Source organism: Faecalibacterium butyricigenerans (assembly GCF_020687345.1).
GTDB classification, from domain to species: Bacteria; Bacillota; Clostridia; order Oscillospirales; family Ruminococcaceae; genus Faecalibacterium; species Faecalibacterium butyricigenerans.
The window spans coordinates 1-85,523 of sequence record NZ_JAJEQL010000010.1 but is presented as its reverse complement, the minus strand read 5'-3'; the positions used below and the strand labels follow the sequence as shown (position 1 = coordinate 85,523).

At 59.5% G+C, this 85,523-nt stretch carries 83 protein-coding genes, 1 tRNA gene and 1 other annotated feature; of the genes, 33 read left to right on the top strand and 51 right to left on the bottom strand.

What is annotated here, in order from left to right:
* Window positions 1-64 precede the first annotated feature (64 nt).
* Window positions 65-1,792, bottom strand: coding sequence for a carbon starvation CstA family protein (locus LKD23_RS05920; RefSeq protein WP_227620873.1), 1,728 nt, complete (start codon window positions 1,790-1,792; stop codon window positions 65-67).
* 817 nt (window positions 1,793-2,609) lie between these two features.
* Here LKD23_RS05920 and LKD23_RS05915 point away from each other — a divergent pair.
* The 12 genes from LKD23_RS05915 to hslO all read left to right on the top strand — a co-directional run bounded on the left by LKD23_RS05915 (window position 2,610) and on the right by hslO (window position 14,601).
* Window positions 2,610-2,918 (top strand): YerC/YecD family TrpR-related protein, encoded by a 309-nt coding sequence (locus LKD23_RS05915; RefSeq protein ID WP_227620872.1) that lies wholly within the window; start codon window positions 2,610-2,612, stop codon window positions 2,916-2,918.
* A gap of 68 nt (window positions 2,919-2,986) precedes the next feature.
* On the top strand, window positions 2,987-3,328 hold the full coding sequence (locus LKD23_RS05910; RefSeq protein ID WP_227620871.1) for an alpha-helical endospore appendage domain-containing protein: 342 nt from the start codon (window positions 2,987-2,989) through the stop codon (window positions 3,326-3,328).
* Between the two features lie 243 nt (window positions 3,329-3,571).
* The gene (locus LKD23_RS05905; RefSeq protein WP_227620870.1) at window positions 3,572-4,240 is read left to right on the top strand and encodes an HAD hydrolase-like protein; all 669 of its coding nucleotides are present in this window, start codon (window positions 3,572-3,574) and stop codon (window positions 4,238-4,240) included.
* 51 nt (window positions 4,241-4,291) lie between these two features.
* On the top strand, window positions 4,292-6,094 hold the full coding sequence (locus LKD23_RS05900; protein WP_227620869.1) for an SGNH/GDSL hydrolase family protein: 1,803 nt from the start codon (window positions 4,292-4,294) through the stop codon (window positions 6,092-6,094).
* Window positions 6,095-6,147: 53 nt separating this feature from the next.
* Entirely contained in the window at window positions 6,148-6,378 is a 231-nt protein-coding gene (locus LKD23_RS05895) for a hypothetical protein (protein ID WP_227620868.1), read from the top strand.
* A 124-nt stretch (window positions 6,379-6,502) separates the two neighbouring features.
* Window positions 6,503-7,243 carry a YjjG family noncanonical pyrimidine nucleotidase gene (locus LKD23_RS05890; protein WP_227620867.1) on the top strand — a complete coding sequence of 247 codons (741 nt, stop codon included), beginning with the start codon at window positions 6,503-6,505 and terminating at the stop codon, window positions 7,241-7,243.
* A gap of 55 nt (window positions 7,244-7,298) precedes the next feature.
* Window positions 7,299-9,191, top strand: coding sequence for an ABC-F family ATP-binding cassette domain-containing protein (locus LKD23_RS05885; RefSeq protein WP_227620866.1), 1,893 nt, complete (start codon window positions 7,299-7,301; stop codon window positions 9,189-9,191).
* Between the two features lie 25 nt (window positions 9,192-9,216).
* Window positions 9,217-9,756: a Gx transporter family protein gene (locus LKD23_RS05880; protein ID WP_227620865.1), complete on the top strand. Its 540-nt coding sequence runs from the start codon at window positions 9,217-9,219 to the stop codon at window positions 9,754-9,756.
* Window positions 9,757-9,874: 118 nt separating this feature from the next.
* Window positions 9,875-12,325: an endopeptidase La gene (lon, locus tag LKD23_RS05875; RefSeq protein WP_227620864.1), complete on the top strand. Its 2,451-nt coding sequence runs from the start codon at window positions 9,875-9,877 to the stop codon at window positions 12,323-12,325.
* Between the two features lie 18 nt (window positions 12,326-12,343).
* A complete protein-coding gene (yihA, locus tag LKD23_RS05870; protein ID WP_227620863.1) occupies window positions 12,344-12,958 on the top strand; it encodes a ribosome biogenesis GTP-binding protein YihA/YsxC in 615 nt (204 codons plus the stop codon).
* Window positions 12,959-12,962: 4 nt separating this feature from the next.
* Window positions 12,963-13,715 (top strand): class I SAM-dependent DNA methyltransferase, encoded by a 753-nt coding sequence (locus LKD23_RS05865; protein WP_227620862.1) that lies wholly within the window; start codon window positions 12,963-12,965, stop codon window positions 13,713-13,715.
* A 1-nt stretch (window position 13,716) separates the two neighbouring features.
* Window positions 13,717-14,601 carry an Hsp33 family molecular chaperone HslO gene (gene hslO, locus LKD23_RS05860; protein ID WP_227620861.1) on the top strand — a complete coding sequence of 295 codons (885 nt, stop codon included), beginning with the start codon at window positions 13,717-13,719 and terminating at the stop codon, window positions 14,599-14,601.
* 112 nt (window positions 14,602-14,713) lie between these two features.
* On the opposite strand, the gene LKD23_RS05855 is transcribed toward hslO, so the two are convergent.
* Complete coding sequence (locus LKD23_RS05855; protein WP_227620860.1) at window positions 14,714-15,859, bottom strand: sporulation protein YqfD; 1,146 nt, start codon at window positions 15,857-15,859, stop codon at window positions 14,714-14,716.
* An 11-nt stretch (window positions 15,860-15,870) separates the two neighbouring features.
* Complete coding sequence (locus tag LKD23_RS05850; protein ID WP_227620859.1) at window positions 15,871-16,158, bottom strand: YabP/YqfC family sporulation protein; 288 nt, start codon at window positions 16,156-16,158, stop codon at window positions 15,871-15,873.
* A gap of 67 nt (window positions 16,159-16,225) precedes the next feature.
* On the opposite strand from LKD23_RS05850, the gene LKD23_RS05845 reads away from it, so the two are divergent.
* From LKD23_RS05845 to LKD23_RS05800, 10 genes are all read left to right on the top strand, one after another.
* Window positions 16,226-17,320 (top strand): hypothetical protein, encoded by a 1,095-nt coding sequence (locus tag LKD23_RS05845; protein ID WP_227620858.1) that lies wholly within the window; start codon window positions 16,226-16,228, stop codon window positions 17,318-17,320.
* A gap of 51 nt (window positions 17,321-17,371) precedes the next feature.
* Window positions 17,372-17,447: transfer RNA gene (locus LKD23_RS05840), tRNA-Thr, on the top strand.
* A 64-nt stretch (window positions 17,448-17,511) separates the two neighbouring features.
* A complete protein-coding gene (locus tag LKD23_RS12965; protein WP_227620875.1) occupies window positions 17,512-17,697 on the top strand; it encodes a DpnD/PcfM family protein in 186 nt (61 codons plus the stop codon).
* 191 nt (window positions 17,698-17,888) lie between these two features.
* A complete protein-coding gene (tgt, locus tag LKD23_RS05830; protein WP_227620857.1) occupies window positions 17,889-19,034 on the top strand; it encodes a tRNA guanosine(34) transglycosylase Tgt in 1,146 nt (381 codons plus the stop codon).
* A gap of 72 nt (window positions 19,035-19,106) precedes the next feature.
* Window positions 19,107-19,415 (top strand): preprotein translocase subunit YajC, encoded by a 309-nt coding sequence (gene yajC / locus LKD23_RS05825; protein WP_227620856.1) that lies wholly within the window; start codon window positions 19,107-19,109, stop codon window positions 19,413-19,415.
* 67 nt (window positions 19,416-19,482) lie between these two features.
* On the top strand, window positions 19,483-19,869 hold the full coding sequence (locus LKD23_RS05820; RefSeq protein ID WP_227620855.1) for a TIGR04086 family membrane protein: 387 nt from the start codon (window positions 19,483-19,485) through the stop codon (window positions 19,867-19,869).
* Window positions 19,870-20,001: 132 nt separating this feature from the next.
* On the top strand, window positions 20,002-20,673 hold the full coding sequence (locus LKD23_RS05815) for a hypothetical protein (RefSeq protein WP_227620854.1): 672 nt from the start codon (window positions 20,002-20,004) through the stop codon (window positions 20,671-20,673).
* 159 nt (window positions 20,674-20,832) lie between these two features.
* The gene (gene radA, locus LKD23_RS05810; RefSeq protein WP_412591768.1) at window positions 20,833-22,179 is read left to right on the top strand and encodes a DNA repair protein RadA; all 1,347 of its coding nucleotides are present in this window, start codon (window positions 20,833-20,835) and stop codon (window positions 22,177-22,179) included.
* Window positions 22,180-22,197: 18 nt separating this feature from the next.
* Entirely contained in the window at window positions 22,198-23,391 is a 1,194-nt protein-coding gene (locus LKD23_RS05805; protein WP_227620852.1) for a tyrosine-type recombinase/integrase, read from the top strand.
* Window positions 23,388-23,615, top strand: a complete 228-nt coding sequence (locus tag LKD23_RS05800) for a hypothetical protein (RefSeq protein ID WP_227620851.1) — start codon at window positions 23,388-23,390, stop codon at window positions 23,613-23,615. Before LKD23_RS05805 ends, LKD23_RS05800 begins: the two co-directional genes overlap by 4 nt.
* Before the next feature lie 369 nt (window positions 23,616-23,984).
* On the opposite strand, the gene LKD23_RS05795 is transcribed toward LKD23_RS05800, so the two are convergent.
* The 6 genes from LKD23_RS05795 to LKD23_RS05770 form a co-directional block, all read right to left on the bottom strand.
* Window positions 23,985-24,821, bottom strand: a complete 837-nt coding sequence (locus LKD23_RS05795) for an N-acetylmuramoyl-L-alanine amidase family protein (RefSeq protein ID WP_227620850.1) — start codon at window positions 24,819-24,821, stop codon at window positions 23,985-23,987.
* Between the two features lie 4 nt (window positions 24,822-24,825).
* A complete protein-coding gene (locus LKD23_RS05790) occupies window positions 24,826-27,237 on the bottom strand; it encodes an endonuclease MutS2 (protein ID WP_227620849.1) in 2,412 nt (803 codons plus the stop codon).
* 35 nt (window positions 27,238-27,272) lie between these two features.
* A complete protein-coding gene (gene recO, locus LKD23_RS05785; protein WP_227620848.1) occupies window positions 27,273-28,019 on the bottom strand; it encodes a DNA repair protein RecO in 747 nt (248 codons plus the stop codon).
* Window positions 28,020-28,218: 199 nt separating this feature from the next.
* Complete coding sequence (gene era, locus LKD23_RS05780) at window positions 28,219-29,151, bottom strand: GTPase Era (protein WP_227620847.1); 933 nt, start codon at window positions 29,149-29,151, stop codon at window positions 28,219-28,221.
* 17 nt (window positions 29,152-29,168) lie between these two features.
* Window positions 29,169-29,660 carry an rRNA maturation RNase YbeY gene (ybeY, locus tag LKD23_RS05775; protein WP_015564134.1) on the bottom strand — a complete coding sequence of 164 codons (492 nt, stop codon included), beginning with the start codon at window positions 29,658-29,660 and terminating at the stop codon, window positions 29,169-29,171.
* A gap of 87 nt (window positions 29,661-29,747) precedes the next feature.
* Complete coding sequence (locus tag LKD23_RS05770; RefSeq protein WP_227620846.1) at window positions 29,748-30,710, bottom strand: PhoH family protein; 963 nt, start codon at window positions 30,708-30,710, stop codon at window positions 29,748-29,750.
* A gap of 281 nt (window positions 30,711-30,991) precedes the next feature.
* Between LKD23_RS05770 and LKD23_RS05765 the strand changes: the two genes are divergently transcribed.
* Window positions 30,992-31,204 (top strand): helix-turn-helix domain-containing protein, encoded by a 213-nt coding sequence (locus tag LKD23_RS05765; protein WP_227620845.1) that lies wholly within the window; start codon window positions 30,992-30,994, stop codon window positions 31,202-31,204.
* Window positions 31,205-31,375: 171 nt separating this feature from the next.
* On the opposite strand, the gene queA is transcribed toward LKD23_RS05765, so the two are convergent.
* On the bottom strand, window positions 31,376-32,431 hold the full coding sequence (queA, locus tag LKD23_RS05760) for a tRNA preQ1(34) S-adenosylmethionine ribosyltransferase-isomerase QueA (RefSeq protein ID WP_227620844.1): 1,056 nt from the start codon (window positions 32,429-32,431) through the stop codon (window positions 31,376-31,378).
* Window positions 32,432-32,585: 154 nt separating this feature from the next.
* Here queA and asd point away from each other — a divergent pair, with 154 nt between their 5' ends.
* From asd to LKD23_RS05735, 5 genes are all read left to right on the top strand, one after another.
* Complete coding sequence (asd, locus tag LKD23_RS05755; RefSeq protein ID WP_227620843.1) at window positions 32,586-33,668, top strand: aspartate-semialdehyde dehydrogenase; 1,083 nt, start codon at window positions 32,586-32,588, stop codon at window positions 33,666-33,668.
* A 45-nt stretch (window positions 33,669-33,713) separates the two neighbouring features.
* The gene (dapA, locus tag LKD23_RS05750; protein WP_227620842.1) at window positions 33,714-34,607 is read left to right on the top strand and encodes a 4-hydroxy-tetrahydrodipicolinate synthase; all 894 of its coding nucleotides are present in this window, start codon (window positions 33,714-33,716) and stop codon (window positions 34,605-34,607) included.
* Between the two features lie 76 nt (window positions 34,608-34,683).
* Window positions 34,684-35,442: a 4-hydroxy-tetrahydrodipicolinate reductase gene (gene dapB, locus LKD23_RS05745; RefSeq protein ID WP_227620841.1), complete on the top strand. Its 759-nt coding sequence runs from the start codon at window positions 34,684-34,686 to the stop codon at window positions 35,440-35,442.
* Between the two features lie 55 nt (window positions 35,443-35,497).
* Window positions 35,498-36,784, top strand: coding sequence for a CapA family protein (locus LKD23_RS05740; RefSeq protein WP_227620840.1), 1,287 nt, complete (start codon window positions 35,498-35,500; stop codon window positions 36,782-36,784).
* A 43-nt stretch (window positions 36,785-36,827) separates the two neighbouring features.
* Complete coding sequence (locus tag LKD23_RS05735; protein WP_227620839.1) at window positions 36,828-37,295, top strand: ACT domain-containing protein; 468 nt, start codon at window positions 36,828-36,830, stop codon at window positions 37,293-37,295.
* Between the two features lie 125 nt (window positions 37,296-37,420).
* Here the strand turns inward: LKD23_RS05735 and tyrS are convergent, their stop codons facing one another.
* From tyrS to hprK, 28 genes are all read right to left on the bottom strand, one after another.
* On the bottom strand, window positions 37,421-38,641 hold the full coding sequence (tyrS, locus tag LKD23_RS05730) for a tyrosine--tRNA ligase (RefSeq protein ID WP_227620838.1): 1,221 nt from the start codon (window positions 38,639-38,641) through the stop codon (window positions 37,421-37,423).
* Between the two features lie 65 nt (window positions 38,642-38,706).
* Window positions 38,707-38,955, bottom strand: a binding site (T-box leader).
* A gap of 54 nt (window positions 38,956-39,009) precedes the next feature.
* Window positions 39,010-40,677 carry a DNA repair protein RecN gene (gene recN / locus LKD23_RS05725; protein WP_227620837.1) on the bottom strand — a complete coding sequence of 556 codons (1,668 nt, stop codon included), beginning with the start codon at window positions 40,675-40,677 and terminating at the stop codon, window positions 39,010-39,012.
* A 16-nt stretch (window positions 40,678-40,693) separates the two neighbouring features.
* Complete coding sequence (locus LKD23_RS05720) at window positions 40,694-41,182, bottom strand: arginine repressor (protein WP_227620836.1); 489 nt, start codon at window positions 41,180-41,182, stop codon at window positions 40,694-40,696.
* A gap of 21 nt (window positions 41,183-41,203) precedes the next feature.
* The gene (locus LKD23_RS05715) at window positions 41,204-42,055 is read right to left on the bottom strand and encodes an NAD(+)/NADH kinase (RefSeq protein WP_227620835.1); all 852 of its coding nucleotides are present in this window, start codon (window positions 42,053-42,055) and stop codon (window positions 41,204-41,206) included.
* 19 nt (window positions 42,056-42,074) lie between these two features.
* Window positions 42,075-42,878, bottom strand: a complete 804-nt coding sequence (locus tag LKD23_RS05710; RefSeq protein WP_227620834.1) for a TlyA family RNA methyltransferase — start codon at window positions 42,876-42,878, stop codon at window positions 42,075-42,077.
* Complete coding sequence (gene dxs / locus LKD23_RS05705) at window positions 42,875-44,758, bottom strand: 1-deoxy-D-xylulose-5-phosphate synthase (RefSeq protein ID WP_227620833.1); 1,884 nt, start codon at window positions 44,756-44,758, stop codon at window positions 42,875-42,877. The genes LKD23_RS05710 and dxs overlap by 4 nt, the downstream gene beginning before the upstream one ends.
* Window positions 44,759-44,884: 126 nt before the next feature.
* On the bottom strand, window positions 44,885-45,355 hold the full coding sequence (locus LKD23_RS05700; RefSeq protein ID WP_227620832.1) for a divergent PAP2 family protein: 471 nt from the start codon (window positions 45,353-45,355) through the stop codon (window positions 44,885-44,887).
* A gap of 86 nt (window positions 45,356-45,441) precedes the next feature.
* Window positions 45,442-46,332, bottom strand: a complete 891-nt coding sequence (locus tag LKD23_RS05695; protein WP_227620831.1) for a polyprenyl synthetase family protein — start codon at window positions 46,330-46,332, stop codon at window positions 45,442-45,444.
* Between the two features lie 22 nt (window positions 46,333-46,354).
* Complete coding sequence (xseB, locus tag LKD23_RS05690) at window positions 46,355-46,579, bottom strand: exodeoxyribonuclease VII small subunit (RefSeq protein WP_227620830.1); 225 nt, start codon at window positions 46,577-46,579, stop codon at window positions 46,355-46,357.
* A complete protein-coding gene (gene xseA, locus LKD23_RS05685; protein WP_227620829.1) occupies window positions 46,557-47,780 on the bottom strand; it encodes an exodeoxyribonuclease VII large subunit in 1,224 nt (407 codons plus the stop codon). Before xseA ends, xseB begins: the two co-directional genes overlap by 23 nt.
* Window positions 47,768-48,709: a tRNA (adenosine(37)-N6)-threonylcarbamoyltransferase complex transferase subunit TsaD gene (locus tag LKD23_RS05680; protein WP_227620828.1), complete on the bottom strand. Its 942-nt coding sequence runs from the start codon at window positions 48,707-48,709 to the stop codon at window positions 47,768-47,770. Before LKD23_RS05680 ends, xseA begins: the two co-directional genes overlap by 13 nt.
* Complete coding sequence (gene nusB / locus LKD23_RS05675) at window positions 48,706-49,140, bottom strand: transcription antitermination factor NusB (protein WP_227620827.1); 435 nt, start codon at window positions 49,138-49,140, stop codon at window positions 48,706-48,708. Before nusB ends, LKD23_RS05680 begins: the two co-directional genes overlap by 4 nt.
* A gap of 79 nt (window positions 49,141-49,219) precedes the next feature.
* Window positions 49,220-49,606, bottom strand: coding sequence for an Asp23/Gls24 family envelope stress response protein (locus tag LKD23_RS05670; RefSeq protein ID WP_149793355.1), 387 nt, complete (start codon window positions 49,604-49,606; stop codon window positions 49,220-49,222).
* A gap of 109 nt (window positions 49,607-49,715) precedes the next feature.
* Window positions 49,716-50,336 carry a SpoIIIAH-like family protein gene (locus LKD23_RS05665; RefSeq protein WP_227620826.1) on the bottom strand — a complete coding sequence of 207 codons (621 nt, stop codon included), beginning with the start codon at window positions 50,334-50,336 and terminating at the stop codon, window positions 49,716-49,718.
* A gap of 47 nt (window positions 50,337-50,383) precedes the next feature.
* A complete protein-coding gene (locus LKD23_RS05660; protein ID WP_227620825.1) occupies window positions 50,384-50,887 on the bottom strand; it encodes a SpoIIIAG-related protein in 504 nt (167 codons plus the stop codon).
* Window positions 50,884-51,357 carry a hypothetical protein gene (locus LKD23_RS05655; RefSeq protein WP_227620824.1) on the bottom strand — a complete coding sequence of 158 codons (474 nt, stop codon included), beginning with the start codon at window positions 51,355-51,357 and terminating at the stop codon, window positions 50,884-50,886. The genes LKD23_RS05660 and LKD23_RS05655 overlap by 4 nt, the downstream gene beginning before the upstream one ends.
* Window positions 51,357-52,445 carry a stage III sporulation protein AE gene (locus tag LKD23_RS05650; protein ID WP_227620823.1) on the bottom strand — a complete coding sequence of 363 codons (1,089 nt, stop codon included), beginning with the start codon at window positions 52,443-52,445 and terminating at the stop codon, window positions 51,357-51,359. Before LKD23_RS05650 ends, LKD23_RS05655 begins: the two co-directional genes overlap by 1 nt.
* A complete protein-coding gene (locus LKD23_RS05645; RefSeq protein WP_227620822.1) occupies window positions 52,442-52,822 on the bottom strand; it encodes a stage III sporulation protein AD in 381 nt (126 codons plus the stop codon). Before LKD23_RS05645 ends, LKD23_RS05650 begins: the two co-directional genes overlap by 4 nt.
* The gene (gene spoIIIAC, locus LKD23_RS05640; protein ID WP_005934292.1) at window positions 52,819-53,013 is read right to left on the bottom strand and encodes a stage III sporulation protein AC; all 195 of its coding nucleotides are present in this window, start codon (window positions 53,011-53,013) and stop codon (window positions 52,819-52,821) included. Before spoIIIAC ends, LKD23_RS05645 begins: the two co-directional genes overlap by 4 nt.
* A gap of 13 nt (window positions 53,014-53,026) precedes the next feature.
* Window positions 53,027-53,479, bottom strand: coding sequence for a stage III sporulation protein SpoIIIAB (gene spoIIIAB, locus LKD23_RS05635; protein ID WP_227620821.1), 453 nt, complete (start codon window positions 53,477-53,479; stop codon window positions 53,027-53,029).
* Window positions 53,476-54,357, bottom strand: a complete 882-nt coding sequence (locus tag LKD23_RS05630) for an ATPase, T2SS/T4P/T4SS family (RefSeq protein WP_227620820.1) — start codon at window positions 54,355-54,357, stop codon at window positions 53,476-53,478. The genes spoIIIAB and LKD23_RS05630 overlap by 4 nt, the downstream gene beginning before the upstream one ends.
* Before the next feature lie 131 nt (window positions 54,358-54,488).
* Complete coding sequence (gene ligA / locus LKD23_RS05625) at window positions 54,489-56,483, bottom strand: NAD-dependent DNA ligase LigA (protein WP_227620819.1); 1,995 nt, start codon at window positions 56,481-56,483, stop codon at window positions 54,489-54,491.
* 148 nt (window positions 56,484-56,631) lie between these two features.
* On the bottom strand, window positions 56,632-57,606 hold the full coding sequence (gene pfkA, locus LKD23_RS05620) for a 6-phosphofructokinase (protein ID WP_227620818.1): 975 nt from the start codon (window positions 57,604-57,606) through the stop codon (window positions 56,632-56,634).
* Between the two features lie 177 nt (window positions 57,607-57,783).
* Window positions 57,784-61,284, bottom strand: coding sequence for a DNA polymerase III subunit alpha (locus tag LKD23_RS05615; protein WP_227620817.1), 3,501 nt, complete (start codon window positions 61,282-61,284; stop codon window positions 57,784-57,786).
* Window positions 61,281-62,231 carry a DNA-binding protein WhiA gene (gene whiA, locus LKD23_RS05610; protein ID WP_227620816.1) on the bottom strand — a complete coding sequence of 317 codons (951 nt, stop codon included), beginning with the start codon at window positions 62,229-62,231 and terminating at the stop codon, window positions 61,281-61,283. Before whiA ends, LKD23_RS05615 begins: the two co-directional genes overlap by 4 nt.
* Window positions 62,232-62,246: 15 nt before the next feature.
* Complete coding sequence (gene rapZ, locus LKD23_RS05605; RefSeq protein WP_227620815.1) at window positions 62,247-63,110, bottom strand: RNase adapter RapZ; 864 nt, start codon at window positions 63,108-63,110, stop codon at window positions 62,247-62,249.
* 19 nt (window positions 63,111-63,129) lie between these two features.
* A complete protein-coding gene (murB, locus tag LKD23_RS05600) occupies window positions 63,130-64,068 on the bottom strand; it encodes a UDP-N-acetylmuramate dehydrogenase (RefSeq protein ID WP_227620814.1) in 939 nt (312 codons plus the stop codon).
* 63 nt (window positions 64,069-64,131) lie between these two features.
* On the bottom strand, window positions 64,132-65,067 hold the full coding sequence (gene hprK, locus LKD23_RS05595; protein WP_227620813.1) for an HPr(Ser) kinase/phosphatase: 936 nt from the start codon (window positions 65,065-65,067) through the stop codon (window positions 64,132-64,134).
* 471 nt (window positions 65,068-65,538) lie between these two features.
* Here hprK and LKD23_RS05590 point away from each other — a divergent pair, with 471 nt between their 5' ends.
* From LKD23_RS05590 to LKD23_RS05580, 3 genes are read left to right on the top strand one after another with little or no spacing between them, the layout of a single operon-like run.
* The gene (locus LKD23_RS05590; protein WP_227620812.1) at window positions 65,539-67,338 is read left to right on the top strand and encodes a Na/Pi cotransporter family protein; all 1,800 of its coding nucleotides are present in this window, start codon (window positions 65,539-65,541) and stop codon (window positions 67,336-67,338) included.
* Window positions 67,335-68,024, top strand: a complete 690-nt coding sequence (locus LKD23_RS05585) for a response regulator transcription factor (RefSeq protein ID WP_227620811.1) — start codon at window positions 67,335-67,337, stop codon at window positions 68,022-68,024. The genes LKD23_RS05590 and LKD23_RS05585 overlap by 4 nt, the downstream gene beginning before the upstream one ends.
* Window positions 68,021-69,373, top strand: a complete 1,353-nt coding sequence (locus LKD23_RS05580; RefSeq protein WP_227620810.1) for a sensor histidine kinase — start codon at window positions 68,021-68,023, stop codon at window positions 69,371-69,373. The genes LKD23_RS05585 and LKD23_RS05580 overlap by 4 nt, the downstream gene beginning before the upstream one ends.
* Here LKD23_RS05580 and LKD23_RS05575 read toward each other — a convergent pair.
* From LKD23_RS05575 to LKD23_RS05565, 3 genes are read right to left on the bottom strand one after another with little or no spacing between them, the layout of a single operon-like run.
* Window positions 69,370-70,341 (bottom strand): hypothetical protein, encoded by a 972-nt coding sequence (locus tag LKD23_RS05575; RefSeq protein ID WP_227620809.1) that lies wholly within the window; start codon window positions 70,339-70,341, stop codon window positions 69,370-69,372. The two genes, LKD23_RS05580 and LKD23_RS05575, sit on opposite strands and share 4 nt — an antisense overlap.
* Window positions 70,338-71,189 (bottom strand): hypothetical protein, encoded by an 852-nt coding sequence (locus LKD23_RS05570; protein WP_227620808.1) that lies wholly within the window; start codon window positions 71,187-71,189, stop codon window positions 70,338-70,340. The genes LKD23_RS05575 and LKD23_RS05570 overlap by 4 nt, the downstream gene beginning before the upstream one ends.
* Window positions 71,190-72,635: a spore germination protein gene (locus tag LKD23_RS05565; protein WP_227620807.1), complete on the bottom strand. Its 1,446-nt coding sequence runs from the start codon at window positions 72,633-72,635 to the stop codon at window positions 71,190-71,192. It lies immediately after the preceding gene.
* A 71-nt stretch (window positions 72,636-72,706) separates the two neighbouring features.
* Here LKD23_RS05565 and LKD23_RS05560 point away from each other — a divergent pair, with 71 nt between their 5' ends.
* Window positions 72,707-73,399, top strand: coding sequence for a DUF421 domain-containing protein (locus tag LKD23_RS05560; protein WP_227620806.1), 693 nt, complete (start codon window positions 72,707-72,709; stop codon window positions 73,397-73,399).
* 10 nt (window positions 73,400-73,409) lie between these two features.
* Window positions 73,410-73,778: a DUF4363 family protein gene (locus LKD23_RS05555; protein ID WP_227620805.1), complete on the top strand. Its 369-nt coding sequence runs from the start codon at window positions 73,410-73,412 to the stop codon at window positions 73,776-73,778.
* Window positions 73,779-74,103: 325 nt separating this feature from the next.
* Here the strand turns inward: LKD23_RS05555 and nrdR are convergent, their stop codons facing one another.
* From nrdR to rnhB, 10 genes are all read right to left on the bottom strand, one after another.
* Window positions 74,104-74,565: a transcriptional regulator NrdR gene (gene nrdR, locus LKD23_RS05550; protein WP_227620804.1), complete on the bottom strand. Its 462-nt coding sequence runs from the start codon at window positions 74,563-74,565 to the stop codon at window positions 74,104-74,106.
* A gap of 145 nt (window positions 74,566-74,710) precedes the next feature.
* Window positions 74,711-77,044, bottom strand: coding sequence for a protein translocase subunit SecF (gene secF / locus LKD23_RS05545; protein WP_227620803.1), 2,334 nt, complete (start codon window positions 77,042-77,044; stop codon window positions 74,711-74,713).
* Between the two features lie 118 nt (window positions 77,045-77,162).
* Window positions 77,163-78,443 (bottom strand): aspartate aminotransferase type Ic, encoded by a 1,281-nt coding sequence (locus LKD23_RS05540; RefSeq protein WP_227620802.1) that lies wholly within the window; start codon window positions 78,441-78,443, stop codon window positions 77,163-77,165.
* 228 nt (window positions 78,444-78,671) lie between these two features.
* Complete coding sequence (clpX, locus tag LKD23_RS05535; RefSeq protein ID WP_227620801.1) at window positions 78,672-80,000, bottom strand: ATP-dependent Clp protease ATP-binding subunit ClpX; 1,329 nt, start codon at window positions 79,998-80,000, stop codon at window positions 78,672-78,674.
* Between the two features lie 40 nt (window positions 80,001-80,040).
* Entirely contained in the window at window positions 80,041-80,640 is a 600-nt protein-coding gene (locus tag LKD23_RS05530; RefSeq protein ID WP_227620800.1) for an ATP-dependent Clp protease proteolytic subunit, read from the bottom strand.
* A gap of 151 nt (window positions 80,641-80,791) precedes the next feature.
* Window positions 80,792-82,108, bottom strand: coding sequence for a trigger factor (gene tig, locus LKD23_RS05525; protein WP_227620799.1), 1,317 nt, complete (start codon window positions 82,106-82,108; stop codon window positions 80,792-80,794).
* Between the two features lie 216 nt (window positions 82,109-82,324).
* The gene (locus LKD23_RS05520) at window positions 82,325-83,008 is read right to left on the bottom strand and encodes a metallophosphoesterase (RefSeq protein WP_227620798.1); all 684 of its coding nucleotides are present in this window, start codon (window positions 83,006-83,008) and stop codon (window positions 82,325-82,327) included.
* Window positions 83,009-83,036: 28 nt separating this feature from the next.
* On the bottom strand, window positions 83,037-84,497 hold the full coding sequence (gene thrC, locus LKD23_RS05515) for a threonine synthase (protein ID WP_227620797.1): 1,461 nt from the start codon (window positions 84,495-84,497) through the stop codon (window positions 83,037-83,039).
* Between the two features lie 104 nt (window positions 84,498-84,601).
* Entirely contained in the window at window positions 84,602-84,970 is a 369-nt protein-coding gene (locus LKD23_RS05510) for a YraN family protein (RefSeq protein ID WP_227620874.1), read from the bottom strand.
* Window positions 84,970-85,523 (bottom strand): ribonuclease HII (gene rnhB / locus LKD23_RS05505; RefSeq protein ID WP_227620796.1); only part of this gene is annotated, 554 nt, incomplete at its 5' end. The genes rnhB and LKD23_RS05510, both read right to left, overlap by 1 nt.

Below are 85,523 nucleotides of genomic sequence, written 5' to 3'. Positions count from 1 at the left end.
GCTGACGGCTTCAGAACCGTCAGCGGCGTTTTGCGCTTATTCAGTCAAACAGCGGTCAGTAAAATCAGACGTTGACCTCGCTGTTGTGCTCCGCCTTCTTGTAGGCGGAGGCGGAGTGGAACACGATGTTCAGGCCCAGAACGATCAGCAGAACAGCAAGGATGAGCTGCAGGCCATTGGCGATGAACACAGCGCCCCAAGTGGTCTCACCGGCAGGGATGGTGACAGAAGCAGCATTGCTGATGGCCTTTACCATAGCGATGAGGCGCTGCACCAGAGCAGTGAAGGTGACGCAGAGCATAATGACCAGCGGGGGGAAGAGCATCTTGTTGTTGCGGCCAGTGACCTTCAGGAAGACGCACAGAGTGGCGAGAACCAGAGCGCTCAACAGCTGGTTTGCAGAACCAAACAGGGGCCAGATGTTGGCGTAGCCGATCTTGGTCAGGATGAAGCCGAACACCAGAGTGATGAAGGTAGAGAAGTAGACGTTGCACAGCAGCTTGCGCCAGCCCTCAGCGTGCTCCATATCATCGACGCTGAACAGCTCCTGAAAGCTCATGCGGCCGATGCGGGCCACGGCGTCAAGGCTGGTCAGGGCCAGTGCGGAAACGCACATGGTCATAAAGACGGTAGCAGCATAAGCGGGGACGCCGAACATCTCAAAGAAACCGGCAACGCCACGGCTGAAGATCTGGAACGGAGTACCGGCAGCGGGAGTGCCGTCAGCAGCAGCTGCAGCACCGGCGACGCACAGAGCCAGAACAGCCAGCAGGCTCTCCAGGATCATTGCGCCGTAGCCGACCTTCAGCATATCCTTTTCGTTTTCGACGGTCTTGGAGGAAGTGCCGGAAGAGACGAGGCTGTGGAAGCCGGAGACAGCACCGCAGGCCACGGTGACGAACAGGATGGGGAACATGGTACCCAGCTTCTCGTTGGTGAAACCAGTGAAGACGGGCAGGTTCATGGTGGGATGAGCCACCAGCAGGCCCACAACGGCACCGGCGATCATGGCCACGAACATAAAGGTGGTCATGTGGTCACGGGGCTGCTTCAGCAGCCACATAGGCAGAACAGCGGCAAAGAAGATGTAGACGAAGGTGATATAGCTCCATGCAGCCTTGCCCAGAATGATCGGCAGGTTTGCACCGATGACGAAGGAAAGCACGATGAAGACAATGCTGATGACGCTCTCCTTCCAGCCGGAGAAGTTGAACTTCTTCTGGATGAGACCAAAGACGACTGCAAAGACCATGAACATGATAGAGACCATACCGGCAGCACCGTTGGTCTGAGCAGCCTCGACCAGAGCACCGTCTGCGCCGAAGGCGTTGAAAGTGCCGGCGACCATGTCTGCGAAGGCAGCGATAACGATGCCGCAGAACAGCCAGCAGAACAGCAGGAACAGCTTACGGCCGGTCTTACCGATGTACTTTTCAATCAGCATACCCATGCTCTTGCCGTCGTTCTTGACGGAAGCGTACAGAGCGCCGAAGTCGGTGACAGCACCGAAGAAGATGCCGCCGATGAGCACCCACAGCAGGACGGGCAGCCAGCCAAAGGCTGCGGCCTGAATGGCACCGGTGACAGGGCCTGCACCGGCAATGGAGCTGAACTGATGTGCAAAGACGGTCCAGCCGTTGGTGGGGACATAGTCACGGCCGTCCTCGTGGACGACTGCGGGAGTCTTGGCTTTGGGGTCGATGCCCCATTTGTTGGCCAGCCAGCGGCCGTACAGCGTATAAGCGCCGAACAGACACACGGCTGCGATCAAAACGATGACCAGCGTATTCATTTCTCTATACCTCTTTCCTTTCTTTCACACCGGCAACCGGCAATGTGTCAGGCAGGGCGGCTGTGCCCAAAAGCAGAGCAGGCGAAACGGCCCGGAGGGTGAAAAAAGCCTCCGTCCTCACTGGAAGGATAGAACACAAGGATGCATCCTATCTTCCTCGAAGACGAAGGCCAAACGGCGTATGCACACCGGTCGTTCTCCGCGGTACCACTTCGTTTGCTGCTTTCAGGAGCAGCCGCTTGCGCGTACAGGCGTTTGGCCACCGATACGCTGCCCTGTAACGTGGGCTGGACGGCCACGCGCTACTGCCCAAAATGGGGTTCACGCAGGCTGCTCGCAGGTGAGGGCTGATCGCACTGTGCTGCCGCCTTGCACCGGAATGGCGGCTCTCTGAGCGCAGGGAATGCGAAAAGTCATGTCCTGTTCATTGCATTTGCCGAATGATTGTGTATACTTTAGTCCCGATTTCATAATTTGTCAATATATTTTGGGCAAGTTAGGAGACTCTTCCATTTTTGCGGCGGCGAAGATAAGAAATTTTAGACGATTTTTGTTCAAACGTGAGATGAATAAAACTGAACACAACGACAGATGAAATCTGATAATCTTTGCCAAAGAAAATCAAAATGCTTGACTTTTACGCTTTCAAGTGCTAAAGTACTAACGTAACAAGAGTATGAAAGATCCTCTATTCTATCACAAGAGCAAGGCAAAAAATCGTGCAGCAGGAAAACAGCATAAATAGGTGATTCCATGCTGCTGCCATCGCATGAAAAAGTTGAATTACTATCCATGAAGTGCCGCAAAGGAGGCAGCTATGGCGGATAAAAACCCCAGAAGAAACCCCACCACCGATGCATTGTTCGATGCGATCCTCAGTTTGGAGACGCGGGAGGAGTGCTATAACTTCTTTGAGGACCTCTGCACGGTCAAGGAGATCTCCGATATGGCCCAGCGGCTGGAAGCGGCGAAGCTTCTGCTCAACGGCAGTACCTACGACCAGATCGTGAAGGCTGTGGAGATCAGCACCGCCACCATCAGCCGCATCAACCGCTGCATCCAGTATGGCTCCGGCGGCTACCGCGATACCATTGAGAAGGTACAGAAGGCCGCAAAGCCGGAGTGACATCCGGGCGGGGCTGCACATAGGATGGACTGTGCCCTATCCCTATGAGAGAAAGGAAGGTCCTTCTTATGGCTGATACCACCAACTGCACCCACTGTGTTGCCTGCGATTGTCCCGCCCTGCCGCGCGTTACCTTCGATCAGGCAGTCATCGACCTGATGGAGAGCATCGCTCTGCAGGAGTCGGCGCTGAGCCATATCCTCTGTGCCGAGACCCAGAAGATGAAGGCGGCCCTCAGCATGGAGGAGCTTGACCTGTGCAAGCTGCTGGAGGTCAACGACTCTGCCACCAACATGGTCCACGCCGTGGCGAATCTTGAGCTGGTGCTGAAGGAGAAGCTGGAATTTATCGCCAACAACCTCTACTATCCCTCGACGGAGAACAACACCTGCACCACCACCGAGAGCTGATGTCAGGTGAGAGGAGAAAGTAAAAACGGACAAAAGGCCCTTCTGTGCAGGACGGACTGCGCAGAGGGGCCTTGCTGTTCCCGGAAAATACAGAGCGAATGCCCGGCGTCGGGAGCGCTTGTGCAGCGGAGGCCTGCATAAAAATATGTATAAAAGTCTGAAAAGTGTTTTGTTGGAATTGCTGAATATCGAAATCTGTGCTATACTATATGGTGTTTATCTAAGAGAAAGGGGAACCTGACCTTGCTGCACTACGATGCGATCCTGTTTGACGTGGACGGTACGCTCATTGATTCCGCCCCCGGCATTCTCAATACACTGGAAGAAGTTTTTAAGGCGATGGGCGTGGATGTCGCCCGGAGCGACCTGAACCGCTACATTGGCCCGCCCCTCCGCAAGAGCTTTGGCGAGCATTTCTCGGACCCTGCCAAGATCGAGGAGGCCACCGAGCGCTACCGCACGAGTTATGCCGTCAAGGGCAGCCATGAGGGAGATGCTTACTCCGGCGTGGTGGAGATGCTGGGCCGCCTCAAGGCCGCAGGGCTGACCCTCTGCACGGCCACCTGCAAGCCCACCCATGTCGTGACGCCCATTCTGGAAGAGCAGGGGCTTTCCTCCTACTTTTCGTTCGTGGGCGGCGCGTCAATGGACGAGAGCCGTGACAACAAGACGGACGTCATCCGTCATGTCCTCGACCAGCCGGTCATGCAGGGCAAGCGGGTGCTGATGGTCGGCGACCGCTGTGACGATATGCAGGGCGCAAGGAACTGCGGGCTGGACGCCGCCGCGGTGCTGTACGGTTACGGCAGCAGGGAGGAGGTCGCCCCCTTTGCACCGGTCTTTATGGCCGCAGACTGCAAGGAACTGACGGAATGGATCCTCCGCCCTGTGGACGAGCTTTCCCATTCCTGAACGAGAGGAATCGTGTTTATGAGTCGAAAAATGCAATCGGAAAAAGAAAATATGACTCTCATGCAGAAGCGGGCCGTTCTGGTCTGCGTTCTCTGTGTTCTGGCCGTGCTGCTGACCTTCGGCATCACGACCGCGCTCTTGAAAAAGGGCGGCGACGCCCCCGCGCCCTCGGTCTCTGAGCCGGCGGCAGACCCCGCTCCGGGCGAAGACCTGTCGAGCCATTACCAGATCGACAACGCCTCTGCCGCCCTGCTGACGGAGACCGCCGACGCCGGTGCGGATTACCTGAACGACACCCTCTTCTTGGGAGACTCCAATACCGTCCGCCTCTACAACAACGGCCTTATCTCGCTGCAGCAGTTCTGCGCGAAGGAGGGCATCGGTACGCAGGCGGCGCTCAACGAGGGCATCGTTACCTTTAAGAAAGATTCGAACCACTACACCATCCCGCAGGCTGTGGCCATGATGAAACCCCGCCGGGTGGTCATGACCTTCGGCACCAACGACACCGGGATGGAAGTCTCGGACTTCATCGCCCACTATACGGCGCTGGTTCAAGCCGTCCAGCAGAGCTACCCCTATACCGACATCATCGTGAACACCGTGCCGCCTGTCCCGGTCGATCACTCCAACTATCCCCACATGGACCAGTCCAAGATCGACGACTTCAATATGGCTCTTCTGAATATGTGCGAGCAGCTGGGAGTCCGTTTTCTCAACTCTGCCGAGGCTCTCAAAGGCAGCGACGGCTACGGCATCGCGGACTATTATACCAGCGGCGACATCCATCTCAAGAGCGTCGGCCTCAAAGCTGTGCTGAATTATATCCGCACCCACGCCTGTCAGACCGATGACCGCCGCCCGGACACCAACAACATCCCCACCCGCACGATGGAATATGTCTCCAACCCCAGCTCCGCAGTGGCCGCGCCCAGTTCGGAGGCTGCAAGCTCCAGCGGGAGCCTGAGCGAAAGCGCCAGCGGCTCCGAAAGCTCGAGCAGCAGTGAGAGCACCAGCTCCAGCGAGGGCAAGAAGTTCGAGGCCCACTACCATGTGGACAAGAACGGCGGCGGCACCCTGAGCGTGGGCGGCGATACCGGCAACAACTCTGTGACCTATACCGTCACCGACCCCAGCAAGTCTATCACGGTGACGGCTGTCCCGGCGGACGGCTATGTCTTCGTCAAGTGGAGCGACGGTCTCACCAGCAAGACCCGCACCGATACCGATTTCAAGCAGAATCTGGATGTCACGGCGGTGTTTGGCGCTGCGTCCGTCCACATCACCAGCGAGGGCAAGGGGGCTGTGGGCAGCTCCTATACCTTCAAGGCCAACCTCAGCGGCAAGTATGCCAAGGCCGAACATCTGCGCTGGTACGCCAATGGGCAGGAGGTCACGCAGGCGGCGGGCAAATCCACCATCACCGTTGTGGTGGACAGCTCGATGGTCAACGCCTCCTACAAGATCCACGCAGTCGTCACCTATAACGACTGCAAGGTGAGCAGCAACACCCTGACCATCACCATCGGCAGCGGTGTGTCCAGCGAGTCTGCTCCTGCCAGCAGCTCGTCCTCGTCCAATGCCGGTTCTTCCGGCAGTACATCCGCTTCGTCTTCCTCTGCAAGCTCGGGCAGTTCCAGCAGCTCGTCTTCCGGCAGTTCTTCTGGCAGTTCCGGCAGCAGCTCCTCTCACAGCACCAGCAGCTCCTCGTCTGCATCGTCCAGCACGTCGGGCAGTTCCAAGGCAGAGTCGGAATCGAAGCCGGAGTCCAAAGCCGAGTCCAGCTCGGAGTCCAAGGCGGAATCCAAGTCCGAGGCCTCTGCCAGCAAGGAAACCGAGAGCAAGGCAGAATAAGTTTCACCCTTCTGCGTCCGGCTGCATAGGCTGGGCCGAGAGGAGGCGAGCCGATGGTCTGTGAAGAAATGCGAGTTCCCGGGCTGCCCGGTGCAGAAGATGTGACGGACGGCAACGTGGATTACTACGACATGGACTGGGAGAATATCGAGAACGGCGTGACGGAGGAGCAGATGGCGAAGTGCATCGCAAAAGAGTGCTCCTGTAAGCCGGAGCCGGACTGCGGCGGCAATCTACCGGAGCAGTCTGACGAGGAAGCTTATGAAATGACGCTGGAAGGATAAAAATTACGAGAAGCCAGCTCTGCCGGGCGGGGCTGGCTTCTCGCTGTTCTCAAACCGCAGCCGTTGCCGCGCCCGCTTTTGAGCGGCGGGCTGCACGAAAAAATGATAGAGAAGGGAAAGACAAATGGCAAAATACTATTGCATCCTCTTCGATGCGGACAATACGCTTCTGAATTTCGACGCTGCCGAAAGCAAGGCTCTGGCTGAAACGCTGGTGGAATATGGCATCGAGCCGGACGCCGAGACGGTGCAGACCTACCGCACCATCAACGAAGAGCTGTGGCGTCAGCTGGAAAAAGGCCAGATCCGCCGCGATAAGCTGATGGGGGAGCGTTTTACCCGCTTCCTCAAGGCCATCAATGCAGCAGGCGATGGCGTGGAGATGAACCGCTGCTACCTCGAGCGCCTGTCCACCCACCCCGACCTGATGACCTCCAATGTGCTGGATGTCCTCGGCGAGCTTTCGGAGGTGGCGACGCTGGCGGTCGTGACCAACGGCTTCGAGAAGGTACAGAGCCGCCGGGTGGCGGAGTCGGGCATCCGGAACTACCTCGAGGACGTCTTTGTCTCTGAGAAGCTGGACAGCGAAAAGCCCAGTCGCCGCATCTTTGACGCCGCTCTTCGCGCACTGGGCGTGGAAAACCGGGAGCACGTTCTGGTGGTGGGCGACAGCCTCACCAGCGATATTCAGGGCGGCGTGAATGCAGGTCTTGATACCTGCTGGTTCAATCCCGGCCATGCGGAGAACCCGGGCAAGGTGACACCTACCTACGAGATCGCCTCACTGGAAGAGCTGTATCCTCTGGTGATGGAGCCGGAAGAGCTGGCGAACCTCGGCCTCAAGCACCGCCGCCATCAGCCGTAACGGCGGCGGGACGTCCGTATCCACCCCCTACTGGAAAAGAACACGGAAGATTATTATGCTGATTCATTTGGAAAAACTCGGAAAGAGCTTTGGCGAAAAGGTCGTCCTGCACGACGTGAGCGCCAGTGTAGAAAAGGAAGACCGCATCGGCATCGTGGGTCAGAACGGCGCGGGCAAGACGACGCTCCTCAAGATCCTGACCGGCGTTTACACCGACTATGACGGGGAATTCAGTGTGACCCACGGCGTGACGCTGGGCTATCTGGAACAGAACGCAAAGCTTGACACGACACTTGATATTTACGGGGAGATGCGCTCTTCCTTTGCCCCTGTGCTGGACGCGATGGCCCAGATGCAGATTTTGGAAAAGAAGATGGCGGCCGCTCCAAATGACCCTTCGCTGCTGGAAAAGCACGATGCGCTGCAAAACATCATCGACGCGGCCGACGGCTACAACATGGACGTCAACATCAAAAAGGTGCTGTCCGGCATGGGCTTTGCGCAGGATACATGGAGCAAGAATGTGGGCGTTCTGTCCGGCGGTGAGCTGACCCGTCTGCGTCTGGCAAAGCTCCTGCTGGAAAAGCCGGATGTCCTTATTCTGGACGAGCCGACCAACCACTTGGATTTTGCCACGATGGAATGGCTGGAAAGCTACCTCAAGGGCTACTCCGGTGCGGTCCTTGTGGTCAGCCACGACCGCTATTTCCTCGACAATGTCTGTACCAAGATCTGGGAGGTCTCCTTCCAGACCATGACCACCTATAAGGGCAACTTTTCGGCCTACCTGCCCCAAAAAGAAGCCGCTGACGCCCTGCGCCAGAAGCAGCACGACGCCGATGTGGCGCTGGCTGAAAAGCTGCAGGACTACATCGACCGCAACCTCGTCCGCGCCTCCACCACCAAGATGGCCCAGAGCCGCCGCAAACAACTGGAGAAGCTGGAGATCACAGAGGCTCCGCAGGACGAGACGAATCAGCTCAAATTCCGCTTCGAATACGACGTAGAACCGTGGAATGAGCTGGTGCTGCTCAAGAACCTGACCATCAAGATCGGCGACCGGACTCTGCTGGAGCCCTTTACCTATACGGTCTGCCGCGGCCAGCGGCTCATCATCGCCGGACCCAATGGCGCGGGCAAGTCCACCCTGATGCAAGTGCTGGACGGCAAGCGCCGTCCCTCCGGCGGTATGGTGCGTCTGGGGACGGGCGCACGGCCCAGCATCTTTGCCCAGCAGCAGAACCGCATCGGCGCAGGCCGCGTCATCGACGTCATCTGGAACAAATACCCCCGAATGACCGAATTGGAAGTCCGCAGCCATCTGGCGAAGCTGGGCTTCCGGGGGGAGACGGTCTTCAAGCCCTGCGAAGCCCTGTCCGGCGGCGAGCTGGCCCGTCTGCGCTTCGCGGAGATCGTGCTGGAACGGCCGAATCTGCTTTTCCTCGACGAGCCGACCAACCACTTGGACATCTACACCCGCGAAAATCTGACCGAGGCGCTGATGGCCTACACCGGCACGCTGCTCCTCGTCACCCATGACCGTCATCTGATGAACAGTCTGGCCTGCCCCATCCTCTATCTTGAGGACGGCAAAGCGGTTATTTATCCCAGCTACGATGCCCTGATGGGCCGCGCCGCTCCTGCCCCCGTGGCAGAGAAGAGCGGCGAGCCTGCTAAGGCAGGCTACGGCAAGGAACAGCGCCGCCGCCGGGCAGAGCTGCGCGCCAAGATCAAAGCCTGCGAGGACGAGATGGAGGCCTGCGGTGCCCGGGAAGTCGAGCTGGAAAACGAGATCAACTCACCGGAGGTCTACAACGACCCGCAGCTCCTGCGGGAAAAAAGCGACGAGCTGAGCGACCTGCGCTTCCATCAGGACGAGCTTTTTGCCGCGTGGGAAGCCGCTGTCGAGGAGCAGGAGCAATACGAGCAGTCCGCAGGCGAAGAATAAGCTGCGGCACAAAGGGGGAGCGCCAATGGCAAACCGAGATCATGATCCGAAGAAAACACACGAGATCGCACTTTCTGGCCTGCTGTTTGCGCTGGCGATGGCCCTTTCCTTTCTCGAGGGCACGCTGGTCATCCCGGGCCTTGCGCCGGGCATGAAGCTGGGCCTTGCGAACATCGTGGTGATGTATGCACTGTTTTTCATGGGAGTGCGGCAGGCGTTGTATCTCGACCTGCTCAAGGCGCTGTTCGTCTTTCTCGTCTCCGGGGGAACGGCAGGCTTTCTCTCCCTCTGCGGAGGCCTGCTGTCCCTGCTGGTGATGTGGGTGCTTTACTATAAGCTCCCGTTCCAGCCCACATGGTTCATCCTGTCGGTCTGCGGCGCACTGGCCCACAACGTCGGCCAGCTGCTCGGCGCAGGACTTATCCTGTCCTCGGCGATGTCGCTCTATTATGCGCCGGTGATGCTGGTGCTGGGCCTTATCATGGGCGCGCTCACATCCCTGACCCTCAAAGCCATCCTCCCCGCACTGGGGCGGCTGGGCTACAACACCCGGGAAAAGCGCTGAACAGTTGCATCGAAAGAAGTTTTTCGCTATAATAAAATGATAGATTTGATTTGACCCTACAAAAAAGCCGCCCTTATGGGTGACTCGCATCCGAGGGACGGCTGGGAGGTTTTGCACTATGTCTGAAAAAGTTACGGTCAAGGTGGAGCGGAGCGTTCTCCATCTTCCGGCCATCGCCCTGCGCGGGCTGGTGGTCTTCCCCAACAATCTGCTCCACTTCGAGGTGGGCCGCGAGAAGAGCATCGCCGCTGTGGAGTGGGCCGTCAGCAACAACTCGGACGTCTTCCTCGTGGCGCAGAAGGAGATGAAGGTCGAAGAGCCCAAGTCCGCCGACCTCTATACTTATGGCGTCGTGGCCGAGGTCAAGCAGGTGATGCGGGTGTCGGACGACCTCGTCCGCATTCTGGTCGAAGGCAAGTACCGGGCCAAGCTCTCCGAGATGGAGGACGACGGCAGCTTCCTGCTGGCCACGGTCCGCCCGGCTCCGGTAAAGATGGCAAAGCCCGAGGAAATGCCGGAGGCAGATGTCCTCGTCCGGAACGTCAAAAAGAGCTTCGACGAGCTTCTGGCGCTGAATCCCCATATCGGTAAGGATGTGGTATTTGCTATCACCACCAGCACCGACCCTGCCTTCCTGTCGGAGTACATCCCGGCCAACCTCTTGTTCCGCTTCGAGGACAAGCAGGCCATTCTGGACGAAGGCACCCTGATGGGCCGTCTGCGCCTGCTCATCGAGAAGATGCACCGGGAGCGCCGGATGCTCGAGATCGACAAAGAGATCGCCCAGAAGGTGGACGAAGCGATGGACAAGAACCAGCGCGACTACTACCTCCACGAGCAGCTCCACATGATCAGCGAGGAACTGGGCGAGGACGACGACACCACCGCCGAAGCCGAGGAGTACCGCCGGAAGATCACCGCTCTCCATCTGGATGAGGAACGGGAGAAGAAGCTCCTCAAAGAGGTGGACCGCCTCTCCAAGATGCAGAGCAGCAATCAGGAGGGGACGGTCATCCGCACCTATCTGGATACCTGCCTCGACCTGCCATGGAACACCTTCACGGAGGATGATCTGGACATCGCCAAGGCCCAGCGGGTGCTGGATCGTGACCACTACGGCCTGAAGAAGGTCAAGGACCGCATCCTCGAGGTGCTGGCCGTCCGTAAGCTGGCCCCGGACGTCAAAGGCCAGATCATCTGCCTCGTCGGCCCTCCGGGCGTCGGCAAGACCAGCATCGCCCGCTCCATCGCCGAAAGCCTGAACCGCAAGTATGTCCGTCTGAGCCTCGGCGGCGTGCGGGATGAGGCTGAGATCCGCGGCCACCGCCGCACCTACATCGGCGCGATGCCCGGCAAAATCATCAGTGCGATGATCACCGCAAAAAGCTCGAATCCGCTGATGCTGCTGGATGAGATCGACAAGCTTGCCGGTGACTTCCGGGGCGACCCGGCCGCCGCTCTGCTGGAAGCCCTCGACCCCGAGCAGAACAGCACCTTCAACGACCACTTCATTGATATGCCGTTTGATTTGAGCCATGTGCTCTTTATCACCACGGCCAACGACCTCAGCGCCATCCCCGGCCCGCTGCGCGACCGTATGGACGTCATCGAGCTGCCCAGCTACACCCGGGTAGAAAAGTACAACATCGCCCGCAAGCATCTGGTGCCCAAGCAGCTGGATGCCTGCGGTCTGACCGGCAAGGTCGCTTTCTCCCAGAGCGCCCTCTACGGCATCATCGACGGCTATACCCGCGAGGCCGGTGTCCGCAATCTGGAGCGTACCATCACCAGCGTCCTGCGCAAGTGCGCCCGGAAGATCGCATCCGGCGAGGCGGAAAATGTCTCCGTCACCGGCACCAGCCTCGAAAAGCTGCTCGGTCCCCGGATGGTCAAGCCCGAGTTCCTGAACCGCACCAATGCCATTGGCATCGCCAATGGTCTGGCATGGACCAGCATCGGCGGCGAGACTCTGCCCATCGAGGTGCAGGTCATCGACAACGGCAGCGGTAAGATCACCGTCACCGGCTCTTTGGGCGATGTGATGAAGGAGAGCGCACAGCTGGCCATCACCTACGCCCGGGTCCATGCCGCTGAGTACGGCATCGACCCGGAGCGCCTCAAGAAGTGCGACCTGCACATCCACGCCCCCGAGGGCGCAGTGCCTAAGGACGGCCCCTCGGCCGGTGTCACTTTGACCACTGCTCTCATCTCCTGCCTGTCCGGCATCCCGGTGCGAGGCGATGTGGCCATGACCGGCGAGATCACCCTCCACGGCAATGTGCTGCCCATCGGCGGTCTGCGGGAGAAGAGCATGGCGGCGTACCGCGAGGGGATGAAGACCGTCCTCATCCCGAAGGATAATCTGTCCGACCTGTACGAGGTGGACGACGAGGTCAAGAAGAACATCGAGTTCCTGCCCATGTCCAATCTGTCGCAGGTGCTCGCTGCCGCACTCCTCAAGCCAAAGACGGTATCGGCGGGCCATCCCCGTGCCAAGAAGGGAAAGCCCGCTGAGGCTGCGGCCCTGCCGCAGCCGACCGAAAAGCCGCAGACGGGCGCGGTCTGCTGAGACGAAAGGAACGCAGCTATGAACTATAATAGAGCGGATTTCATTGCAAGCTACGGCATCTCCAGCCAGCTGCCCGAGAGCGACCGCCCGGAGCTGAGCTTCTCCGGCCGCTCCAACGTGGGCAAGTCCAGCCTTATCAACAAGCTTTGCAGCCGTAAGAACCTCGCCCGCGTGTCCAGCACGCCGGGCAAGACAGCGACCATCAACTTCTACGCCGTGGACGACTGCTATTTCGTCGATCTGCCCGGCTACGGCTATGCCAAGGTGAGCAATGCGGATCGTGAGCGCTGGGATGACCTCATCAACAGCTACTTCGAGGCGCAGCGCCATCATACCCTGCTCGTCCAGCTCATCGACTGCCGCCACGCCCCCAGTGCCGACGATTTTCAGATGCTGCGTTATCTGCATTACCATAACATCCCCTTCGTCGTGGCGCTGACCAAGGCCGACAAGCTCAAGAAGAGCCAGCTGGCTAAGACGCAGGAGGAGTTCGAAACGCTCTGTCTGCCGTATGGCTGCCAGAAGGTCGTGCTGACCAGCGGCGAGAATGGCTATGGCATCCCGGAGCTGCAGGCAGTGCTGGATGCTGCCATCGCAGCCGAGTACAAAGAAAACGCAGAGGACGCGGAGTGACCCTATGGCCTACAACGAATTTGCTTATTTCTACGATGAGTTCAACGGTGAAGCGGATTATGATGCGCTCTATGCCCATATCCACAAGGAGCTGGATGCTCACGGGATCCGTGACGGCATCCTCGCCGACCTCGGCTGTGGGACAGGGGAGCTGACCCTGATGCTCACACAGGCGGGCTATGATATGATCGGCATCGACCAGTCAGAGGAGATGCTCTGCGTCGTCCGGGACAAGGCCGAGCAGCTCGGTCTTTCCGGCGGGCTGCTTCTGCTGCGGCAGGATCTGCTCAAGCTTGACCTCTACGGCACCATCCGGGGGGCAGTGTCTACCTTTGACACTTTCAATCATATCCCTGATTTGGACAAGGCCATCGCCAACGCCGGTTTCTTTATGGAAAAGGGCGGTGTTCTCCTGTTCGATATGAATACGCCCTATAAGCATCAGAACGTGCTGGGGGAGAACGTCTTCACCTTTGAGGAGGAGGACGCTTCCTGCGTCTGGCGCAACCACTACAGCGCCGCCGACCGCCGCGTGGAGATCAGCGTGGACATCGACTACCGCGAGACGGGGGAACACTTCCACGAGCAGTTCTACGAGTACACCTACGACCTTGAGACCATTCGCACTGCGCTGGAAAAGCACGGCTTTGCGCTGGAGAGCGTCTGCGACGGCGAGAGCTTCGGTCCGCTGACCGATGAGAGCGAGCGCTACTTCTTCTGTGCAGTCAAACAGTATACCCAATTGGAGGATAAATAATATGTCGAATCTGATCCGCGGCATTTCTGAGAACGGCGGCGTCGTGTTCTGTGGCGTGGACTCTACCGAGATCGTCCGCAAGGCGGAAAAGCTGCATACCACCAGCGCTACCTGCAGCGCGGCTCTGGGGCGTCTGCTCACCGGCGTGTCTCTGATGGGCGCAATGCTCAAGGATGATGGCGATTCCATCACCCTGCGCGTGTCGGGCGGCGGCCCGGCGGGTGTCGTCATCGCCTGCACCGACGCACACGGCAATGTAAAGGGCTGCATCGACCATCCGCTGGTCGAGCTTCCCGCAAAGGAGAACGGCCATCTGGATGTCGGCGGCGCCGTCGGAAAAGACGGTGTATTGACGGTCATCCGGGACAACAAGCTCCAGAAGGAGCCAACCGTCGGTCAGGTGCCGCTGGTGTCCGGCGAGATTGCCGAGGACATCACCAGCTATTATGCCTACAGCGAGCAGATCCCCACGGTCTGTGCGCTGGGCGTTCTGGTGGACAAGGATCTGTCCATCGTCTGCGCGGGCGGCTATCTGCTGCAGCTCCTGCCGGGTGCGACCGATGCCGAGATCACCCGTCTGGAACAGAACATCGCCGCTATGCCCTCTGTCACCGAGATGCTCCACGCAGGGAAGACCCCGCAGGATATGATGGAGCTTGCAATGGCAGGCTTCGACCCGCAGATTCTTGACACCCGCGAGGTGCAGTATCAGTGCGATTGCAGCGAGGAGCGCACGAAGAATATGCTTCTCAGCCTTGGCCGCAAAGAGCTGGAAAAGCTCCGGGACGAAGACCCGCGCTGCGAGGTGGTCTGTCATTTCTGCCACACCAAGTATGAGTTCGACTTGAACGAGCTTCTGGCAGAGACGGCGCCGGACGAGAAATAAATGCTTCAAAAATCCATATTATAGAGCAGTTTGCATTTCTGATGTACAAGCAGGATCTGCGAACGGCATACCGCATTGTCGGAGCGGAAGTGCTCTGGGCAGTGCGGTATTTTTATTTGCAGATGTTTGCCACGATGGTATAGACGACCCGGTAGTGGAGCGTGCTTTCTTCGACAGAAACGTCTTCTTTGCGGGCCAGAAGCTCAAAATCGGGCCAGTTTGCCTGTAAAGCTTGCTTACTTTGCAGCCTTGCGATGGCCAGAGCTTGCTCCTCTGTCCGCTCCAGATCAACAACTTCTTTATAATAATAGCTCGTCTCTTCGATGAAACATGGAAAAGGGATGCCAAAAGCTTCCGGCTGGTCGTGCCGGATGACGGCCTTGGCCTCAGATGCGGTGGGAACAGGATGAAGGGAGGGCAGAGCAATCGACTGCCCATTCCAGAACAGCGTCCGGCGCACGGTCTGCCTGCCGGTGAGTTGCTCGGTGGGTAGTGTAAGAGCCGCTTCCTGCTCGTCTTCCCACTCGAACTGCGCCCGGACGATGCCTGCAGCAGGCTGAAAAATGAGCGTTCTGTCCCGTTCGGTACGGGCTGTCCCGATGAGGCCCTGACCGGCTTCTACTGCCTGCCCGGGGACGACCAGCATCGTGCCGCTGACAAGGTTCGTGCTTACCACAGTGCCGGACACTTTGGCACGGAGACCGTGAAGCGTTCCGGCAGCAATGTCGGGCACAGGCTTTGCGACCGCTGCTTCTGCCACCAGCTTTCCTTTTGTAAAGTTGAGGCTTGCCCAAGAGAACTCGCCGCTCTGGAGCAGGGCGTATTCTCCGGCTGTGAGTTTGTCCTGCGTGACGACATTTCCCGGGAAAAGCCCGGTCTCCCATAGGACGACGGCGGCGCGCGCCTGCTGGCCGGGCGTCAGCCCCACCGGCTCGATGAACCAGACAAACCCTTGGAGCCAAAGCAGGAGCGGGAGAAAGACAAGACATCCTGCCCAAAGCCCTCGGCGCTGGAACAGAGGGCGGAGACGGAAAAAAAGACCGCAGCGCTTCTGGATGCGCAGCCGCACCCGCCGCTTGCGGGCCAGAGCAGCCAGCTTTCGGTAATGCCATGCAGCGCACCGGGCCGAAAATCCGCCGGGCCGGGGGACGACATCTGAAAGGGGAAGACTTCCGGCTGCGGCGGCCGTCAGCAGCCCTTCGGGATCACCATTCTGTGCGGAAAAGGAGATGCCTGCCCAGTGCTGGATCAGTTCCATGATAAAAGCTCCTATTCTTTCGAGAAGTCCGTCCGAAGGATCTGCCCACAAAGGGTGAGCCGCCGGGCAGAGAGCGTTTCGATCTTCAAATCGTCGCCGTAAACGGTCAGGATGCCCCTGCCCAGCTCGAGGCAGAGCTTGCCTTCCTCATAGGAGAGGATGCGCCGGAACTGTTCGATCTCCATCCGTCCTCCGCACAGGTAAAACGAGGCCCGTCCGTAGAAGTTCTGGGGCGGCTGACGGAACAACCGCCGGAACCAGCCGCGCGGGGAGCATTTTTGCTTTCGTTTTCTTCCCACGCTGCTCCCTCCCGCCGTGCAAAATGCTGCCAATTACCACATATATATGGAAATGGAGGGTGCGCATATGATTCAGAAAGAGAAAATCCGGAACGCAGGATATTTTCTGGCGGCATTGACAGCGGGGCTTCTGCCCTTTGCCGCACCAGAGCGTTGTGCGCAGGCTTTACGGGAGGGGCTGACGCTCTGCGGCGGTTCTCTGCTGCTCTCGCTGTTTCCGTTCCTCATCGTATCCACGCTGCTGATCCAGTGCCCGGCAGCGGGTGTACTGGGCTTGCCGTTTTATCCTGTGGAACGGCTTATCGGGGTGCGTGCTCCGGCAGCAGGGAGGGTGCTCCTCGTTGGGTTTCTGGGAGGCTTTGCCCCGGCGGCCAGCGCAGCGGCTGAGGCCGTCCATTCTGGGCAGCTCACAGCCCAAGAGGCAGACGCCATCCTTCCGGCCTGTGTCTGCTCCGGCCCTTCCTTTGTGATACTGACGGTAGGACGATCGATGCTGGGCAGCGCAGAGCTGGGCGTTCTGCTGTTCCTTGCGCAGGTGATGGCGGGTTATCTGTGTGCCGCTCTTCTGGCACGGCTGGAGCCTCCACTCGCATCAAAGCGGTCGGAGGTCAAGCTTTCCGAGGCTCGTGTTCTCCGGCTGGACAGCATCATTGCACAGGCCGCACAGACTTATGTAAAGCTCTGCGCCTTTGTCCTGTTCTTCCGGATGCTGGCCGCAGGAGCAGGGGAAGTGCTGCCCTCCGGCGCGGGAGTCTTCTGTGCGATGCTGCTGGAAGTCTGCTCTGGCTGTGACCTGGCGGCCCAAAGCGGTCGGTTTGCAAGCATGCTGTGCTGTGCGGCATTGAGCGTACAGGGACTTTCTGTTCTGATGCAGGTGCGTACCATCTGCCCGTCGGAAATGACGCTCCGCCCACTATACCGCGCCCGGCTGCTCCATCTGCCGCTTTCCCTACTGCTGTTTTACCTTCTGCTTCCTCAACGGGCGCAGGAGACCTTCAGCACCCTGTGCGGGCAGGTCATAACGATGCGCCGCCTCCCTCCAGACTGTGCGCTGCTGATCTTTGCCGGATGCTGCTTTGCAGTCTGTGAGCTGAGCCGTACCGTTGGAAGCGACAGAGAAGATATGAAAAAATCGTCCGATAAAGTTGCGAATCAATATTGACAGCTCCCGGCTTTTATGGTAAAATACTACACGTTGCAATGAGTGCAATGTGCTACTGTGGCTCAGCCGGTAGAGCAGCTCACTCGTAATGAGCAGGTCGTCCGTTCGAATCGGATCAGTAGCTCCAAAGTAAAATCCCCGAAAAGTGGCTTCGCGCCTAGCTTTTCGGGGATTTTTGTTTGTCTGCGAAAATGCCTTTCGAGGGGGATGTGGGCTCTGATTACCCCCATTTCCCGAGAAGTTTTTTGAAATGGAAATCAAAAAGGACCCGAAATTTGGAAGAGGCCAAGCCGCTTGTCAATGAAGCGTGGAACAACAAAACCTACATCTTGACCGCAGATGACTTTGCCGGGGTGAGCTTTACGCACGGGCACTGATTCCAGCCAAAAAGCAGTTGCATTATCGGTAAGCATCTGTTAAAATAGATACGCGGCGCTACACCGAATAAAAAGCCCCCACATGGGGCTTTTTGCTGTATATAAACACTCTGACGATTTCTGAACACTGCCGCCTGACCACGCGGCACAGGATGCACGGCTGTTTTCCGTGCGCAGAAAGGAAAAACATTATGCCTTCTTTGACGACCTACAAGCTGCTCAAGCAGGAGCACAACGCCCGGCGGGGTGAGTTCAAGACTGTGCACGGCACGGTGCAGACGCCCGCATTCCAGAATGTTGCGACCGCTGGCGCGATCAAGGGCGGTCTGTCCGCTCACGACCTGAAGGACATCGGTGCACAGGTCATGCTTTGCAACACCTACCATCTGCATCTGCGTCCCGGCGACAAGCTGGTGGCGGAGATGGGCGGCCTCCACAAGTTCACCCGCTGGAACGGACCCATCCTCACCGACAGCGGCGGATTTCAGGTGTTCAGCCTCGCCAAGCTGCGCAAGATTACCGAGGAGGGTGTGACCTTCGCATCCCACCTTGATGGCCACCGCATCTTCATGGGGCCAGAGGAGAGCATGCAGATTCAGGCAAACCTCGGCTCTACCATCGCAATGGCTTTTGATGAGTGTGTGGAGAACCCTGCTCAGCATGACTACTCCAAGGCCAGCTGTGAGCGCACCACCCGCTGGCTCAAGCGCTGCAAGGCCGAGATGGCCCGCCTGAAACATGAGGGCATCTCGGTCAACCCCGACCAGCTGCTCTTCGGCATCAATCAGGGCTGCACCTTTGCCGACCTGCGCGTGGAGCACATGAAGCAGATCGCTGACCTTGACCTCGACGGCTACGCCATTGGCGGCCTCGCAGTGGGTGAGCCTACCGATGTGATGTACGAAATGATCAGCGAAGTCGAGCCGTATATGCCCAAGGACAAGATCCGTTATCTGATGGGCGTGGGCACCCCCGGCAACATCATCGAGGCTGTCTCCCGGGGCGTGGACCTCTTTGACTGCGTCATGCCCAGCCGCAATGCCCGCCACGGCCACCTGAACACATGGGGAGGCATCATCAACATCAAGAACGCCAAGTACGAGCGGGATGAGCGCCCCATCGACCCCGCCTGCGGATGTCCGGCCTGCCGCAACTACTCCCGTGCCTATATCCGCCACCTGTTCAAGGCAGAGGAGCTTCTGGGGATGCGTCTGGCTGTTATGCACAACCTCTGGTTCTACAATCATCTGATGGAGCGGATCCGCGATGAGCTGGATGCAGGCACCTTTACAGCCTTCCACGACCGCTATGTCAAGCTGCTTGATACACGAATTTGAGATTTGGCCTTGAAACGTGCCGGATAAGCGCGTATAATAAGGTCATATGAATTTGAGAGGAGATTTTGCCCCATGCAATTTCTGACTACGACCGAAAGCTACATCAGCCTCTTCTTTACTCTGGCTCTGATGCTGGTGATGCTCTACTTCATGATCTATCGTCCCCAGAAGAAGCAGGAGAAGAAGGACGCAGCAATGCGCTCTTCTCTGGAAATCGGCGATCAGGTCACCACCATCGGCGGCATCATCGGCCGTGTGGTCGCCATCAAGGACGACACCTTCGTGCTGGAGACCGGTGCTGACCGCGTGAAGATTCGCTTCACGAAGAACGCTATCAGCTCCGTCGAGAAGCTGAATATGGACAACGCCCCCAAGAAATAATAATTTCCCGGATCCGTGCTTTAAACGCGCTTCCCTGCATACAGTAGGTGCAGGGAGGCGCGTTTTTATGTCTGATGCAAAGAAATTTCCGGCAGTGGGCTTGCTGACGGTTTTCGGGCTGGGCAGTGCGGCAGCGGCCGGATGTCTGACGGGATCCGGCTGGCTGATGGTCCAACAAGGTTTGACGCAGGACGCGGCGGCATCGCTTGCCACTGCGGCAGTCTGCCTCGGCAGCTTTCTCAGCGGTCTGTTGATGTCGCTCTTGCAGAAAGGAAAAGGGCTTGTCTGGGGCGCGGCAGAGGGTGCGCTTTTTGTGGGGCTGCTATTTCTTCTGGGCACACTGTACCAGAGTGAGTGGGGGACGATGCAGTTCGTCCGGGCCGGGCTTGTCCTGTTGATGGGCGTTCTGGGCGGTATTTTCGGAATGCTGCGTGCAGAGCACAGGCGGCGCTGAATGCTGGCCAGACGCTACAGCGGTCATACACGACGAGATCAGGAGGGTAAAGACACGATGTGGGTCTATCAGGAAACGAAAACAGAAGCGAATACACTTGTGCCGCTATTGCCGGAGAGGGAGCCGCTCCCTATGAAAGAAGCAGAGCAGACCAGCCATACGCCGGAGCCGCCGCAAAAGGAGATACCCCGGCGGAAGCGCTTTCGAGCCAGCCGGGACTGCATCCTGCTGGCGGCGGCTTATCTCTTCGGCACGCTGATGGCGGGCATCCTGCAGGCGCTGTGTGATGCCGAAGAGATGGAGACGCTGGCCTATTACCTGAGCTGCTGGCGCAGTGCATTTGCGGCGTCCAGCACGCCGCAGGCCGTGGGGTTGTTTGGGACAGAACTGGCTGTCGTCCTTGGCGCAGCGGCGGTGTTCCTTCTGCTGGGGCTTTCTGCCGTAGGGCCTCTGCCCATCTTTTTATTTGCGATGCTATATGGGACAGGTTCAGGTCTGCTCTCGGCACAGCTTCTGATAGGTCTTGGCGGAAAGCAGCTCGTTTTATTCCTGCTTACTGCCAGCCTGCCGACGGCTCTGGCGGCTGGGGCACTCTGCCTCTTCGGTGCATCCGCCCTACAGGTCAGCAGCCGCATCCACGCCTTTTCCTTCGGGAGAGGCGGGAAGGGGGGTGGCATTCCCCATACCGCAGGGGCACAGCTTCTGGTAGGACAGTTTGCCTTGCTGACTGTCTGCCTCTGCCCACTCTGCGGCGCAGCCACCGGGCTTGTGTGCCTCGCAAATCGTCTGATGCAGGCCGGATAAGCGGCTGGTTTTCTTGCGGCTCCGGGCCGGATGTGGTATGATAATACAAGTATATAAAAGTAATGCAAACAGCACGACATTGGAGAGTCCAGAATGAAAGAACCGAAACTGAAAACCGTATATGTCTGCTCCAATTGCGGAGAGACAAGCCCCCGCTGGATGGGCCGCTGCCCGAGCTGCGGCAGCTGGAATACTATGAACGAGGATGTGGTCGCTGAGGCACCCAAAGCCGGCCTTACCGGCGGCAAGGCGGCTGCCCCTGTCCGTCAGGAGGGCGTCACTTCGCTGACCGCAAAGCGGCTGGCTGACATCAGCACCACCGAGGAGAAGAGCCGCATTCTGACTGGCATCTCCGAGCTTGACCGTGTGCTGGGCGGCGGCATCGTGCTGGGCGGCGTCGTGCTGCTGAGTGGTGAGCCGGGCGTGGGCAAATCCACCATGCTGCTGCAGCTCTGCGGTGCCATCTCCAACCAGCACACTGTGCTGTATATCACAGGCGAAGAGTCTGTCCGCCAAGTCAAGCTGCGTGCGGCCCGGTTGAAGGTCCCGCAGGACAATATCTATCTGGCCGCCGAAAACGATGTGGACGAGATCTGTGGTCTTATCGAGAAGGAAAAGCCCGAGCTTGTGGTCATCGACTCCATCCAGACGATGCGGTGCATGGACATCTCCTCTTCTGCTGGCACAGTCAGTCAGGTGAAAGAGAGTGCGGCCCGTCTGCTGGCTGTCGCCAAAAAGCAGGAGATTCCGATGTTCATCGTGGGCCATGTCAACAAGGACGGTGCCATTGCCGGCCCGAAGGTCATGGAGCACATTGTGGATACGGTGCTTTACTTTGAGGGAGACAAGATGCTCCCATACCGCATCCTGCGGGCCGCGAAGAACCGCTATGGCTCGACGAATGAGCTGGGAATGTTCGATATGACGGGGCAGGGCCTTGAGGAGATCGAGAATCCGTCTCAGATGCTTCTGGAAGGCCGTCCGCTGGGGGTTTCCGGCAACTGTGTGGCCTGTACGATGGAGGGCAGCCGCCCCATCCTCAGCGAGATACAGGCCCTTGCGACCAAAACGAATTTCCCGGCCCCCCGGCGGGCCTGCAGCGGCTATGATTACAACCGCATGAACCTGCTCATCGCTGTGCTGGAAAAACGTGCAGGCTACTTCTTCGGCAATCTGGATGTATATATCAACATCGTCAGCGGCATCACGCTGCGGGACACTGCCTGCGACCTTGCGGTCTGCCTGAGTATGGTATCGTCGCTTCTGGACTGCCCGGTAAGCGATAAGCTCATCGCCATCGGCGAAGTCGGCCTTGGCGGTGAGGTGCGCAGCGTGCCGAATCTGGAGCAGCGTCTGCGAGAGGCTGAGCGCATCGGCTTTGAGCGCGCCGTTGTACCCAAACACAGCCTGTCGCACCTCAATGCCGCCGACTATCCCGGCATGAAGCTGGTGGGAGCCGCCTATATCTCGGACGCCATCCGTGCCCTGAAATCCGATCGTCTGTAATGATAAGAAGAGGAAGCTATGTCGATCTATCTGGATGAGAAAAACCCCGAAAAACACAAACCCTTTGATGATGCCTCGCCGGACATCGTCGCATATGTACGCTATCTGGAAGTCATCGCAGGCAAAAGCCCGAATACAGCCTTCAGCTACTATTGTGACCTGCGCAATTTCAGCCGCTTTATGAAGCGTCGGCGCGGCCTTGCAGCAGAGAACGCCGAGATCAAGGACATTGACCCCAAGGGCCTTGATACGGCATTCTGGGGTAGCGTGACCAAGGAAGACGTCTACGAATACCTGTATTTTCTGAACCGGGAATGCGGCAACAAAAAATCTTCGACAGCCCGGCGGCTGGCCAGTCTCCATGGCTTTTATGATTATCTGGTCAATCAGGTCGATTTGCTCAAAGAGAATCCCACAGCCTCCATCAAGCCGCCCAAGCAGGATAAAGTCCTGCCCAAATATCTGACCGCAGAACAGTCGATGGACTTACTGGAAAGCACCCAGACTCAGAGCGATTTTCCCGAGAGAGATTACTGTATGGTGGTGCTCTTTTTGAACTGTGGAATGCGTCTTTCGGAACTTGTGGGGATGAATCTCGGTGACATCGACATGGAACAGCGGCAGATCCGTCTGTTCGGTAAGGGCCACAAGGAGCGGATGGTCTATCTGAACGATGCCTGCATTGAGGCCTTGCAGATCTATCTGAACAAACGCAACACGATGGAAGGCCTGAACCCCAAGGAAAGAGCTGTCTTTATCACCCGGCGGCGCAAAGAGCGCATTTCCAACCGCAGGGTAGAGCAGCTGGTGACAGGAGCAATGAAAGCGGCGGGTCTGCGCGGTTTTTCGACGCATAAGCTCCGTCACACGGCTGCGACCTTGATGTATCAGACCGGCAATGTGGACATTCTGACCCTCAAGCAGCTTCTGGGCCACAGCAGTGTCGGCACGACCCAGATCTATACGCACCTGCAAGAATTTCAGGTGCGTGCGGCCATTGAGCAGAACCCGCTGGGCGAGGTCAAAAAGGCACGCTTGGATACAACATCAAAGGAGACAGGGGAGAGCAGAGGGGAATTTGCCGCTCCTTCATCGGATGAGGCTGAAAATGATGAACCGAGCGGCCCGATGGAGGCCTTTGAGGGTGCCGCGCAGGAGGGCTTCCGGGTAGATGTGTCGAGCCTTACGGATACGGAGAGTACCGACAAATGATGACATCTGAGCAGATACAGCTCTACGAACCGGACATCATCCTGACCGGCGGCTGGGGGCTGGTGTCGAACATTCTGCACGATGAGATACTTGCGGATGACGCCGAGTGGATCAAGCCCAATGGACAGACAGCGTTATGGTATTATACGAGCTATTCAGTCCGCTCGGAAAAAGAAACGCTCGTTGTGAGTATGCCGCATCCGAATCGAGCGGCGAAGTGCTGAACATTAGAGCTGGAAAAGATTTTGCGAGAGACCGGACGATTATAAAGAATGCAAGAAACATATAAAATGTGTTGCGTTAAATAACAGAACTGTACCAAACGCGAAAAAATGATCTAGCCAGCCCAGAAGGCTCAGAAGCCGCTGGAAAGGCCCGAAATCTGGAAAAGAGGGCTTTTTCACTCCCCTATATTTCGTATAACCTGCATTATACGAAACGATATAAATTTCAAAAACAGAGGCCCCCTTCTCCTGCCTTCTTCTGATGACGCAGGTTTCGGAGGCCTCTGAGCCTTTTCTCTGATTTACTTTTCTGGAAATGATTCCCCTTTTGAATGGGCACGGTAATTTGAGTCGCTCAGAACATCCGGCCTATGACTGCGGCGTATCCAACGGCTGTGTCCCGAAGTATGCACAGATTGCTTCATAGTAGATCCGCGCCACGGCTTTACAGCCGTCCTCACTGCCGAACCGTGCCACATCTTCTTCGCTGGTCACAAAGCACTGTTCTGCCAGAACGGTCGGACAGTTTACATCTTCCAGCAGCGTAAAGCTTCGCTCGCCTCTCACCTCGGTGTAGGTGCTCTCTACAAGCTGCTTTGCCTCTCCCTGATAATAGATGTATCGGATGCCGCCGTGGCCGCGCAGTCTTGCGCCTGCGGCCCCCATCCCCTGTGCCAGCTGCTGGGCAAAATAGTAGCTTTCCTGATGCCATGTACGGCCCGGAACGGACGGATAACACTCAAAGCCCGACGCGGCAGAACCCTCCGGCGCTGAATTGCCGTGGATGGAGAGAAGCAGCTGCGGGCTTTGGGCGTTGATGGACTCTGCCCGCTCGCTGGGCTTTGCAGTAATGTCATAGCGTTCCCGGGAACGCAGAGGGATGTAGTTGGGATCAGCCTCCAGCAGCGCAAGCAGTGCCTCAGACGTCTGAGCCGTTATCTCTTTTTCTTCAACGACTCCCCTTGCGCCCGGGTCACTCCCGCCATGCCCGGCGTCGATACAGACCCGATAAGGCGGGTCGCCAACGACAGGCCGAAAGGACTCCCCTGTCTCATTCCTGCCCGTACCAGACAGTGCAGCATTCCAGAGCAGAAAGGCTGCACCAAAGCAGACAACACACACCAGAAGGCTGATGACCGTCGCGGCAGATGGGCCGCGCTGTTTTCTTCTACGGGTGTGTTTTGGATTTGAACGTCCGGTTGCCATTGCTTTACTTCAGCTCAACGACGGTGACGCCGCTTTCACCTTCGCCATAACGGCCCAGACGGAAGCTCTTGACCATCCGGTTGCCTCGCAGATGCTTGTGGATGGCAGTGCGCAGTGCACCGGTGCCGTTGCCGTGGATGAGATACACCACAGTCTGTCCGTTCAGGATAGCGCGGTCGATGAAGGAATCCACCTCCGGCAGAGCCTCGTCCACCGTGAGACCCAGCAGATTGCACTCCATTTTTGCGGTGCGTTGTACCCTCTCCACCCTGCCGTTGGGACGATTGGCATCGCCGGTCAGGCGGGAGTAGCGTTGCTGGGCCTTGGTCTGAGGCTTCGCCTCCTTGACCAGCTTTTCCGGCTGCTTGAGGCCCTTGAGCGGCACTTTGGTCTTGATGATACCGGCACGCACCAGCACATCACCGTTTTTATCCGGCAGCGAGAGCACCGTAGCCAGCTGATTCAGCTCTGCAATGCAGACCTCCTGACCTACTTTGACCTCCTTTAGCGACACGAACTCCTTGACGGGGTTATGCACCACCTCCGTACCCATAAAGAGCTTCTCGGACTCTTTCTTGGCGATCTCGCGGGCACGCTGTGCCTTCTGCTGGGTGCTCATCCGCTCGTCTTTCTGGAGCTGGCGCAGCTCATCGGTCAGAGCGTAGGCTTTGCTCTCCACCTCCTGCGCCAGTGCACGGGCCTTGGCACGGGCAGCTTCCAGCTCGTTTTCACCCTGCTGGATCAGTTCGTCGCGCTTCTGACGGGCAGCATCCAGCTGATGTGCAGCCTCATTCTTCAGGCCCTCGACCTCGTCCTGACTGGCCTTGAGCTGCAGCTTCAGATCGTCCAGCTGGCCCAGAACGGCGTCCAGACGCTTGTCTTCTGCCGAAAGATGCTGCTGGGCCGCCTCAATGACCCGCTCCGGGATGCCAAGCTTTTCGCTGATGAGGAAGGCGTTGGATTTGCCCGGCACGCCCACGCTGAGCTTATAGGTCGGGCGCAGCGTCTCCAAATCAAACTCGCAGCTGGCGTTGACGACTCCCTTTGTCTCGAGAGCGAACACCTTCAGCTCTGCGTAGTGAGTGGTCGCCATCAGAAGCACGCCGCGGCGGCGCAGTTCTTCGATGATCGCAACCGCCAGCGCCGCGCCCTCCGCCGGGTCGGTACCTGCACCCAGCTCGTCCAGAAGCACCAGCGTGCGGGGCATGGCAAGCTCGAGGATGCCGGTGATCTTCTTCATATGACCAGAGAAGGTAGACAGACTCTGCTCGATGCTCTGCTCATCGCCGATGTCCACAAGAAATTCATCAAAGACACAGATCTCACTGCGCTCATCCGCCGGGATGAGGAAGCCGCACTGTGCCATTGCACAAAGCAGACCTGCCGTTTTCAGTGTGACAGTCTTGCCGCCGGTGTTGGGGCCGGTAATGACGAGCGAATCGTAGTCCCTGCCCAGTGAAATATCGACAGGCACACATTTTTTTGCATCGATGAGCGGATGTCTCGCCCGAATGAGGGAGAAAGAGGTGTCTGTACGGACAGTGGGCTTGAACGCCTTCATGTCCAGCGCAAGGCGGGCCTTTGCCAGCAGGACGTCGATCTCCAGCATTGCCTTGTAGCTATACTGGAACTGCGGCTCGATGGCTGCGACCTGACCGGTGAATGCCACAAGGATGCGCTCGATCTCCTGCGCTTCCTGTGCGCGGTACTGCAGGATGCGCGCATTCGCCTCCACGACGGCCTGCGGCTCAACGAAAACGGTCGCGCCAGTGGACGAGACATCGTGGATGATGCCGCTTACTTCACCGCGATACTCGCTCTTGACGGGCACGACATAACGGCCATTCCGGATGGAGACGACGCTTTCCTGCAGATACTTGGAGGTGTCCATGTTGCGGACCATGCTTTCCAGACGGTCGCGGATGCTGTTTTCCGTTGCACGGATCTTCTTGCGCAGGTCGTTCAGGGTATGCGAGGCCGTATCTGCCATTGCATCCGGCGCAAGGATGGCGCTCGAGATCTGCTGTTCCAAGCCGGGCTGAGGGGCCAGCGCGTAGAACAGGTCATCGGTCGGTAGGGCGTCGTGCTCCGAGGAACCATACCAGCTGACGAGGTTCTGGAAGTTGCGGAGTGCGCCTGCGACCATCAGAAGCTCGCCCATCGAGAGGACGCCACCCTTGACTGCGCGGGCTGCCAGCTGACTGACGCCCTCTACCCCGCCGAAACGGGGCGAACCATTCTTGATGAGCAGCGAGTTGATGGCATCGGTCTGTTCCAACGCATACCGCACTTCATCGGGGTCGCACTGAGGCTCGAGCGCAAGGAGCTTTTCGCGCGACTCCTTGCACACACACCCTTCCGCTGCCCGGGCAATGATCTTGTCCAGCTCCAGCGTTTTCAAATAACTTGTTTCCATAGTAATTCCCTATACTAAATCGATTTTTTGATTTTTCACGACAGAACAGATCTCAGAAAGTCGTAGCTCTTCAAAGGCTTGTCCAGATGCGTCAGAGCATACTGTTCTGATACGGCCGCAAGCTTTGCCAGACTGCCCACAGAGATGCGAAAGCCGAATATCTTCTTATCCTCGACCAGACAGATATGCCGCAGCGCAAACAGCGCCCCAGCATCCAGATTGCACTTCTTCCCTGCCTTCTGAGCACAGGCCTCGCAGAGCAGACAGCCTTCCGCCGGGTCGAGGTAAAAGGCCGGGCCGTCGTAGGTGCCGCAGTCGCGGCAGTAGACCAGCTGAGGCAGAAATCCGCACTCGCTCATGGTGCGCAGCTCGAATACCGCTTTGATAACCTTGAGGTCTGTTTTTTTCTCGCTTATCATGTAAAAGCAGTTGAGGAGAAGACGCAGTTCCTTTTCTGCCTCCTCTCCGGTCGGCGAAAGGGCCGAGGCCATCTCTGCCATATACATGGCAAGGCTCATCCCCTCGATGGAGGACGAGATGCCGTGAAAGACATTTTTGACGTCTGCCTCCCGTACCGTATACATATTCCGTCCGGGAACAAGCACGAACTCTGAGTAACAAAAAAGCCCGCAGGCGCTGAACAGTTTACTTTTCAGCCGCAGGCTACTCTGCGCCGAGGCTGAGATGATGCCCAGCCTCGGTGTCAAGAGCGTGATGATCCGGTCTGATTCTTTATACCGAGTCTCCTTCAGGACAAGGCCCGGCGTCACAATGGTATCCATCTGTTTTTTCTCCTGCCGGGGCGGCGGGCCGCTGTTGGGCAAGCTGCCGCCTGTAGTCCAGATAACACAGAATATCACCGGTGCAGGCAAAAGCCTGCCAGCTGAGTTCCACCTTCATCGGACAACGCTCCTTCCATACGGTATAGTGTCACCTCTATGGTACTGCGCTATCCCCGGGAAATCTGTCCTGTTATGGAACTCAGCGGTTGGGCTGCTGCTTGAAGCCAAAGTTGTTGAGCATGAATTCGTTATCACGCCAGTCTGCCTTGACCTTTACCCAGCACTGCAGATTGACACGGCAGCCGAGGAACTCTTCGCAGTCGGTGCGGGCTGCGCTGGCGATCTTTTTCAGCATCGCGCCGCCCTTTCCGATGACCATTCCCTTGTGGCTCTCCCGCTCGCAGTAAATGTTCACGTCGATGTCTACAAGGTCTGTACCGGGGCGCTCTTTGAAGCGCTCGACCACGACCGCGATGCCGTGCGGGATCTCGTCCCTCATATAAAGCAGTGCCTTTTCCCGGATAACTTCCGCCACAAGCTCCTTTTCGGGCATATCGGTGTAAGCGTCATCGTCAAAATAGTGAGGGCCTTCCACTGCATAGCGGCTCAGAGCATCGAATAATTCTTCGCAGCGGTCGTTATCGCGGACGCTGACCGTATAGACGTCGTCGAACACGCCCAGCGCTTTCAGCTCCGCCTTGCGGGCCTCAAGGTCCGCCGGGTCTTTGACGAGGTCGGTCTTGTTGATGACCGCGATCGCCGGACCGCCTTTTTTCAGGGCCTCGACCAGAACCATCTCTGACTCGTTCAGTGCACCATAAGGCTCGAACAGCATCATGGACACATCAACATCAGCGATGGAGTCGCTGGCTGTCTTATCCATCCGCTTACCCAGTTTGTTATGAGGCTTGTGTACACCGGGAGTGTCCAGCAGAACGTACTGCAGCGGCCCACGAGTGATGACACCGGTGATGCGGGTGCGAGTGGTCTGAGGCTTCGAGGTGACGATGGCCACCTTTTCCCCCACCAGCAGGTTCGTCAGGCTGGATTTGCCCACGTTCGGGCGGCCAATGACCGCCACGAACACAGAGGATGTATCATAATGGCTCTGGATCGGTGTTTCGTTTTTCAAAATAGAACTCCTGTCTCTTATTCCGTGTAGCTCACCGTGCGGGGCAGGCCCAGCTGCGTGAGGACGGCTTCTTCCTTCTCGCGCATCCGCATGGCTTCCAGACCGCCGTTCTCGTGGTCATAGCCCAGCAGATGGAGCATCGAGTGAACCGTCAGGAACGCAACCTCTCTCTGCAGCGGATGACCGTAGAGCGTTGCCTGCTCCTGTGCGCGCTCCATGCTGATGACGATGTCGCCCAGCATCTTACAGCCGTTGTTCTCGTCTACATCATAGACGCCGTTCTCACCCAGCGGGAAGCTCAGTACGTCGGTGGGCATCGGCTTGTTGCGGTACTGGTTGTTCAGCTCGGCAATGGCAGCGTTATCCACGAAGGTCACGCTGATCTCTGCCGGGTCATCAAAGTGCTCATATTCCAGCACGGCGTTGCAGGCGCGGCGGATGAGGATGCGAAGGCCCGAGGGAACCTTGATGGCTTTCTGGGAATTGGTGATCAAAACTTTATTGGACATAAATCGTCCACTCCTTTCGTTTTACATTCTATTCCATGGATGCTCCGGCTTTTTGCGTATCGTTCCGTGCCGCCGGTTTTTATTAGCTCAGTGTTTGGAAGGGTGCGCTGCTGCCTCGTAGGCCTTGATGATCTCCTGCACCAGACGGTGACGCACCACGTCTTTTTCGGTAAAGTAGCATTGTGCGATGCCGTTCACACCTTTGAGCACCTGCAATGCGTCCACAAGGCCGCTGCGGGTGCGGTCGGGCAGGTCGATCTGGGTGACATCGCCGGTGACGACGACCTTGGAGCCGACGCCCATACGGGTCAGGAACATCTTCATCTGTTCCGGGGTGGTATTCTGAGCTTCGTCCAGAATGATGAAGGAATCATCCAGTGTCCGGCCGCGCATATAGGCCAGCGGAGCCACTTCGATGATCTGCTTTTCTACCAAACGCTCGTAGGTCTCCGCACCCAGCATATCGAACAAGCCATCATACAGAGGCCTCAGATAGGGGTCTACTTTCTGCTGTAGGTCACCCGGCAGAAAGCCCAGCTTCTCGCCTGCCTCTACCGCCGGGCGGGTCAGCACGATGCGGGAGACGTCCTTTGCCTTAAAAGCCTTGACTGCCATTGCAACGGCAAGATAGGTCTTGCCCGTACCCGCCGGGCCGACGCCGAAGGTGATGGCGTTGTTTCGGATGGCGTTGAGATATTCCTTCTGGCCCAGCGTCTTGGGACGGATGGGGCGGCCCTTGACCGTCACAGTCACAAAGTCCTCGGTCAGCTCCCGGACTCGCTTTTCTTCGCCGTCGTGTGCAAGGCTCAAGCAATAGCGCACCGTCTGATCTTCCAGAGGCGTGTGATTCTCGATAAGGAGAAGCATCCCCTCCACCGCGCGGGCAGCGGCGGCGACATTTGCCGGTTCGCCCGAGATGCGCAGCATCGTGCCGCGGCATACCGCTGTTACCGAGAACTCTTTCTCCAGCATTCGGATGTTTCGGTCACAGTTCCCGAATACGGCGGCTGCGATCTCCACACTGTCTAATTCAATGCTCTTTTCTGCCATGCGGCTCCTCCTGAAAGTTACTTGGATTCTGCCTCTATTGTACCACCAAAATAGCGTGAAGAAAACTATGAAAATTGCACAAAATTTTTCAACCGTCTCTGGCGGTTTGGCAGAGCGCCCGGCCGTCGTCGGCTGGACAGGACCAAAAGGCGTTTCATAATGACGTTTTCAGAAATTTCGTGGTCATCGCAACGGGTACACGGAAACTTCTTGTTATTTATACTCAAAAATGATATAAATTTGTTAGTAGGCTTTTAAAATTCTTGGTCGAGGTGAATGATATGTCTCGTGAACCCACACGCGCAGCGATCCTTATCCGTGAATCCCGAAAGCGTGCGGGACTTACACAGCAGGCACTTGCAGAAAAGCTTGGCATTACCACCAGTGCAGTCTGCAATTATGAAAGCGGTGCAAGTTTCCCCAAAGCAGAGATGGTCTTCGGTCTTTGTGATATTCTTGACCTTACGCCCCGCGACTTGTTCGAGTGTGAATAAGTTCTTCCTGACCCGGCAGCTTCTTGATAAGCGTTCGGCTTCAAACTTTTGCATAAAAGACGGGCTTACCACCTCAATTTTGCTCAAAAACGGAATAGAGCTGCGATTTTCGTACAAAACTTCTGAATAAGAAAAAAGTCCAGAAACCCGCATGGATTCTGGACTTTTTCATCACTTTTTATCTTCCGGGTCGTTCCCGCCTCGTATAAACATCGCATCGCCAAAAGAAAAGAATCTGTAACGCTCCTGAACGGCCACTTTATATGCGGCCATCGTCTTTTCGTAGCCATAGAGGGCCGACACCAGCATGATGAGGGTGCTTTCGGGCAGATGGAAGTTGGTGATGAGACCGTCGATGCAGTTGAATTTGACACCGGGATAGAGGAAGATGTCGGTGTTGCCGCTGCAAGCTCGGATCTCACTGTACTTTGCGGCGACAGCTTCCAGCGTGCGGCAGCTGGTGGTGCCCACGGCGATGACCTGGTGGCCCGCAGCTTTGGTGTCATGGATGAGCTTTGCCGTTTCCTCGCTGACGGAGTACCACTCGCTGTGCATCTTGTGGTCGCTGATCTCGTCTTCCTGCACGGGGCGGAAGGTGCCCAGACCGACGTGCAGCGTCACTTCTGTGATGTTGACGCCCTTGGCGCGGATGGTGTCCATCAGCTCCGGCGTGAAGTGGAGGCCCGCCGTGGGGGCGGCAGCACTGCCAAGTTCTTTGGCATAGACGGTCTGGTACTGGCTCTGGTCTTCCAGCTGCTTGGTGATATAGGGCGGCAGCGGCATCTTGCCGAACTCGTCCAGCTTTTCGTAGAGCGTTTCGGTGTCATAATAGAAGGTGACAAACTTATTGCCGTCCTCCAACGTCTCGTCCACGATGGCCGTCAGGCTGCCGTCGCCGAAGCTGACCTTGGTGCCGGGCTGCATCCGCTTGCCGGGCTTTGCAAGGCACTCCCACTGGTCGCCCTTCACCTGACGCAGGAGCAGCAGCTCACAAACCGCGCCGGTGGGCTGCTTGACGCCCACGATACGGGCCGGCAGGACTTTGGAGTTGTTGACCACCAGCAGGTCGCCCGGCTCAAGGTATTCGGGCAGATCGCGGAAGATGCGGTGCTGGATGCTGTCATCCTTCTGGTTCAAAACCATCAGCCGGGCCGCGTCGCGGGGGCACGCAGGCTCCTGTGCGATCAGCTCTTTGGGTAAATCATACCAAAAATCTCTTTTTAACATACTTAGCATTTGCCTTTCCGATGATTGACACGAATACCGTATCAATGTTATCATAAAATCTGTATAGACGGTATCTATTATATTGCATAGACGTCTGCTTTGCAAGCGGGGTCTTATGTGAATTTGCTTTTTTTTGAAAGGAAAGGTGCTGGAAATGGATAAACAGTATAAAGTGGGCGTTGTCGGTGCGACCGGCATGGTGGGCCAGCGTTTCGTTACTCTGCTCGAAAATCACCCCTGGTTCAAGCTGACGACTCTGGCAGCTTCCGGCCGGAGCGCCGGGAAGACCTATGAGGAAGCCGTCGGCTCCCGCTGGGCTATGACCACTCCGATGCCGGAGAGCGTCAAGAAGATGGTCGTGCTGGATGCCTCCAAGGTGGAGGAGGTCGCCTCTCAGGTGGACTTCATCTTCTGCGCCGTCAATATGCCCAAGGCCGAGATCAAGGCTCTGGAGGAGGCTTACGCTAAGGCAGAGTGCCCTGTCGTCTCCAACAACAGCGCTAACCGCTTCACCCCGGACGTCCCGATGGTTGTGCCGGAGATCAACGCCGACCACATCGAGATCATCCCCTCTCAGCGCAAGCGTCTGGGCACCAAGCGCGGCTTTATCGCGGTCAAGTCCAACTGCAGCCTGCAGAGCTATGTCCCCGCCCTGCACCCCTTGATGAAGGATTTCGGTGTCAGCAAGGCGCTGGTCTGCACCTATCAGGCCATCTCCGGCGCAGGCAAGACCTTCGACCGGATGCCCGAGATCATTGACAACGTCATCCCCTACATCGGCGGCGAGGAAGAGAAGAGCGAGCGCGAGCCGCTCAAGCTGTGGGGACACATCGAGGGCGACCAGATCGTCAACGCCGAAAAGCCGGTCATCACCGCTCAGTGCTTCCGTGTGCCGGTCTCCGACGGCCACACCGCCGCTGTCTTCGTGAGCTTCGAGAAGAAGCCCAGCAAGGAAGAGATCCTCAAGGCATGGGCGGAGTTCCGCGGTCCCGCACAGGAGCTGGAGCTGCCCAGCGCACCCAAGCAGTTCCTCCGCTACTTTGAGGCGAACGACCGTCCCCAGCCCAAGCTGGATCGCAACACCGAGCACGGCATGGCGGTCTGCATCGGTCGTCTGCGGGAAGATACCCTGTTCGACTACAAGTTTGCCTGCATGAGCCACAACACCCTGCGCGGTGCGGCAGGCGGAGCTGTGCTGCTGGCCGAGCTGCTGGCAGCCAAGGGCTATTTCGATTGATCTGCGCGTTTTTGAGAACCAACGCGCTGCAAAGGAGTTTTTGCTATGAAGAATCCTGTCTTTACCGGTGCAGGTGTTGCCATCATCACCCCGATGTACGAGGACGGCAGCATCAATTTTGACGAGCTGGGCCGCATCGTTGAGGATCAGATTGCCCGCGGCACCGACGCCATCGTCATCTGCGGTACCACCGGTGAATGCTCTACCATGACCGACGAAGAGCAGCTGGCCGCCATTAAGTACACCGTGGATCTCGTAAACCACCGTGTGCCGGTCATCGCCGGTGCCGGTTCTAACGACACCGACCACGGCTGTGCTCTGGCCGCAAAGTCTGCTGCCTGCGGTGCGGACGCCCTGCTGCTGGTGACACCCTACTACAATAAGACCTCTCAGGCTGGTCTTGTGGCCCACTTCACCGCAATGGCTGAGGCCGGCGGTATCCCGGTCATCCTGTACAATGTGCCCTCCCGCACCGGCCTGAACATCGCCCCCGAGACAGCCAAGGAGCTGAGCAAGCACCCCCTCATCAACGGCATCAAGGAGGCCTCCGGCAACATCGGTCAGGTGGCGAAGATCGCAGCCCTCTGCGGCGACGAACTGAACATCTACTCCGGCAACGACGATCAGGTGGTGCCTCTGCTGTCTCTGGGCGGCAAGGGCGTCATCAGCGTCGTCTCCAACGTCAAGCCGGAGCTGGTGCACAACTGCTGCAAGGCATGGTTCGACGGCGACACGGCAAAAGCCCGCGCACTGCAGCTGGAGATGCTGCCGCTATGCGACGCTCTCTTCTGTGAGGTCAACCCCATCCCGGTCAAGTATGCCATGAACGTGCTGGGCTGGGAGGCCGGTGAGTGCCGCCTGCCCCTCGTGGAGCCGAGCGACGCTCACAAGGAGCAGATCGAGCAGGCCTTGCAGGCCGCGGGAGTCATCAAGGAATAAACGATTTTATGTGCAGAATGCCCGGCGCAGTGTGTTCCGGGCATTTTGCCGTATGAGAAAAAAGAGGATATTGACAATGACCGATATTATCATTCAGGGCATCGGCGGCCGGATGGGCCATGTGCTGTGCGAGATGATCGCCCAGCGGGAGGATTGCCGCGTCGTGGCCGGTATCGACATGAAGGACGGCGAGCTGAACGGCATCCCTGTATACGACAGTCTGGACAAGCTGGACGGCAAAGGTGATGTCGTTATCGACTTCAGCGCCCCGGCGGCAGTCGAGAAGGCACTGCCCTACTGCGAGGCTCACAAGCTGCCCATCGTGGTCTGCACCACCGGACTGTCCGAGGAGCTGCAGCTGAAGATCGTCCAGCTCTCCCGCAGCATCCCGGTGTTCAAGAGTGCCAATATGTCCATGGGCATCAACGTCCTGTCCGAGCTGTGCAAGCGCGCTTCGGCCATTCTGGGTGCGAACTATGACATCGAGATCGTCGAGCAGCACCATCACAATAAGCTGGACGCTCCCAGCGGCACGGCTCTGATGCTGGCCGACGCCATCAATGAGGAGAACAACGGCGCTTACCACTACGTCTATGACCGTTCTGCCGTCCGTCAGAAGCGCGACCCCAAGGAGATCGGCATCAGCGCCGTGCGCGGCGGCAGCATCGTGGGTGACCACGAGGTGCTGTTCTGCGGCCCGGACGAGGTCATCACCCTCCGCCACACGGCATACTCCCGCAATATTTTTGCAAATGGCGCGATAAATGCTGCCGTTTACCTTGCAAAAAAGGAGCCGGGCCTGTACAATATGAGTAACATGATCGCAGAGATGTAAGCTGTTCTGCGCATGGCATCATAAGGCACGGTATCGTGCGTCAGGAGACGAGCCTATGGCCAAGCACGCAAAGCACGCAGCCCCTCCCCGCCGTCGGCGTTCCGCCCAAAAGCACACCTCGCATAAGGGCGTCACCCTGTACACACTGGGGGTCCTGCTTGTGGCCGTATCGGCGCTGCTCTCTCTGCGCCTCTGGCCCCGCCGCATCGTGGATGCAGTTCCTCCGGCAACGGAGGCGGAGTCCCCTGCTGTTTCGGAGGAGCTTGTTGTGCCTGAGCCGCAGCCTGTCGTCACGACACTGCGCTTCTCGGCTACGGGAGACAACCTCATCCATGCACCCATCTATTCGCAGGCCGCCCGGCGGGCTGCAGAGGGCGAAGGATACAGCTTCGATTACTGCTACGCGAATCTGCTTGATTTCTATGCACAGCAGGACATCAACTGGATCAATCAGGAGACGCTCTGCAGCAAAGAGCTTGCGCCCTCTACCTACCCCTGCTTCTCGACTCCCGGTGAGTGCGCCGAAGCGCTTTACCGGGCAGGTTTTCGGGTGTTCAGCCTCTCGAACAATCACACCTACGACAAGGGGGCTGTGGGCATTGCCGCTACCCTCCGGTTCTGGGAGACGATGCCCGAGGATGTGATCACCACCGGCCTGTGGAAGGGCGAGGTGGACTATGGCCGCATCCCCATCCAGACCGTGGACGGCGTAAAGATCGCGTACCTCTCCTACACCGAGCACACCAACGGCATCCCCCGGAACAGCAAGATGACCGCAAACATCATCTACACCAGCCAGCAGGATGTCATGGAGCAGCAGGTGCGGGCGGCCCGGCAGGAGGCCGATTTTGTGGTGGTCGGCGTACACTGGGGCGTCGAGGACAGCCACAACATCACGCAGGCACAGCGCACCTTAGCTCAGTCTCTGGCCGACTGGGGCGCGGATGTGATCATCGGCACCCACCCGCACGTTCTGCAGGACGCCGAATGGCGCACCGCAGCCGATGGGCGGAACGTATTTGTGGCCTATTCGCTGGGAAATTTCCTGAGCACCCAGAGCAAGCCCGACCAGCTCATCGGCGCGGTCCTGACACTGGATCTGGAGCAGACCGTCGAGCCGGACGGCAGTGTCCGCTGCGCGGTGCGCGGCCCGAAGCTCCATGTGACAGTGACCCACTATGACGCCGGAAAGTCCAACGTCCGCACCTATCTGTTCCGGGATTATACGCCTGAGCTTGCAAAGGCCCATGGCGTCCGCGCTGCCTACCCAAACTTCGGATACGATTACATCCGCCAGACGGCACAGACCTACATCAACAGCGAATTTTTGGAGCTTGCATAAAGTTTGAATCAGAACGCCCGATGGGCAGAATGGAGTGTTTACTATGTACGGTGTTTCCAAAATCAATATCGAGCCGAGCCTGATGATGATCAGCGTGCAGGATGCCGAGTTCAAGGGCAACACGATGGCTCGTTATCTGCAGATCTTCGCCGACACCGGCGTTGTAGTGGATATGATCAGCCAGAGCGCCCCCCACGGTACCAGCATGGACTTCAGCTTCACGGCATCCAGCAGCGATCTGCCGTTGGTGATGAAGGCCATCTCTGCCGCGAATCTCAACAAGGATGCCAAGGCCTCTCCCCTCATCAGCGTGGGCTACTCCAAGCTGAACCTCTTCGGAGAAGAGATGGTCACCAGCTGCGGTGTTGCCGCGCGTGCCCTGAATGCTCTGGCAATGGCAGGCATCGAGGTGCTGCTCATCACTACCAGCGACCTTGACATTTCCCTGCTCGTCCGTTCTGAGAATGAGGATGCTGCCTATGAAGTCCTGAAGAAGGCTTACGAGCTGTGACCTGAATAGAAGCGAACCTCCCTTGTCCTGCATGGGACAGGGGAGATTTTTGTATGAAAAAGCCCCGGCTGTCCCCTCTCCTGTCACAGAGAGAAGACAGCCGGGGCTATTGTTTTACCAGAAGCTTACAGGCTCACCTTGTGGTAGACCTTCTTACCCTTCTTGATAACGATACCCTTGGACAGCTGCTCGGCGGTGAAGCTTGCCGTGGGGGCAGCGACCTTTTCGCCATCCACCAGAACGCCGCCCTGCACGACCAGACGGCGGGCCTCGCCGTTGGAAGCAGCCAGACCAGCCTTGACCATCAGGGTCAGGATGCCGATGGCACCATCGGTCAGGTCGGCCTCGGTCAGCTGGGTGCCGGGCATATGCTCGGTGTCTCCGGCAGCGCCGCTGAACAGTGCGCGGGCTGCGTTCTGCGCCTTGTTGGCCTCCTCCTCGCCGTGGACCATCTTGGTCAGCTCGAAAGCAAGGATCTCCTTAGCCTCGTTGAGGCGCTGATCTTTCCAGGTGCTCATCTCATCGATCTGCTCCAGCGGCAGGAAGGTCAGCATCCGGATACACTTCATGACATCTGCATCGCCGACGTTGCGCCAGTACTGATAGAACTCGAAGGGGCTGGTCTTGTTGGGGTCGAGCCAGACGGCATTGCCGGCGGTCTTACCCATCTTCTTGCCCTGAGAATCGGTCAGCAGGGTGATGGTCATGGCGTAGGCATCCTTGCCCAGCTTGCGGCGGATCAGCTCAGTGCCGCCCAGCATATTGCTCCACTGGTCATCGCCGCCGAACTGCATATTGCAGCCGTAGTGCTGGAACATATAGTAGAAGTCGTAGCTCTGCATGATCATGTAGTTGAACTCAAGGAAGGACAGGCCCTTCTCCATGCGCTGCTCGTAGCACTTGGCACGCAGCATATTGTTGACGGAGAAGCAGGCGCCCACATCGCGCAGCAGCTCGACATAGTTCAGGTTCAGCAGCCAGTCGGCGTTGTTCAGCATCAGGGCCTTGCCCTCAGAGAAGTCGATGAACTTCTCCATCTGCCTCTTGAAGCAGGCAGCGTTGTGGGCAATGTCCTCCTTGGTCAGCATCTTGCGCATATCGGTGCGGCCGGAGGGGTCGCCGATCATAGTGGTGCCGCCGCCGATGAGGGCGATGGGCTTGTTGCCTGCCATCTGCAGGCGCTTCATCAGGGTCAGGGCCATAAAGTGTCCTGCGGTCAGACTATCGGCGGTGCAGTCGAAGCCGATGTAGAAGGTAGCCTTGCCGTTGTTGATGAGGTCGATGATCTCCTCATCGGTGATCTGGGCCACCAGACCGCGGGCTTTCAGTTCTTCGTACAGAGTCATAAGAAATTTCCTCCTGTTTTGTCGGGCAGAGGGAAAAACAAAACGCCCTCCGCCAAAATAAATTGGCAGAGGGCGATAAAATTCGCGGTACCACCTCTGTTTGCCGCCTCTTCACAGAGACGGCCTCACGAGTGCACACCCCAGAGTAGAGTGACACTCCTGCGTTTGTAACGCTCGCACGCGGCACAGCCTACTCGTCGTTCAGCCTGCAGCTCCGGGAGGTATTTCACCTGCGTCTCCGCAGCCCCTTTCACCAGCCGGGGCCTCTCTGGGCAGAGCGCATCAGGGTACTCGATTCCCATCTTCGCCTTTCAACGAGATTCAGTTTAGCACATCCCTGTGGGAATGTCAAGCACAAAAGCGCCTGCTTATTTCCCGGCGCTCCAGCCCAGCATTTCCCGGGCGTTGGCCAGCGAAAGCTCCGTGACATGGTCGCCGGAGATGAGGCGGGCCAGCGCCTCCACCCGTCCATTCTCGTCCAGCGGGTGGATCTCGGTATAGGTACGCTCATTCGTGATGTTTTTCTGGATGAGCAGATGGCAGTCTGCCAGCGCAGCGATCTGGGCCGTGTGGGTGATGCAAAGGATCTGATGACCCTCGGCACTCTGGCGCAGCACCTCACCGATGCGGCTGGCCGCCTTGCCGGAAACGCCGCTGTCGATCTCGTCGTAGATGACGGTCGGCACAGCGTCCTTGTCGGCCATCGCGTTCTTGATGGCGAGGGTGATACGGCTCAGCTCGCCGCCTGAGGCGATCTTCGCCAGAGGCTTCGGGGCTTCGCCGGGGTTCGTAGAGATATAAAACTCGATGCTGTCCTGTCCGTGACTGGCCAGCGGTCCCCGTGTATGGCGGAGCGTCATCCGCACGCCCGGCATATTCAGAAAGTCCAATGTGTCAGAGATGCGCTTGTTCAGCTCTTCAAACGCCTTCAGCCGGGTCTGGGTCAGAAGCTCCGCCTTTTCCCGCGCAAGGGTATAGAGACGGCGCTGCTCCTTCTGCAGATGCTCCACCCTCTCCTGCGAGGACTGTATCATCTCCAGCTCCTGCCGTGCCCGCTCGCCAAACGCGAGGATATCCTCCACCGTATCGCCGTATTTCCGCCGGAGCTTGTAGATGAGATCGATGCGCTGCTCGATCTCGTCCAGCTCTGCGTCGTTGGTGTCGTAAGCGTCCAGACGGCCGATGAGATCGGCGGCGACGTCCTTTGCGGTGTAATAGAGGTCGAGCAGCTGGCCCGCACCGGCAGACAGCTCTCCGTCGAGCTGGGCCGCTGCATCCACGGCGTTGGAGGCTTCGCCCAGAAGGTCAACGGCACCGGGGGCTTCGTCGCCGCCCGAGAGCAGCGCGTAACACTGGGCAATGCGGTCCCGGATGGTGGAAGCATTCGCCAGCACCTTGCGGCGGCTTTCCAGCGTCTGCTCCTCCCCTGCCGTCAACGCCGCATCGTCGATCTCCTGCACCTGATAGCTCAGCAGGTCGATGCGGCGCTGCTTTTCGCCCTCGTCGGTGATCATGGCGTCCAGCGTTTTCTTGACCCCCACCAGCTCCCGATAGATGGCATAGTATGCCTGATATTCCGCGCCGTTCTGGGCGTAAGCGTCCAGAATGCCCTCATGCCGGGCTGGATTCAGCAGACCCACCGAGTCGTGCTGGCCATTGATGTTGATAAGTCCGCCGCAAAGCTCCCGCAGGACAGCGGCGGTGGCAGGCATCCCGTTGATGCGGCAGGTGCTCTTGCCCTCGGCGGTGATCTCGCGGCTGAGCAGCAGCGCTTCGGAGCGCTCGTAGCCTGCCTTTTCCAGACTGTCAAGAACGGCAGGCGGCACATCCTCAAATGCAGCCCGGATGACAGCCTTGGCCGCACCGGTGCGCACGAGATCCTTGGAGGCGCGGTTGCCCAGAATAGCGTTGATGGAGTCGATGAGGATGGATTTGCCTGCGCCCGTCTCACCGGTCAGGACGTTGAGGCCCTTTTCAAAATGGACATTGGCTTTCTGGATAACTGCAACATTTTCGATCTGCAGGCTGCTCAGCATAGTTTCACTCCCGCGTTTATTTCTGCCCGATGTGACGGGTCAATTCCGAACAGATGGTCTTGGCGTCCCGCTCCGAACGGGCCACGATCAGGAACGTATCATCGCCAGAAAGGGTGCCGACGACATTTTTCCACTTCAGGGCGTCGAACACTTCACAGGCGGCATTCGCCATGCCGGAATAGCATTTTACCAGCACGACATGCCCGGCAAAATCCACACCCAGCACCGACTCGCGGAAGATCGTCTCGAACCGGCCCTGCATCTTGGGGTTGAGGCTTTCGTTGTGGCTGGAAACATAGCGGTAGCCGTCTGTGGTGGCGGCTTTGACGAGACACATTTCCCGGATGTCCCGGGAAATAGTCGCCTGCGTCACCTCGAATCCCTCCTGACGCAGGTGCTCAAGCAGCACCTCCTGACGGCTGATGGGGTTCTCCTGGATCAGTCGGAGGATCGTCTGCTGACGTTCCGCCTTGCCTTTTGACTCAGCTGGATTGTTTCGGCCCATATTCCTTGCCTCCTCTTGTTGTTATCTCCGGCTGCGCAGTTTCTGGTCGATGGCCTGAAACTGGTCCGCCCTGCTGAAGGTGACGAGCTGCACGATCTGATCCGAAAGGCGGATCTCTGCCGTCGAACCGGCGCTGAGCGGATATTCCGCCGCACCATCGCAGCTCAGGAACACTTCGTTGTCCACCACCTGCCCGACACAGATGTTGATCTTCCGCTCCTGTGCAAAGACCATTGCCGGGCTGGTCAGGCTGTGGGGGCAGATGGGCGTGACGACAATGCCCTTGGTCTGCGAGTCAAGGATCGGCCCGCCTGCCGCCAGTGAATAGGCCGTAGAGCCGGTGGGCGTCGCTACGATGACGCCGTCTCCGCGATAATGCTCTACAAGGATGTCGTCGCAGTAGATGCTGAAATCGATGGCCTGCTGCAGGCGGCCTTTGGTCACGACCACGTCGTTGAGGGCATGGCCCTCCCAGTTCTCTTCGCCCAGCACCCGCACATAGAGCAGCATCCGGCTGTCCAGCAGATATTCGCCCCGCACCAGCGCCGCAAGCTTTTCCTCCATTTCATCCACCTCGCAGGTGGCAAGGAAGCCGCAGCGGCCGATGTTGATGCCGAGGATGGGCTTCTGGTATTGAAGCGTAAGGTTCGCCTCATGCAGGATGGTGCCGTCGCCGCCGATGGTCAGGATAACATCGGTACGCGGGAGGCACTCTTCCAGCGGAAGGTACTGCACCCCATCGGCGCAGCAGGTTTCGTTCAGGTCATCCCGCATCAGGACGGTGGCCCCCTGCATCAGCAGGAGCTGCGCTGCCTGCTGGGCGGTGGCCACCGCCTGCTCTTTGCCGGGGTTTGGCGAAATGTAAACGGTCATATGACGTCTCCCAGCCGATTTATTTGTCCAGCGAGCTATGGCTTGCAGCCACGACCTGCTCGGCGACGGAATCATCCAGAACGCCGGGCTGCTCACTCTTCTGGACGAACATCAAATACTCGATGTTCCCCTCCGGGCCTTTGACTGGGCTGAAATCCAGACCCCGCACAACGAAGCCGTTTGCGGCGGCATAGCCCATGGCATTGTGCAGCACCTCGCGGTGGGTGGCAGGGTCACGGACAACACCGTTTTTGCCCACCTTCTCACGGCCTGCCTCGAACTGAGGCTTGACCAGACAGACGCCCATCGCATCCGGCGTCGTGATGGCCTGCGCCACCGGAAAGATGTGATGCAGCGAGATAAAAGACACGTCCACGCTAAAAAACTCCACTGGATCGGCCAGCATATCCGGCGTGACATTGCGGATGTTGGTCCGCTCCATATTCACGACACGCTCGTCGGTGCGCAGGCTCCATGCCAGCTGGCCGTATCCCACATCCACAGCATAGACCTTGACGGCACCGTTCTGCAGCATACAGTCGGTAAAGCCGCCTGTGGACGCACCGATGTCCATACAGACCTTGCCGCGAGGGGTCAGCGGGAAGCACTGCATCGCCTTTTCCAGCTTGAGTCCGCCCCGGCTGACGTATCCGATGTCGTGGCCGCGCACCTCGACCTTGGCATCTTCCTTTATCATCTCACCAGCCTTGTCCACCTTCTGCTCGTTGACGAAGACGACACCGGCCATGATGAGAGCCTTGGCGCGCTCACGGCTCTGGATCATACCGTGCTGCACCAGATATTGGTCCAAACGAATTTTCAAAGTGTTTTCTCTCCTTTCGGGTCTGCCGCCTGCACAGCCTCGGCCAGATGCACCGCATCCAGCCCGGTCGCCTGCTTGATCTGGGGCACCGTCGCGTGGGGCAGGCTCAGCTCCCTCACCGCGCGGTGGATGTACCGGCCGCACCAGCCTGCATCCTGCAGAGCGCGGGCCAGATGCTCGCCGATGCCGCCGCAGGCTGCGCACTCTTCTGCCATCAGGACGATGGAGTAGGCCGAAAGCTCCTGCACCAGCCCTTTCCCGAACGGAAAGATGCGGACCAGCTTGTACACATCGCAGGGGACACCCTCTTTTGCCAGCAGCTCTGCGGCGGCAAGGGCATCCTCCACCTCATCCGCATAGCTCACCAGCGCAGTCTTTGCACCCGGCAGAGAGACGAGCTTGTCGTACTCCCTGCCCGTGCAGCCGTATCCGGCCAAGACCTTGCTCTCGCCGCCGCGGGGGTAGCGGATGGCCCGAGGCCCCTGCATCTCATGCCGCAGCAGGATGGCCAGCCAGTACCGCAGCTCCTCATAGTTCGAGGGCGAGTAGATGGGCATTCCGACCTGACTGAGGAAGGTCGGGTCGTAGATGCCCTGATGGGTCTCCCCATCGCCGGGCACAAAACCTGCGCGGTCAACGGCAAAGACAACATTCTCCCGCAGCAGGCTGACATCGTGGATGATCTGGTCATAGCTGCGCTGCAGGAAGGTCGAATAGATGCAGACCACCGGCAGCATCCCCTTGCTGGCAAGGCCGGCGGCGAAGGTCACGGCGTGTTGCTCAGCCATCCCGACGTCAAAGAAGCGCTCCGGGTGGGCGTGGCTGAAAAATTGCAGACCAGTGCCATATTTCATCGCCGCCGTGATGGCACAGAGGGTATCGTCCGCATCTCCGGCCTCACTGAGCGCACGGCCAAAGGCATTCGAGAACGACTCCGCCGGGGCGATCTCCGGGTCGGGGATGCCTGCCAGATCGAACTTCGAGACGCCATGATAGTTGCCGGGATTCGACTCCGCCGGGGCATAGCCCTTGCCCTTCTTTGTCACAACATGGAGCAGCGTCGGCCCGGGCTGGGCACAGACCGTCTGCAGGATGCGCTCCAGCTCCGGCTCGTTGTGGCCGTCGATGAGGCCGAAATAATGGAACCCCATATCCTCGAAGATCGTGGAGTGATACATGGCCCGACGCACCACTTTTTTGCTGTTTTGCAGGGCAGTTTTGATGGGGGTGCCGACAAGCGGCACCCCGCTCAGAAAGCTGTTGACATTCTCCTTTGCCGTGAAATAACGGGTCGTGGTGCGCAGATGGCCCAGATACCCTGCCAGTGCGCCGACATTGTGGGAGATGGACATCTTGTTGTCGTTCAAAATGACCATCAGATTGTCCAGCTTGCCGATGTTGTTCATTCCCTCGTAGACCATGCCGCCGGTAAAGGCACCATCGCCGATGATGGCCACCACATGGCCCGGCTCGCCCTTGAGCTTTTTGGCCCATGCGATGCCGATGGCGACCGATAGGGCGGTGTTGCCGTGCCCGGCGATAAAAGCATCGTGAACGCTCTCATTCGGGTTTGGGAAACCCGAAAGGCCGTCCAGCTGCCGCAGGGTGCCGAAGCGCTTGTACCGTCCGGTCAGCAGTTTGTGGGTGTAGCACTGATGGCCCACATCGAAAACGAACGCATCCCGGGGGGTCTCAAAGATGCGATGGAGCGCGACCGTCAGCTCGACTGCGCCGAGGTTGGAAGCAAGATGTCCGCCCGTTTTGGATACGCTGTCCAGCAGAAATTGACGAATTTCCCCGCAGAGCTGCTGGATCTGCGCACTGTTCAAGCGCTTCAGGTCACTTGGCTGTGAAATATTCTGAAGCAGTGAAGGATGCATAAAGTGACCGTCCTCCTCACATTTCAAATTCCGGATGATTTCAACACAGAAGTCATTTTTGCAGGCAGGGCGGTCTTCTGAAAAACTGCCCAGATGGGGCGCACTGCTTATGAAAACAACTTCTTATTAGAGGTGCATCGGATACAAAAAGCCGACGACGACGCCGACGACCATGCCTGCCATGACCTGCAGCGGCGTGTGTCCGACCATCTCCTTCAGATGCATATTCTGAAGGAAGGGAGCGTTTTTTTCGCTGATGTCGATCCACTCCTCGATCATCTGGTTGAGCACCTTTGCCTGTTCGCCGGTCTCGTGGCGCACACCCATTGCATCGTGCATGGTGATGATGGCGACTACGCTGGCCACTGCAAAGATAGCCGAGCTGATGCCCTCGCTGCGGGCGGCGGCAATGACCATCGCACAGACCGTGGCGCTGTGGGCGCTGGGCATACCGCCATCGCCCCACATCCGTTCGAGCTGGAATTTGCCCAGCAGGATGAAGTTGATGATCGTCTTCAGCACCTGTGCGACGAACCAGCTTACGATGGAGACCGTCAGTATCTCGTTGACCGAGAACAATTCCTTGATCAGTTGCATTGTTTGTTCTCCTTCTTGAATTTTATCGCATTCCCGCAGCCGACGTCATAAGCGCCGCATCTGCCCTATCGTCCCAGACACGATGCTCAGCTGCGGCGGGCCAGCAGCGTGCGGGCCAGCTGCTCCAGAAAAGCGCTCTTTTCGCCGAATGCGTCATGCAGCGCCGCACAGGTCTCATCGTTCAGTTTCTCTGCCAGCTGCATCGCTCCGTCCGCGCCGAACAGGGTGACGAAGGTCGTCTTACCGTTCTCGCTGTCGCTGCCGATGGGCTTGCCCAGCTGCTCGGCGGTACTGGTCACATCCAGCACATCGTCCACGATCTGGAACACTAGGCCGATGCCGTAGGCGTAGGCTTCCAGTGCTTTGCGCTGGGCCTCGTCGGCCTGTGCCGCCGCGCCGCCCATCTGGATGGCCGCATTGATGAGCGCCCCCGTCTTGCGGCGGTGGATGAGGCGGAGCTGTTCTTCCGTAGCGGCGAGCGCCTCGTATTTCAGGTCAAGCTCCTGTCCATACACCATGCCCCGGCTCCCGGCTCCTGCGCCGAGCGCCTGTGCTGCGCAGACGCAGACCGATGCCGGAGCGGGCGCACCGGCCACAGCCTCGAAGGCCTCCGTCAGCAGCACATCGCCCGCCAGCATGGCAGTAGACTCTCCGAATGCCCTGTGGCAGGAGGGCTTGCCCCGGCGCATATCGTCATTGTCCATGCAGGGCAGGTCGTCGTGGATGAGCGAATAGCAGTGCAGCATTTCAACGGCCGCTGCAAACTGTTCCGCCGCCTCGGCGCTGCCGTGGAGCATATCGCACACGGCCAGCACCAGCACGGCCCGGATGCGCTTGCCGCCGCCCATCAGGCTGTAGCGTGCCGCACGGCAGACCTCAGACTCCTCGGGCAGATAGCGCTCGCACGCCCGGTTCAGTGCTTCTTCTGCACGGGCCAGATATTCGCCGTACTGCTTTTTATACTCGGTGCTCTCCATTATGATTCCTCCCTGCGGGCTGTTATGATTCTTTGGGTTCTGCCTCTGCCTTTTCGCTGCGGGCAGCGTCGATCTCCTCCATCTGGAGCGACGCCTTTTCCAGCGCAGCATGGCAGTATTCCATCAGCGAAGCCGCTTCTGCATAAAGCTTGACCGACTCCGTAAGGGTCGTCTCCTCGCTCTGCATCTGGCTCAGGATGGTTTCCAGACGGGCCATGCCGTCCTCAAAGCTTTTGGGTGCTCTCATTCAGTTCCTCCACGGACAAGACCGTACATTCTGCCGTATGCGCTGCGCCGCGCAGGGTGATCCGGTCGCCCGTAGAAAGGGCGTCCGCGCTGCACAGCCTGTTTTTGCTGTCGTATACCATCGCGTAGCCGCGCCCCAGCACCCGGTAGGGGCTGAGGGAGTCGGCCAACGCGGCAGCATGACGAAGCTGATTTGTTCGCTTCTGGATGCCGCTCCGGGCTGCATCCTCAAGCTCTTTTTGGTATGCCTCAAGCTTTGTCTGCCCGGCTGTGAGTGTCCGGCGGGTCATGTCGCGGGAAAGCTGCTGCCCGGCCCTTTCCAGACGCCCCAATGCCGCAGCAAAACGGCTCTGCAAGGTGCTCTGACAGCGCTGCTCCAGCTGAAGCAGTACCCGCAGAAGCTCTGCGCGGTCGGGCACCGCCAGCTCTGCCGCTGCCGACGGAGTCGGTGCACGGCGGTCCGCCACGAAATCCAGAATGGTAAAGTCGATCTCGTGTCCGATGGCGCTGATGAGCGGCACTTTGCAGCGGTATGCAGCCCGGGCGATGACCTCGGCGTTGAAGACCCAGAGGTCTTCCCGGCTGCCGCCGCCCCGAGCCACAATGATCTCATCCACTTTCCCGCTCCGGTCCAGCCGCCCGATGGCGTCGGCGACCTGCTGCGCGGCCTCAAAGCCCTGCACGCTGACCGGGCAGAGCAATAGCTTTGCTGCCGGCCAGCGTCGGCTGATGACATTGCGGATGTCCTGCAGTGCCGCACCGGTCTTGCTGGTGACGATGCCGATGCATTTGGGGTAAGCGGGCAGAGGCTTTTTATGCTCTGCCGCGAAAAGTCCCTCCTGCTCGAGCTTGGCTTTCAGCTGCTCAAAGGCCAGCTGCGCCGCGCCAATGCCGTCCGGGAACATCTCGTTGACGTAGACCTGAAACGCGCCGTCCCGCTCGTAAAGAGTAGCACGGCAGCGCACGACCACCTTCATGCCTTCCTCAGGCCGGAAGCCGAGCCGCCTTGCATCCGAGCGGAACATCACCGCCTTGACGCTGGCAGCTGCGTCCCGAAGGGAAAAATAGCAGTGGCCGCTGCGGGCATTCTGTACAAAGTTTGCGATCTCGCCCCGCAGCGCCAGATCAAACAGGATGTCGTTTGCATCCAGCAGGGTCTTGACGTACTGGTTCAGGGCAGAGACAGAGATCACTTCAGCCATAGACCGGCCTCCCGTGCCGCAAGAATGGACACGCCGATGGCGTTGTCGCTGGAATACTGTCCGGGCACAAAATACACCTGCGGAAGGCGCTGCTGCACCCAGCTGCGGATGATGTCGCTGCTCATGACGCCGCCTGCGCAGACCACCGTCAGCCCGGGATATTCCTTCTGGGCAGCCTTGGTCATCCTGACCACCGTATCCGCCACGCAGAGCAGACAGTATTTGCAGACATAGGCGGGGCTTTTGCCCGCCGCCAGCAGGGCGTTGCACTGGTTCTCCAGCCCGGAAAGGCTGCATTCCATCCCTCGGACGCTGGATTTCGGTTTGATGGTCTCCTCACATTCAGCGGCCAGACGGGAGACCTCCGCGCCAGCCGGGAACCCAAAGCCCAGCTTGACGCCCACACGGTCCACTGCCTGTCCGGCGTAGAGGTCGGAGCTTGTGCCCAGCGTCTCGATATGCTTCACCTCATCGCAGAGGAGAAGGTCGGTGGTGCCGCCGGAGATGTGGAAGAGCAGCGTTTTCTCGCGGAAGAGCGTCTCCCCTTTGGCGGCAAACAGTGCCGCCGCTGCGTGGCCCTGCTGATGGGTCGTGCGGACAAGAGGGATCCCCCGGGCCAAAGCGAATGCCTCAGCGGCGCTGACGCCTGCCAGAAAGCAGGGCATATAGCTGCCCTCCACCGGACGGGGCTTTTCCGACACGCCCACGGCGCTGATCTTCGTCAAATCGAATTCGCCGCCCAGCTCTGCCATCATCGCAGGCAGAGCCGCCGTGTGATGAAACAGCGCATCGCTCTGGCGCAGGCCAAGCTGGCCCTCCTTGACCGGAAGAAAACGCTTTTTTGCGCAAACAACCTCTCCGGCTGTATCAAAGACGGCCAGAGAGGTTGCATAGTTGCTGGTGTCGATGCCCAGCGTATAACTGCTCACAGCTGCTCGGACTCTGCGTCCAGACCCTGTTCCCGTGCCACAGTGCCCAGCAGACCGTTGACGAACTGATAATCCTCGTCTGCGCCATACTTTTTGGTCAGCTCGACGGCCTCGTTGATGACGACGCCGGGCTTCTTCTCATCGCCGTACAGCATCTCGGCCAGACCCAGACGAAGCACAGTCAGGCTCACGCGGGGCAGACGCTCCATCGTCCAGTTGCGCAGATGGGCGCTGATGAGGTCATCCACCTCGGCGGAGTGCTCGTAGTAGGCCCGCAGCAGACGCTGGCCGAACACATCCACAGGGTGCTCTTCGTCGCACTCGTGGTGGTTGTCCAGAGCCTCCTGCAGGGGGATGTCACCAAAGGTCTGAGAAAATGCCAGCAGAAATGCATTTTCGCGTGCTTCACGGCGGGGCAGAATATTTTCCATAATGTTCCTCTCACAGCGGCAAAGCCTTCCCTTTTGCGGGAAGGCTGACCGCATCTTTGTTTTCGTTTTCGTTCTCGGCTCAGGCCTGCGGCTCAGCCGCCGGGGCCAGACCGGCAATGACAAGGTCAACACGGCTGACCGTAACATTGGTCATGTTCTGGACGGCAGACTTGACGTTCTCCTGCACCTTCTCGGCCACAGCCGGGATGCGTGCGCCAAAGGCCGCCACAATTTCCAGAGTGATCTCTGCCGTGCCATCCCGCATCTCTACGGTGACGGGCGACTGGACGTTGGCACGCTCCAGAAGGTCTTTCACCTTCCGGTTCTGCTTGCCGCAGGACACTTCTGCCACGCCCTCGATCTCCAGCGCTGCACAACGAGCGATCTTGCCGATGACCTCCGTGGAGATCTGCAGACTACCGCCCTTCAGATCCATATTCTGTAAATCCATTCTATGGCCCTCCATCCAAAATGAGCGAACGCCCATTTTATTTTGTGCGATCCATGCAAAAGGCAAAGCCCTTTGCAAAACCTTTGATGTCATTATACCATTTTCTCCGGTTTTATACAACACCTTACTTCACTTCCACCACAGTAATATTCTGCGCAGTCACCTCGCTCTTGCTGAGGACGATGTCTCTTATCTGAGCCACCTGTGCCGCGGTCAGGGCGTCGCCGGAGGTCATGACGGTCAGGTCTGCCCGGCCGGACTGCAAAAAGCAGAGGCAGTCGGCAAAGCCCTTTGCCTTGACCAGCGTTTCGATCTCGTTTTCTGCGTTGAGGTCCTCGAGGTTTGCGGTCATCTGCCGGGTGCAGTCCTTTTTCTCCTCGGCGGAGAGGCCCGAGGTCTTGAGAGTCTTCTGGATGGTGTCCATCGCTTCATCGTGGGCTTTCTGGCGCTTGAGACGGGCTTCTTCGAAGAATTTTGCCCCTGCGTCGTTGGCTACGCTGACAAGCTGGGCCTCGCCGTAATTCTTGTTGGCGCTGGATACAGCCTCGGCCTCCGTCATCAGCCCGTCGGTGACGGGCGAAGCCACCGGCTCTCCCTCCACGGCCACCGCCGAGACGTTGACGGCCTCCTCATCCACCCCGATGCCGGTGCGGGCGTACTGCCAGTTGAGGTATACTGCCACGACCAGCGCCGCCGCAAGGGTCAGCGCAGTGACCCTGCGTGTATTTTTGGTGATAGCTCTCATCCGTGTCTCCTCCTTGCATATTTCATGGTTCTCATAGCTGCAAAAAATCATTCCCGGCGCTGCTCTACGCAGATGCGGTTGGACGGAACATCCAGCAGCGCCCCCACCAGCTCGGTGATACGGACAGCGACCCGGACATCTCCCCCGCCCTCGCATACCACAGCCACTCCGCACACTCTGGGCGTACAGACCGTCTGCGCCAGCGCCGTCCCATCGTCCAGCAGCACATGGGTCTGCTGTTGCTGGGTCTGTCCCGAGAGCGTGTCCAGAGCATAGATGGTCTCCTCCCCGCTTTCCAGCGTGATCATCACGGTGGTCCTCCCTGCGCCTTCCACCTGCGTGATGAGGTCGGAAAGCTGCTGCTCGAGCTGCTGACGGTAGGCGCTCTCATCCGCCGGGGCAACGCTGGCTGCTGCAGGCTTCTCCGAAGGGTTGAACAGCTCCGACAGCAGGAGGAGCAGCATCGCCGCAGCCCCCAGCAGGACCGCCAGCCGGGCGCGGTTCTCCTTCTGCACAAGGTCCTTCAGCCGCAAAAAGAGCTTGTTTTTCATGGCACAGCCTCCCCCCAGCATATGCTTTCTGGTTCAAGCTGAAGCTGTGCTGTCAGCAGTTTCTCCACCGCCTGCTTCCGGGCATCGGTGAGGGCGCCCTGCGGGACGGCCTGCACAGCGGATGCCGCCACGCCCTCCGCGGTCCGGCATAGGGTGATGCGCAGTTTCACCCGGATGCCTATCTCCGCGAGGCAGGCATCCTCCAATCGTCGGGAAAGCTCTTCTTCCGTCTGCGCAAGGATGGCATCCTCCAGACTGCCCACCGAAGCAGTCTCCGCCTGCGGCAGCTTCGGCGCGGTGAGCTGGGCTTTTGCGCCGGGCAGGGCATCTGCAAAGGCTACTAGAATATATAGCCCCGCCACCGCTTTTATGCACTTCTGCCCCCAGCCCGGCCCCACAAAGCGGGCCGCCAGCTCGGCACAGATACAGGCTGTACAGAAGACCGCCGCCGCACACTCCAGTGCCTGCATCACGAACCACCTCCTACCATAAAAAGCAGAGCCACCCCTGCCGCTGCCAGCCCGAAGAAGAGGGCCACAGCTGCTGCCATACAGCGCACTGCCTCGGCGAAGCAGTCGAACAGGGCGCGGCAGCGCGAGATGCCCGTCAGGCTGCAAAGCAGACTGCACCCCATAAGCAGGGCCAGCTGGATCATCAGCCCCAGATAGAGCGGCACGAATTCTGCCCCCAGCACCGACAACGCTGCCAGCCCCAGCCCGCTCTTGAGCATCTGCACCCCTGCAAGGATGGACTCCGACGCACTGCTGAGGGTCTGCCCGATGATGGGCACGCTCCCGGCCAGAAGCTGGCCGGTGCGGAGCGAAAAGCGGTCCAGCTGGAACGCCGCCGCCCGCTGCAAGCCCAGCAGAGCGACCAGCACTTTCCCGGCCCAGCCCAGCGCTTGGCGGAGGGCACTGCCGACACCCTTGCAGAAGACGCCCAGCGCCGGTTCTGCGCTGATGCAGCAGGCCATGCTGAGCATCAGATAACAGTGGAGCAGAGGCTGCACGAAGGCTGCGGCCAGCTGTGCCAGAAAACAGAGCGCCGTCAGCAGCGTTCCGCTGGTTGCACTGCCTGCCGCCGCTTCGCCGCCCATCGTGAGGACGCCCGCATAGACGGGCAGAAAGCCCAGCAAAAAGCTGCGCCAGCTCTCCATCTGCGCACAGAGCGTCTGTGCCTCTTCCACCAGATTCCCCCAGAGCAGGACACCACAGCCGCCCGCCGCAGCCAGATCCAGCAGATCGCTGTCGGCACACTCTCCCGCCAGAAGCCCCAGCACCGCGGTCAGTGTCAGGAACAGGAGGACCGAGGTATAGTCCCGGGCCATCTGCTGCACCATTGCCCCCAAGGACTGGGGCAGAAAGCTTTTCAGCGTCTCCCACGGCGAGGATACGGCGTCCTCCAGATCAATGCGGCTCTGCTGTAAATACGGCTCCCAGAGGGCGCTCCCGGGCAGCGTCGTATCCGAAGCAGCCCGCGCCGCCGGGGCCGCGAGCGCAAGGCTCGTCCACAAAAACAGTATGGCCAGCCCGAAGCGAAAAAACTTGTCCCATTTCATCCCGCAATGCTCCCGATCTTCTGGCCGATCTCTTCCAGCAGGGGCCACGCCGCCGCCAGCACCAGCACCCGGCCTGCCAGTGCCGTGCACCACGCCAGCGATTCGGCCCCGGCTTCCTCGCAGAGTGCGCGGGCGTAGTCAGCCAGCAGGATAACGCCCGTACACCGCAGCAGGCAGGAAAAGGCGTCGCCGCCTGCCCGCTGTTCCAGTCTCTCAAAGCCGGCAAGCACGATCTCGGCCGCCGTGCTGATCTTCCACAGCACGAGGACTGCCGCCCCCATCGAGACGAACAGCCCAAAGGCCGGGGCGCTCTTCTGGAACAGGGTGTACAGGACGGCTCCCACCACCGCAAGCCCCAGCATCGTGAGGGCGCTCATAGCGCAAAGAGGGACTTGATGGTGACGAAGAGCACACTGATCTGCTTGACCAAAATGGACAGCACCACCACAAGCCCTGCCAGCGTGGTCATCATCGCCTGATCCTCCCGGCCCGAGCGGATAAGAAGCTGGTTGAGCACCGCGACGATGATGCCGATGGCCGCGATCTTAAAGATCAGGTCGATCTCCATACACATTCCCCTTTCAGAGGCAGAGGATGGCTGCTGCCAGCCCGGCGGCAACGCCCAGCTTATGGCAAAGCTCCAGCTGAGGGCGGGTGCGTTCCTCTGCCTGACGCAAAAATACCCCGAACCGCTCCTGATAAAACGTCAGCCTCTGACATTCCTGCCCAGCCTCCGCCCGTCCAATGTCCGAAAAGCACTCGGTATAGCAGTCCCGCTCCGGGCGGGTCAGCCCGGGCGGCGGGCAAAGAGCCTGAAAGCTCTCGCCCCGGACAGCCCCCTCCCGTTCCAGCCTGCGGAACAGCAGGGTGAGATCGGTGCGGCGGTAATCGATCTCCTGCCGGACCCGCTGCAAGAGCAGGAGCGTCTCTTCCAGTGCCTCCAGATGCCGCCGGGCGTTCCGGCAGGCTGCATCTCCCGCGCACCAGCCGCAGCCCAGCCAGAACAGTGCCCCGACGATCCGCAGCGTCTTCATGAGAACCGCACCTCTTTCAGCTGGCCCGGCGCGGTGCGGCCCTTCAGCAGTACCGCTGCATGGAGCGCACCGCATTTTTGGAGATACTGCACCTGTGGGCGGCGGGCAGCTTCCTCCCAGCTGGCGGCATGGAGGGTAGCGATGAACTCCACCCCGCTGAACAGCCCCTGTTCAAGGGCATAAAGCTCGTCCATCCCGCCCAGCTCGTCCAGTAATATCACCTGCGGCGAGAGAGTGCGCAGAGCCATCTGCACTGCCTGCCCCTTCGGCACGCCGCTGAGGATATCGAGAGGCAGGGCCGCTGTTTCCTCCGAGGGGAATATCTCCCGCCGCTCGTCGATGACGGCCACTGCTCTTTCCCGGCTTGCCAATTCCCGCGCGATGCCCCGCAGGAGGGTCGTCTTGCCGCTGTCCGGCTCCCCCATCAGGAGCATCCCCACAAAGCGCTGCTGCAAAATATCCCGGAGCTTCTGCGACAGAGGGAACTCCCGGCTGCGGGCCACACGGATGTTGACCGAGCGCAGCTCCTGCAAAACGGCGCTCTGCCCCGGCGGGCAGTAGAACCGCCCGGCCAGCCCGGCGCGGCATCCGCACCCGAGGGTGACATAGCCTGCCGCGATCTCTGTCTCGTAGCTGTGCACCGACCCGTTGCAGAGGGTGAGGAAGATCTCCTCCATCTGCAACGGCGTCAGCCGGAGCTTTTGCAGAGCGGGCAGTCCCGCCGGGCAGCAGGGCCTGCCCCCGATGGTCAGCTGCACCCCGCAGCCTACCCGAAGGCGTATCTCATGTACCTGTTCTGCAATGTCCGGCGGCAGGGCGCTCAGAGGCCGCGCCAGCCATGCAGGCAGGGCCTGAACGGCCCGGTAATACTCGTCCATCTCGTTTCTCCTTCCGTCTCGTCGCTTTGGCTTCTTGCTCCTACTGTATGCGGCGGCGGCGCTTTTAGAACGCAAAAAGGCCCACGCAGCGGTTCTCCACTGCGTGGGCCTCTGGGCCTGTTCTGTTTATGTTACGCTTCCGGTTCGTCCCGCAGCATAGCGAGGAATTCCGCTTCCGTCAGCACGGGCACGCCGAGGGTCTGCGCCTTGGTCAGCTTGGAGCCTGCCGCCGCACCGGCCACGACATAGGCCGTTTTCTTGGAGACCGAACCGCTGGCCTTGCCGCCGTTCTTGACGATGAGGGCCTCTGCCTCATTGCGGGAGAGGCTCTCAAGGGTGCCGGTGATGACCAGCGTTTTGCCCGCCAGCTTATCCCCTTTCGGCTCGCCCTTCCACGTCATGTTCACGCCAACGTCGGCCAGACGGTGGACAAGGTCGGTGGTGCCGTCCTTGGCGAAGAATTCCACCACGCTCTGCCCCATCACGCCGCCGAAGCCGTCGATCTCGCTGATCGTTTCGATGTCAGCTTCCCGGATGGCTTCCAGCGTGCCGAAGTGCTCGGCCAGCAGGGCGGCGGCCTTGTCTCCGATGTTGCGGATGCCAAAACCGAACAGCAGCTTGTCCAGATTGTTCTGCTTGGAATTTTCGATGGCGTGGAGAAGGTTCGTTGCGCTCTTCTCCTTGAACTTTTCCAGCGTCAGCAGCTGCTCGAGGGTCAGGTCATAGAGGTCTGCCGCCGAGTGGACAAGGCCCTTGTCCACCAGCTGGGTCGCCACCGCCGTGCCCAGACCGTCGATGTCCATGGCGTCGCGGGAGGCAAAATGGATGATGTTGCGCAGAGATTGGGCCGGGCACTCGGGGTTGACGCAGCGCAGGGCGGCTTCGTCCTCAAGATGGACGACCGGTGCCCCGCAGGACGGGCAGACTTCCGGCATCTGGTAGGGCGCGGCATCCTCCGGGTGGTGGACGACGCCGATGACCTCCGGGATGATGTCGCCGGCCTTCCGCACCTGAATGGTGTCGCCGATGCAAAGCCCGAACTGGCGGATGAAGTCCTCGTTGTGGAGGGTCGCACGGGCCACCGTCGTACCGGCAAGAAAGACGGGGTCGAAGCAGGCCGTCGGGGTCAGCACGCCGGTGCGGCCCACAGCCACCTCGATGCTGCGCAGGGTCGTCTCCTTGACCTCGGGCGGGTACTTGAAGGCGATGGCCCACCGGGGGAATTTGTTGGTGGAACCCATCTGCGCGCGCTGGGCGAAATCATTGACCTTGATGACCGCACCGTCCATGTCGAAGTCGAGCTTTGAGCGGTTCTGGCCGATCTGCTCGATCTCCCGGATGGCGTCCTCGATGTCGTGGACGATATGGTAGCGGGGCGAGACCGGAAGGCCGAGACTCTTGAGGTAATCGAGGCTCTCTGCGTGGGTGGACAGCTCCTTGCCCCGCACCTGCTGGACATTGAATACAAAGATCGAGAGGCCCCGGCTCCCGGTGATCTTCGCGTCCTTCTGGCGCAGCGAACCGGCAGCGGCGTTGCGGGGGTTCTTGAAGGGAGCGGCGCCCTGCAATTCCTGCTCGGCACAGAGATGTCGGAATGCCTCGTGGGGCATATAGACCTCGCCGCGCACCTCGAGAAACTCGGGGGCATTCTTCAGCTTCTTCGGGATTTTTTTGATGGCCCGGACATTGGCAGTGACATCCTCGCCCACTACGCCGTCGCCTCGGGTGGAAGCACGCACCAGCTCCCCGTTCTCGTACTCGAGGCTGCACGAAAGACCGTCGATCTTGATCTCGACTACATACTCCGGCTCGATACCCGCATCCCGCACTCTGCGGTCAAAATCACGCAGTTCATCGTAGGAAAATGCATCCAGCAGGCTCTCCATCTTGACCGCATGGGTCACTTTCTGGAAGCGGCCGCTGGGCGTTCCGCCGACGTGCTGGGTGGGCGAAGCGGCCGTGACCAGCTCGGGGTACTGCGCTTCCAGCTCCTTCAGCTCCCGGGTCAGGGCGTCGTATTCGAAGTCCTCCAGCTCGGGGGCATCCTGATCGTAATAAAGGCGGTTATTCTTCTCGATAACAGCGCGCAGTTCCTCAACGCGCTTTCTGGCTTGTTCCAGTTCCACAGTTCCACTCTCCTGCCTGACACGGCATCACGCCCGCGTCTTATTTCTCATGCGATAGTATACCACAAAACGGGGCATTTCGTAAACGAAAAAACAGAGCTGCCCTCCCCTTTTGCGGGGAAATGCAGCCCTGCAGTATTCTTGCTTTTTAGATGGAGATGGTATTGCAGACGTCCACGAGGACCGGGTCGATGCTCTTGGTCATCTCGAGCGCCTCGTCCACGGGGTAGTCCACCAGCTGCTCGCCCTTCATGCCGACGATGCGGTTGTACTTACCCTGCTCGAGCAGGCAGACAGCGTGGTAGCCCATTGCAGAAGCATTCACGCGGTCGCGGAGCGTGGGAGAGCCGCCGCGTTGGACATGGCCCAGAATGGTGGCGCGAGTGTCGATGCCGGTGCGGGCCTGGATCTCGTTGGCGATCTCCTGCGAGTGGCCGATGCCCTCGGCGACGATGACGATAAAGTGGCGCTTGCCGGTGCGCTGGGTCTCGACGATCTTGTCGAGGATGTCGCGCTGCATATCAAATTCCTTCTCCGGCAGCAGCACAGCCATAGCACCGGAGGCGATGGCGACGTTCAAGGCGATGTAGCCTGCGTTGCGGCCCATGACCTCGACGACGCTGCAACGGTCGTGGCTCTGGGTGGTGTCGCGCAGCTTATCGATCATCTCGAGCGCGGTGTTCATCGCCGTATCATAGCCGATGGTGTAGTCGGTGCAGGCAATATCGTTGTCGATGGTGCCGGGCAGGCCGATCATCGGGATGCCGCGGTGTGCCAGCTCACGGGCGCCGCGGTAGGAGCCGTCGCCGCCGATGACCACCAGCGCATCGATGCCCAGCTCGCGGCACTTGGCTGCACCCTTATCCTGACCCTCTTTGGTCTTGAACTCAAGGCAGCGTGCGGTGTAAAGGATGGTGCCGCCGGCAGAGATGATGTTCGAGACGCTGCGCAGGTTCATTTCGAAGCACTCACCGTTCAGCAGGCCGTTGTAGCCGCGCTGGATGCCGATCATGCGGAAGCCCTTGTGCAGGCCGGTACGGACCACGGCACGGACAGCTGCGTTCATGCCGGGGGCGTCGCCGCCGCTGGTCAGAACACCGATCGTCTTGATTTGCTTTTCCATAGAGAGATTCCCTCCAATTTGTTTCTTCACATACCACTCGGGGCGTGCGCATCCCCTTCTTCCACAGATGCGGCCCGGTTCGATGCAACATATTTGCTATGGCTTGCCTTAGACAATTATATCACAAAGTCAGCCATTTGGAAACAGCGTGCTTGTAAAGATTGGTGCACAGAAATGTCATTTTGTTGCAACATTGTGCTCGCCAAGCAGGCGCTTCAGCTCCTGAAACAGCAGCGGGTGGCCCGAAGCATACAGCCTCCGGGGGGCGGCAAGCTTCTGCCTGACGTCCTCGAGATAGAAAATGACTGGCATATCGCCATCGAATATCTCAAGAAGATTGATGACCTTCGCGTACTCCGGGCAGCTGCGGGACGGCAGACGGATATAGAGCCTTTGGGCAGCATCCCGCATGAGGTTCGGACGGTTGGCTTGCGGACGCTTGGGGTCATAGCCCTCGATGGGCAGGATGCTCTCCGCCATCAGCTTGGACGGCTCATCCTCCCGCACCGAGAGACGGCCTTCGATGACCACGACGGCGTTCTCCTTGAGCGCGTCACGGAAGGTATCCAGAACCCGCGGGAAGACGATGATCTCCATCGTGCCGGTCAGATCTTCCACGCTGGTAAAGGCCATCATAGTGTTGGATTTGGTGGTCATCATCCGGTTTTTGACGATGGTACACACGATACGGACGTGATCGCCGTCCAGCCTATGGGCATCCTCGCCGGTAAGCTCCTTGATGCTGTTGGAGGCAAAGCGGGCCGACTGCTCCCGGTAGGCATCCAGCGGATGACCAGACAGATAGAGTCCGCTGACCTCTTTTTCCTGCTGGAGCAGCTCGGTGTGGCTGTACTCCGGGAACGGCTTGATCTCGTAGCTGTCATCAGCAGCCTCCGCTTCGCCGCTCATCACTGAGAACAGGTCGAGCTGCCCTTCGAGGTTGCGGCGGGAGTCGCTCTCCACGCTCTTGATAATGCCGTCCACGGCCTCCACAAGGCTGTGGCGGTTGATGCCCATGCCGTCGAACGCACCCGCCTTGATGAGGCACTCCACGGCCCGGCGGTTCAGCTCGGTGCCGTGCATCCGCTTGCAGAAATCGTAGAGGCTTGCGTAGGGCTTTTCCTTCCGCTCCTCCACGACCCGCTCGATGAGGTTGCGACCCACATTCTTGACGGCGTTCAGGCCGAAGCGGATCTTGCCGTCATCCGCCGTGAATCCGCCGTTCGAGATGTTCACGTCCGGCGGAAGCACCTTGATGCCAAGGCGGGCGCACTCACCCGAATACTCAATGACTTTGTCGGTATTGTCCAGCACGCTGGTGAGCAATGCGGCCATAAACTCGCTGGGGTAATGACACTTGAGGTAGGCCGTCTGGAATGCGACGTAGGCGTAACAGGCCGCATGGCTCTTGTTGAATGCGTAGGAAGCAAAGCTCGACATCTCATCGTAGATCTCATTGGCGACTTTTTCGGAGATGCCGTTGGCGACGCAGCCCGGGCACTCGTGGCCCGGCTCGGTACAGCCATGGACAAAATGCTCCCGCTCTGCCTCCATCACGGCGTGCTTCTTTTTGCTCATGGCGCGGCGGACGTTGTCAGCCTGTCCGAAGGAGAAGCCCGCCAGTTCGCGAAAGATCTGCATGACCTGCTCCTGATAGACGATACATCCATTGGTCACGTCGAGGATGTGCGCCAGCTGGGGCGTCTTATAGCTGATCTTGTCCGGCTCGTGGCGGTTGCGCAGATAGGTGGGAATGGAGTCCATCGGGCCGGGGCGGTAAAGACTGATGAGAGCGATGACATCTTCAAGATTCTGCGGCTGCAGACCCACCAGCACCTGCTTCATGCCCGAGGATTCAAGCTGGAACACGCCCTCCGTCTCACCCTGTCCCAGCATCTTATACGTCGCCGCATCGTCGTAATCCAGCTTCCGGATGGAGAAGGAGGGGTCTTTTTTCTGGACGGCCAGCTCGGCGTCCCGGATGACCGTCAGGGTGCGCAGGCCAAGGAAATCCATCTTCAGCAGACCCAGCTCTTCGATCTCGGTCATGTTGAACTGGGTAACGGGCAGGCCGTCGTTGGTGGCCAGCGGCAGATAGTATTCCGTCGGCTCCGGTGTGATGACGACGCCAGCCGCGTGTGTAGAGGCGTGGCGGGGCATTCCCTCCACCTTCAGGGCGGTATCGATCAGCTCTGTGACCTGCGGGTCGCTGTCGTACATCCGCTTCAGCTCCGGCGAGACTTCCAATGCGCGTTTCAGCGTCATTTTCAGTTCCATGGGCACCTGCTTTGCCACGACATCCACGCTCTGGTAAGGCAGTCCCATCACGCGGCCCACGTCGCGGATGGCGTTGCGGGCCGCCATCGTACCGAAGGTGACGATCTGGGCCACATGGTCCGCACCATACTTCCGGTTGACGTAGTCGATGACCTCCTGACGGCGCTCGTAGCAGAAATCGACGTCGAAATCGGGCATACTGACGCGCTCAGGGTTCAGGAAACGCTCGAAGATGAGGTTGTAGCGGATGGGGTCGATGTCAGTGATGCCCACGCAGTAGGCCGCGATGCTGCCCGCACCCGAGCCACGTCCCGGGCCGACCGGGATGCCCTGACTCTTGGCGTAGTTGATGTAGTCCCAGACGATGAGGTAGTAGTTGGTGTAGCCCATCGACTTGACGACACCGATCTCGTAGGTCAGCCGGTCCTTGTTGGACTGCGGGACGTCGGGGCCGTAGCGGCGCTCGAGGCCGTCCCAGCAGAGCTTCTCGAAGAATGCCTGATTGTCCATCCCGTTCGGGGCTTTGTAATAGGGGATCTTGGTGTGGCCGAAATCAAAGTCAAACTTACACTCGTCTGCGATCTTCTGGGTGTTGGCGCAGGCCTCCGGCACCATTGCGAACAGATCATACATCTCATCGGTGGTTTTGACGTAGAACTCATCGGTCTGGAACTCCATCCGGTCGGCGTCCTGAATGGTCTTTCCGGTCTGGATGCAGAGCAGGATGCTCTGCATCTTGGCATCATCCCTCCGCAGATAGTGGGCGTCGTTGGTGGCGGCCATCGGGATGCCGGTCTCCCGGGCCAGCTTGATGAGCTGGGGCAGGACGATGTTATCCTCCTCGAGGCCGTGGTCCTGCAGCTCGATGTAATAGTTTCCCTTGCCGAACAGGTCCTGATACCACAGCGCCGTGGACTTGGCCCTCTCATAATCTCCGGCCAGAATGGCCTGCGGGATCTCACCCGCAAGGCAGGCCGACAGGCAGATGAGGCCCTCGTGGTACTGTTCGAGGAGCTGCTTGTCCACACGGGGCTTGGAGTAAAAGCCTTCCACAAAGGCCGCCGATACCATCTTGATGAGGTTTTTGTAGCCCATCTCATTCTTGCACAGGAGGATGAGATGGTTGTTGCCGTCGATCTTATTTACCTTATCGAAGCGGGTGCGGGTGGCCACATAGACCTCGCAGCCGATGATGGGCTTGATGCCTGCCTTCTGGGCCGCTTTGTAGAACTGGACGCAGCCGTACATGACGCCGTGGTCGGTGATGGCGACGGCGTTCTGACCGCACTCCTTGACACGGTCCATGAGCTGGTCGATGCGGCAGGCACCGTCCAGAAGGCTGTATTCGGTATGGATGTGGAGATGGACGAAGTCTCTCTCCGCGCGGCTGCCTTCGCTCATGCCCGCACCTCCTCTGTGTCCGTTTTGCTGCTCTGTTCTGCAAGCCGCTGGCGCAATGCGTCGGCCAGAGCCTCCAGCTTTTTCATCCGGTGGGAAAGACCCGATTTGCTCATGGGCGGGTCGAAGCTGGCACAGAGCGCCGCCAGCGACAGGTCGGGATATTTCAGCCTCCGGGCCGCCGCCTGCTGCAGCGCCTCCGGCAGCGTTTCCAGCGCCCCCTGTTCGTCCAGAAAGCGGATGGCCTTGAGGGTCTGAGCGTTGGCGCGGGCCGTCTTGCCGAGGTTTGCAGTGTCGCAGTTGGTGTGTCGGTTGATCTGGTTGCGCACCTGCTTGACGGCCTTCTGGGCGCTGAGCCGGGTCGAGGCCTCCGCCGCCCCCATAAAGGAAAGGATGCGCTCCACATTGTCGCAGCTCTTGACGTAAACGAGGTTCACGCCGTTGCGGCGGGTGCGGTGGGGCGCAAATTCATGCTCCGCCAGCAGCGCCTCGAAGTCGCGGGCGAGGTTCGTGCGGCTGGTGAGGAACTCGATGCTGTACTCCTTCTGGGGGTCGGTGACGGTGCCGCTGCACAAAAAAGCCGCCCCGATGTAGGCGCTGACGCAGGTCTGGCAGCGGATGAGTCCGGGGTCGATCTGCAGGCTCGTCTCGGTGCCGGTGGTGCCAAAAAGCTCGTGCATCCGCGCCACCTGCTCCGGTGCGCGGATGCTGAACTCATACACCACCCCGCTGGGGCGCTCCTTCCGGACGATCTCGCCCTGCACACCGCAGCGTGCAAACAGCTGCGCGGCCACCTGCGTGGTCAGCTCCTGCTCCGTCTGAAGCACCAGCCCGCTGGCGTCAAAATACTTGGCAAAGCAGGCGATGCCGTAGGCAGCGGCACGGACGCAGCAGTCCTTCTGTAAGCTGCGGCGGGCGATCTCCTCCCTCGCTTGGGATGCAAAACTCATGATATGGTGATCCTTTCAGCGGACGGCGTCGCGGTGCTGGACGCCGGGCCGATAGCCCAGCGCGTCGCAGTATTCCGCGATCTTCCGCGCAAACGTGATGGAGCGGTGCTTGCCGCCGGTGCAGCCCACCGCGATGGTGAGCTGGCTCTTGCCCTCCTTGACGTAGAGCGGAAGAGCGTATTCCAGAAACGACTCATAGCGTTTCAGCAGCTCCTGCGCCTCCGGATGGCCCATGACGAAATCGACGACTTCCTGATCGAGTCCCGTCTTGTGCTTCAGCTCCGGAACGTAGAAAGGGTTGGGCAGGCAGCGGACGTCCAGCACGAGGTCGGCCTCCGGCGGGACGCCGAACTTGAAGCCGAAGGACATGACCGTCAGGCGCATGGCGTTCTTGGCCCCGCCGTTCGGGTTGAACAGGTCGCAGATCCGCTCTTTGTTCTGGGAGGTGGAGAGCAGGCCGGTATTGATGGTATAATCGGCCCGCTCCTTGAGGGGCTGCAGGATAGCACGCTCCTTCCGGAAGGCCTCCCGGGTGGAGAGGCCCTCGGCGATGCTGATGGGGTGGCGGCGGCGCGTCTCGCTGTAGCGGCGCATCAGCACCTCGTCCGGCGCGTCGAGGAAGAGGATCTCATACTCTACCCCCTGCTCGTCCATCTGGTCCAGCGCGTGCTCGATCTCCTCCGGCGTGCGGCAGCCGCGGACGTCCATGCAGAGGGCAACCCGCTTGAGCTGGTTGTCGCCCGCTTTCGAGAAGGCCGTGATGCTGGGCAGCAGCGCCGACGGGATGTTATCGATGCAGAAAAAGCCGATGTCCTCCAGCGCATTCATGGCGACGGATTTTCCAGCGCCCGAAAGGCCGCTGACGATCAATAGCTTCATCTTCTTGTCCTCTTTCTGTTCAGGCTGCGACCACACGGATCTCTTTTTCGAGGTCGTAGCCGGTTTTTTCCTTTACGATGGCGCGCACCTCGTCGCAGAGCGCCAGCACATCTGCGCAGGTCGCCCCGCCCAGATTAACCACGAAGCCGCAGTGCTTCTCGCTGACCGCTGCGCCGCCGTGGCGATAGCCCCGCAGCCCGCACTGGTCGATGAGGGCCGCCGCAAACGCGCCCACCGGCCGCTTGAAGGTGCTGCCGGCGCTCGGTTTGTCGAGGGGCTGCTTGTCCCGTCGGCGGGCCATCAAGTCATCCATCTTGGCCCGGATGTCAGAGGCACTGCCTCTGGCGAGGTAGAACTTTGCCGAGAGGATGCAGCCGCCGTTTTCTTCAAAGATGCTGTGGCGGTAGCGGAGGTCGAGCTGCTCCGCCGGGACTTCGACGATCTCCCCCTCCCCGGTCAGATACCGCACCGAGGCCAGCACATCCTTCATCTCGCCGCCGTAGGCACCGGCGTTCATGTAGACCGCACCGCCCACCGTGCCGGGGATGCCGTAGGCAAACTCGAGTCCGGTGAGGCTGTTTTCCAGCGCCGCCATACAGAGGGACGAGAGCATCTGACCGGCCCCCACGACGACCGCATCGTAAGTAAGGGCCGGATCTTTCCCCGGGAAACTGATATTTTCGATAACGCCGATGCCGCTCTTCATGGCCGACACGTTGATGACAGCCCCGCGGTAGCCCGCATCCTCGAACAGGATGTTGCTGCCGTTGCCCAGCAGATAGCTCCTGACCCCTGCTTCTTTTGCCAGCCGGATGGCGGCACAGAGCTGCTCCTCGTTTTCCGGCAGGACGAACAGGTCTGCCGGGCCGCCGATGCGGAAGGTGCAGTGGGCACAGAGCGGCTCATTCTCCTTGTATGCAATGCCCGCAGCAGACAAAGCCTCTTTTAATTGTTCCATTCGTACTCCTCTTTGGAAATCAGACGTTTTTGGTGAGCACCGGGTGGTGTGCAATGCCTGCGCTCAGTCCATGGTGTCGTTCAGGCCCAGACGGATGAGCAGCTCTTTGGCCGCGTTGTAGCCCATCTTCTTCTGACGGTTGTTGATGGCCGCCGTTTCCAGCACGACGGCGAGGTTGCGTCCCGGAGAGACCGGGATGATGGTGCTGGGGATGTTGACCCCCAGAATGTCGTAGTACTCGCTCTCCAGACCGGTGCGCTGATAGTTCTTGGTGGGGTCCCACGCTTCCAGCTGGACGACGAGGTCGAGGCTCTCGCTCACCTTGACCGCGCCCACGCCGAACACGCGGGCCACGTTGACGATGCCGACGCCGCGCAACTCAATGAAGTGGCGGATGTTCTCCGGCGCAGTGCCCATGATCTGGCGGTTGGAGACCTTGCGCAGCTCCACGGCGTCGTCGGCGACGAGGCGGTGGCCGCGCTTGACCAGCTCGATGGCCAGCTCGCTCTTGCCGATGCCGCTGTCGCCCAGAATCAGGATGCCCTCGCCGTAGACCTCCACCAGCACGCCATGGCGGGTGATGCGGGGCGCAAGCTCAAGGTTCAGCACGCTGATGAGGCTGCCCATCAGGGTGCAGGTCATCTCGTTGGAGCGCAGCAGCGCCACTTTGTGCTGCTGCGCCAGCTCCAGCATCTCCGGAAAAGGCTCCAGCTCCTCGCTGCGGCAGACGATGACGGCCGGCGGCTGCTGGCGGAACAGCTGGTCAAGGCGCTCGCGGCGCTTTTCGGGGGCAAGCCCGGCCAGAAAGTTCATTTCCGCGAGGCCCATGATCTGCAAGCGCAGCTTGTCGAAGTAGTCATAGTAGCCGGTCAGAAACAGACCCGGGCGGTTGACTTCAGCGATCTCGACGCTGATCTTGTCCAGCTCGCACGGCGCATAAGTGACCTCAAGGCTGACCTTCTCGACCAGCCGCTTGAGCGAAACAGCGAAATTCCCCATTCGTTTTTCCTCCTGCATCCTCTGTGTGCCCCAAGACGGCGGCACAGCGTATCCTTCCTTATATTATAATCAAGATGGACGGCAAAAACAACAATTCTTGCAGGAATCTTTTCTGGTTTTGTATCAGGGCTTGCATCCGAGGGCCAAACCTTTATAATAGAAGACAGGGGTAGAGTTTACTTTTTCTTTACATTTTACATGGCTTTTACATTTCGCCGGTTTCCGATTTTACATTCAACCCGTATACTCATAATCAGGGATACGACCGGTGAAATGCGGTGCAAGGTCATGTAAAAAGTTAGGACATGTCCGCGTACTGTCCTCGCCGTCGATGCCGATGTGTATCGCAAGTCAAGAAATTAGTGCAACATGAAAACAGCATATTTGCGATATGCAATTCAACGCTGTTGCTGTTGCATTAAAAAGTTGAATTGCTATAAACGTAAGTTTCAACAAGTGAGGAGTAAAAACATGACTCTATTCAATGTCTTTTCTCTGCTGGGCGGTCTGGCTTTGTTCCTGTTCGGCATGGACATCATGGGCAAAGCCCTTGAAAAACAGGCCGGCGGACACTTACAGAAAATTTTAAGCAAGCTGACCGACAATCCCATCAAGGGCTTCTTCCTCGGTCTCGGCGTGACCGCCATCATCCAAAGCTCCAGCGCCACCACCGTCATGGTGGTCGGCTTCGTCAACAGCGGCATCATGGAGCTGCATCAGGCCATCGGCATCATCATGGGCAGCAATGTGGGTACCACTGTCACCAGCTGGCTGCTGAGCCTCTCCGGCCTGCAGGGCGACAGCATCTGGATCCAGATGCTCAAGCCCACCTCCTTCAGCCCGCTCCTCGCCTTCATCGGCATCCTGCTCTATATGGGCAAGAGCGAGAAGAAAAAGGGCGTCGGCACCATCCTCATCGGCTTTGCCATCCTGATGACCGGCATGACCACCATGTCCAATGCCGTCGAGCCGCTGCAGGGCGAGGCATGGTTCACCAACCTCTTTGTCCGCTTCTCCAACCCCATCCTCGGCGTTCTGGTGGGTGCACTGGTCACTGGCATCATCCAGAGCTCCAGTGCCAGCGTCGGCATCCTGCAGGCCCTGAGCGCCACCGGTGTCATCACCTACGGCAGCGCCATCCCCATCATCATGGGCCAGAACATCGGCACCTGTGTGACGGCGCTGCTCTCCTCTGTGGGCGCGAACAAGAACGCCCGCCGCGCCGCCATGGTCCATCTCTACTTCAACATCATCGGCGTCATGGTCTTTCTGGCCGGTTTCTACGGCCTGAACGCTGTAGTGCACTTCGACTTTGTCAATGAGACCATCGCCGCATGGGGCATTGCCGTCGTGCACTCTGCCTTCAACATCGCGGCTACCCTCATCCTGCTCCCCTTTGCGAATGTTCTGGAAAGGCTGGCCATCCTCACCATCCCCGACGACGCCCAGAAAGAGAGCTTTGCCCTGCTGGACGATCGTCTGCTGAACACCCCCGCTGTGGCGGTGGCCCGTGCCCGTTCTGCCACCGCTGATATGGCTGAGCTGGCTCGTGTGGGCGTCATGCAGGCCATGAGCCTGACTCATACCTGGGACGACACGCTGGCTCAGAAGGTCCGGGACGAGGAGAGCAAGGTAGACCAGTACGAGGACGCACTCGGCACCTATCTGGTCAAGCTCTCCAGCCGTGAGCTGAACCACGCAGACAGCCAGAGTGTGAACACCCTGCTCCACACCATCAGCGATTTCGAGCGCATCAGCGACCATTCCGTGAACCTTCTGGAATCCGCACAGGAGATGCACACCAAAGAGATCAACTTCTCCGCCGACGCCCGCGAGGAGCTGCAGGTGCTTGAGGATGCCGTACAGGATGTGCTGAACCGCACCACCGACGCCTTCCGCAAGGACGACCTGCATCTGGCCAGCAAGGTGGAGCCTATGGAGACCGTCGTGGACGAGCTGGTGCGCGCCATCAAGGCGCGTCATGTCGCTCGTCTGCAGGCCGGCAGCTGCTCCATCGAGTACGGTTTCGTGCTGGAGGATCTGCTGACCAATTACGAGCGCGTCTGCGACCACTGCAGCAACGTGGCCGTCGCCCAGATCGAGGTGGCGCAGGACAGCTTCGACACCCACGCCTACCTCAACGACCTGCGCAGCGGCCACGCCTCCACCAAGGAGAGCGAGCAGTTCCAGCGCCGTCTGAACCGCTACCGTGAGCGCTACCTCTTCCCCGATGAGGCTGCTCCGGAGGAAACGGAGGATAAACAGGCATGATTTATATCGTAGAAGACGATGCAGCCATCCGTGAATTGGAACAATATGCATTGCAGTCCAACGGCTACGAGGCCGTGGGCTTTGAGTCCTCGGAGCCGTTCTGGCAGGCCGTCCACACCACGCCGCCGGAGCTGGTCATTCTGGATGTGATGCTGCCCGGCGAGGATGGCTTCTCCATCCTGAAAAAGCTGCGCGCCACCCCTTCCCTGCGGCGTCTGCCCATCATCATGATAACGGCCAAGTCCAGCGAGCTGGACACAGTGCGCGGCCTTGACTGCGGCGCAGATGACTACATCACCAAGCCCTTCGGCATCATGGAGTTCCTGAGCCGGGTGCGTGCAGCACTCCGCCGGGCTGAGCCGGAGGCACGGCCCAACGTCTACAGCTTCCGGGAGATCCTTCTCGACAACGCCCGCCACAGCGTCACCGTCAGCGGCACGCCGGTAGAGCTGACCTACAAAGAGTACAGCCTGCTCCGGCTGCTGCTGGAAAATACGAATCTCGTCGTCACTCGCGAGACCATCCTGCAGGTGGTGTGGGGCACCGACATCTCGGTGGAGAGCCGGACGGTGGATATGCACATCCGCACCCTGCGCAAGAAGCTGGGCGATGCCGGAAAGTACATCTGCACGGTGCGGAAGGTCGGTTACAAGCTGACCGACAGCGAGGAGGAGCTTGAGCAATGAAACCACGCAGCATGGAAGAAAAAATAAGCTATCTGCTGTTTTTGATGGGCTTTGCCGGCCTGCTGTGCACCGCTACGCTCTGCATTTTTGTGTTCCACAAGGCTTTCCGTGCGCAGGCGTGGACAGCCCTCGAGCGGGAGGCCGATCTCGTGGCCGCCGGGTGCACACAGGTGGATGACCCCAGCCAGTTGAAGGCTTATGTGGACGGCTCGCTGCGCATCACCCTTATCGCGTCGGACGGCAGCGTGCTCTTCGAGTCTGCGACGGACCAGCCGATGGAGAACCATCTGCGCCGCCCTGAGATCCAGCAGGCCATGAAGAGCGGCGTCGGCCGTGACTGCCGCGACTCTCAGACGATGGGCTATGAGACTTATTATTACGCCATGCTGCTGCCCGACGGGGACATCCTCCGTGTGGCGCAGGACTCCGAGACCATCTGGTCCATCTATGATGCTGCCCTGCCCGCCATCGTTCTGAGCTGCTTTCTGATGATGGGTGCCGCCGCCATCATCGCTGGGCTGCTGACTAAGAGCCTCGTTCAGCCTGTGCTGAAGATGACCGACGACCTTGACCACATTCAGGAGAATGTTCCCTACAAAGAGCTGATCCCCTTTGCGGAGAGCATCCATTCCGACCGGATGCTGCGGGAAAACAACGAGAAGATGCGGCAGGAGTTCACTGCCAACGTCAGCCACGAGCTGAAGACGCCCCTGACCAGCATTTCCGGCTATGCCGAGCTGATCGAGACCGGGATCGCTAAGCCCGAGGACACCCCGGATTTTGCCCACAAGATCCATGTAGAGGCCAGCCGGATGATCCAGCTGGTCAACGATATTCTCCAGCTCTCGAACCTCGACAATGTCAGCGAGACGGGGGCTTCCCCCACCATGGAGACGGTCGATCTTCTGGATGTGGCCCGAGAGTGTGTGGAGCGCCAGAAGGTCAACGCCCGCCGCTCTTACATCTCCCTGACCTACCTCGGCGAGAGCGCCCCCGTGACGGGCAGCCGGAGCCTGCTGGATGAGTTGTGCCAGAACCTCTGCGACAACGCCATCCGCTACAACCGTCCCGGCGGCAAGGTCCAGATCATCACGGCCCGCACCCGGGACGGCCACTGCACCCTGACCGTGAAGGACAATGGCATCGGCATCCCGAAGGAGGCGCAGGCCAGCGTCTTTGAGCGCTTCTACCGGGTGGACAAGAGCCGCAGCAAGGCCACCGGCGGCACCGGTCTGGGTCTGGCCATCGTCAAGCACATTGCCCGCATCCATAACGCCCGCATCAAGCTGGATAGCGCCGTGAACGAGGGAACGACCATCACCGTTATCTTTGAGTCTGTAAATTCTTAAAACTGCATAAGCCTTACGTCTGTCCGGATCTCCGGGCAGACGTTTTTTGTTGTGAGGCCAAGATCTCCGTCCCGCAGGGCCTGATAGGCCCCGAGGCCGGAAATATCCAGCCCCAGCGTCCAGCAGCGGCGGATGGTATCCTCGCAGAGTGTTTTCAGCTCCTTCTCCGCGTCCGGGGGCAGCTCACCTCGGGCGAGAGCATTCACCCGGAGAAGAAAACCCTCCCCTTCCCGCTCCACGCCGCAGAAAGCCCGGTGCAGGCGGAGCGTCCCCGCGCCCAGCATAAAGCGGTGCTCCCCGGCAGTCGTCCGGCTCCTGCCCTGCAGCAGCAGCGCCATCTCCGCCTGCGCTTCGGTCAGCTGAGTGGTCTGCTCTGGGGTCACGACGAGAGCCTCGGGCCTGCAGTGTGCCCCCTCCTCTTCCAGCTCCACGATGGGCAGGACGAAGCCGCCGCCCTGCTCATACAGCCGGGGCGCGGAAGGAGCGGAATTTTTGACGCATTGCAGGAGATTTTCGGGCAGGACATCCGACGCCCCGGCCCGCTCTTCCAGCGTCTCCACCGAAAAGCCCGCCCCGAACATCCGGGACGCCAGTCTCCCGCAGGGCTGATGCAGGAACAGCTCCTCACAGACAGGCAGCGCACGCCGCACCGAGTCCTGCTCGACAAAAAGATATTCGCAGAGCCGCCAGTCCGCCCGCTGAGGCAGGGCTTTTTCGGCGGCAGCGATGGCAGCGGAAAGCTGTGGGCCGCGGCCCACGCAGAGGCGGATGGCGGCTTCGGCTTCGGCGGAATCGGCGGAGGCCTCCGGGAACTGGTATAGCAGGCCCACCGTCCAACTGTCGTCCTTCGTTTCGACGAGAAGGGCGCGGATCATGCTTTTCTCGGTATTTTCCCAGTGGAGAAAAAGGCAGAGCCAGACGGTCAGCACGCCTGCGGCCAGAAGCCGCAGCCCCTCACGGCGGCTCATCGTGCAGCCTCCGCGTCCGCTGTGCCCGAGGGCCGCCCGGCAAGCCGCTCACAGAGCAGCCGCGCGGTGCGGACAAGAAAACAGAGACGAAAGACCGCCGCCGCCAGCCAGAGGAGCAGGAATGCGGCATCGAAGCGGGAGATGCCCCCGAAGCTCCACGCCCGCAGAAGCTCATAGCCCGGATAGCCCTGCGGCGCACCAAACAAAAGTGCCAGCCCCAGCGTATAGCCGGAAGAAATGATCGCAGGGATGAGCGGAAGCCACAGCGCCGATTTTCGACTAATCTTCGAAGCATTTTTACCTGCACAAAGAAGCGGGAACGAGAAATATTCGGGGTAAAAAAACGCATCCGGCAATGCGAACGACCTGCCTGCCTCGCCCATCACGAGATTCTGCCATTCCAGCTGACCTGCCAGCCCCAGCAGGCAGAATAAGCTCCCCAGCACCACGAATGCCCCGAGGACAGCGGCCATCCGGTCATACAGCTCACAGCCGAAGCTCCATCCAGCCCAGAGGAGCAGCGGCAGCAGGCCGAAAAAGGCCATCGACGAGAACTGTTCCCAGCAGACCTGCTGGATCATCGCCGCCGTGCGGACAAGCTCCCAGAGATACCAGAACAGGAAGGCGGCGCAGCAGCAGTTACCGACAAATCCCGGACGGCGCAGGCGGGCGGCGTTCCAGGAAACGAACACCACAAGGAGCACCAACGCCGCAGTCGCCAGCACATTCCCCAGCAAGACGGCGCGGACAGAGCCGCTCTGCCCTGCCCTGAGGATGACGCGGCCCAGCTCTGCTGCCGCAGTGCTGAGGGACAGCGTCCGGGCTGAAAACCCCTCTCTCTGCTGCATTTAAGACCCCCTCCTTTTCCAGATGGCGAATGGGCGGCGGGACAGCGCCCGGTAGTTGCGGCGGATGATACCATCCCCTGAAAAGACAACGCTCGAAAGGTAGGGCACCCCCATCGCGGAGAGGGACGTCAGCGCCGCCAGCACCCCCAGAGCCGCGCACACCAGCCCCACCGGCCCGGCCAGACCCGCCGCAAGCGTGACACCCAACCGCAGCAGGGTGGCAGGCTCGTACAGCGAGGGGGTGACGAAGACGGAGATGGCCGTGATGCTGGCCACGAGGATGACCGGTGTGCTCATCAGCCCGGCCCCGACGGCGGCATCGCCGATGATAAGCGCCGCCACAAGACTCACCGAGTGGCCCAGCGTCTGGGGCATCCGAAGCCCTGCCTCCCGGATGATCTCCAGCAGGAGAATGACCAGCAGCATCTCCGCGAACAGCGGAAGCGGCGTGGCCTTTTCCGCCGCCTCGATTTTATAGAGCAGCTGAGGCGGGATAAGCTCGGGCAGGTAGACTGCGAGACAGACGAAGACCCCCGGCAGGAAGATGCTGAGGTAGAACGAACCATATTTCAGGATGCGCAGGAAGGACGAAAAGAGCGCCGTGGTCGCGTAGTCGTCGAGGCAGTCGAAATTTTCGCAGAAGAGGGAGGGCAGCACCAGCGCCGAGGGACTGCCGTTGACTAAAACAACGATCTTCCCCTCGCAGAGCTTTGCCGCGGCGGAAGCCGGGCGCTCGGTGTAGCTCACCGGAGCGAACAGCCGACATCTGGCCGGGAAAAGCCACGGCACGAAGTAACTGGAATCCAGCAAAAGCTCCGGCTTTGCCTCTTGGAGGGTCCGGCGCACCCGGGCCACGGCCTGCCTGCTGGCTCTGTCCCTGCAATAGCAGATGGCGTACTCGGTCTTCATGGCACAGTCGGCCTGTGCCGTCTCCATCACAAGGGTGTCGGTGCGGATAAGGCGGCGCAGCAGGCTCAGATTGACCCGCAGAAGGTCGGCGAAGCCTTCCCGGGAGCCGCGCAGGTTTCCTTCTCCGGAGGGTTCCTCCACCGACCGGGACTTGAGGCCCTGCACCGAGAAGACGATGCCCTTTTTGCACCCATCCAGCAAAAGCACCGCCATGCCGGCGGTCAGGCGGCGGACGAGGTCCTCCATATCCTTGACCGGACTATTCTCGGCGGGCAGACCGGAGTGGTGCATCAGAAGTTCATAGACCTGTGCGCCGCTGTGGGCCAGCCGCTCCGGCTCGAGGCCGGGCGTATGACGGGTGGCAGCGTCCAGCAGGAGCGCCCAGAGCGCTTCGAGGCTGGCCATGTTGTCGAAGAGCACGATGGCCCCCGGGCAGTGATAAAGCTCGATGCGCTTGGCATAAAAATCCGCCGAAGCGCCAAACCTAGCGTTGAGCGCCTCCAGATTCTCATCCAGCAACGAGGAAAGCTGCAGCATACGGTATCCCCCTTTGCCTGCCAGTATTCCCCCGTCGGAGTCGCTTATTCAACCCACAAGGAGGGCCTTCTGTGAAGCTTCTGATTTTCCGCACCCTGCTCATTTACCTCTGCGTCCTGTTCGCCATGCGGCTGATGGGCAAGCGTCAGCTGGGCGAGCTGCAGCCCGAAGAGCTGGTGTCCACCATCCTCATCTCCAATCTGGCGTCCATCTCCATCGAGTCGGAGGAAGTGCCGGTGACGGCCAGCCTCATCCCCCTCTTCCTCATTGCAGCTCTGGAGCTGCTGGGGTCAGCGCTGAGCTTTCGCAGCCAGAAATTTTTCAATCTGATGTCCGGCCGCCCCAAGACGGTCATTCTGGATGGACAGATCGACCAGAATGCTCTGCGCACCCTCCGGCTGACCACAGCCGACCTGATGGAGGCCCTGCGGGGCAAGAATATCTTCGACCCCCGGGACGTCTCCTACGCCGTGGTCGAGACGAACGGCAGTCTCTCGGCAGCGCTCCGCCCCGAAAAGGAGACGGCCACCCTCGCTGACCTGCGGCTGAAGGTCGAGCACAGCCACGCCACCATCCCCTTCGTGCTGGACGGCCAAGTCCTCGAGGACAACCTCCAATGGTGCGGCAAGGACAGAAGCTGGCTCGAGCGGACCGCGCAGGCCAACACCCTGCTGCCGGAAGAGATCCTGCTTCTGGTCGGCAACGAGACGGAGGATTATTTTCTGCTGAAAAAAGAGAGCCGCCGCAAGGGCAGCTCCCGGTGAGAGGTACGGAATGAAACGGATCTATGCGTGTCTGTGCATCGTGGCGGTGCTGCTGAGCATCGCCTTCTACAGCAGCTGGCGGGTGCAGAAATTTGCCGAGGATATTTCGGATGACATCGACGACGCCGTGGAGGCCCTCCGGGACGAGGATCTCCCTGCCGCACGGCAGGCTCTGGCCGAGGGAGCAAAGCTCTGCGACGAGATGCGGGAAGGGATGAACCATCTTCTCCGCACGCAGGACTTCACGGAACTGGAGAGCGCTCTCCGCGCCGCCGACGGCCACCTCGAGATGAATGCTCCCGAGGAAGCCCTCGGCGAACTGCGCCGGGCACAGGTTCAGGTGGAAACTCTGGAATGGCTTTCCCGGAGATTCGTTTAATTAAATCTCTGAGATCCGTTTTTATTTCGTGTAATCTTCGTTATCTGAAATTCATTTGCCCCGGCCCGCCGAGAAATAAGAGCTATAAACCGGATTTCATGCAGAGAGTTCCCGAAATTTCAATCGATTCATCATTTGTTTTTTCTGTATTGAATGCCTTGTTCGAAAATCATCGTCTTCCATCTGTGCCCTATATAGATTTTTATATAGGGCATCTTCGGCAATTCCTCAAAGACCCTTCCCGTCCGGATACAGCGTGCACAAAAAAGCGCCCCATCCCCTGCCCTGCGGCAGAGAATGAGGCGCTTATGGCTTTGGAGCCAGATTATTTCTTGCGGTCGCCCATCAGCTTTTTCAGCTCATTGAAGAAGCTTTCGACGTCCGCGAACTGCTGGTAGACCGAGGCAAAGCGGACATAGGCCACCTCGTCGATCTTTTTCAGCTCCTGCATGGTCAGTTCACCGATGCGCACGCTGGTCACTTCGCGGTCGTAGGTGCTCATCAGAGTCTGCTCGATGCTGCTGACGGCGCGTTCCAGCGCTTCGTAGCTCACCGGGCGCTTGGCGCAGGCGCGAAGCATGGCGTTCAGCAGCTTCTGTCGGTCGAACGGCTCGCGGGAATTATCCTTCTTGATGACGATGAGCGGCACTGTCTCCACCACCTCGTAGGTCGTGAACCGCATATGGCAGTTCAGGCACTCCCGGCGGCGGCGGATGCGCTCGCTGTCTTCGGTGGGGCGGGAATCAATGACTTTGGACTCCTCATCGCCGCAATAGGGGCATTTCATGGTCGTTCCTCCTATAGCAGTTTGCGTTTTTAATGCACAGGCAACATCCGCAAACTGCATGTCGCAAAGATGCCGTTTTGACAGGCACTATTTTTGAAAATTGCGATAAAAAACTCGGGACAGATTTGCATCAGGATCCAGCGGCTCAGTTTTTCTTTGCGCCCTTGCGTTCGCTCCATGCCACCCAGGCGGAGGTGGAGACACACAGCGAGGTGTACACGCCGCTGAGCATACCCATCATCAGGGGGAAGGCAAAGGTAAAGATGCTGTCCAGACCATACAGCTTGGAGACGACGCACATCACGCCCAGCGCCATCACGGTGGTGACGGTGGTGATGATGGTGCGGCGGGCCGACTGGTTGACAGAGTGGTTGACCAGCTCTTCGAAACTGGCCTTCTTGCCCAGCAGGCTGCGATTCTCACGGATGCGGTCGTAGACGACAACGGTATCGTTGATGGAGTAGCCGAGGATGGTCAGCATCGCCGCAATGAAGTTGCCATCCAGCGGGGCACGCAGCAGCACGAAGGTGCCGAACACCACCATCAGGTCGTTGAGCAGGGCCAGAACGGCCATCATGCCGCCGGTCAGGCCGCCGATCCTTTTGAAGCGGTATGCGATGTAGGCGAGGATGAGCACCAGCGCGAACACCACGGCCACCAGACTCTTCTGGAGGAACTTCATGCCCATTGCGGCGCTGACGTTGCTCAGAGAGAGCTGTGCGAAGGAGTTGTCGGGGTAGCTCTCATTCAGAGAGTCCAGCAGGGTCTGCACCTCGTCGGTGGTGACGGTCTCGGTGCCGGGCATCGAGATCTTCAGGGTCTGCTCCCCTGTTGCGACGTTCTCGCCGGTCTGCAGGGTCAGGCCATTGCTGCCCAGCGCTTCGGAGGCCGTCTTCTGGACGGCAGACATCTCAAAGCTGTTCTCGTAGCTCAGGGTGATCATCGCACCGCCGGTGAACTCAGTGTCCAGATGGACGCCCAGCACCACTGCACAGAGGACGATCGCCGCCATCAGGCAGGCAGAGATGGTCAGGAAACGCTTGCGCAGACCAACGAAGTTGACCTGCTTCTTCTCGGTGGGAGTCTTACCGGGAGCATCCGCACCGTAGAGACGGGGGTTCCGCAGAGCCTTGATGGAAGCAGCGCCCCGAATCATGGTACGGGTGGCAAAGATGCCAAACACGAAGTTGAGCAGCACGCCAGTGAGCAGCGTGTAGCCGAAGGCGTAGATGGTGCCTGCGGTCGAGGGGCCGAAGGCGAAGAAGACGAAGTGCAGGGCCTTGGCAAAGAAGCCGTCCGAGGGGCCGAAGGCACCCATCAGGACGACCGCGACGATGACGATGGTCACATTGCCGTCGATAATGGGGGTCAGGCCGCGGGCAAAGCCGCTCTTGAGCGCGCCGTCGAGGCTCTTGCCGCTGCGCAGCTCCTCCTTGATGCGCTCGGCGGTGATGACGTTGGCATCCACGCCCATGCCGATGGCGAGGATGATGCCGGCGATGCCGGGCAGAGTCAGGGTGAAGCTCTCAAACACCGGGAAGTAGCCGGAAACGAAGGCCAGCGTGGCCGCCACCTGACCGGCCAGCGCGATGCAGGCGAGGAAGCCGGGCAGACGGTAGAGGGCCGTCATGAGCACGAGGATGAGGGCAAAGGCGATGACACCGGCCAGCACCATGGCGCTCAGGCTGTTCTCACCCAGACTCGGGCTGATGGTGGAGTAGCTGTCCACGCTCAGCGCAAAGGGCAGAGAGCCGGAGTTGATCTGGCGGGCCATTTTGACGACATCTTCCTGCGTGAAGGGATTCGCCGCAGAGCTGGTGATGATGGCAGAGCCGTCGGTGATGGCGGCGTTGACGCTGGCGGTGCTGACGTTCTCGTCGTCCAGCCAGATGCTGATACTGCCGCCGTTCTGGTACAGACGGGTGGTGGCGTCGCCGAATGCCTTGGCACCCTCGTCAGTAAACTTCAGCGCCACATAGTACTCGGAGCTGCTGCCGTTGACGGGGCCGTACTGGGCAGCAGCACTCTCCACCATCGAGCCGTCAAGGACCAGCGCACCGTCTGCGCTGCTCCCCTCCCGGAAGGTCAGGTAGGCGGTGGTGCCGATCTCCTCAATGGCGGCTTCGGGGTCGAACTCGGTCTCGCCCGACTGCCACGGGAACTCGAGGATGAGGCTGTCGGAGTTGTTGTCCACATACAGCTCATAGTCGGTCACGTTGAGGGCGACCAGACGGTTCTCGATGACCAGCTGAGCAGCCTCAAGCTGGTCGTCGGTGGCGTCGTAGCCGTCGGAGGGGACGAAGGTGACGTTGACGCCGCCCTTGATGTCCACACCGAAGCGGATGTCCTTCGCTCCCTTGATGTAGGTGGTGGTCACATCACCGTACTTGGCCGCAACACCGAAGAACGCCGTATAGACGAACGCCGCGATCACAAGCACCGTGAGGATAAGCTGCCATGCTTTGCCTTTCGTTTTCATATGAATCGGGAAACCTCCAAATATAATATGAAGCTGCTTTCCGGTCTTGGAAACAACTTCAAAATCTCCGCTGCGCCGTCTGAGCGGCAGCACAGCGGAGATTTGTGCAGTGGAAAGATCAGTCCTTTTCCGTCAGCAGTTTCTCGACTGCTGCCAGACGGACGCAGACACAGAGCAGGTCGGATGCGGTCTCCACCTCATCCAGACTGGGATAAGTGGGCGCGATGCGCAGGTGGGAATCATCCGGGTCCTTGTGGTAGGGGTATGCAGAGCCTGCGCCAGTGAGGGTCAGACCGCACTCCTTGCACAGCTGAGCCACCCGCTTTGCGCAGCCGGGCATGACATAGAGGCTGATGAAGTAGCCGCCCTTGGGGTTCGTCCAGTGGGCGATGTCGCCGCAGGGGGTCAGCTCTTCGTTGAAGGCTGTCTTGACGGCGTCGAAGCAGGGCACCAGACGACGGCGGTGCTTTGCCATATGAGCCAGAACGCCTTCCTTGTTCTTGAGGAAGCGGACGTGGCGCAGCTGGTTCATCTTATCGTAGCTGATGATCATGACCGAGAAGCGCTTGCAGATGTACTTCATCATGGCCTCGCTGCAAGCCAGAGCGGAGACGCCAGCGCCCGGGAAGGTGATCTTGCTGGTGGAGGTGAACATAAAGACGCGGTCTTCGTTGCCGTACTTCTTGCACTCGTTCAGCAGGACGGGGGTCTCGATGATCTCCTCCGTCAGATGGTGGACGATGTAAGCCTCATCCCAGAAGATCTTGAAGTCGGGGGCGGCGGTCTTCATCTTGGCGAAGCGGTCGATGGTCTCGTCGCTGTAGGTGTAGCCGTCGGGGTTGGAATACTGCGGCACGCACCAGATGCCCTTGATGGTGTCATCCTCGGCCACCAGCTTCTCGACGACGTCCATATCGGGGCCGTCCGGGGTCATGGGGACGCTGATCAGCTCGAAGCCGAACTCCTCGGTGATGGCAAAATGGCGGTCATAGCCGGGCACCGGGCAGAGGAACTTCCGCTTCTCCACCTGAGACCACGGGCAGGGAGACTCCGGGAAACCGAAGCTGTAGCCCATCGAGATGAGGTTGTACATCAGCTGCAGGCTGGAGTTGCCGCCGACAAAAACCTCCTCGGGCTTCACGCCCATCACGTCGGCGAACAGCTCACGGGCCTCATGCAGGCCCTCCAGATCGCCGTAGTTGCGGGCGTCGGTGCCGGCGTCGGTGGTGTAATCCGTCATCTGCAGCAGACCCATTGCCAGATCCATCTGGTGAGGGCCGGGCTTGCCACGGGCCATGTTCAGCTTCAGGCCCATCGCCTGAAACTTCTTGTACTCTTCTTCCAGAGCCGCCTTTTCGGCAGCCAGTTCGTCGCGGGTCATCTCAAAATAATTTGCCATAACACACACTCCTTTATCGTACGTTCTATTTCCCACAGGGGTCCGGTACTGTTTCTCTGCGAAGCAGGTTCATGCCAGTGGGCCGCTCCGATTTTTACCCTCACAGTTCCAGACTTTTATAGTTTACTACAATTTGACCTCGGAAACAAGTCGGATGGCACAAAAAGACCCCGCCAAAAAGTAAAAAGCTTTCAGCGGGGCCTGTTCTCCCCTGCTGCGCGCTGCCGCTCAGCTCAGGGAAGGCTGGTTCTTATAACGCTTGCGCACTGCGCCGTACTCCATGTGCGCCTCGCCGCCCTCTACCGTATCCTCGTCGATGGTGACGCGGATGATGGTGGGGTCTGTGGGCACATTGTACATGACGGGCATCAGGATGTTCTCCATCACGCTGCGCAGACCGCGGGCACCGGTCTTGCGCTCGATGGTCTTCCGCGCAATGGCGTGGAGGGCCTCATCGGTGATGTTCAGCTCCACATTGTCCATGGCCAGCAGTTCTTTGTACTGCTTGACCAGACTGTTTCGAGGCTCCTTCAGGACACGCACCAGCGCATCCTCGTCCAGATCATCCAGCACCGTAATGACCGGCAGACGGCCGATCAGCTCGGGGATGAGGCCGAACTTGACGAGGTCGTGTGGTTCGACCTTCTGCAGCAGGGCTTTCTGGGCCTCGCTGGAATTGTCCTTCAGGCTGCTGCCGAAGCCCAGAGCGGACTTATCGGTGCGGCGGAGGATATACTTGTCCAGACCGTCGAAGGCACCGCCGCAGATGAAGAGGATGTTGGTGGTGTCGATCTGGATGAACTCCTGCTGAGGGTGCTTGCGGCCGCCCTGCGGGGGAACATTGCTGACCGTTCCCTCCAGGATCTTCAGCAGAGCCTGCTGGACGCCCTCACCGCCCACATCACGGGTGATGGAGGGGTTCTCGCTCTTGCGGGTGATCTTGTCGATCTCATCGATATAGATGATGCCGATCTGCGCCTTCTGGACGTCGAAGTCTGCGGCCTGAATGAGCTTGAGCAGGATGTTCTCCACGTCCTCGCCCACATAACCGGCCTCCGTCAGGGTGGTGGCATCTGCGATGGCGAAGGGCACGCCCAGCATCTTGGCCAGTGTCTGGGCCAGCAGGGTCTTGCCGACACCGGAGGGGCCAAGGAGCAGGACGTTGGACTTCTGCAGCTCAACGTCGGCGCCCTTGCCGCTCAGGATGCGTTTGTAGTGGTTGTAGACCGAGACGGCCAGCACACGCTTGGCCTCGTCCTGACCGATGACGTACTGGTCAAGTCCCTCCTTGATCTCCGCAGGGGTCTTGATGTTGATGGAAAGCTCGTCAGACGGCTGGATGCGCGCCCGGCTGGCGCTGCCGCGGCTGGGGCGGGAGCTGCTGCCCGCGTGATCCGGCTTGTCCGAGAGCAGATCGGCACAGAGTCCGATGCATTCGCTGCAGATGTTCACGCCGGGACCGATGATCATCCGCTCCACTTCATCCTGATGTTTGCCGCAGAAGCTGCAGACCAGATCCTTTTCGTTTTTATCTCTGCCGGAATTGTTATTAGCCATAACCGTTTTTCCTTATCCTGGGTGTATTGCTTTCTGCCGCTCAGCGGTGGGTGATGACCTCATCGATGAGGCCGTATTCCTTGGCCTCCTGCGCAGAAAGGAAGTTGTCGCGCTCGGTATCCAGCTCCACCTTTTCCAGCGGCTGGCCGGTGTACTCGCTGAGCAGCCGGTTCATCTTGGCGCGGGTGCGGACGAGATGGTCGGCATGGATCTTGATGTCGGTAGCCTGTCCGGACAGACCGCCGCCCTGACCGCCGGCGATGAGGGGCTGGTGGATCATGATCTCGGCGTTGGGCAGGGCGAAGCGCTTTCCCTTGGTGCCGCTGGCCAGCAGGAACGCACCCATCGAGGCGGCCATGCCCATGCAGATGGTGGAGACGTCACACTTGATATACTGGATGGTATCGTGGATGGCCATACCTGCGCTGATGGAGCCGCCGGGGCTGTTGATATACAGGCTGATGTCCTTATCGGGGTCCTGCCCTTCCAGATACAGCAGCTGTGCCACGACAAGGCTGGCGGAGGTGTCGTTGACGTCCTCGCTCAGCACAATGATGCGGTCGTTCAGCAGACGGGAGAAAATATCATAGGAACGCTCCCCGTGCGCCGACTGCTCGACAACGTAAGGAACAAAACTCATAGGGTTCGCCTCCTGAATGAAAAATTATTGTATTTGCAAAATTGACCGATACGGCAAGCACACAGGGCCGTAGCCGTATCGGTCAATTTCAACAACCTTCACTTACAGAGCCGGGGACTTTCCCTGCCCTGCATGACCTTGTGCGCCGGAATTACTCAGCGTCAGCGGTCTTCTCGGCCTCAGCGGCCTTCTCCACGACATTTGCGTGGCTCTTGATGAAGTCGATTGCCTTATTGATGGCCAGATCGTGCTTCACCTCGTCCACGTTGATCAGCTCGCGGACCTTGTCCTCTTCCATCTTGTACTGGTCAGCAATGCGCTTGACCTCGGCATTCAGCTCGTCCTCAGTGGCCTCGATGTTCTCGGCAGCTGCGACAGCCTCCAGAGCCAGACGGATCTTGACCTGCTTCTCAGCCTGCGGCATGAAGGAAGCGCGGAACTGATCGACGGACTGGCCCATATACTTCAGGTAGTCCTCGAGGCGCAGGCCCTGCTGCTCCATACGGAAAGCAAAGTCGTTGACCAGCTCGTCCATGCGGACATCGTACATGGCCTGAGGGATCTCAGCCTCCATGCCCTCGATGACCTGATCGACCAGAGCGTTCTCGACGGCCAGATCATCCTGCTTGTCCAACTGCTCCTGATTGTTCTTGCGGATGGAAGCCTTGAACTCGTCCAGAGTGTCGTACTCGGAGCAGTCCTTTGCCAGCTCGTCGTCCAGAGCGGGCAGCTCCTTGTACTTGACTTCGTGCAGCTTGATCTTGAAGACAGCGGGCTTGCCAGCCAGCTCGGCAGCCTGATACTGCTCGGGGAAGGTGACGTTGACGTCGAACTCCTCACCAGCAGCGTGGCCGACGATCTGATCCTCGAAGCCGGGGATGAAGCTGCCGCTGCCCAGAGTCAGGCTGTAGTGCTCTGCCTTGCCGCCCTCGAATGCGACGCCGTCCACAAAGCCCTCGAAGTCGATGTCAACAATGTCGCCGTTCTCAGCAGCACCCTCACGGGTCAGCTCACGGGCGTTGCGCTCCTGCACACGCTTCAGCTCGGCCTCGACAGCCTCGTCAGAAACAGTATGGACCGTCTTCTCGACGGTCAGACCGTTGTAAGCGCCGATCTTCACCTCGGGCTTGACTGCGACCTTGACGGTCAGGGTAGCGCCCTCAGCCTCGCTGGCGGAATCGACGGAGACCTCAGGACGGCCCACCGGCTCGATACCGGCAGCCTTGACAGCCTCTTCGTAAGCTGCGGGGAACAGCTCGTTGATGGCGTCATAGGTAAAGACATCAGCGCCGTACATCTTCTCGATCAGAGCCTTGGGAGCCTTGCCCTTGCGGAAGCCCTGAACAGGGTACTTCTTGCCCTCCTTCTTGAAGACATCGGCAACCGCAGCCTTGAAGGCCTCAGCGTCGATGGAGAACTGCAGCTCTGCCATGCTCTTCTCGAGCTTTTCGCACTTGATGAAATTCATTTTGTGTATCCTCCACTCAAATATTGTATTGCGTTGGGGCAGCGGGAAAACTGCCGCCTGCAACCGCGCACCGCGTCCTTGCTGTTGCGAAATGCGGGGACGCGCGCGCTCAAATTGGGTGCAACAATCGCGTCACAACCTATTATAACACGCTTGTGATAGAATTGCCACCCCAAATTTTGACTTTTTGTTATTTCTGACCTTTCCGTCCCGGCCTCAGTTGATGCGGTAGGGGCAGAACTTCAGGCCGTCGGCGCTGACGAGCTTGTAGCGGATGCCGTCCACATCGCCCTGCACGGCATACCGGATGGCGTTGCCGTGCAGATGGCCGTAGTAGCAGGTCCGGATGCCGTAGGCCTTCAGCGTCGCCACGATCTCAGGGGCGCTGGTGCCGGTGTAGACCGGCGGATAATGCAGGAACACCAGCTTCTCCAGCCCCGGCTCTGCGGCGTCAAGGCTCATTTTGAGCCGCCCGATCTCCCGGTTCATCACCTTTTCGTCGTGGGCCTCCCCCACATCGAACAGCCAGCCCCGGGTGCCGCAGATGGCGTAACCCTCCACGGCGTAGGAGTTGTTGTGCAGGATGTGGAGGGTGTCAAAGCCCTCGGCCTTCAGGTAAGCGTTCATCTTGTTGGCGGTGGTCCACCAATAATCGTGGTTCCCCTTCATGATGAGCTTCTGCCCCGGCAGCTGCTGCAAAAACGCAAAGTCCTTCCGGGTGTCGGTCAGCCGCATGGCCCAGCTGATGTCGCCTGCAAGGACGATGGTGTCCTCGGGCTTGATGAGCTTGCGCCAGTTGCGTTCCAGCCGCTCCACATAGCCGTTCCAGCCGGGGAAAACGTCCATCGGCTTGGAGGCACCTAGGGAGAGGTGGGTATCGCCAAGCACAAAAAGTGCCATAGTTTATTTACTCCTGTTCTGGTTTTCATCACGCCTGATAGCCCAGCGCCACCTCCGCGATCCCCGCCGGGTCGATGACGGTGCTGAACCGCTCGGCCTTCTGCCGCAGGGCGGCAAGGCTTGCGGGCGCGGTCCGGCCGGTAGCTTCTTCCAGCGCCCGCATGGCCTCGAAATCGTTCTCCGGTGCGGTATGACCCAGAGCCTCCAGCACGCTGCGGGGGAACTTGAAGGGCGAGGCGGTGGAGAGCACCACCATCGGCACGCCGTCCCGCTTCTTCTGGGCAGCGACGTGGAACGCCACAGCGGTATGGGTGTCGCAGAGGTAGCCGTCCTTCTCGTAGCGGGCGCGGATCTCCCCTGCCACCTGCTCCTCGCTGCTCCAGCCGCAGTCGAAGCTCTCCCGGATCGCCGCCAGCGTCTCGGGACGGACGGTGTAGCTGCCTGTCTCGTTCAGGCTCTTCATCAGACCGGCCACCTCGGCATCGCTGCCGGTGACGTGGTAGAGCAGACGCTCGAGGTTGGAGGAGACGAGGATGTCCATGCTGGGCGAGGTGGTCTTATAAAACTCCCGCTTGGCGGTGTAAGTACCGGTGGAGAGGAAGTCGGTCAGGACATTGTTCTGGTTAGAGGCACAGACCAGCCTGCCCACGGGCAGACCCATCTGCTTTGCATAGTAACCCGCCAGAATGTCGCCGAAGTTGCCGGTAGGCACGCAGAAATCCACCTCGTCGCCGAAGGCGATCTTCCCGGCCTTGAGCAGCTGGGCGTAGGCGGCAAAATAGTAGACGATCTGGGGCACAAGGCGGCCCCAGTTGATGGAGTTGGCGCTGGAAAGGCGGATGTTCCGCTCGGCCAGCTTGGCCGCGATGGCTTTGTCGCCGAAGACCCGCTTCACGCCGGTCTGGGCATCGTCGAAGTTGCCCCGCACCGCGTAGACCGCGACATTCGCCCCCTCCTGCGTCGCCATCTGCAGGCGCTGGATCTCGCTGGTGCCGCCCGTGGGGTAGAACACGGCGATCTCGACGCCCGGGATGTCGTGGTAGCCATCCAGCGCAGCCTTGCCGGTGTCGCCGCTGGTGGCCACGAGGATGAGGGTCTTTTCGGTGCGGGAGAGGTTCTTCTTTGCCTCCACGAGAAGCTTGGACATCAGCTGGAGGGCGTAGTCCTTGAACGCGCAGGTCGGGCCATGCCACAGCTCAAGGGCATAGGTGTTCCCTTCCACCGGGGCCAGATAGCCTGCCTTGCCGCCGAACGCCTCCCCGTAGGTGGTGCGGGTGGCTTCAGCAAGGAAGTCCTTGGAGTAATCGGTCAGATATTCGCTGACGACGGCAGCGGCCAGCGTGGGATAATCCAGCTGGCACAGCGCCCTGACGTCCACCTGCGGAAAGCGTTCCGGGACGAACAGACCGCCCTCATCCGACAGGCCCTGTGCGATCGCCTGAGAGGCGGTCACAATGCGGTCATGGTCTCTCGTGCTGAAAAATTTCATCATTATCGCTCCTTTTTGCCAGAAGGCCCATCACTCGGCCTCATCCTGCGGCAGCGGCCCGAGGCCGTTTTCTGCCTTTTCCCACCGGGTTTTTCTGTGCGCGTCTAGCTTTTTGCCCAGAAAGCACCCTTTATAATATGTACCATCCAGCGCCCGCTGTCAAGAGGGACGACCTCAGCCACGTCGAAACGCACCGGTTCGTCGCTCTGACAGGTGCTCTGGAGATACAATGCGGCAGATGCGATGATACGCCTCTGCTTCGCGGCATTCACCGCAGCGGCAGGGGTATCCAGAGAGTCTTTGGCGCGGGTCTTGACCTCGCAGAACACCAGTGTCCCGTCCGGTTCCCGCAGGATGAGGTCGATTTCCCCCATCCGGGTGTGATAATTGTGGCCGAGAAGCTCTGCCCCCTGCTTCTGGTAGAAGCGGGCCGCGGCGGCCTCTCCTCTTTGGCCCGTCTCGGCCCGGCCCATCACTTGCCTTCGGGCCAGTAGCCCTGTTTTTTGAGGAAGCTGCGGCGGTAGAAGGGCTGGATGCCGTACTGTGCAATGAGTTCATAGTGCAGCTTTGTGCCGTAGCCCTTGTGCTTCGCCAGCTGATACTGGGGATACTGCTTGTCCAGCTCCAGCATATAGCGGTCACGGCTGACTTTCGCCAGCACTGACGCTGCGCCGATGCTGGCGCTGGTGGCGTCGCCCTTCACCACCGGCTGTGCGGGCATGGTCAGCCCTGCCGGAGTCCGGTTGCCGTCCACGAGGACGAGGTTTGGCACGATGTCCAGCCCCTCCACGGCCTGACGCATCCCGCCCATGGTGGCGTTGAGGATGTTGTCGCGGTCGATGATGTCCGGGCCGACGAAGACGATCTTATAGGCCAGCGCCTTTTCGATGATCTGCTCGAAGAGGGCCTCCCGTTTTTTCTCGGTCAGCTTCTTCGAGTCGTTGATGCCGTAGACCGGAGTCTCGGGGTCAAGGATGCAGGCGGCCACACAGACCGGGCCGCAGAGCGGGCCGCGGCCCGCCTCGT

Excerpts from the sequence above, each read along its gene's own strand:
- LKD23_RS05920 (WP_227620873.1), bottom strand. The coding sequence starts at position 1,792 with ATGAATACGCTGGTCATCGTTTTGATCGCAGCCGTGTGTCTGTTCGGC.
- LKD23_RS05915 (WP_227620872.1), top strand. The coding sequence starts at position 2,610 with ATGGCGGATAAAAACCCCAGAAGAAACCCCACCACCGATGCATTGTTC.
- LKD23_RS05910 (WP_227620871.1), top strand. The coding sequence starts at position 2,987 with ATGGCTGATACCACCAACTGCACCCACTGTGTTGCCTGCGATTGTCCC.
- LKD23_RS05900 (WP_227620869.1), top strand. The coding sequence starts at position 4,292 with ATGACTCTCATGCAGAAGCGGGCCGTTCTGGTCTGCGTTCTCTGTGTT.
- LKD23_RS05895 (WP_227620868.1), top strand. The coding sequence starts at position 6,148 with ATGGTCTGTGAAGAAATGCGAGTTCCCGGGCTGCCCGGTGCAGAAGAT.
- LKD23_RS05890 (WP_227620867.1), top strand. The coding sequence starts at position 6,503 with ATGGCAAAATACTATTGCATCCTCTTCGATGCGGACAATACGCTTCTG.
- LKD23_RS05885 (WP_227620866.1), top strand. The coding sequence starts at position 7,299 with ATGCTGATTCATTTGGAAAAACTCGGAAAGAGCTTTGGCGAAAAGGTC.
- LKD23_RS05880 (WP_227620865.1), top strand. The coding sequence starts at position 9,217 with ATGGCAAACCGAGATCATGATCCGAAGAAAACACACGAGATCGCACTT.
- lon (WP_227620864.1), top strand. The coding sequence starts at position 9,875 with ATGTCTGAAAAAGTTACGGTCAAGGTGGAGCGGAGCGTTCTCCATCTT.
- yihA (WP_227620863.1), top strand. The coding sequence starts at position 12,344 with ATGAACTATAATAGAGCGGATTTCATTGCAAGCTACGGCATCTCCAGC.
- LKD23_RS05865 (WP_227620862.1), top strand. The coding sequence starts at position 12,963 with ATGGCCTACAACGAATTTGCTTATTTCTACGATGAGTTCAACGGTGAA.
- hslO (WP_227620861.1), top strand. The coding sequence starts at position 13,717 with ATGTCGAATCTGATCCGCGGCATTTCTGAGAACGGCGGCGTCGTGTTC.
- LKD23_RS05855 (WP_227620860.1), bottom strand. The coding sequence starts at position 15,859 with ATGGAACTGATCCAGCACTGGGCAGGCATCTCCTTTTCCGCACAGAAT.
- LKD23_RS05845 (WP_227620858.1), top strand. The coding sequence starts at position 16,226 with ATGATTCAGAAAGAGAAAATCCGGAACGCAGGATATTTTCTGGCGGCA.
- LKD23_RS12965 (WP_227620875.1), top strand. The coding sequence starts at position 17,512 with ATGCCTTTCGAGGGGGATGTGGGCTCTGATTACCCCCATTTCCCGAGA.
- tgt (WP_227620857.1), top strand. The coding sequence starts at position 17,889 with ATGCCTTCTTTGACGACCTACAAGCTGCTCAAGCAGGAGCACAACGCC.
- yajC (WP_227620856.1), top strand. The coding sequence starts at position 19,107 with ATGCAATTTCTGACTACGACCGAAAGCTACATCAGCCTCTTCTTTACT.
- LKD23_RS05820 (WP_227620855.1), top strand. The coding sequence starts at position 19,483 with ATGTCTGATGCAAAGAAATTTCCGGCAGTGGGCTTGCTGACGGTTTTC.
- LKD23_RS05815 (WP_227620854.1), top strand. The coding sequence starts at position 20,002 with ATGAAAGAAGCAGAGCAGACCAGCCATACGCCGGAGCCGCCGCAAAAG.
- radA (WP_412591768.1), top strand. The coding sequence starts at position 20,833 with ATGGGCCGCTGCCCGAGCTGCGGCAGCTGGAATACTATGAACGAGGAT.
- LKD23_RS05805 (WP_227620852.1), top strand. The coding sequence starts at position 22,198 with ATGTCGATCTATCTGGATGAGAAAAACCCCGAAAAACACAAACCCTTT.
- LKD23_RS05800 (WP_227620851.1), top strand. The coding sequence starts at position 23,388 with ATGATGACATCTGAGCAGATACAGCTCTACGAACCGGACATCATCCTG.
- LKD23_RS05795 (WP_227620850.1), bottom strand. The coding sequence starts at position 24,821 with ATGGCAACCGGACGTTCAAATCCAAAACACACCCGTAGAAGAAAACAG.
- LKD23_RS05790 (WP_227620849.1), bottom strand. The coding sequence starts at position 27,237 with ATGGAAACAAGTTATTTGAAAACGCTGGAGCTGGACAAGATCATTGCC.
- recO (WP_227620848.1), bottom strand. The coding sequence starts at position 28,019 with ATGGATACCATTGTGACGCCGGGCCTTGTCCTGAAGGAGACTCGGTAT.
- ybeY (WP_015564134.1), bottom strand. The coding sequence starts at position 29,660 with ATGTCCAATAAAGTTTTGATCACCAATTCCCAGAAAGCCATCAAGGTT.
- LKD23_RS05770 (WP_227620846.1), bottom strand. The coding sequence starts at position 30,710 with ATGGCAGAAAAGAGCATTGAATTAGACAGTGTGGAGATCGCAGCCGCC.
- LKD23_RS05765 (WP_227620845.1), top strand. The coding sequence starts at position 30,992 with ATGTCTCGTGAACCCACACGCGCAGCGATCCTTATCCGTGAATCCCGA.
- queA (WP_227620844.1), bottom strand. The coding sequence starts at position 32,431 with ATGTTAAAAAGAGATTTTTGGTATGATTTACCCAAAGAGCTGATCGCA.
- asd (WP_227620843.1), top strand. The coding sequence starts at position 32,586 with ATGGATAAACAGTATAAAGTGGGCGTTGTCGGTGCGACCGGCATGGTG.
- dapA (WP_227620842.1), top strand. The coding sequence starts at position 33,714 with ATGAAGAATCCTGTCTTTACCGGTGCAGGTGTTGCCATCATCACCCCG.
- dapB (WP_227620841.1), top strand. The coding sequence starts at position 34,684 with ATGACCGATATTATCATTCAGGGCATCGGCGGCCGGATGGGCCATGTG.
- LKD23_RS05740 (WP_227620840.1), top strand. The coding sequence starts at position 35,498 with ATGGCCAAGCACGCAAAGCACGCAGCCCCTCCCCGCCGTCGGCGTTCC.
- LKD23_RS05735 (WP_227620839.1), top strand. The coding sequence starts at position 36,828 with ATGTACGGTGTTTCCAAAATCAATATCGAGCCGAGCCTGATGATGATC.
- tyrS (WP_227620838.1), bottom strand. The coding sequence starts at position 38,641 with ATGACTCTGTACGAAGAACTGAAAGCCCGCGGTCTGGTGGCCCAGATC.
- recN (WP_227620837.1), bottom strand. The coding sequence starts at position 40,677 with ATGCTGAGCAGCCTGCAGATCGAAAATGTTGCAGTTATCCAGAAAGCC.
- LKD23_RS05720 (WP_227620836.1), bottom strand. The coding sequence starts at position 41,182 with ATGGGCCGAAACAATCCAGCTGAGTCAAAAGGCAAGGCGGAACGTCAG.
- LKD23_RS05715 (WP_227620835.1), bottom strand. The coding sequence starts at position 42,055 with ATGACCGTTTACATTTCGCCAAACCCCGGCAAAGAGCAGGCGGTGGCC.
- dxs (WP_227620833.1), bottom strand. The coding sequence starts at position 44,758 with ATGCATCCTTCACTGCTTCAGAATATTTCACAGCCAAGTGACCTGAAG.
- LKD23_RS05700 (WP_227620832.1), bottom strand. The coding sequence starts at position 45,355 with ATGCAACTGATCAAGGAATTGTTCTCGGTCAACGAGATACTGACGGTC.
- LKD23_RS05695 (WP_227620831.1), bottom strand. The coding sequence starts at position 46,332 with ATGGAGAGCACCGAGTATAAAAAGCAGTACGGCGAATATCTGGCCCGT.
- xseB (WP_227620830.1), bottom strand. The coding sequence starts at position 46,579 with ATGAGAGCACCCAAAAGCTTTGAGGACGGCATGGCCCGTCTGGAAACC.
- xseA (WP_227620829.1), bottom strand. The coding sequence starts at position 47,780 with ATGGCTGAAGTGATCTCTGTCTCTGCCCTGAACCAGTACGTCAAGACC.
- nusB (WP_227620827.1), bottom strand. The coding sequence starts at position 49,140 with ATGGAAAATATTCTGCCCCGCCGTGAAGCACGCGAAAATGCATTTCTG.
- LKD23_RS05670 (WP_149793355.1), bottom strand. The coding sequence starts at position 49,606 with ATGGAGGGCCATAGAATGGATTTACAGAATATGGATCTGAAGGGCGGT.
- LKD23_RS05665 (WP_227620826.1), bottom strand. The coding sequence starts at position 50,336 with ATGAGAGCTATCACCAAAAATACACGCAGGGTCACTGCGCTGACCCTT.
- LKD23_RS05660 (WP_227620825.1), bottom strand. The coding sequence starts at position 50,887 with ATGAAAAACAAGCTCTTTTTGCGGCTGAAGGACCTTGTGCAGAAGGAG.
- LKD23_RS05655 (WP_227620824.1), bottom strand. The coding sequence starts at position 51,357 with ATGCAGGCACTGGAGTGTGCGGCGGCGGTCTTCTGTACAGCCTGTATC.
- LKD23_RS05650 (WP_227620823.1), bottom strand. The coding sequence starts at position 52,445 with ATGAAATGGGACAAGTTTTTTCGCTTCGGGCTGGCCATACTGTTTTTG.
- LKD23_RS05645 (WP_227620822.1), bottom strand. The coding sequence starts at position 52,822 with ATGAGCGCCCTCACGATGCTGGGGCTTGCGGTGGTGGGAGCCGTCCTG.
- spoIIIAC (WP_005934292.1), bottom strand. The coding sequence starts at position 53,013 with ATGGAGATCGACCTGATCTTTAAGATCGCGGCCATCGGCATCATCGTC.
- spoIIIAB (WP_227620821.1), bottom strand. The coding sequence starts at position 53,479 with ATGAAGACGCTGCGGATCGTCGGGGCACTGTTCTGGCTGGGCTGCGGC.
- LKD23_RS05630 (WP_227620820.1), bottom strand. The coding sequence starts at position 54,357 with ATGGACGAGTATTACCGGGCCGTTCAGGCCCTGCCTGCATGGCTGGCG.
- pfkA (WP_227620818.1), bottom strand. The coding sequence starts at position 57,606 with ATGGAAAAGCAAATCAAGACGATCGGTGTTCTGACCAGCGGCGGCGAC.
- LKD23_RS05615 (WP_227620817.1), bottom strand. The coding sequence starts at position 61,284 with ATGAGCGAAGGCAGCCGCGCGGAGAGAGACTTCGTCCATCTCCACATC.
- whiA (WP_227620816.1), bottom strand. The coding sequence starts at position 62,231 with ATGAGTTTTGCATCCCAAGCGAGGGAGGAGATCGCCCGCCGCAGCTTA.
- rapZ (WP_227620815.1), bottom strand. The coding sequence starts at position 63,110 with ATGAAGCTATTGATCGTCAGCGGCCTTTCGGGCGCTGGAAAATCCGTC.
- murB (WP_227620814.1), bottom strand. The coding sequence starts at position 64,068 with ATGGAACAATTAAAAGAGGCTTTGTCTGCTGCGGGCATTGCATACAAG.
- hprK (WP_227620813.1), bottom strand. The coding sequence starts at position 65,067 with ATGGGGAATTTCGCTGTTTCGCTCAAGCGGCTGGTCGAGAAGGTCAGC.
- LKD23_RS05590 (WP_227620812.1), top strand. The coding sequence starts at position 65,539 with ATGACTCTATTCAATGTCTTTTCTCTGCTGGGCGGTCTGGCTTTGTTC.
- LKD23_RS05585 (WP_227620811.1), top strand. The coding sequence starts at position 67,335 with ATGATTTATATCGTAGAAGACGATGCAGCCATCCGTGAATTGGAACAA.
- LKD23_RS05580 (WP_227620810.1), top strand. The coding sequence starts at position 68,021 with ATGAAACCACGCAGCATGGAAGAAAAAATAAGCTATCTGCTGTTTTTG.
- LKD23_RS05575 (WP_227620809.1), bottom strand. The coding sequence starts at position 70,341 with ATGAGCCGCCGTGAGGGGCTGCGGCTTCTGGCCGCAGGCGTGCTGACC.
- LKD23_RS05570 (WP_227620808.1), bottom strand. The coding sequence starts at position 71,189 with ATGCAGCAGAGAGAGGGGTTTTCAGCCCGGACGCTGTCCCTCAGCACT.
- LKD23_RS05565 (WP_227620807.1), bottom strand. The coding sequence starts at position 72,635 with ATGCTGCAGCTTTCCTCGTTGCTGGATGAGAATCTGGAGGCGCTCAAC.
- LKD23_RS05555 (WP_227620805.1), top strand. The coding sequence starts at position 73,410 with ATGAAACGGATCTATGCGTGTCTGTGCATCGTGGCGGTGCTGCTGAGC.
- nrdR (WP_227620804.1), bottom strand. The coding sequence starts at position 74,565 with ATGAAATGCCCCTATTGCGGCGATGAGGAGTCCAAAGTCATTGATTCC.
- secF (WP_227620803.1), bottom strand. The coding sequence starts at position 77,044 with ATGAAAACGAAAGGCAAAGCATGGCAGCTTATCCTCACGGTGCTTGTG.
- LKD23_RS05540 (WP_227620802.1), bottom strand. The coding sequence starts at position 78,443 with ATGGCAAATTATTTTGAGATGACCCGCGACGAACTGGCTGCCGAAAAG.
- clpX (WP_227620801.1), bottom strand. The coding sequence starts at position 80,000 with ATGGCTAATAACAATTCCGGCAGAGATAAAAACGAAAAGGATCTGGTC.
- LKD23_RS05530 (WP_227620800.1), bottom strand. The coding sequence starts at position 80,640 with ATGAGTTTTGTTCCTTACGTTGTCGAGCAGTCGGCGCACGGGGAGCGT.
- tig (WP_227620799.1), bottom strand. The coding sequence starts at position 82,108 with ATGAATTTCATCAAGTGCGAAAAGCTCGAGAAGAGCATGGCAGAGCTG.
- LKD23_RS05520 (WP_227620798.1), bottom strand. The coding sequence starts at position 83,008 with ATGGCACTTTTTGTGCTTGGCGATACCCACCTCTCCCTAGGTGCCTCC.
- thrC (WP_227620797.1), bottom strand. The coding sequence starts at position 84,497 with ATGAAATTTTTCAGCACGAGAGACCATGACCGCATTGTGACCGCCTCT.
- LKD23_RS05510 (WP_227620874.1), bottom strand. The coding sequence starts at position 84,970 with ATGGGCCGGGCCGAGACGGGCCAAAGAGGAGAGGCCGCCGCGGCCCGC.